Origin of the sequence: Kushneria konosiri (assembly GCF_002155145.1) — a bacterium.
GTDB classification, from domain to species: Bacteria; Pseudomonadota; Gammaproteobacteria; order Pseudomonadales; family Halomonadaceae; genus Kushneria; species Kushneria konosiri.
Map to the genome: position 1 here is coordinate 3,392,477 of NZ_CP021323.1, position 115,343 is coordinate 3,507,819.

Sequence of the window (115,343 nt, forward strand, 5' to 3'; positions counted from 1 at the left end):
GCACGACCTGACCGACCACCTCTCCTCCCTCGGACGCCACGACACTGGCACTGGACGTCAGCTGACTGGCCTTGCGGGCATTCTCGGCATTTTGTGTCGCACTCGACCCCATCTCCTCCATGGAGGCGGAAGTCTGCTCGATGGCGGAAGACTGCACCATGGTGCGCTGGCTCAGATCATCATTGCCCTGAGAAATCTGTGCACTGGCCGAGGCCACGCTTTCGGCGTTGCGGCGCACGCTAACCACTACCTGCGAAAGCCCCTGCACCATCTGATTTTGCGCCATCAGAAGCTGGCCGATTTCATTACGCGAGCGCGCCTCAACGCTGACCGACAGATCCCTGGCGGCCACCGCTCTGGCCTGTTCAACTGCCTGTTTCAGTGGCCCGGTGATACCACGGGTAATCACCACCGCCACGACAATCGAGATCGCCACGGCCATTAGTGCCAGTATCAACGTGTTCAGCATCGCCTGATGATAATGGGACTCGCCGAGCGCCACACCGTCCTGGGCGGCGCTCAACTGAAGCGTGATCAACTCACCAATGGCATCACTGATCGGGTCAATGGCGGCATAAAGCGGTCCATCAATCGCCGCCAGCTGACCTTCGACCTGGCCGCTGACGCCCTGCAACACCTGCTCCACCTGATTGAGCGCCGTATCGGCGGCCGCAAACAGGGACTGGGCACGCGCTGCGGCTTCCGCCTCTTCAGGCGTCAGCGTCGTGTTCATATAGTCGGCCCAGTGATCATTGATGACCTCATGGGCGCTGCGCACGTTCTGCAACGCCTGCTCGGCTGTCATCAGACCGGCATTGGCCTTGTTGACGGCATCGATCACGTCCACCGCGTAGGCATCCGAAATCACCTTGAGGTCCTTCAGAGGAACGACCCGGTCGTTATACAGCGACAGCATGGCGTCGTTGACGCTACGAAGGCTCAGCGAGTTCAAGACTCCGCTGAGCACAAGAAACAGGACAGCGACAAAAAAGCCCAGCCCGATCTGCTTGCTGATAGAGAGATCTCTTATGGTCATTGCACCAATTCCGAGGGAGTTTTGAACAGCCATAGACTATGGACGGGCCCTCTTGATATCGGCACGACACCTCGATGCTTGACGTCGGAACAAGACTTTCGTTGCAGGGCTTTAAAAGGAGATCACCGGGCAGGAAACAGGCACACGACACATCATGACCACTCCTCCACCGTGATGGCGTATCGGTCATGGTCCCGCCACTGCCCGGCAATGTTGAGAAAGCGCGGCGAATGCCCCTCAAACCTGAACCCCAGCGATCTGATCAGCGCGATGGAGGCCGGATTATCGGGTTGAATGTTGGCTTCCAGCCGGTGCAGCTGGTGGTGGCCAAAGGCCTCGGAGATGACCAGTGACATCGCCTGTTTCATCAGGCCCCGACCGTTATATGGCGAGAACGCGTAATAACCGAGTGCCCCTGACTGAAAAGCGCCGCGCACGATGTTGTTGATGTTGATACAGCCGATGAGTTCGCCTTCGCTGGTACGAGCCAGATAGCTGACATTATGCTCCGACGAGTACCTCGCAACGTGCTGGGCAAAGCGATCTGAATCAGAAGGCGGATTGACCCACTCGCCCAGTAGCTCGCGGCTTCGCGCCACTGCCTCAAGAAACCGTGCCTCATCCTCGGGCTGAATTGGTGAAATGATCACACTCATGCTGTTGCACCCTCCTGTATCGATCATCAGGACATGACTTGATAGCCAGGACGAGCCTGTCGATCCATTAAAACGCTTTAATGTATAGCGCAGTCCCCATATCAGCCATCACAAAGCCCCTCACCTGTTTTCCATCGCCGCTTCGGGCTATGTTGGCTGCTTTATCCGAGGAGCATCTGCATGCCGCTGATCCATCGTCGACACCTGCTACGTATGGCCTCCCTGCTGCCGCTGGCAGCATTGCCCCTGCCCGCCCTTGCCAAAACGGCGGCGGCCGCGAGCGATCAGAAGATTCAGGACAGAATTCAAGCGCTGGAGGCCCAGCACGGCGGGCGGCTGGGTGTGGCGCTGATGAATGTGGGCACAGGCGCGGTGGTCAGCCATCGCGGCGACGAGCGGTTTTTATTCAACAGTACCTGCAAGGTCGTCATTGCCGCCGCCCTGCTGGCGCAGGTAGATAATGACAAGGCCTCGCTGGATCAGCGCATCGAGGTCAAGGCATCCGACCTGACCGGCTGGACACCCATCACCGAGCAGAAGCTCGGCAGCCCCGGCATGACCATTGCCGAACTGTGTCAGGCGGCCGTGGCTTGGAGCGATAATGCCGCCGCCAACCTTCTGATCGAACGCCTTGGCGGGCCGGAAAGCGTGACGGCCTTTCTGCGCAATATTGGAGATGCCACCACCCGGCTGGATCGAACCGAGCCTGCGCTGAACGAGCACGATCATCAGGGTGATGAGCGCGATACCACCACGCCGCTGGCGATGATGCAGACGCTTCAAACCCTTCTGCTGGGGGACGCTCTATCGCCGTCATCACGCCATCAGCTCGCCGCCTGGATGATCGAGGGCAAGACAGGAAATGCCCGCCTGCGCGCCGGAATGCCCGCCAACTGGCTGATCGCCGAGAAAACCGGCACCAACAGCGTTGGCAATGCCGCCGACATCGGACTTGCCTGGACGCCCGATCGCGGCGCGGTGATCGCTATCGCCTATGTCTATCTGCCAGAGGCCGACAAGGCGCAGCGTGATCAGGTCATTGCCGACATCGGCCGGCTGGCAGCAAGCGTCTGATCAGCGAGTAACGACAGGCTCAGCCGCGCCCGAAACCCGGCCACCTTCATATGATTGCCGCAGGTGGCCATGCGGCGTTAGCAGCGCGGCCCCGGTTTTAAAATTTGCCCCACCGCCCGCACAGGTCGCGCCGCTCGACTAGAGTATTCCCACATACAGCCGATTTTTGCGGCCCCGTCCCTTGGTACGCCCACGACAAGCCGCACCCAGCTCGACACAGGATCACTATGGCCGCCTCGCTTTCTCTCGCTTTTCATACCCGCCCCTGGCGCCATATCGCGATTATCGTGACGCTGCTGCTGGGTGCGCTCATCGCAGCCCCGAGTCATGCCGGCGATGAACTCTCCAGTGCCGCTCAGGTCCTGTCGGGTAGCGCAAGCGAGGCCGAGAGCAGCGCCAATACAGAGGCCCATGGCGGCATCGAGACCACCCCGAGTCCGCGCAAGGATCGTGACATTCAGGCCCGCATCGCCGGGATTTTCTCCGAGATTGACGGCCTTGATGCCGTCAACATCAGCGTGGTGCAGGGCGTGGTCACGCTGTCAGGAGAAACCGCCAACGAGAAAAAGGCCCAGCAGGCCATCAGCCTGGCCAGCCGCCTGACCGACGTGGTCACCGTCAATGACGCCATCAACCGCACGCTGAATGTGCAGGACAACGTCTCGACCGTCTTTCAGGAACTGACCGCGCAGGCAAAAGGGCTGATCAAGGCCCTGCCCCTGCTACTGGTCGGCATCGTGCTGTTCGCGCTCGTGACCTGGTTCGGGGTCTGGCTCTCACGGCGCCAGCGCCTGTGGCAGCGCCTGACGCCCAACCCCTTCGTGGCCGAACTGCTGTCCCAGACCATCCGGGTCATTTTCGTCATCTTCGGGCTGATTCTCGCGCTCAGCCTGATGGACGCCGAGACCATTCTGGGCACGCTGCTGGGCGGGGCCGGCGTGATCGGTCTCGCGGTCGGCTTTGCGGTCAAGGACACCATCGAAAACTACATCGCCTCATTGATGCTGAGCATTCGCCAGCCCTTTCGCGCGCGGGATCAGGTCGTGATCAACGGGCAGGAAGGCATCGTCGTGCGGCTGACTTCGCGCGCGACCATTCTGATGACGCTGGATGGCAACCAGCTGCGCATTCCCAACGCCGACGTGTTCAAGGGCACCATCCTCAACTACACCAGCAACCCGGAGCGCCGCTTCACCTTTGAACTGGGGGTGGATGCCGATGACGACCCGCTCGCCGCCATCAAGGTCGGGCTGGACGCCGTGCATCAACTGCCCTTCGTGCTGGAAGAGCCCAGAGCGATCGGCATTATCACGCAGGTAGGCGACTCCAACATCGTGCTCGAATTTCAGGTCTGGGTGGATCAATCCAACACCGACTTTTCCAGAGCGCGCAGCATCGCCATTCGCGAAACCAAGCACGCGCTGGAAGCCGCCGGCTTCAGCCTGCCCGAACCGATCTACCGCCTGCGCTTTAATGCCTCTCTTGAACAGGCGCTGGAGCGCTTTCAGGGTCAAAGCCCCGAGCGCTTGGGCAGTGACGCCCCCATGGCCACGGCTGATACCACCCCTGAAGCAAGGGGCGCACGCCAGAGTGATGACGCCCACCCTGCGCGTGCGCGAGCCAAACGAATTCTTCAGGACCCCGGCGCCGAGACGCTGTTCGACGCCCGGCCGGATGACAAGCTCAAGGAAAAGGTCGAGCAGGAAATTGCCCAGAATGCTGACGAGACGGATCTGTTGAATTCGCGGGCGCCGAAGGAGTAGTGCCAGGTGGGGTGGACTAATGGCAGCGTTGTGAGGTGGTAAGCAAAGGCTTATTAGCTCGAGGCAGGACTATAAAAACTATTTAATCGATTGATTTTTATGGGTTAAATAGATAAAGAAACAGATTTATATACCAGCGGGTATACCATGGAATGCGTTTGAAGAACCATACCTTTCCCTATGCGAAAGTTGGCCTCAAGGCGGCTTACGGGCAAAAGCAGGCTTTCGGTAAAGAGCCTCAATAAACAAACTTTTTGGCATTGCACCTTTTTTAGCAGCAGAATTTTTGTGTAAATCATTCGTGGTACAGCTTTAAATCGCGAATAGCAACAAACGCACGATTGGTCTCCGCAGCGCAACGTGTCTTCTCCTCTAGGACGTCGATCAACGAAACTTGACGTGAGAGGACTTCGAACAGGTCAAGCCCGTCGACGCAAATCAGATTAGTTTGCCGCCCGCGTGAAAACGCTTCCAGTCCACCGGCGGTGAATCCGGAATTGCTGACGAACAGACCCCGCGACCAAGACGCTTTACCAGCGACCTTTCCCGAGAACGTCATCAAGTCGGCGAAGCCAATCTGCGGCCCATGCCATTTGGCTTCAACCAAGTAGGTCTGCCCGTGCAGTTTGAAGCTGCCATCGATTTGCTCCCCAACGAGCCGAAACGCACCACGAGGCGCTAATCCGGAGCCAGCGAAAAGCTCATTCAGAAACCCCTCGAAACGAAGGCCACGCGCTTGTGGGTTCAGCTTCGTGATTTCGATGAGTTGCGTCGCCAGTTCCTGTGCTTTGGCCTTACTCAGCGACTCAGCCATCTGAGGTGGAGGTTCTTCGGCCTTTGGCTGGACGAAGCTGTTGAGGAAGCCCGGATCAAGCAACTCCGGTATCTTGAATTCCACGCTTGGGAGAAGACCGTTCAGACGATCGATTTCCGTCCGAGTCAGAGGGTTCCCTTTGCCGCGCCGGTAAGTCATCGCTTGCCGGACGATCGTGATTATCAACTTCGTGAAATGGGACCGCCGATACTCAAGCGTGGACGTCAGAAGCTGGACGATCGCCGGCCTCTTGCTTCCCGGAATCCACAGCTCACCGATGCCGGCCTGTGCCGCCGCCAGCGGAAAGGCCGTCTTGTTGTTTCCACTTCCCGGGAGGAAGTCGTAGAAAAGATCGGCCAAGTCTTCGACCGTCTGTGCTTCGCGGAATGAAAGCATGTTAGTCGTCCTCGGCCTCCTCTATGCGCGCTTCAAGCTCGTTCAGGAAGGGTGAGCGCCCCCAGTGCATTCTCCCGCGGCCCGTATCGACATAACCGGAATACAGCATGTGAATTTCATCGCGGGCGCGCGTCAGGCCCACGTAGAATAGGCGGCGGCTTTCCCGCCGTGCCGCAGGAAGTTCGTCGCGCCAAGGCAAGCTGCCGAAATCTAGCCCCACCATTATGACCACGTCGTACTCGCAGCCCTTGGCGGAATGCAGGGTCAGAAGGTTGAGGTGAAGCGGCGAGCCATCGCGACTGCCAAGGTTTGCGAGGTCGAGATCGGCTAGCGCGCCACCAACTGCGAGCGCAGTCGACATGCGTTCGACCTGGTCGGCCTGATCCGCGAGACTTGGCTCGGTTTCGATCAGCGCATCGAGCATTTCGTTGCGCAAGGGCGCGACAAAGTCGCGGGCAAGCCCATCATCTACTCTAAGCGACCACAGAAGGCGGGTAAGGCTTTGCAGCTCCGCGCGAGCCTTCTCCTCCGATATTCGGGCCTTATGAAAGCCAATCCAGCGATCCAGCAGGCCACGCAGTTGGGGGCGCGCCTCCCGCCACCCGCCCGCGCACCAAGCCGCACAGTCCTCGATCCAGCTCGTGAGCGCGACCTTGCGATAGGGCGCCGCCGTGTCAACCCGCACAAAGTCGAGGCCTGCCTTCGTAATGGCATCCGCAACTACGTTGCCGGCGCGATAGTCTCGATAGAGGATCGCGATGTCGCCGAGCGCCCGGCCGTGCTTGGCCGCAAGCGCCGTGGGAATGATCTCGGCGATCGCATGCGCTGCCTGCCCCTTCAGGCCGTCGTCGCATTCAACCATCGCGATAACAGCCTCGCGGTCCGGATCGTTCGACTGATAGCCGCGTGCCTCGCCCAGAGCCATTTCCGAGGCGCTGACAATGCTTGCAGCTGAACGGTAGTTCAGTTGAAGCTGTACCCGCTCGACATCGTCGCGTTCAGCCAGCTCCTGCAAAAGAGCTCCATCCGCGCCAGTGAAGCCGTAAATCGATTGGTCTGGGTCGCCAACGGCAAACAGGCGGACACCTCCGTCGAACGCCATCCGCTTGACGATGCGGTGCAGCGCCACGCCCAAGTCCTGATATTCGTCGACCGCTAGGACAGGAAACTTCGCCTGCATAAGCGGCAGCACCCAATTATGCTCCGATACCAGCCGCTCGCCGAAGATTACAATGTCATCGAAATCGATGAGACCTGTTCGCCGCAGTTCAGCTTCGTAGCTCTCCGCCCAAGCCGCAAGCTCCTCCTCAGCCGTCCAGTCTTCCGACGTTCGATCAAGGATCGACCGTCGATGGCGACCGAGCTCCATCGGCTTATAGGGATGACCTGCGCCGAAGAGCCTGTCGCCGATTCGACGCATTGCTTGATCGCTCTGCCGCTGCGTGGCAACGGCAAGGGGAAACGGCACCGGAAGATCGGCAAGACGACCATAAGGCATCAGCAGATGTCTCAGGCAGAAGCCATGGACAGTGCCGATGAAGAGGTTCGGCGCCTCCCGCAGGCCCAGCCGTTCTAGGCGGCGCGTCAGCTCACGCGCGCACTCTTGGCTATAGGTGATGCATGCCGCACCTCGCGGCGCGCGCACGTCCTCAGCCATGACCCTGGCAAGCTTGAGCACCAGCGTCTTGGTCTTGCCGCTGCCAGGGCCTGCGAGCATCACGCAGTTTCCCGTCGAGTCATAGGCAGCTTGCTGTCCAGGATTTCTGGCCAAATCAGCTGCTTGGGTAAGATATGCAGCGCTAACACTACGCAAGGGCATCGCGAATGTGCTCCAGCGCCTGCCGGATGTAGTCCGGGCACATATCTTCATCGACGTGTGGCGCTAAGGCCTGAGCGAAGCGCCCTTTACCGATCCGTTCGATGAGCTTGATCAAGTGCTTCTCATCAAGGGTGTTGGTATCGTCAACCCAGCCCTGGATCACCTCCCGGGTTTTATTGATCGATAGCTCCTCCTCGATGACATGCTGCATCGCTTCGGCAAGACCGCTGGTGAAGAGCTCCGGCTCGAGCGTATTGCTGTTAACGAAGTAGCCGAACGGTTCGGCGTGCGCGATCACGGCATCGGCGTCCAATGGATCGTAGTTTACGCCATCCTCGACCAGCCGCAGCACATTGACCAACCGTCGGCGAACTAGCGGTGGGCGTGCACCATTTGGATCCCGGTCCGTCAGAATAACGTGCGGTATATTTAGTCCCCTCGGCCCCAACAACTTCACGTAGGGCGTGAAGTTTGTGCCACTTACGGAGCAGACGGTGATGCCCAGCATATCGAGCGGGATGTCTAAGGCCTCGGCAAATGCAGGGATGAGAAACTTCTCGGCATCGCCTTCAACGAGGATCACGCCTCGCGCGAAGAAAATCTCACCACGGCTGACATCGATGTAACGTTGCAGATCAGCCTCATCGCGTGTCGTCAGGGGCGCTGTGGCCGTGGACACTACAGTTGTCGCCTCCTCGCCTGCGTTATGCCGGAGCAGGACGATCGAGCGGATCGGGGTCACGCTCGCGATATGCGGCGAATGCGTCGTAAGGATGTTTGTGAGCGGCGGCGTGTCTTCCTCCCCGTCCCCAGCCCCGCCGAGGAAGTATCTGTAGACGAGCCGCTGTACATGCGGGTGAAGGTGCGCTTCGGGCTCTTCGACCACGAAGAACGTATGGTCGCGCTCGCCATCCGTGACCAGGCGATCAAGCTCAAGGCTTTTCAGCGCTAGGAAAATCAGATTAGCGGTGCCGAGGCTGGCGTCGCCAATGCCGCGCGCACCATTGTCGATCAGAAGCCGGAGGCTTCGCAGCAAAGCATCGACGCGGGTTGGCGCAAGACCAAGCGTGAGTGGAACGGCATGCTGCTCACCTGCAACAGCGATCAGACGTTCGCTGATGCGCCGCGCGGTGGCAACCACTTCGGCATGACCAGCAAGCTCGGCTTGCGCCTCGCTGACCTGCTGCTGGATTTCGTCGCGCGCGTCTTCGTCCAGCGAGGTCGCCAGCTCCTCGATGAGAGGCCTCAATGGCGAGTTCCGCCAACTCGACAGGTCCTTCTCTGCGTCGCGCAGCGCAACCTGTACGTCGAGCGGCAGCATCCGGCGAAAGGCCGAGCCGATCGACATATCGGGGTCGTCGCCGCCGAAAATGATGTACTCGTAGTCGGCCAGGCTCTCAGGCTCGCGGGCGAGATTTGCCTTTGGCTGAAAGCGGTATGTCAGACGAGCGACCATGGGTGGGCCCGGATCGACCACGCAGTCATTGAGATGCGCCATCAATCGCGGATTGTCTGTAAAATCAGTCAGATCAACTGAGATTTCGATGGTCTCGCCAAGTTTTTCCTCGCCCAGCCCATCCCAGAAATGTTCGAGTCCGAGCAGGCGGTCGCGTTCCGAAAGTCCCGGATCCAAGACCAACTGCAGGGCGCGAATGAAATTGCTCTTGCCGACCTTGTTCTCACCGACAATAACAATGCTCTCGCCGGTCTCGACGTCAATGTCCGAGAAATTTGCGAAATTGCTTATTTTTATTCGTGAGATGCGCAAATGTCTCTCCTCTGATTACATATTTTACTGTTTTGCACACTGTTATAGCCATTATCTAGACTGCATGCGCAGTTATATCTATCGATCTCGCCAGTAGCGTCCCTGTGTGCCTTTAAGGACGCTTGTATTAACAGCAAGTGTCCGCTTTGGGTCGTAACCGGTCAGCTTGCATGCCTTCTCATGACCCTACTGATGGCTTAACCCCTCAGTTACGATGAGCCCTAGACTTCTATGCTCATTTATAGGGTTGATCCACTTAGCACCCCGACCATCAATCTCTCTTCCAATTCTCTTCCCACAGCGCGCTGTCGACTCCCCGCCCCGCCTGCGCGCTAAATGGGTCGGTTTTATTGCACCCTTGCAGTGCCTGCTGGGCCGCCCCAGTGCTGGGCCGCGCAGTGGTTTTGGGGCCCGAAAAAATTACGCGTTTTCTTGCATTTCACACCGCCGTTGGAAGGTGGTGTGGGGTAAAAAAGCGGCTTTCTGGCCACCATGCCGGCCCCTGCCTCAAAAAGGGTGTCTCCTGTGGTGCCCTGCAAGCTCTTGTGGTCTTTTCAGCACAATATTCGAGCGCGCTGATTAAGTAAAGTTGTGTAACGATGAAGTGAGACAAAAGCAGCATTCATCACGACCCTTTTTCGCTCGCCAGAATGACATGATTACGCCCCGATCCAGCCCTTTCTGGCCTCGCTCTTGTTAAGACTGATTCCCATTCCCCTGATACGTTTTCACACTTGTGATTTTTGAGTGGGAACACCGGGAACAGTGGGAACAAGGCTCAACCATGCGGGTTCCAGCGTGGGAACATTGTTCCCACTGAAAAATCGAGTGGGAACAGAAACGGGCAAAAAACCCCCTATATGGGTAGGTGTTCCCGTTTGTTCCCACTTTTTAGTGTCTTACCGGGAACAAGCGAGCCCGCCTGTGGCGCGGCTTCCAGCGAGGTGTTCCCACTGTTCCCGCTGTTCCCGGTCGTTTTCAGGTTCCTGTGAAAACCTTCCTCACCGTTCCAGCGCTCGATGAGGGTCGTCTGGCTATCATCACCGCCGTTTTGGCGATCCTTTCCTCTGGCAAGCGAAAGGGGTTTGGGTCGTGGCCACCATACAAAAAGCCCCGCACATGGCGGGGCTTTTTTGTATCAATGATCATTATCAGACGGCTTTATCGTCGCTGTCTTCATCCTCACGGCGGGTCAACTGCCCTTCCCGGTTGCGAAGGTTTGCTTGAGGGGTATTTGTCTGCGTGTACTCAACCTGTGTGCGGCTGTTGGTCTGGCGATGATCTACATAGTGAAGCAGTGCAAGCTGTGCGATCAGAAAGCCACAGCAGATCAGAATACCTTTCAGCATGTCTTTTCTCTTGGTTCAGGAAAGGGGTGACAAGGCTCATAACGTTAACCCATCCATATCAATGTTCTCCAGTCAGACCGTGATAAACCTCGCTCGCCAGAATGAAATGATCACGCCCCTATCCAGTCGATTCTGGCCCCTCTTTTGTTGAGACTGATTCCCATTCCCCTGATACGTTTTCACACCTGTGATTTTTGGGTGGCAACACTGGCAACAGTGGCAACAAGGCTCAACCATGCGGGTTCCAGAGCGGCAACACTGTTGCCAGTCAAAAAGTCACTGGCAACAGAATGAGGATGAAACGCCCCTATATGGTGTGGTGTTGCCAGTTGTTGCCACTCTTTAGTGATTTACTGGCAACACGTCAGCCCGCCTGTGGCGCGGCTTCCAGCGATGTGTTGCCTTGTTGCCACTGTTGCCACTCGATTCAGGTTCCTGTAGCAATCCTTCCTCACGGTTCCGACCGCCAATGAGGATCGTCTGGCCATCCTTACCGCTGGTTTTGCCGATCCTTTCCTCTGGCGAGCGAATGGGTTTGGGTGTCCCCTGCCAAAACGCAAAAGGGCCGCCCGAAGGCAGCCCCTGTTGGCATGACTCGTTTTCAGTGGGTCTGCTGACGCTGCGATTCCAGCTCCCGCGCCCGCTGCTGAATGCTGTTTTTTGGGCCGTTGTATTGCTGCTCGCAGGCCAGTAGTGGCACGACACGCAGCACGGTCAGGCTTTCCGGTGCTGCTGGCGTCTCCTGCTCCGGATCGATCCGGCGGGTCAGCCCCATCAGACGTTCGGCCAGCTTCTGCTGGAAGCGCTTTGCCAGCTCCTGCTCAACCCGGGCGCGGTGATCAGCGGGACCATGCTCCTGATTGTTCGGCTCACTCATCACATCATGATCGGTCTTGCGCTTGACCTCCGGCAGCAGCGACAGCAGATGCCGCCCTTCGGGCAGATCCAGCAGCGCGGCGGTGGCCTTCTCGAAGGCCTGCTCGACCTCTAGCCCCCAAGCTTGCTGCTGCGCACCCTCATACTGACGGCGGGCGTCGATCACGGCGATGTGCTGCTCGATCAGCGGCGCCTGCAATTCGCCGGCCATGGATTCCAGCTCTTCGGCGGTCTCGCGGCTTTCACTGACCGAGCGTTTGATTTGCCGAATCTCCTTGATCAGCTCACCGTTGCTCTCGCGCAGCAGATCGCGCCAGCGGCGATCGTTGCTATCGGCTTCTTCCCAGGCCGCTGCTGCGCCCTTGCTGAAGCGCTCGACGCGCTGTTGCAGGTCGGTCAGCATCTCGCGTTGGCTCAGGTACTCATTTCGGGTCTGTTCATGTCGGGTCATATGGCTGGTCATGGGGGCAGCTCCTTCCTGTGTGGTGGCTTTGGTCGTGGTCTGGGCGTTGGCAGCAGTCATGGGGTGTCTCCATGTGGTGGATGAGGGGACGACCCAAGGGCCGCCCCGGTTTGCGGGGGTAAAGGTGAGCCGGTTCACTGGGCGCCGCCCATGGGCTCCAGTTTGTCGGGGTCGATGACAAAGAAGCGGGCACTGCCGCCGCCGGGCAGGCGGTAGTTCTTCTGTTTACGCCCTTCATCCATCCGGGCCAGCACGTCATGCGTGCCCAGGGTGCGAAGGATGCGGTCGCGGCTGTAGCCCTCGACGGCCTCGACCAGTGCGGCGCGGTTGAACAGATAGAGCCTTCGCCCGTTGTCGATCTCATAGAAACCGGCCCGGTGCGAGACATGGGCGGCCATCTGGGCATTCACATCGGAGAAGCGGCTATCGCCGTGCAGGGCGATGAAGTCGGCCAGCGCGGTCAGTATCTGCCGGTCTTCGGCGTTCCCGTCGCCGATGGTGGCCAGCCACTCCATGAACAACAGCCGGCAGGCATGGATGGCCGTTTCCGGTGGCCACGGCAGGATCTCCCATTCACTGGCCAGTTCCCCGGCCAGCGCCATGACCGCAAAGCGATCCGCCACACGTCCGGCCTGCGAGCTGGTGACGTTGAAGCGCTTTCTGATCTCGCCAAAGCGCCACGGCAGGCCGTTGGCCACGTCTTCCTCGATCAGGTGTTCCACCAGTGCCGGGCCGGCGTGGCCGTAGTGGCGAGAGACCGCCCCGGTCAGGATGCGGTGGAAGGTTTCGCCGTCCATGCCGTGCACGTCGTCAAAGGCGCGGTATTTTCTTGTGCCGGCGTTGATGTCCACCATGCGCAGTTCGGCGCCGGCGTGGGCCGTGCTACCCCCCATTGCCGCGTGATCGGAGAGCGAGCGCTCGCCGCTGGAAAGGGCCAGCAGACGCCAGTAGTTTTTGGGCCGGCCTTCACGCTCGCGTGTCATGGTGCCCTTGCCGGTGCCGTTGGCAATCGCGTAGGCGTGGCCTTGTATCTGTTTGGGGCTGGCCCGGCTCATCTCGTCGTTGATCATCACGGTGTCATTGCGCGATGACGCCTCGATCTCGACCCCGCCGCCGGACATGTCCCACGACACCTTGAAGCGATCCGGTGGTCCCCAGATCGTCGCGGCCACGTCCTGCGCCAGTGATTTGCCGCTCGATGAATCTCCCACCAGATGAATGCCGCCGCCGTTGACGCCCACCTTTTTCAACAGTGGGCCAGCGAGTGCGCAGCAGACCGACAGGATCAGCACCGGGTTGCCCAGGCATGGCGTGGCCACCTCTTGCTGCCATGCTGCCAGACTGCCCCGGGTATCGAAGATTTTCGCCTCGCGCCCCGAACTCTGGAAGCGTACCCGGGTGCTGCCGATGATCCGCTCGGGCAGCACGAAGGCGCCGCTGCGCTCATGCCAGCCGGGCCGGGTGGTGGTCTCCAGCACCACATCTGGGGTGTGGTGGCTGGCCACGAACGCCGGAATGTACTTGCGGTGGTGATAATCGACGATCAGCCCCTGACGCATCAGCGGCTTCAAGACGTCATCGCCCTTGCCGGCCAGCGCCTCCATGGGAATGACATATTCCAGTTCCCGGCCCCGGTGATAGAAGCGCACCAGCCGCCCGATGCTGCCGTCGTCGCTGTCGATGGTCTCGGCCTCGATATACAGCGGCGAGCAGATCCACAGATCGAACGGCTGCCCGGGTTCATCGGGGGACGTCTGCTTGATGCCGTGATACCAGGTGCCGGCACGATAGAGCCGACCGTCGATATTCACCGGGCCGTCATAGGTGGCAAAGCCGGGGCGCTGGATGCCTTCACGCTCGGGCACATTGGGGTTGCCCACCAGTGAGAGGTGCGGTTCGTGGTTGCTCATTGGGCACCCCCTGTCTGGCCAGTGCCTCCGGCCTTGCCGGTGCCTTTCTTCTGGCGAGCGTGGGGTTTGCGGTGCTCCTCTGGTGACTGGCCGGCCTGCTGTCGGTCGCGGCGGCGTTCACCGTCGATGCGCTGCCGGTGCCAGCAATACAGGTCGTTGAAGTCGGTAGCGTTCTCGGGGGCGCCCTCCGGCCACTTGGGGTAGAGCACCAGTGCGCCGGCGGCGACCGCGGCGTCGTTGGCCATCTTCCTGCCGGGGTTGCCCTCTGTCTGACGGTCGTCGTCACCGGCGATCACCAGTTCCAGCGAACCGTTGAGCGCCCTTTTCATATAGAGCGCCACGGCTTCCAGATTGCCGGCGTTCATGGCGCAGGCCACGGGATCGCCGGTCAGCCGGTGCAGGGTGGCGCCGGTGGCCCAGCCCTCGCAGACGAACAGACGCCCGCCGGGGATCAGATCCCCGATCAGCGAGTAGGCGCCGGTCACGCGACCGCCTTTCAGAAAGCGCTTGCGCCCGTTGGGCATGATCCATTGCAGATTGACCAGCTCGCCCTCGGCGTACAGCGGCACCATCAGCCAGCCACGACCGGACTGGCGCAGGTTATAGACCGACAGCTTTTTGGCGATCAGGTACGGGTGGTGCTTATTGGCCGGTCGGGCGCTGTCCCAGTAGCGCCGGGCACGTTCTGCGGCGGCCTCACGGTTGCGGGCCTGCTCCTGCTCCATGGCCTTCTGGCGGGTGTCGAACGCCTCAATGGCAGCGGCGTCCAGCACCGGCGAGGAATGCACAGGCATACCGCTGCGGGCAGGCCGGAACACACCGAGCCCCAGCCGGGCATCGATCTCCATGGCGGCATCGACCTGTCGGCAGCCGCGCAGGTAACTGAGAAGGGACACCAGATCACTGCCCCGGGCGTCACTGTCGGCAAAGTCGTTCCACTTGCCGCTAGACAGCGACACGCCAAAGGAACCGGCGTGACGATCCCCCCGAACGGTATTGCGGGCCTGCCATTCGCTGCCCTGTCGCTTGCCTTCGGGCAACCATTCGGAGAGCAGCAGCTCGGCGTATTCAAGGGCCACCGCGCTGACGCGGCGGATCTTGGCAAAGGTCTCATGCTCAGCCATGGGACACCTCCCGGCTGTGCGCACGGCCCGCGATATTCATCAGGTCGTCAGCGTCGTTGAGCAGCAGATAGGCGGCGTGGGCGATGCTGGACAGGTCGCGGCCATCGATGGCACCGCCCTTGCTCTCACCGCCCAGGGTGGTGACGGTAAACAGCATGTCGCGGGCTGCCGACAGGCGCAGACCGGCGCAGTCGTGCAGCTCTTCAAAGCTGGCGTGGCGATCGATCAACAGCGCCGGGCGCTTTTGGGTCGGATGAGCGGTCAGCGGGACGTATTGCTCAGCCACGGGCCACCCCCTCACCGATCAGGTCATTCAGATCAGAGAGCAGGTCGGTGTAATCGGTAGCAGAAATGGCGCCCAGCGTGTGGGCCATGCGGGCCATGCCGACCAGTTCGGCAAACTGCTCGGAACGGCGGTTAACGCGCAGCTCGATCAGGCGTGAGCCGATCAGGGCGATGGCTTTCTGGGAAGCGGGGATTTCAGATTGAGCGGGATTTTCAAGACGTGCGGACGCACTGAGGGCGTGATGTGCCATGGGACTGGCTCCTGTTTCATTCGAGGAACCGTCACCACTGTCGCCAAACAGTTGGGTGACGGACTGCACAGGGTTGGCGAACCGGAGAAACAGGAATCCGGCAGACCCAAAGGTCTCCCCGCGCAGCCCGCCATAACGACGCATTACGGGCACAAAAAAAGCGCCTGCAATGAGTTTATGGGCGCTACTGCGCCTGCTTCTAAACGGGTCGCCAAACCCGGTCGCAGATTTTGCTGCGACCCTTTCATCATAATCAGACCGGCCAGGACGTGGCAAGCCATGCCGGGACAATTTTGTAGCGGTGGCCGGTGCCGGATCTCGAAAAAAGTGCCCGGCAGCCCGTCGTGTCTCGGTTTTTTCGCGTGTCATGGGCACAAAATCTCCCCAACCCCACCCGGTGACTACCGGGCAGCGGTGAATATTGATCAGTTCAGAGGGTCAGGCGGTGGCGCGGCCTAGCAATCGGTCTCGATGCTGGGGCCCCGGTGCAGATCGGTCAGCAGATGACGGTTCGCGGGGTGTTCGGCGTGATGGCCGGGGGCGTTGCCTTCCTTGTGCTGCATGACGGACACAAAGCGCTCACTGCCGCCGCGCACGATCTCGCGGCCCGGCAGGTTGACGGCGCCGGTGAGGGCCGAATCCATCGACTCCATATCCGCTTCGGTAAAGTCGATGCTCTGATTGCCGATTTTCATGGTGAAGCGTTTCATGCGCGGGCCTCCGGTCGGGCAGTAGTGTTCAGGGCATTGTTGCGCTGGGCCAGTCGTTCGGCGATCCAGCCGTCGATCTCTTCTTCCAGCCAGGCGACGCTGTTGTCGCCAATCGGCACGGGCGCCGGGAAGGTGCCGTCGCTAACACCCTTGTAGATCGATGAACGGCTCTTGCCGGTCTTGAGCTCCACCTCACGACGGCGCAGCAGGCGGTTGCCCAACTGGATGCGCTCGACGTGCCGGCAGGCGCTGGTGGTGGATGGTGTTGATGCCGTCATGGGCGTTTCCTGTCGTAGTTGATTCGAGCGGCGCAGGTGCCGCCGGGGACAGGATCAGCTTGCCAAGGGATGGTGGGGACTTCGAGCAGCGCGTGTTGTAAAACCGGCCTTTACAGTAGAAACGGCAGAACGAGGCATGCACATGGCCACAAAAAAACCGCGACGGCGGCAGCAGTCGCGGTTAAATCGTTTGTCAGTGCCAATTTTAGCCGGTCGTCCGGTTTTCACTGTTGGCACTGTCGTTCACGGTTTGGACAGTAAAATCGCCTCTACAGCGGTAATCACACGCAGAGTGCGAGCATTCCAGGTAAAAGCGTGAATAGTGCGGGTGAAGCCGCCGGCTGGTGCGAATACGCATACGGCTGCCGCAGCGTTCACAGTGCAATCCCAGTCCTTGCATGGTGTTTATCCAGTAGTTCGCCTGTGTGTTGCCGGAACGCAAAGCAGTGCTTCTGCCTTCCTGAGCGGGCCTGTCCCGCCTCACCAACTACTGTATAGAATACTGTATAAATAACCAATATGGAAAATTAACAAATGTTGTATAAATCAGGGCGCATGCTTATAGCGATAGCTGCATATGAAGGAGCGGATAGGGCTTGCCTTGACCATCAAGCGGTGAACGACCGATCACCGTAAAGCCCAGGTGCTTATAGAAACCCAGTGCCTGCTCGTTCTGCTCGTTGACGTCTACCTTGGTGACACCTTGGGTGCTTATTACATGCCGGGCAAGTGACGCTCCGACACCTTGGCCGCGTGCTTCCGGTGCGATGAAAAGCATCTCGATATTGCCATCGCTTACACCGCAGAATCCCAGAATTTTATCGTCATCGCTCTTGGCCACGCTCAGGCTGACGGCCTTGAAATACTCATTCAGGATAAGCGGCTTCAGTTCAATGAGGTCACTCTCAGCCAGAAAATCGTGCGTCGCCCGAACTGAGGCCTCCCATATCTCTATGAGCTGCTGATGCTCTACATTTGCTGCGCTCTCGACCTTCATCAATCGCTCTCCTGCTTCACCCGATTTTTCGAATCACAAAGCTTTCGAGCCTGTCTGCCCAAGCTTGCATCATGGCCGGCCTTTGCTCCGGTGCCATATGCTCGGCATGGGTATAAACGCCCTGAATGCCCGGCAGCTTGTGCGAGAGCTGCATCTCGATCCACTCCCCCGGATATCCCATTTCCTTAAGGCCGGTAGCGATGGTGTGGCGTGTGCCATGGGGAACGTGAACACCTTCAAATCCCATGCGCTTCAATGCCATCCCAAAAGCCATATTGGACATGGGCCGGGTAATGTCGTTGCGACCGGGAAACAGCAGCGTATGGTGCCCAGTGATGCGGTGCAGGTCGTTAAGCACTTCCAGCGCCTGTGTGGGCAAAGGCACGTTGTGATCCTTGCCCATCTTCATGCGCTCGCCCGGTACGCGCCATATGGCCTTCTCAAGATCGAACTCTCGCCAACAGGCCTGCCTCAACTCACCGGGCCTGACAGCGGTCAGTAGAAGCAGTTTCAGACCATATTTCACCAGCACGTTGCCCTGGTATCGCTCGATGGCTTCTACCAGTTCGGGCAGCTCCTGCTGTGATACGTGGGTCATGTTGCGCTTTTTACCGCGCTGGAGCGCCACGCCCAGATCATTGAGCGGATTATTTGCCGCCCTGCCCGTCACGACAGCCAGCCGGTAAATATCCCGGCAGAAGAAATGCACGCGGCGTTTTTGTTCGTGCTTGCCCTGCCCTTCCAGCTTTCGAAGGATCTCCAACCACTCCATGGGGGTAATGTCGTTGATCGGACGATCTCCCACATACGGGAAAACGTGATTTTCCATTACCGACCAGCTCACCTTGGCCCGATTGGAGGATGCTTTCCACTGCTGCACCTTGCCGCTGTGCCACTCTCTGGCCAGCGTACGGAAGTGATCGGCATCCGGGTTTTCCCGCTCTTCTTTTTCGGTCTGACGCTGTTTGGCAGGGTCAATACCCTGGGCGATCAGTCGGCGGGCATCTATGGCTTTCTCACGGGCCTCTGCAAGCGTCACGGTGGGATAGTTGCCAAAGCTCATCATATTGCGCTTTTTGGTGTCGTCGGGCCGGGTATAGCGAAAACGCCAGGCCTTGCGACCATTGGGCTTTACGATGAGCTGCAAACCGTCGCCATCGGATAGCGTCACGGTTTTCTCGGATGGCTTGGAGGCCTCTATTTTCCTGATGGTAAGCGGCACAGTGGTATACCAAGAAGATTCTAACAAGGGGGTTATACCAAACAATATACCTTTCGGGCGCTGGATTGGGTAGGAACAGACAGGAACGGGGAGGCCTTGAAAGCGCTGTTTTTGCAGCATTTTCAGGGGTTTAAAGGACTGGGGAGGAATGCTTGGGAAGGGTCAGTGGCGCCCGAGGCAGGACTCGAACCTGCAACCCACGGCTTCGAAGGCCGTTGCTCTATCCAATTGAGCCACTCGGGCAGTGATGCATTGCGCATCAACGGTGCCCATTCTAACGGCACAGGGCCGGCCTGAACAGGGGGAATTTTCATTGTCTTTTCAAGGTGCTGGGTCACCCTCTACCATCAGGCGGTAGCCGATGCCTGCTTCGGTCTGAATCAGTGAGGGCGTGCGCGGGTCGTCGCCTAGCTTCTGACGCAGTCGGCTGACCAGAATGCGCAGGTAGTGGGTGTTGTGTTCAAACACCGGCCCCCACAGTTCGATCAGAAGCTGCCGGCCGGTGACAATCTGCCCCGGGCTCTGTGCCAGACGCGCCAGAAAAGCGTACTCGCGTGGGGTCAGGTGTAGCACTTCACCACCCCGGCTGACCCGGCGTTGCACCAGATCGATCTCGATGTCTCCGGCCTGAAGCTGAGTCGGCAGCGGCTGCGCCCCGCCACGCGCACGCAGCGCGACCCGAATGCGCGCCAGCAGCTCACGAATGCCAAACGGCTTGGTGACGTAGTCGATGGCACCGGCATCGAGCGCGGCCACCTTCTCCTCCTCGCCTTCGCGGACCGACACCACGATGACCGGCGCCCGGCCCTGCCACTGCAGCGATTTGAGCACCTCCTGGCCGTCCATGTCGGGCAGCCCCAGATCCAGCAGAATCAGATCGAAAGCGGTCTCCCGCGCCTGCTCGACTCCTTCTCGCCCGCTGGCCGCTTCGACGATGGCAAAGCCCTGGGAGCCCAGGCTGATGCGCAGAAACCGGCGAATCTCGCGCTCGTCATCAATGATCAGGATGCAGGGGGTATCAGTCGTCATGCTCGAATGCCTCGGGCGCCTCGATCAGGGGCAGGCTGATGATAAAGGTGGCACCGCGCCCGTTGGGGCCGTCGGTCACTTCCACCTCCCCACCGTGAGCGCGCACCATGCTGCGACAGATGGTCAGCCCCAGCCCGCTGCCGTGGGGGCCGGCGTCCGTTTTTTCACCGGTAAAGAAACGCTCGAAGATACTCTCGCGCAGCGCCTCGGGTACGCCCGGGCCTTCATCCTGAATGCACAGGCATATGCGCTCGCCATCGGTGTGGCCGGTCAGGATGATCTGCCCCTGCTCCGGTGAGAGTCGAATGGCGTTTTCAAGAATGTTGACCAGCGCCTGTTCGATCAAAGCGGCGTGCACCTGCAACAGCGGCAGGTCGTCTCCCCAGTCGCGCACGACATGCACCCGACCAAGCGCCCGGCCCAGTCGTGTCAGGGCCCCCTCGAACAGATCGCCGGCAGCCACCCAGTCGCGCTTGATCGACAGGCCATGCCCCAGCCGCGTCATGTCGAGCAGGTTCTGAATGTAGCGATCCAGCCGCTCGCTCTCTCCCAGAACCGCCTCGAGCAGTTCCTTGCGGTCATCCAGGCTCAGACTGTCATCGAGATCGCGCAGGGTACTGGCAGAGCCGATGATCGAGGCCAGTGGCGTGCGCAGATCGTGAGACACCGAAGAGAGCAGCGCCGCACGCAGGCGCTCGTTGCCCTCGGCCAGACGCGCATCACTGAGTGCCTCTACCAGCGCCACGCGGGTCAGCGCGGCGCCAAACAGGCGAAAGAGCGTATCCAGCAGCGCCGGCTCACGCCGTTCACGGCCAGGGCGGCGCTCATCAATGGCCATAGCCACCACGCCCAGCACGCCGGAGGCGTCCACCAGCGGCACCATCCGCCAGCGCTGCTCATTGAACATGGCAGTCCCCGGCCCGCTGGGTTCGGCGTGGTGATAGCTCCAGGTTGCGGCTTCGATCGATGCGGCATCCAGTGCCGGATCACCGGGGTGCGCGGCACTCACGGTCGGGATAACGGCCGGGCCCTCACACTCCAGAAAGGCACAGGGCAGTGACCAGTCGTGCGCCACGGTGGAAACGATGATCTCGCGGATTCGGGCGCGATCCGGTGCGGCCGACAGGGCCCTGGCGGTAGTGAGCAGTTGTCGAACCTGATGGCGACTCTCTCGCAGTGCGGTCATGCGGCGTCTGAGGGCGCCACCGAGCTGGCCGCCGATCAGGGCCACCAGCAGAAAAAGCCCGACCGTTAAAAGCTCGCCCTGCTCGATGATCTCGAGGCTAAAGCGCGGGCTGGTAAAAAAGAAGTTGTAGGCCAGCGCCGAGAGCAAGGCAGCCAGCATGGCGGCCCGGGCACCGGCAGCAACGGCCGTGACCAGCACGGCGCCGAGAAAGATCATCGACAGATTGGCCAGATCCATCTGCCGTGCCACCAGCCAGGCCATCATCAGCGCCAGCGCGACGCTGCCCAGCGGCCAGTACCATTCGCGCCGGGTGGGCCGCGACCAGCGCAGCCATGGCCGGCGGCGAGCGGCGGGCGTCCCGGCGACCACCACAATGTCCAGGGTCTCGACCGAGCTCAGCACATTGTCCCTGACGTTCACGCGCGGCCAGTACCACGGGCGCCGGGCCGCGCGGCCGATAATCAGCGAGTCGGCGCGACTGCGTCGGGCGTAATCGGCCAGCTCGTCATTGACCCGCTCACCGGTCAACACGCACCACTTGCCGCCGAGCAGACCCACCTGATGCGACAGGGCTTCCAGCACGGCCGGCGGTGTCGGCCGGCGTGGGGTCTCGACATGCACGGCCTGCCAGCCTGCCCCGCGACGGCGGGCAATCTGCGCCGCCGTTCGAATCAGCGCCGCGGCGTCCATGCGCCCGGGCACGGCCACCAGTACCTGTACATTTTCCGATCGATCCATGACGCCAGTCCCTGTATCACCCTACCCCTTGAGTGTGCACCCATGCCCGCACGCACCCAATGTGGCCGACGTAAAAGTTTCGTAAAAACCGCGCCAATGGCGTTGTGGCCAATAGCGCGCAATTTCAATATGACGTTGGTCGTGCCGAACATCCTGTTCGGTACGTGCTTTTTTCTGCAATCACGCGCTATGGCGCCATACGGGCACTCTCCATGACTTCTGCCATCTCCGGTCACACGGCAACCTCTCCCCACAAGGCGTCCATGACGACGCTGACCATTGCCGCCGTTGGCGTGGTGTATGGGGACATCGGCACGAGTCCGTTGTATACCCTCAAGGAGATCTTTACCGGCGGCTATGGCCTGAAGGCCGACGACAGCGGCGTGCTGGGCATTCTGTCGCTGATTTTCTGGTCGCTGATCTGGGTGGTCACGCTCAAGTACGTGCTGGTGGTACTGCGCGCCGATAACCAGGGGGAAGGCGGGGTGATGGCCCTAACGGCACTGGCCCGGCGCGGGGTGACACATCGACATCTGCAACTGGCGCTGGTGATGCTCGGGCTGGCAGGCGCCGCGCTTCTCTACGGCGACAGCATGATTACACCGGCCATTTCGGTGCTCTCGGCCGTCGAGGGGATCGAAGTGGCCTATCCACCCATCGCCCACTGGGTGGTGCCGGTGGCGCTGGGCATTCTGATCGCGCTGTTCGTGATTCAACAACGCGGCACCGCCACGGTCGGCAAGCTGTTCGGCCCGCTGACGCTTTTATGGTTCGCCTCGCTGGCCGCCCTTGGCCTTTATGGCATTGCTCAGGCGCCGCAGGTGCTGGCCGCAGTCAATCCCATGCATGCCATCGATGTCTTTCGCAGCAACCCGGGCATCGGCATCATCATTTTCTCCTCGGTGGTGCTGGCAATTACCGGGGCAGAGGCGCTCTACGCCGATCTTGGCCACTTTGGCCGAAAGCCCATCGCCCGCGCCTGGGTCTGGATTGTCCTGCCGGCACTGGTGCTGAACTACTTTGGCCAGGGGGCGCTGCTACTGATCCGCCCCGAGGCGATCAACAACCCGTTTTATCTGCTGGCGCCGGACTGGGCGCTCTGGCCGATGGTGATTCTGGCGACCATCGCCACCATCATCGCGTCTCAGGCGGTGATTACCGGGGCCTACTCGATGACCTATCAGGCCATCCAGTTCGGCTTCATTCCGCGCATGCGCGTGTTTCATACCTCAAGCGCCGAGCGCGGTCAGATCTATATTCCAACGGTGAACTGGCTGCTGATGGCTGGCGTGGTGGCGCTGGTGCTGGGCTTTAAAAGCTCGACCCATCTGGCAGCCGCCTACGGCATTGCCGTGACTGGTACCATGCTGATCACCTCGCTGTTGCTCTCGGTGGTGATCATTCGGGTATGGCGCTGGCCGCTGTGGGCCGCCCTGCCCCTGCTGGCCGGGTTTGTGCTGGTCGATACGCTCTATTTCAGCGCCAACCTGGCCAAGCTCTTTCACGGCGGCGCCTTCCCGGTGCTGGCCGGCATCGTGCTCTTTACCCTGATGAGCACCTGGTGGCGCGGGCGCGCGCTGCTTGAAAAACGCGTCGGCACGGACCTGCCACTGGAGGCGCTGATTCACAGTCTGCGCCGTCAGCCGCCCCACCGGGTCAGCGGGACGGCCGTGTTTCTTTCCGGACGTCGTGAGGTGCTGCCCAGGGCGCTGTTGCACAACCTGATGCACAACCAGGTGCTGCATGAGCGCGTGATTGTCGTCACGGTCGAAAGCAGTGATCGCCCCTGGCTTGAAGCCTCCGAGCGAGTCCATATGGAAGCGTTCGAGGATGGTTTCCACCGCGCCGTGATCCACTTTGGCTATATGGAAACCAATGACGTCCCTGCCGCCCTGCAGGCCTTCAGCCAGCTACAGGCCACAGGCGATGCGCCCTTCCCGTTCGAGCCGATGAAGACCACCTGGTTTCTGACCCGGGAAACCCTGGTCAGCTCGCCGCATGTGGGCATGGCGCGCTGGCGCGAACGGCTCTTCTCCTTCATGCTGAAAAGCGCGCACAGCAACATGCAGTTTTTCCACCTGCCGTCCAATCGTGTGGTAGAGCTGGGCAGCCAGGTGGAGGTATAGGACAATAGCGTCATCGGCCGGAAGACCAACCCGGCCGATGCCATTTCTGACTGGAAGGAACCGCACGCCCCATCCCATGCCGATTCCCGATTTTCACGCCCTGATGTATCCGCTTTTACAGCTTGCCGATCACGGCGAGCCGCTGCGTCTGCGCGACAGCTACGCGCCACTGGCCGATGCCTTTGCATTGAGTCCGCAGGAGCGCCACCAGCTCAGCCCCAGCGGCCAGCAGTATCTGTTCAATAATCGCGTGACCTGGGCGGCCAGCTATCTGCGCAAGGCGGGACTGCTGGAATCGTGCGGACGCGGGCTGGTGGCCATTACGCCACAGGGCTATATCACCCTGCGCGAAGTGCGCCATATCGACATGGCCTATCTGATGGGCTTTGAGTCGTTTCGCGAGTTTCGCCGGCGCACCGGCAGCAGCGCGCCCCGCCCTCGCAGTCTGGAAATGTCGGAGAGTTTCGAGGAGGTTCCGGACTGTCTGACCCCGCTGGAAAGCATGGAAGTCTCGTGGCGCGCCATTCGCGCCGATCTCGAATTCGACCTGATCGAGCGGATGCAGCAGATTCACCCGGCGCGCTTTGAACAGCTGGTCATCGATGTGCTGATGACCATGGGCTATGGCTGCGGGGAATCGGCCGGGCAAAGCGGCGATGGCGGCATTGATGGCATTATCAACGAGGATCCGCTGGGCCTTGAGACCATCTATCTGCAGGCCAAGCGCTGGGTCAATCCGGTGGGCCGGCCGGACATTCAGAAGTTTTCCGGGGCGCTTTCCGGCAAGCGGGCCCGCAAGGGCGTGTTCATCACGACCTCGCAGTTTACCCGCGAGGCACAGGAATACGTGACCGCTCTCGAAACCCGTATCATCCTGATCGACGGCCCGCAGCTGGCGCGGCTGATGATCGACCACAACGTCGGTGTCTCCACCGTGGACCGTTTTGAAATCAAGCGACTGGACAGCGACTATTTTCTCGAGGAATGACGTGTTCGCTTGAAGCGTGACGCACTTTCTTGAAGAACGACGTGTTTGAAGCACCATCGCCGCTGCCCTCTCGGGTCAGCGGCGATAATGTCTCAAGCACACGTTGTCTAGAAAAACAGCCGCACGCCCAGAAACAGCACCGTCGGCGCCAGCAGAATGCCCAGACCGGTATAGAAGGTGGCCGTCATCGCCCCGTAGGGCACCAGCCGTGCATCGGTGGCGGCAAGCCCTGCTGCCACGCCGCTGGTGGTACCGATCAGCCCGCCAAAGATCATCGCCGAGCGCGGGTTATCCAGCCCGATCATGCGCGCCACCATGGGCGTGGCAATCATGGTCAGAATCGACTTCACAAGCCCTGCAGCAATCGAGAGCGCCACGACCTCGGAGCTGGCGCCCAGCGTTGCCCCGGTGACCGGCCCGACGATATAGGTGACCGCGCCGGCAGCAATGGTGGTGATGTCCACCGCGCTGGTGTAGCCAAAGCCCACGGCCACCACGGCGCCAGCCAGAAAGGACACCAGCACCCCGGCAAAGAGCGCAATCAGCCCGCGCACGCCGGCCTTTTTGATTTCACTAAAGCGTACCCCATAGGCGGTGGCGATGATCGCGAGATCACGCAGCATCCCACCGCCCATCAGGCCCAGCCCGGTAAACATCGACACATCCGCCAGCCCGTGGCTGCCGCCGGTGTAGACCCCGCCAAAATAGGCCAGCGCCAGCCCGATCAAAATGGCAATCGCCGAGCCGTGCAGCCGATTAGCGGTGAGACGTCGGCTCATCCAGTGCGAGACGAACATGGTCAGGCCGATCACGGCAAAGGCCGCGATCAGGTGGTACTTGTCCAGCAGTGACATGATGGAATCGTTCATGAAGCTCTCCGAAAGCCACAGCGCGACGCCGTACAACGGCCATCAGCGGTGCGGTGACAAGACATGATCAGTGCGTGCGTCCCTGTGCCGGAGCAACCGGTCGGGCATCCAGAGGGGTGGCGTCTTCAACGCGCTTGCCGGTCAAAAGCGGCACCATCGCAAGCCCCAGCACCACCGCCAGGGTCCCGGCCAGAATCGCCACCATGCCGCCACTGAAGGCAGCCGCCACGTTCTGACTGGCCGCCATGGCCACCACGATCGGGATATACATCGCGTTCCAGAAGTTGATGCCACTTTCGGTGCTTTCCGGCAGATGATCGTGCGACTTCAGATAACCGGTCACGAAAATCAGCAGCAGCATGGCGATCCCCACGCCGCCCAGGTTGGCATTAATACCCAGCAGCTGCCCCAGCACATCTCCAATGATCAGACCGACCAGCATGCAGCCGGCCAGCAGTGCCACGCCATAAATCACCATGATCCATCTCCTTGTACTTGTGCTTTTGTCTGTGTTCGCTGAATCAGGCCGCGCCTCGCCCAGAGGAGGCAATAAACGCGGCCGAAAACGACATCATGGATATTGTTGTTGTCATTTCTCCTGCCTTGATCCTTTCTGCCTTGATGATCCGCAGGGCTAGTGCTGAGCGCTCACCAAAGCCTGATAGGTATCGGCATAGCGCTCGCGCAGCACGTTCTTTTGCACCTTGCCCATCACGTTGCGCGGCAGCGCATCGATGAAGAACACCCGACCGGGCTGCTTGTAGCGGGCCAGCTTGTCCTTGAGGGCCGCCAGTACCTGATCCTCATCAAGCTGAGCCCCTTCCCGCAGGACTACCGCAGCCGTGACGCCTTCCCCCAGATCCGGATGCGTCACGCCAATGACGGCGGACTCGGAGACCTCGGGCAGCTCGTCGATCCACTGCTCGATCTCTTTGGGGTAGACGTTGTAGCCGCCGGAGATCACCAGATCCTTGTCGCGCCCGACGATATTGAGATAGCCCTTGTCATCGATCAGCCCCAGATCACCGGTGATGAAAAAACCGTCATCACGAAACTCTTCGCGGGTCTTTTCCGGCATGCGCCAGTAGCCCTTGAACACGTTCGGACCGCGCACCTCGACCAGCCCGGTTTCCCCATCGGGCAGCGGCTTGCCGGTATCACGGTCGGTGATGCGCACCTCACTGCCGGGCAGCGCCATGCCGACCGTTCCGGGCCGGCGCTCGCCGTCATAGGGGTTGGAGGTGTTCATGTTGGTTTCGGTCATGCCGTAGCGTTCTAAAATGGCGTGACCGGTACGCTCATGAAACTCGCGATGCGTGTCGGCCAGCAGTGGCGCCGAGCCCGAAATGAAAAGCCGCATGTTGGCGGTACGTTCACGGTCCAGCCGAGGGCTTGCCAACAGTCGCGTATAGAAGGTGGGCACGCCCATCAGTACCGTCGCACGCGGCATCAGATCCAGCAGTTGCTCGATGTCCAGTTTCGGCAACAGCGTCATCGACGCCCCTACGGTCAGCGTGACGTTGCAGGCCACAAACAGGCCGTGGGTATGAAAGATCGGCAGTGCATGGAGCAGGTGATCGGCATCAGAGAACTGCCAGGTCTCGACCAGCGCCTGACTGTTGGCCGCCAGATTGCCGTGGGTCAGCATGGCGCCCTTGGAGCGGCCGGTGGTCCCGGAGGTATACAGAATCGAGGCCAGATCATCCCGGCCCACCTCAGCAATCTGCGTGTCTTCAAGGGCTGCATCGGCCCTCTCCATCAGGCTGCCCTCGCTTTCAACGCCCAGACTCTCGACGTGGGCCACACCGCAGCGGCCGGCAAGCTGTTGTGCCTGAGCCAGATCATTCGGTCGACAGATATAGACCCGCGGCTCGGCATCGGTCAGGAAATATTCGATCTCGGCCTCGGTGTAGGCCGTATTGAGCGGCAGCCACGCCGCGCCGACCTGCAGTGCCGCCAGATACAGCATCAACGCCTGCGGGCTCTTGTCGACCTGAACCACCACACGATCGCCCGGCGTCACACCCAGCGAGCGCAGGACGCTCGCCAGTCGACGCGAACAGGCCAGTACATCGGCGTAGCGGTATTGACCTCCCTGTGGGGTATCAATCAGCACCTTGTCGGGCTGGCGCTCGAAATGGGGGTAAAACTGCAGATAAAGGTTATGGTTCATGACAACTCCTGCCTGTAGATCCCTTGCCCCTGCCCTGCAGGGGCCAACTGTTATGGTCGTCTTGTCGTGGTCGTCGTATCGGTACGGGCTCGGACTCAGGCGTTATCGCGTGAGACGAGCCGCTTGCGCCCGATCCTGGCCTGACGACGAATATCGCTGGCGCAGACCACGGTGCCCTCTCGGCTGAAGGCCTCATGGTTCTGTTCGATGCGATCCAGCTCGTAGAGATAATTGACCATCAGACCGTGCGCCTGCTGGCACCCTTTCTCGGATGTGTCGCCCGGCCAGTTGATGCGATGCAGGCTGGCGCCGTTGCCCAGATGAAAGCGCGCGACCGGGTCCAGCGGCTGCCCTCGTGCGTTGCGTGCTTCCAGCAGATAATGCGCGGCCAGCCCCCGCAGCTCCGGCGCCAGACGCTGACGCTCGGCCTTGTCGTTGAGCCAGCTGCCGCGATCAAGTGCCGTGCAGACCTCATCATCTTCAGGAAGCTCGCCCTCCTTGCGCTGGCGGTCCACCCAGCCGGCAAAGCCTGGCACCGGCGAAAGGGTGACAAAGTTGACCAGCCCCGGCAGATCACGCTTGAGCTCCTGCACCACCTGCTTGATCAGGAAGTTGCCAAACGAGATGCCCTTGAGACCGCTCTGGCAGTTACTGATGCTGTAAAACGCGGCCGTATCGGCCTCGCCCGGGGCCACTTCCTCACCGCCGCTCAAAATGGTCTGAATGTTGTCGGGAATCCCCTTGCAAAGGGCCACCTCAACGAAGATCAGCGGCTCATCGCCGGTGGCCGGGTGGAAGAAGGCATAGCAGCGACGATCGCCCGGATCGAGCCGTCGACGCAGGTCCGACCAGTCCTGAATGGCGTGTACGGCTTCATAGCGAATGATCTTTTCAAGCACCGCTGCCGGTGTATTCCAGCCGATGCTTTCCAGCATCAAAAAGCCGCGGTTGAACCAGGACGCAAACAGATGGGCAAAGTCATCATCGAGCGGGGCGAGTTCGGGGTTGGTTTTCATGTAACGCAGCAGATCGGCGCGCATCGACACCAGCTCATAGGTGCCCCCCGGGCAGAGATTGAGCCGGCGCAGCAGGTGCTGGCGACGCGGCTCGCACGCGGCAAAAAGCTTTTGAAGATTGGCGTTGTCCTCGCGCTCGCTCCAGTCCTGGTATGCCTTGTGAATATCGTTGCTGTCAGCGGCGTAGTGCTCGGCGAGCATTTCAAAAAAGGCCAGACGGTCGGCATCCTCCAGGCTGCGATAGCGCGTCAACGCCTGCTGGGCAATCAGGATCTGAGAGGCTTCGCCACCACGCTGCATAAGCGTTTCGCAGCTTGAGGCCAGCTGCGACAGACTCGCCCTTTTGTCATTATCGTCACCGCCAGTGCTACGAAACCGCTCCCGGGTGCGGCGCTCGATGTTCGATAGCAGCTCCTGGAGAAAATTCATGTTGACGTTCATGGCAGCCCTCATCGGTCACTTGAACGGGCATCCCGACACCCGAAGATGAATATTGCTTGTCATCAACAGGAAAGTTACTTTTCATATACATGTCACCGCCCTGTTGTATACAACAATCTGTATACCACCATCCGCGCCGCGACCGAGGGTGTCAATATGGGAGAAAGTCTATTGAATGAAAGTCCAGGAAGGCGTGTTCCTCAGGCGCAGCGACTTCGTGATCTGCTCGAGGACGCCATTGTGGAAGGCCACTATGCGCCGGGAGATCGCCTCGACCCTGAAGCGCTGGCGCGTCAGTATGAGTGCTCGCGCACGCCTATCCGCGAGGCACTGACCCAGCTGGCCGCCTCCGGCATGGTGAAGGTGGCCCCCAAGCGTGGCACCTTCGTGGCGCGGCTGAGTGTGACCGAACTGGTAGAACGCTTTGAAGTGATGGCAGAACTTGAAGGCATGTGCGGGCGACTGGCCGCGCGGCGCATGAACGCCGCGATGCTCTCGGCGCTGCAGGCAGCACAGGCGGCGTGTCGCCAGTGCATGCTGGAGGGCGACGTCAACGGTTACTACTACGAAAACGGCGAGTTTCACCGTCTGATTTATGAGGGCAGCCGCAACGCCTTTCTGGCCCAGGAAGCCAGACGTCTGCATGCCATGCTCAAACCCTATCGACGCCTGCAGCTGCATGCCAGACAACGACTGGAAAGTTCATGGTGCGAACATGAACGCATTGTGGCAGCCCTGATGGCCGGCGACGCCGACACCGCTCAGCACGAGCTGAGAGCGCACGTGCTTTTGCAGGGCGAGCGCTTCAACGATCTGGTCGCCTCGATGCAGCATCTGGGAGAACCACAGACCTGACGGCCGGTCAGGTCCTTTATCGGTAGTCGCTGTAGGTCTGTCTGGCGCGCGAGAAGTGCTGTCTGACCGCCTGCTCGGCTCGTTCGGGATCGCGTGACAAGACGGCGTCCAGAATCGCCTGATGCTCTCCTGCGACCATTTCAAGATAGCGTCGCGCCGCCTCAACGTTCAGTTCGTGGTCCACCAGGCGTGCGCGTGGAATCGCCTCCTGACTCAGCGGTTCGTAAAAGGCCATGAAGAAGGGATTGTGGGTGGCCTCGATCAGGGCATGATGAAACTGATAATCCTCGTGGCGCGCCTGCCTGCCCTGCTTTACCGCCTCCATGAACGCGGCGTGGGCGCTTTCAAGACGCTGAACATCGTCATCATCATGGCGCTCGGCCGCCAGTGCCGCCGCCCGGGGCTCAAGCGTCAGACGAAGCTCCAGCACATGCAGGATATCTTCAACCGTGTGCGCACTGATGCGTCGGGCCGGCGACGGGGCCGCCTGAGACGTCTGGATCACACGCGTGCCGATCCCTCGTCTCGTTTCAATCAGCCCCAGAGAGCGCAGATGAGCGATCGCCTCACGCACAGCGGTGCGACTGACGCCGAACATGTCGCACAGCGCGCTCTCCGTGGGCAGCTTGTCACCCACCGCGATCTGTCCGTTGGCGATCGAGGCTTCCAGCTGCCTGGCAATCTGTGCCGATAGACTGCCCTGCTGGGTAATGCGTTCAAGTTTAAGCGTCTTCATATTGACCATTCATTACCCTGTCGTGGCGCGTATTGATTATTTCGGCATGACGTCTGACGAAATAATCAAGCGAGATGCGTTTGGACATGTGCCGATGCCCCGGCCCGGTGCATGCCCCATGATAATGGATTGCTTCAACTTACAATATCCTGCAGCCGATGGAGGGACTCGCGTAAGCGACATCTCCAAGGTCATACATCGTACAATGACTATAAGCCCTTTTACCGGGCCCTGCCTTTTGCCTTTGGCCTATTGAGAACATGTAAAGGGGCCTGTCTTTCGACAGGCCCCATGGTTTACCCCGAACGTTTGACCGCCGAAATGATCAGCCTTCGCGCCTGCCATCCACCAGTCGATCAAGGCCCAGGGGATTGGCCTCACGCAGCGCTTCCGGCAGCAGGGCATCCGGCAGGCTCTGATAGCAGACCGGGCGCAAAAAGCGCTTGATCGCCGCCGTGCCGACCGAGGTGGTACGACCATCGGAAGTGGCCGGGAACGGGCCGCCATGCACCATGGCGTCACAGACCTCGACACCGGTCGGCCAGCCGTTGACCAGAATACGACCGGCCTTGCGCTCAAGAATGGGCACCAGTGCACGAGCGCTTTCAAGGTCGGCGTCATCCATCTGCAGGGTCGCGGTCAATTGCCCTTCCAGATGCTCGGCGACGGCTTTCAACTCATCGCTGTCCACGCATTCAACGATCAGTGACGTGGCCCCGAAGACTTCATCCTGAAGCTCGGTGTCGGCCAGAAACGTCTGCGCCGAGGTGGCGTACAGCCCGGCCTGACACGCATTCATGCCTTCGCCGACCGGACCGCGGCCCAGCTCTGTAATTCCATTATGGCCGGACAGACGCTCAACGCCTTCCTGATAGGCCTCGCTGATACCGGGGGTGAGCATGGTCTGGGCGTTGGCATCGGCCAGTGCTTCGGTCGCGGCCTGCTTGAAGGTCTCAAGCGCCTCGCCCTTGATGGCGATGACCAGCCCCGGGTTGGTGCAGAACTGACCCGCGCCCATGTTCAGCGACCCCACAAACGCCTTGCCCATGTCGCGACCGCGCGCCTTGAGCGCCTCCGGCAGCGGGAACACCGGGTTGATGCTGCTCATCTCGGCGTAGAAGGGAATGGGCTCGTCCCGTGACTGGGCCACCTTCCAGAGCGCCATGCCGCCATTGCGCGAACCGGTGAAACCAGCCGCCTTGATACGCTTGTCGGCGACCAGGGCTGTTCCCACGTCACGCCCGGAGCCGTACAGCAGGGAGAAAACGCCTTCCGGCAGCCCACAGCGCGAGACCGCCTTTTGAATGGCGCGTCCGACCAGCTCGGACGTGCCCGGATGGGCACCGTGGGCCTTGACGATGACCGGGCAGCCGGCGGCCAGTGCAGAGGCCGTGTCGCCACCGGCGACCGAGAAGGCCAGCGGGAAGTTGCTGGCGCCGAAGACCACGACCGGGCCCAGCCCGATGTGACGCTGGCGCAGATCGGCACGCGGCATCGGCTGACGATCCGGCATGGCCGGGTCAACGCGCACGTCCAGCCACTCCCCGTCACGTACAACGCGAGCAAAGAGTCTCAGCTGACCACAGGTACGCCCGCGCTCGCCCTGAATACGTGCCTGCGGCAGGCCGGTTTCGGCCACCGCACGCTCGATGAGCGCATCACCGATGGATTCGATCTCCTCGGCTATGGTCTCCAGAAACACGGCGCGGTCTTCAAGCGAGGTCTCGCGGTATGGATCAAAGGCCTGCCAGGCCAGCGCACAGGCCTGTTCGACTTCATTGCTGCTACCACCGCTGTACGCCGGTTCCAGCGTTTCACCGGTTGCCGGGTTGATGGCCTGAACCGGTTCGCGTGTGCCCTTGATGGCGTGCTGTCCGATAAGAAGTTCGCCTGTCAGTTGCATCTTTGTCTCCTGAGGATTGCGTTGCGTATTGCCGGGTTCAGCGCACCAGCGCGGGGCGCTTGGGATCGAAGCTCCAGCCGTCGATCAGATACTGCATGGCGGTGGCATCGTTGCGCGCCCGAACATCGAGCGAGCGATAAAGTGCGTGCGCCTCATCCAGCTTGCCCTGGTCCAGCGTCACACCGAGTCCGGGGGTTTTCGGCACGGCAAGCTTGCCGTCGCGAATCTCGAACGGCGCCTCGGTCAGACGCTGGCCGTCCTGCCAGATCCAGTGGGTATCGATGGCCGTGATTTCCCCCGGGCAGGCCGCGGCCACGTGCGTCATCATGGCCAGCGAAATATCAAAGTGATTGTTGGAGTGTGAGCCCCATGTCATGCCCCACTCGTCACAGAGCTCGCCAACCATGACCGCGCCCTGCATGGTCCAGAAATGACAGTCCGCCAGCGGGATGTCGACCGAGTTCATTTGCGCGGCGTACTGCAGCTGCTTGAAATCGGTGGCAATCATGTTGGTGGCCGTGCGAAGACCGGTACGGCGCTTGAACTCCGCCATGGTTTCGCGGCCTGACCAGCTGCCCTCCTGACCACAGGGGTCCTCGGCGTAGCTCAGAATGTCGCGGATCGGCTCCAGCACCCGAACGGCCTCGTCAAGCGACCAGGCCCCGTTGGGGTCCAGCGTCAGCCGCGCCTCGGGGAAAATTTCGTGCATGGCGCGAATGCAATCGGCTTCCTGCTCACCGGGGAGCACACCGCCCTTGAGCTTGAAGTCGCGGAAACCGTAGCGCTCGTGCGCGGCACGGGCCAGTTCTGCCACGGCATCCGGCGTCAGCGCCTCCTGACAGCGTAGCCGCTCCCAGTCATCACGCGGATTCTCCGCCTTCGGATAGGGAAGATCGGTCTTTTGGGGATCGCCCAGCAAAAACAGATAGCCCAGTGCTTCAACCTCATCGCGCTGGCGCCCCATGCGGCCCAGCAGATCAGCGACCGGCATCTCGACGGCCTGACCGTAAAGATCCAGCAGTGCCGATTCGATGGCGGTCAGCACATGCACCGCCACGCGCAGATCAAAGGTCTGGCGGCCGCGTTCTTCGGGTCCCCCCTGTGCCAACAGCTTTCTGGCATTGTTGAGCGTACCCTTCCAGGCATTGAGCCGGGTGCCTTCCACCAGCGAACGGCATTTCTCGAGCCCCTTGAGAATGCCTTCGCTGGAGGGAATTTCGCCGACGCCCCTGTTGCCGTCACTGTCTTCAAGTATCAGGACACAGCGTACGAACCAGGGCGCGTGACCGCCGCTTAGATTGAGCAGGAAGCTGTCATGACCGGCGACCGGCACAATGGTCATGCGTGTAATGGTGGGCAGTGACATACCAGAGGTCTCCTATGAATGGGCCGCCGTCTGGCGACGGTTCTGCCACAGGGTGAAGAACAAAAAGGCCGCCGAGACCAGCAGAAACACCAGGCTGATCGGACGCGTGACCAGCACACTCCAGTCGCCACTGGACAGCAGCAGTGCCCGGCGAATATTGGACTCGGCGATCGGCCCCAGAATCAGCCCCAGAATTACCGGCGCCGTCCCGAAGTCATAACGGTTGAGGAAATAGCCCAGCACCCCGAAGCCCAGCATCAGATAGACATTGAAGATGTCGGCATCGACGGCATACACCCCGATCACGCAGAACATCAAAATCAATGCCATCAAGAGCTTGCGTGGCACCTGCAGTACCTTGACGAATATCTGAATGCCGAACCACTGGATCAGCAGCATGAAGATGTTGGCGACAAAAAAGGCAATGAAGATGCCGTAGATGATCGAGCCGTTATCGGTAAACAGGGTCGGCCCCGGGCTGATGCCCTGGATCATCAGACCGCCCATCAGCACCGCGGTCGCAGCCTCGCCCGGAATGCCCAGCGTCAGCATCGGGATCAGCGCCCCACCGACCAGTGCATTGTTGGAAGATTCAGAAGCAATGATCCCTTCAGGATGGCCGGTGCCGAACTTTTCCGGCGTTTTGGACATCTTCTTGGCCTGATCGTAGGACAGAAACGAGCCGATACTGCCACCAGCACCTGGAATGGCGCCCACGATCGTGCCAATCACCGAGCTTGAGGCCAGCACCTTCCAGTAGCGCAGGGTTTCCAGCCAGCGCGGGGAAGCATGATCCATCTCGTTTTTGCTGTGCTCGGTGCGTTCAGGACCGAAATAATCGACCACATCCTTGAGTACCTGAGAGACGGCAAACAGCCCGATCAGCGCCGGCAGCAGGTTAACGCCGGTCAAAAGCGACAGATTGTTGAAGGTATAGCGCTGAACACCGGCCACCGGATCCGTTCCGATTGTGGCAATCAGCAACCCGATCAAACCGGCCACCAGCCCCTTGATCAGCGACTTGCTGGAAACAGAGGCGATGATCACCAGGCCAAAGACGCTCAACGCAAAGTATTCGGCAGGCCCAAAGCGCAGTGCAAAGTCGGCAATGGGCGGTGCCAGCAGGCTCAGTACCACGGCGCTGAAAATACCGCCGATGAACGAGGACACGATACAGATGCCCAGCGCTCGACCCGCCTCGCCACGGCGTGCCATGGGAAAGGCATCCAGCGTCGTGGCCACCGAGGATGGCGTACCGGGAATGTTCAAAAGCGTGGCCGAGACCGAGCCACCGGCAATGGCCCCGCACAGGGTGCCCAGCAGCATGCCCATGCCCATGACCGGCGGCATGCCGAATGTCAGCGGCAGCAGCAGCGCAATGGCCATCGCCGCCGTCAGCCCGGGCAGCGCGCCCATGATCAGACCCAGCAGCGTCCCGCCGCCGATGACCAGCAGCACGTGCCATTGAAAGACCAGTCCGAGTGCCTCCAGATAATCTCCCATGTCATACCCCCATCATGCCGATGGTGGGCAGCACGATTTCAAACCCCACCGAGAAGATCAAAAAGATGGCGACCGAAACCACCGCCGAGAACAGGGCCAGCATCAGCACGCGGCCTGCGGCGATACTGTCGCCGGGCTGACGGGACAGCACGCTGACCATCGCCACACACAAAAAGAGAAACAGTGCCGTGGAAATGACATATCCCAGCGGCTCGAGCAGCAGTGCGTAGAGCACCAGTAACAGCGCCACGCCCCCCCAGGCCACCACGGGGACCCAGGCAGAGACCCTGGCCGCGTCATCACGTGTCTCGCGGGCCAGCAGCGTGCCGGCAATCAGACCGCGAATCAGCGAAATCAAAAGCAGAATCGCAATGGCGGACGAGATGGCCCGAGGGAAAAATGCGGGGGAGAGACTCCCCCCCGCAGCATTGGCCGGCAGGTGCCAGGCCTGCTGAAGAAACCAGCCCGCCAGCGCCAGCAGCACCAGATGAAACAGTGCATCACTGCGTGTTTTGACCATCTTCAATGCCTCCTGCCGCTTTACTGGCGGATCGCTTTGGCTTCTTCGATCAGGGGTTTGGAGGTTTTTTCAACGAACTGATCCAGCTCCTCGCCATACAGCGGGCTGATGTCCGAGCCCATGCTGCGGGCGGCCTTCTGGAACTGCGGATCCTCAACGGCCTGCTTGACGGCCTCGACCCACTTCGCTTCGATGGCCGGATCAAGCCCTTTCGGAGCGGCAATGCCACGCCACTGGGAAAGCTCAAAGTCGTACCCGGACTCTTCCATGGTGGGCGTGTCCGGCAGTGCGCCGCTGCGCTCTTCGCCGGTGGTCACGATCGCGGTCAGGCGATCGCCATTGACGGCCGAGATGACTTCCGAAGGATTGAGTACCACGCCATCGATATGGCCACCCATTGCGGCGGACACGGCGGCAGAACCGCTGTCAAACGGAATGACCTCGATATTGAGCCCCAGCGCCTCACCCAGCATCAGCGAGACGATATGCGTGGAGGAGCCCACACCGGAGGCACCGATGCGCAGCGGCTTGCCGCTGGCCTTGAGGTCACTGCTCAGACTGTCCAGATCCTGCCAGGCATCGTTTTTGCGCACGGCCATCACATAGGGCTCGACCAGCACGCGTGCGATGTAATCAAAATCGTCTTTCGTAAAGGCCACATTGCCCAGACCTTCCAGTGTGAAGGTCGCATTGGTCGGAATGGTCACGGTGTAACCATCGGGTTTGGAGGCCACCGCTCTTGAGAAGCCGACCGCCCCGCCGCCACCTGACAGGTTGCGCACCACGATGGTCGCGCCGAGGGCCTTCTCGAGAGAGGGCTGAAGCGCACGCACCACGTTATCGGCACCGCCACCGGCCGACCACGGCACGATGAACTCGATGTTTTTGGAAGGGTAATCGGCGGCCATGGCCATGCTGCTGGCCAGTATCGTGGCGGCCCCGAATGCACTCAGTAAGATTTTCATGTTGTCGATCTCCCCGTCCGTCGACACAGGCGCTGACCTGCGCGCAAGGACATTCCTGAATGGTTAACGTACACGCTCGATCAGCATCTTGAGCTGTTCGACTTCCTCGGCACTGGGCATGGTCAGCGGAGCACGCACGTTGCCCGCCGGATAGCCCACCTGAGCAGCCCCGGCCTTCACCAGACTGACCGCATAACCACGACACTTGTCGCGCATGGCAATGAAGGGAATGAAAAAGTCATTCGTCAGACGCGCCACGGTCTCGTGGTCACCGGCACGCAGCGACTTGTAGAAATGCACCGCCATCTCGGGCACAAAATTGAACACCGCCGAGGAGTAGGTATTCACGCCGATGGAGAGATAGGCCTCGGCAAAGATCTCGGCGGTCGGTACCCCACCGATGTAGATCAGGCGATCACCGACCGTCTTGATGATGGTGTTGAGCGACTGGATATCGCCGCGCCCATCCTTGAGACCGATCAGGTTGGGGCAGCGATCGGCCAGTGCCTTCACGGCCGGCGCTTCCAGCGCACCGTTGGCCCGGTTGTAATAGATGACGTTGATGCTGGTGGATTCACAGATTTCGGCGGCGTACTCGACGATACCTTCCTGGGAGCACTCGGTCAGATAGGGCGGCATCAGAAGGATGCCATCGGCACCGGCGGCTTCAGCAGCGGCGGCGTGAGCCTTGGCCATGGTGATGCTCTGGCCGGCACTGGCGATGACGGGCACACGACCCGCGGTCTCTTCCACGGCGACCTTCACGACTTTTGCGAACTCCTCAAGGCCCAGATTGAAGAATTCGCCCGTACCGCCGGCCACAAACAGCGTGGAGATTTCATACTCGAGCAACCAGGCAATCCGCTTGCGATAGCTCTCGGCATCGAATTGACCGGCGCTGTCAAAGTCCGTCACCGGGAAGGAAAGCAGGCCATCGCCTGCAGCACGTGCAACGTCAGCTCGTGAAAACGTCATGATGGGTCCTCTGGATTGGCCTGCCCCGCCGCGGGGTGGAGCGTTGGCAGTCACTTTGTCATACATCATACTTTTAAAGCCATTATACGAAGGGCATAGACAGCCCTTCGATCAACTTGTCAGGCGCTAAAGGTCTGATGATTGACCGTCCACTGTCGCGCCTGCTCGGTCAGGGTGATACCCAGCCCCGGGCGGTCCGGTACGATCATGCGGCCATCGCGGGTTTCAAGCGTCTCGTTGAATAGCGGTGCCAGCCAGTCGAAATGCTCGACCCACGGCTCGGTAGGATAGGCCGCGGCCAGATGCAGATGAATTTCCATGGCAAAGTGCGGCGCCAGCTGCAGGCCGGCCCGAGACGCCATCGTGGCCAGCTTCAGAAACTGGGTAATCCCGCCAATGCGCGGCGCATCGGGCTGAATGATATCGGCACTGCTGTGCTCGATGAGTGTCATGTGCTCGGCGACGCTTGAGAGCATTTCACCGGTCGCGATCGGTGTATCAAGCGCGGCGGCAAGCGCGGCGTGACCTTCGGCGTCGTGGGCATCCAGGGGCTCCTCGATCCAGACCAGTTCGTATTTTTCCATCGCACGGCCAAAGCGCAGGGCGCTGGCGCGGTCCCACTGCTGGTTGGCGTCCACCATGAGCGGCACATTGTCACCGATATGGGCACGGACGGCGGCTACGCGCTCAAGATCGATACGCATGTCGGGCTGACCGACCTTGATCTTGATACCGGCGATCCCGCTTTCCAGCGAGTGCGTGGCGTTTTTGAGCACCTCCTCGATCGGCGTATGCAAAAAGCCGCCGGAGGTGTTGTAGCACTGCACCGAATCACGATGGGCCCCGATCAGCTTGGCCAGCGGCAGACCGGCACGTTTGGCCTTGAGATCCCACAGGCCGATATCGACGGCTGCTATCGCCTGGGTCGACACCCCGCCCCGCCCGACCGATGCGCCGGCCCAGACCAGCTTTTGCCACAGCCTGTCAATGTCGTTGGGGTCTTCACCGATGATGGCCGGTGCAATTTCGCAGGCGTGGGCATACTGGGCATACCCCCCGGCGCGCTTGGAGTAGCTGAAACCGATGCCGGTGTGTCCATCGCGTGTGGTGATCTCGGCAAACAAAAAAGAGACTTCGGTCATCGGCTTTTGCCGACCGGTCAGCACCTTGGCATCACTGATGGGCGTGGCCAGCGGCAGCAGAACATGGGAGAAGGTAATCGAGGAGATGGCATCAAAGGGCATGGGGACTCCGAAGGCACGTGGACCAGTCCAGAACGATGGTCCATCGATGTTAGCGCTATCATTGCGCGTTATATCAGGTCACGTGTCAACCAGCACCAAAGTCCAGGGTCGAAAGGTGCCGTTACGGCAAAAGACACCCTTGGGTTATCTCAATTTGTCTGGCGTCCTGTGGCGAGCGTGGTCTGGCGCGCCATGATTTCAAAGCCCACATCAAGCACGTCGCGCACCGGCGCAGGGCTGGGAGCGTTGAAACGCCCGAGCAGATGCTCGGCGGTCAGTCGCCCGATTTCGGCCCCGTCAATTCGTACCGTGCTCAGTGCCGGCCAGGTGGCGGCGGCAAAGCTCATGTCGCCAAAGCCCATCACGGCCAGGGTTTCCGGGATGGCCATGCCACGGCTTTGTGCCTCGGCCATGACCCCCATGGCCAGGGTGTCCGAACCGCAGACAATCGCTTCGCAATCGGGCATCTCTTCAAGCAGTGACGCTGCTGCGGCGCGGCCGCCTGCAAGGCTTGCCGGGAGGTCTGCCCAGCAGGTCGTGACCTGTATCCCGGCATCAGGACGCCCCTCCTGCGCTTTTTGAATGCGCTCGTTGAAGCCATCGGCACGCTGATGAGAGCGTGGATCATCGGCCATGGCCTGCCCGAAGCGTCGATAGCCGCAGCCCAGCAGATAGTCGGCCACTGCCGCCCCGACCGCGTGATGGGAAAAGCCGATCAGCATATCGAGCGGGTCATCACTCATGTCCCAGATTTCGACCACCGGAATGCGCGCCGCATTGAGGCGGGCTCGCGTTGTCTCCGAGTGACGGGTACCGGCCACGACCACCGCATCCGGCCGTCGACTCAGTACGGTGTCGACCACTGCAGCCTCCTCCTGCATCTGATAGCCGGTCAGTCCCAGCAGGACCTGATAGCCCTCAAGCGCCAGCGTGTCGGTAATTGACTGCACCACATCGGCAAACAGCGAATGCGCCACGGTTGGCACCAGTACCGCTACCATTTTGCTGCGACTCGAAGCCAGCGCCCCGGCCACACGATTGGGCACATAGCCGGTCTCGATCACGGCGCGCTGGACCCGCTCTCGGGTGCGCTCGCTGACCAGCTCCGGCTGATTGAGCGCACGCGAAACGGTCATGGCCGCCACGCCGGCTGCCGCCGCGACATCGCTCAAACGCACGGCCCCGGTCGCCCGTGGATTGTCCCGTCCGTGATGACCGGGCCGTTCAGAGCGGGAATCAGAGGAACGTCCCATGCAGTTCTCCAGCAAAACCTCAAAATGACAGCGAAGGCCATGGTACAGGCAAGCCCCTGATCCCGATAATAACGCCTCTTCTGCAATGACGTGGCCTGTATCGCGCTTTTCTATCGCGAAGCTTTTTGTGCAACGATGGTCGCAATGATAGCGCTAACAAAATCTGCGTAAGATGGTTCGAGCTGTTTCACGACCACCGCGGACAAGGATGACACCGTCCTGCGGTCGTCATGTCTTTACCCAAGGGGAACTGTCGCACATGAAAAAGGCACTATCCGTACTGGTCATGACCACTGCCCTGCCGGCAGCAGTGCTTGCAGCCGACTACCCGACCAAAAACATGGACATGATCATACCGGCCTCCCCCGGCGGCGCGGCGGATACCCTGATGCGAGCGCTTCAGCCCGGCCTCGAATCCGCCCTCGATCGCACCATCGTCGTGCGTAACATGGGCGCCGGTGGCGGCGCACTGGCACTGACCCGTACAGTCACCGCCAAACCCGACGGCTATACCCTGACACTGGCCAACAATCAGAACTTTACGCTGGAAGGTCTCGGCAATGTCGGTTTCAAGTATCAGGATTTTGACTATCTGGCCCGCATTACCGAAGAGCCCTATCTGCTGGTCAGCAATAAAAACGATCGGTGGCAGGATGCCGACACGCTGGTGGCTGATCTGAAAAAAAGCGGCAAACCGCTGCAGGTCGGCACATCAGGCGTCGGGTCTTCCACCTACGTGGTCGCCTCGACACTGGGCAGTCAGCTTGGCATTCCGGTTCAGGTCATCCCCTTTGATGGCGGTTCACCGGCCATCTCGGCACTGATGGGCAGCCATGTCGATGCGGTGGTGGTGAACCCCTCGGAGGTGCTCTCCCAGATTCGTGGCGACCGCCTGCAGGCCGTGCTTTCCACCGGCAGCGAGCGCAGTGACCTGCTGCCGGAGGTCAAGACCATGAAAGAGCAGGGTTATGATCTGGCCGTTAGCCAGTGGCGCGGGATCGCAACGCCTGCCGGCGTCAGTGATGAGGTGGAAAAGGCGTGGGTCGAGGCGGTCAAAAAGGCCATCGAGGCACCGGAGTTCAAACGCTTTGCCGAGAGCACCGGGGTTGAGGTCAAACCGCTGTTTGGCGATGAGCTTGATAGCTACGTCAATGACATGGCCGACGTCATGATCCCCGCGTCACGTGAAGTGGCCAAAAACAACCGTCAATAACCCGGGACAAATCGCCGTCCTGCCGGGCGGCGCTGATACGTTGCTAGCGTAGCGACACCCGGCCGGCCAGACGCTGCACCTCCTGCCAGATGTCCGGGTTGACCTCGATCTCGGTGACATAGTGACGACGATGAAACGTCGAAGCGCCGGGCCAGCGCACTGCCCTGCCGGACTCATCCGGCGTGGCCTGCGATAGATGGGTTGTCATGTCATCGACCATCCTTCGACAGGCGTCAATGCCACCAAGCTGCTCGGGATCAAACACCATGAATATCTGTGAACTGCCGGTGCCGCTACCGCGCTCGACCCTGTCGATCTCGTGAGTCGATCGCCCCTGAGACAACAGCGCTGCCATGGCATCGAGCAGGATGGCCAGTCCCGAGCCCTTCCAGTAACCGGTCGGCAGAATACGGCGAGTGGCCTGAATGACACCGGGATCGCACGTCAGCGCCCCCTGCTCGTCGAATCCGCCTGCCACCGGCAATGAAGCGCCCTGCGCCTTCAAGACACCCAGACGGCCGTAGGAGAACTGTGACATGGCCATATCCAGCACCAGCGGTGATGTCTCTCCTGGAACGGCCATGACCAGCGGATTGTTGCCGATGCTTTCGCTGCTGGCGCCCCAGGCCGGCATGCAGGATTCCGTATTGGTCCACATGATGGCCGCCATGCCCTGCTCCACGGCATGCCAGCCATAGGTGCCGCCGCGCATCCAGTGGGTGGTATTGCGCACGGCCACCAGCCCCATGCCATGTTCTCGCGCCAGGGCAATGGCCCGCTCGGTGGCCCGCATGGCATGACGCACGCCCAGCCCCTGATGGCCGTCATACACTTCCAGCGCTCCCAGCTTTTGTACCTGCTCAAACGCCCCGTTCGGGTCGACCCAGCCGCGCGCGAGATAATCCACCAACCGCGGAATGCGATCCAGGCCGTGGGAATTCACCCCGTCACGGGTGCTCTCGGCGTGGATACGCGCACACGCCAGGGCGTCTTCCGGGGCAAGGCCGGCGCCAAGTAGCGCCTGCTCGATCACGTCCTGCAAAAGCTCAATGGTGACGCTGGTCATCCTGTCCCTCTTTTGATGATGTCGCCGTAGCATGGCTGGCGCGGTAGTTTTGCCACAGCGTCAGCGCCAGTAGCCCTGTTGCGATAATCAAAAAGGTCAGACTGATGGGCCGGGTGAAAAACGGCGTCCAGTCGCCCTCGAAGGCCTGTAGCCCGCGACGCAGATTGGACTCCGCGATCGGCCCCAGAATCAGCCCCAGAATGACCGGTGCTGTGCCAAATCCATAACGGTTGAGGAAATAGCCGAAGATGCCGAACCCGAGCATCAGATAGAGGTTGAACACATCGCCATCGACGCCGTAAACCCCGATAAAGCAGAGCACCAGAATGGAGGCCAGCAGCTGTTTGCGCGGCACCATCAGCACGCGAATGAACATCCTGATGCCCAGACACATGATCAGCAGCATGAAGATATTGGCGACGAGATAGGCCAGAAAGATGCCATAAACGATGCCGCTCTGGTCATCGAAAAGCATCGGGCCGGGGGTCACGCCCTGAATCATCAGCCCTCCGAGCAGCACGGCCGTGGCAGCCTCACCCGGAATGCCCAGCGCCAGCGTTGGAATCAGGGCGCCGCCCAGCAGGGCATTGTTGGCGCTTTCCACCGAGACGATGCCCGGCGCATGACCGGTGCCGAATTTCTCGGGGTGTTTTGAAAAGCGGCGCGTCTGATCGTAGGCCACCAGTGACGCGATGCTGCCGCCGGCACCGGGCACGGGACCAACGACCGAGCCCGAGAGAATACCGGCCAGCAGCGCCCGCCAGTGACGCAGGGTTTCCACAAATCGCGGCCGCGCGACATCGATGCGATGGGTGCTCTCCTTCAAACGCTGATGCGGGTCATATTCAAAGGCATCCTTGAGCACCTGGGAGACGGCAAACAGCCCGATCAGGGCGGGCAGCAGGTTGACGCCGGTCAGAAGCGACAACTCACCGAAGGTAAAACGATCCACTCCGGTAATGGGATCAGTGCCGATGATCGAGACGAAAAATCCGAGCAGCCCGGCGATCAATCCCTTGAGCAGCGACTTTCCGGCGACCGAGGCAATGATGACCAGACCGAACACGCTCAAAGAGAAGTATTCGGCGGCGCCAAAGCGCAACGCAAAATCGGCAATGGGCGGTGCCAGCAGGCTCAGGATCACCATGCTGGCGATGCCGCCCAGAAAGGAAGCCACGATGGCAAGCCCGAGTGCGCGCCCGGCCTCGCCCTTCTGCGCCATGGGAAAGCCATCAAAGGTGGTCGCCACCGAGGAAGGTGTGCCCGGGATATTGAGCAAAATGGCCGGAATCGAACCACTGGCACCGGCACCGCATAGTGCCCCCAGCATCATGCCGATGCCCATGACCGGTGGCATGCCAAAGGTCACCGGCAGCAGCAGCGCCACCGCCATGGCCGAGGTGAGTCCGGGCAGTGCGCCCATGATGATGCCCAGAAGCGTCCCGCCGGCAATCGCCAGCAGCGTGCCAAACTGCAGCACCATGCCCAGTCCATCGAGATAGCCGGAAATCATGAAACTCTCCTGAATGGCGTGTCGAGTGATCGCCTCAAGACGGCAGCGGAATCTCGAACAATTCGGTAAACACGTAAAAGATGACCACGGCCAGAACAACGGCAAAAACGCCGGCCCCGGCCAGACCCTTCGCTCGGCGAGCCGCTGTCAGCTCACGCCATGTGCCGCCGGCCAGCAGCAGCCCGACCACACAGCAGAAGGTAAAAATGGCCGTACTGACGATGTAGCCCAGCCGCTCAAACATGAGGATATAGATCAGCGAGAGCGCCACGATCAAAAACCACTGCACGATGCCGCGGGATGATCTCGCCGATTCGATGCCTGCGCCGGCGGCCTGCCATTCGCGAAAATCCTTGATCAGACACGGCACGGCAAATACAAACACCAGTACCGAAATCAGCTTTGGGAAAAACGCAGGCGACAGGTCACCGACGATCTCGATGTTGGGCAGCGTCGTGGAGACGGCAAACGCCGCCACCGAGGCGATGACCAGCAACAGATCGAACAGCGGCTTGCCAATGTCACGTTGCATGATTGAAAACATCCTCGCTGAAGACCCGGCCATCCATCCATGGCCGGATCAGGATGGCACGTCGCCGCCGTGCGGCGACGTGAACAGCCCGGGCGTCACTTTTTCGCCAGGTCGCCGGCTGCTTCACGCATGACCTCTGCCGAACGGTCGATGAAACTGTCGAGTTCATCACCATAAAGCGGCGCCAGCTGCGTGCCGAGGTTTTCAGCCGTTTGCTCATAGGAGCCATCGGCCACGATCTGCTTGATGGCCTCGACCCAGCGCTGCTCTGCCTCTTGCGGAATGCCCTTCGGGGCTGCAATGCCCCGCCAGACCGTCAGGGTCAGGTCATACCCCTCTTCCTGAAAGGTCGGGACATCAGGCAGTGCGTCACTACGTTCGGCATAGCTCATGGCCAGTGCTGTCAGACGCCCGGACTCCAGCGCCGAGCGCAGCTCGGCCCCGCCGAGCACCACGGCATCCACGTGATTGCCCATCGCAGCAGAGATGGTCTCCGAGCCGCCGGGATAGGGAATGATGTTGAAGTCTGCCCCGGTAATATTTTGCATCGCCACCGCCGCGATATGCGCCGAGGAACCGACGCCCGAGACACCGACCTTGAGCCGTTTGCCCTGCTTTGAGGCTTCGATGAGACTTTTGAGGTCCTTGTACTTGTCGTTATCGCCGACCGCGATCACATAAGGCTCTTCGATCACCTTGGCAATGAAGTCGAAGTCGTTATGGGTAAACGCCACATTCCCCATGGCCTCAAGCGTCAGCATGGCATTGCTCGCGGCCAGCAGGGTGTAGCCATCGGGTTTTGAAGCCGCCACCCGGGAGGTACCGACCGCCCCGCCACCGCCGGCAATATTGCGAATGACCAGATCCTGACCAAGCTGCTTTTCCAGCAGCGGCTGCAGGGCGCGCACGAAAGTATCGTTACCGCCCCCGGCAGAAAACGGCACCACCATATCAATGCTTTTGGTGGGGTAGTCTGCGGCCAGCACCGGAGCACCCATCGCCATCGCTGCGGTCATCGCAAAAGTACTCAGTAACCTTTTCATGATCCTGCTCCCTTTTTTCCAAACCGTTATCAACGCACCAGAGCTGGACGTTTCGGATCAAACGTCCAGCCATTGATCAGATACTGCATCGCCATGGCATCGTTACGCGCCCCGGCCGGCAGGGACTTGTAAAGCGCATTCGCCTTGTCGATGGCCTCCATGTCGAGCTCGATACCCAGGCCCGGCGCATCGGTCACCGCGACATGACCATCAATGATCTCGGGAGGCTCACGGGTCAGGCGGGCATCGCCTTCCTGCCAGATCCAGTGCGTGTCCAGCGCAGTCATCGACCCCACGGCAGCAGCCCCCACCTGAGCGAACATGGCCAGCGAAATATCGAAGTGATTATTGGAATGCGATCCCCAGGTCATGCCGTGGTCGGCACACAGCCGGGATACACGTACGGCGCCGGAGAGCGTCCAGAAATGCGGGTCGGCGAGCGGAATGTCCACGCTGCGAAGCATCAGGGCATGGGCCATTTCACGCCAGTTGGTCGCGACCATGTTGGTCGCCACCGGCAGTCCGGTGGCGTGACGGAATTCAGCGAGAATCTCGCGACCGGAGAAGCCCTCTTCGGCACCGCAGGGGTCCTCGGCATAGGCGAGCACGCCCCGCAGATCCTTGCACAGGCTGATCGCTTCCTGCAGGGACCAGGCACCGTTGGGATCGATGGTCGTACGCGCTTCGGGAAAGGCCTTCGACAGCGCCGTGACGGCCTCGATTTCCTGCTCCCCGGGCAATACGCCGCCCTTGAGCTTGAAATCGCGAAAGCCATAGCGGTCCTGTGCGGCCTGAGCCATTTCAACAATGCGCGCAGGCGTCATGGCGGCCCTGTCACGCTGTCGATACCACTCATGCGACTGGTCCGGTGTGGACTGTCGATAATCCAACGGTGTCTGCTCACCGTCGCCGACAAAAAAGAGATAGCCCAGCACTTCAACGCTATCGCGACGCTTGCCATCCCCCAGCAGCTCGGCCACCGGCACGCCCAGATGCTGGCCCATCAGATCCAGCAGCGCCGCTTCAAGGGCAGCGACTGCATTGACGCGCAGCTCGAAGGTCCAGGCCCCCCGGCCAAAGTCGCTGAAATCGGCGCGCTGACCGCTGGCCGAAAGCGTTGACACCATCGAGCGCAGCCGGCCCAGCGACTGGCCTTCCACCACCTGTCGGGCCTGCTCAAGCGAGCGCTGAATCGTCTCACCGCCGGGGGCTTCTCCGACGCCAACCCGGCCGGCGCTGTCTTCAAGAATCAAAATATTGCGCGTAAAAAACGCAGAGTGCGCGCCGCCCACATTGAGCAGCATGCTGTCACGTCCGGCCACGGGGATGACCCGCATGGACACAATGGTGGGTGTTTCGCTACGAGCTGCCATGACAATCCCTTGATGTATGAAGATCTCGCCGCATGTCAGCCCGTATCGCCAGGAGTCCTTCGTGACATCGTGGGCGCGTATACGGTCTGGACACCTGAGAGCAGCGTCACTTTCAAAAAGGCTGAATCAGTGGAGGTGGCAGTTAAAATGTCATACATCATACTTTTGATGCCACACGACCTTGGTTCATTGAACTTTGGCCAAACGGGGGGGGGTTATGACCCCATGCCAATATCGTCGACACCCTGACAGCCCGCCCAGGGCCCAATGAAAAAGCCTGCTCTTGCGAGCAGGCTGATCAGGGTAAAGAGCGGAGTTATGCTTTCAGACGGGGGCTGTCTCAGTCATCGGGATGACCAATACTGGCAAACTTGCCCCCCTGGTAGATGACTGCCGGGTCATCAGGGTCAGGATTCCCGGCTGCCGCTTCGGTTTCCGCCCGCCAGGGTTCGGAGCTGTCCTTCGGCACCCAGCCGAGAAATGAAGCATTGCGGTTGTCCCACCAGCGCTCGCTGTTGTTGGAAACGCCATAGATCACGGTACAGCCCAGCTTCGGTGCCACAAACGCTCGCTCCAACAGTGCCACGAAATCCTCCACACTCATCCAGGTGGCCATCATTCGGGTATCGGCCGGCTTTGGAAAGCAGGAGCCGATCCGTACATTCAACGTTTCAACGTTGAACTTGTGGTAGTAAAGGCTTGCAAGGTCTTCGCCAAAACACTTGGAGACCCCGTAAAGCGAGTCGGGGCGGTGTGGCGATTCGGTATCGAGATGTGTTGTACGTGGATAGTAGCCAATGGTGTGGTTGGAGCTGGCAAAGACGACCCGCGGGCACCCGTGATGTCTGGCGGCCTCATACAGATTGTAGGTCCCAATGATGTTGGCCTGCAGGATGCTCTGCCAGGGACTTTCCACCGAAATGCCCCCCAGATGAATGATGCCATCACAATCGCGCACCAGCTCGCTGACGGCCTCGCCATCAGACAGTTCGCAGCGCACGAGCTCTTCGTGATCGCCCTGCTGTTCCATCTCGACGATATCAGACAGACGTACCTGGCGCGCCAGGCGTGAAAGATATGGCCGCAGGGCCTGTCCTAGCCCGCCTGCAGCCCCGGTCACCAGAAGACGATTCAGCACGGTATTCTCCTTTGAACGCATTAGTACAAGGCAGGGCTATTCGATGACACCCGGCAGCCACATGGAGATGACAGGAATGTAGGTCACCAGCATCAGTACAACAAAAAGCGCCAGATAAAACGGCCAGATGGTTCGAACGGCCTGTTCCATCTTGATCTTGCCAATCACGCTGCCGACGAACAGACATCCTCCGACCGGTGGTGTGCAAAGGCCGATGCCCAGGTTGATCATCATGACCACGCCAAACTGGATGGGGTCCATGCCGAACTGGGTCGCAATCGGCAAAAAGATCGGCGTACAGATCAGAATCAGCGCCGCCATGTCCATGATCATGCCCAGTGCCAGCAGCAGCACGTTGAGCATCAAAAGGATGACAATGGGGTTATCCGAGATATCCAGCAGCATGTCGGTCAGAAGCTCCGGCACGCTGTAAAGCGCCAGCAGATAGGAAAACGCCGAGGCACAGCCCACCAGGATCATGACCAGCGAAGTCGTCCGTACCGACTGATAGACCGCCTTTTTGAAGTTTCCCCACCTCAATTCACGATAGACCAGTCCCGTAATCACGATGGCGTAGATGGCCCCGAAAGCACCTGACTCTGTCACGGTCAGAATACCTGACAGCACGCCGCCAACGATGATGATGGCGGTCATAAGCCCCGGAATTGCGGCCACCAGACTGATGAACAGCGCGCGCCAGCCCGGAAAGGACTCGGCCGGATAGCCTCTTCTGACCGCAACCACATAGGCCGCCACCGCCAGGGCCACACACATCAGAACGCCCGGTACGACACCCGCCATGAACAGCTGCGTCACCGAAATACCGCCACCGGCCGCCACGGCGTAAAGAATCATGTTATGGCTGGGAGGGATGACTACCCCGGCAATCGAGGAGGTCACCGTCACGTTGACGGCGTAGTCGGCATCGTAGCCCTTCTCCTTCATCACCGGGATCAGGATCGAACCCAGTGCCGAAGTGTCGGCCACCGCAGAGCCTGAAATACCGCCAAAGAGCATCGAAGAGCTGACGTTGACCAGCCCCAGGCCCCCGCGCACGCGCCCCACGGCCGCCGAGGCCAGCCTTACCAGACGGTCGGAAATGCCCCCATGCAGCATCAGCTCGCCGGCAAAGATAAAAAACGGAATGGCCAGCAGTGAGAACACCGAAATACCCGACAGAATGCGCTGAAAGCCGACAAACAGTGGCAGCCCTTCATATAGAAAGGTCACGACGGCTGCCAGGCCAACAGCGAAGGCGACCGGCGCCCCAATCACCAGGCCGATAAAAAACACGCCAAACAGAATCATCAGGCCCATGCGGTTTACCCCCTGGTGGTATGGGTAAGACGTTCAAGAATGTTGGCGCCGGCAAACAGCACCATCAGCACGCCGCAGATCGCCAGAGGCGCCGCCCGCCAGCTCTCCGTCAGCCCGATCATGGGGATCGCCCGACTGGTGTTATCAAGCACCAGAATGCTTCCCTGCCAGGCCATGAAGGCACCAAAAATGAGCACAAAAAGATCGGCAATATGGCACATGATCACTCTTGGAACGGCCGGCATGGCCTCACGTACCATGTCGATACTCAAGTGCGTGTTCTGGCGCACGCCGGCGGCCGCCCCCAGACAGGTGATATAGACCACGATCAGCAGCGAGGACTGCTCAACCCAGGTGGGCGTGTCGTTAAGCACGTAACGGCCAAAGACCAGCCAGCCGAACGAGGCAATCAGAAAGACCAGCAGCGCTCCGGAGACCACGATGCACAGATGGGCCAGGCCATCGAGCATGCGCCCTGCCATGCCTGCTTGAGCATGCTCCTCGGGAATGTCCCGAATCTGATCGGTAGAGCTATCCATGAGACCTGTACTCCCGGGCAGGCTCCACCATCAGCAGCGGAGCGCGCCCTTCGCGGTAGTGGCGTTATTGTGCGTTGCGAATATCGTTGAGCAGCGGCTCAAGATCGGGATGTTCCTTGATGAAGGCGGCGTAGATCGGCTCCATTTTTGCCTGAAAGGCCGGCTTGTCTACCTCGTTGATTTTGGCACCGGCTGCGATGACGTCCTCGCGACTCTTTTTGGAACCTTCTGCCCAGAGCTTGCGCTGAAGCGTTGCGGCATCAAGTGCGGCCTTGCGCACAATCTCCTGATCCTGCTCGGACAGCTTGTCCCAGCTTCTTTTGGCAATACACAGGCACTCGGGCAGGATCAGGTGCTGGGTTTCGGAGTAGTACTTCGCGATTTCATCGTGCCCGCTGGATTCGTAGGAAGGAAAATTGTTTTCCGCCCCGTCAATGACGCCGGTCTTGAGCGACTGATATACCTCGCCATAGGACATGGGTGTGGCGTTTCCGCCCAGCGCATTGATCATGTCCACATAGAGGTCATTGTTCATGACGCGAACCTTGAGCCCCTGCATGTCTTCGGGCTCATTGATGGGACGTTTGGTGTTGTAGACGCTGCGCGCCCCGGAATCGAACCAGGACAGGGCCACCAGCCCCTTCTGTTCCAGTGCGTCGGCAAACCGCTTGCCGATCTCGCCATCCATGACCTTGTGCATGGCATCGACATCCTTGAACAGAAACGGCAGCGACAGCACATCGGTTGCCGGCACGATCGGACCCATCGGCCCCATATTGAAGTTGGCAAAGTTCAGCGCCCCACTACGGGTCTGCTCAATGGCATCGGGTTGATCACCCAGTACCCCATTGTGATAGACCTTTGCCTTGACGCGTCCCTCCGTATTCTCGGTGACTTCCTTGACGAAGCTGTCGAGCGCCTCACTGTTGGGGTAACCCGGCGGATGAGCGTTCCAGCCACGCCAGTTATCGGCCTGCGCGGGCAGCGTCGTGATGGCCATGACGCCAGCCACGGCCGCGGCCTGAAGATAACGAACAGGGGTGGAGGATAATCTGATCGACATGGCATGCTCTCCTGGCGGTGAGTAAAGGGGTTTTCGCCAATCAACGTGTTCCCCGTACGCTGGGCGGAAGGTAGCCATGTCCAGTGAGCATTGAGCGACCCGATTCGGGCGGGTCACCTGCTGACTATAAGAGGCCTGTTCGGATGGGAATGGCATGGCTGGCATGCAATTTGTCATACATCATATCAATGACACCACTATACGATGTGTCATTGGACCTTGTATGTAGAACATACACCTTGACTTTATCCTGCCCGTTTCCACCGTCCACGCAGCCCTTTTATGAAAAAAGGGAGCGCCCTGCTGGGCGCTCCCTTTTGATCATCAGGATCTCATCGACAGGTGATGGGATCCTAGCGGCGTGCAATGATCCAGATGGCATGAATGATGCCGGGAATGTAGCCCAGCAGAGTCAACAGGATGTTGACCCAGAACTGCAGCCCGAGACCTACCTGAAGGAAAACGCCAACCGGGGGCAGCAAAATGGCAAAAATGATTCTGATGATGTCCATATCTTGGCCTCACTTCATTAATGAAGGTGTTTTAACGACGCCAGTCCTGCCGCCGTGTGGATACGGATATGAGGGTCGTCAGTACCAAAGGCAAGGCCATGCCCCAAAGCGCCTTGCCACAAGCCTGTTCTCATATCCGCGTGCAAGGAGCGCAAGTGTAGACGCTCACGAATGATCACGCGATCAGCCAAGGCGTGGCTGACCATTGGAAGCCATCAGGCCGCCATCAACCGGCAGGTTGACACCGTTGACAAAGCGCGCGTCGTGACTGGCCAGAAACACGATGACATCGCCGACTTCTTCAGCCTCGGCCGCGCGTCCGAGCGGCAGGCGATCGGCAAAGGCCTTCATGATGTCCTCATTACCGGTAATCCCGCTGGTCAAATCGCTTCGTGTGATGCTGGGACAGACCGCATTGATGCGCACGCCCTCATGACCATAATCCAGCGCCATGGCACGCGTCAGATTGCTCACCGCCCCCTTGGAAGCGTTGTACATGCTCATGTTCCAGTCACCGCCCAGCCCTGACACGGAGGAGACGTTCACGATCGCTCCCTTCGTTTTTAAAAGCTCGGGGAGTGCGGCGCGGCTGGCATAAAACACGCCATCGACATTGATGCTCATCACCTGCTTCCAGTCATCAATGCTGGCCTCGTGCACCTTCCCTCCCGGCGCCACACCCGCGTTGTTGACCAGAACATCGATCTGCCCGAACCGACTGACCACGTCGGTCACCAGCTGATTCATCGCCTCGTCATTGGCAACGTCTGCCACGTAAACCAGTGTCTCACCGTCGATGCTGTCGGCCACCCGATCCAGCTTCTCTTTCGTGCGACCAATCAGGACCACTGTGGCGCCTTCGCTGGCAAAACGCCGGGCTGCCGCTTCACCGATGCCTGAACCCGCGCCGGTGACCATGACTACCTTGTCGTCAAAGCGTTTCATCGTAACTCCTGTTTGCGATGCGTGTTGCCGTTAAATTACTCAATATAACGGTATAAAAATTTAGCAGGGGGACTTCTGCAAACTGGCCTGAGAGACGTTGCTGTGGGGTTCGACGCTTCGCGTCAGCCACACGTTACCGCCAATGATCGAGTCGTGCCCGATCGTGACGCGGCCCAGAATGGTGGCCCCGGCATAGATGACCACATCGTTTTCCACGATCGGATGGCGCGCATGCCCCTTCTCCAGCTGACCGCTTTCATCGGCCGGAAAGCGTTTGGCCCCCAGCGTGACGGCCTGATAGATCCGGACGCGATCGCCGATAATGGCAGTTTCACCGATGACCACACCGGTCCCGTGATCGATGAAAAAGCCCGAACCGATACTGGCGCCGGGATGAATGTCGATCCCCGTGGCCGAGTGGGCGGCTTCAGACACCATCCGGGCCAGAAGCGGCGCGCCGGTCGAATAGAGCTGATGTGCCAGGCGGTGATAGATGATGGCGGTGATGCCCGGATAGCACAAAAGCACCTCATCCACGCTGCGTGCGGCCGGGTCACCGCGATAGGCCGCCATGATGTCGATGTCCAGCCAGTGACGAATGGTCGGCAGTTTGGCGCCGAAATCACGCACGATGCTGATGGCCTGCTCGGAATGGTCCTGCGGCGCTTCACCACGACGCATGGCGGTATGATCAAGCTCCAGCAGGACCTGATCGAGCAGCGCATTGAGGGCGGCATCCAGCGTGTAGCCGACAAAATAGTCTTCGCTGTGATGGCGCAGATTGGAGGGGCCCAGCCGCATGGGGAACACGGCACCAATAACTTCCTCAACCACCTCATTGATGATCTCGCGCGAGGGCAGACTGCGCCCGCCGGACTCGTTGGTGCGCCCGTGATCGGCACGCCACTGCTCGCGAGCGTTTCTAAGATCGTGCACTACATTATCGAGCTGCCAGTCGATGGCGTGATCCGCCTTGCTGTAATGATTTAACCGTGCCATGTGATTGTCCTGGAGTGCCGGACGCACCGCCGGCCAGAGCCCTGCGATGTGTCATGTCATGAATCGATATGCTGTTGAGCGTAGCGCAGTCGGCCTGATACGGCCCGTTAACCCGCCCTGCGCCTCTGGTGTCAGAGCCGCGTGTCAGTACGATGGAAAGCCTGTGCCCTGTAAGTGGGCGCCGAAGCACCACTTTTCAATGAAGCCCAATGGGCAACATGTCGACGACTCAACCGCCCCGTGGAAGCGTCCACCAGCCGGGCAGCAGGGTTTGAATCTCGTGATGTCTGAAGCGATCATCGATGAGATGGATGACGCCGCGATCCTCGGGGGAGCGAATCACACGGCCGGCAGCCTGCACGACTCGAGTGATGCCCGGATAGAGATAAGCGTAGCGATAGCCATCGCCAAACAGCGCCTCCATGCGTGCCTTCATCTGCTCGTTGACAGGGTTGAACTGCGAAAGCCCAAGCGTTGCGATAAAGGCTCCGATCAAGCGCTCGCCGGGCAGATCGATCCCTTCACCGAAAATCCCTCCCAGCACGGCAAAGCCGATGCCCTGCCCCTCTGACGTGAAGCGCGCCAGAAAGGCATCTCGCTCGGGTTCTGACATGCGCCGAGACTGTGACCACTGCGCCACATCAGGCGCATGGTCCGCCAGCGCACGGCTGACCTGCTCGAGATAGTCAAAGCTGCTGAAAAAGGCCAGATAGTTGCCGGGACGCCGGCGAAACTGATGCGCCATCAGTTCGGCAATGGGGGCGAGCGAGGCGCGTCGGTCGCGATAGCGCGTTGAAATATGATCGGCCAGGTGGACCTCGAGCTGGCAGGCCGTAAAGGGAGATGCCATTTCAAGCCAGGGCGTGGCGATATCAAGCCCGAGCTGATCACGATAGTAATGGCTCGGCGAAAGCGTTGCAGAAAACAGGACAGTCGCGTGCGCTGCCTCAAACCGTGGTGCCAGCAGCGGGGCCGGCACCACATTGCGCAGGGACAGCGTCGCCTGGCGCCCGCGTCGTTCGATGTCCAGCAGATAATGTTCGGCATCCACCTCGCTGGCAATGTCGGCAATCCGTGTGATCTGCATGGCGTCAAACCAGGCTTCCAGCAGCACGCTGTCCAGAGCGACAGGCGTATCGACCATGAAGTCTCCAACGGCCGTGACGAACTGCGACAGCGCATTGAACAGCTTGCGCGGCGGCGACTCGAGACACACGTAGTCGCCCTCATGCGCTCGCAGCAAGGCCTTCCACTGTCGCCAGAGCCTGTCCAGCGGTCGCCTGAGTGCGGTCGGTGCATCACGTCGAGCCGCTGCAAAGCGGCCCTGATCAAATTCGGCGCCGTACATGGCCCGCCCGCGCTCAACGAGATTGTGCGCCTCATCGATCAGAAGACTGACCCGCCACTGATGCTGTCGCGTCAGGGCATACAGCATTGCGCTGGTATCAAACCAGTAATTGACATCCCCGATCACGACATCGCACCAGTGCGCCATCTCCTGACTCAAATAGTAGGGACAGACGCTGTGATCCAGTGCGACGCGGCGCAGGCCCTGCTGATCCAGCCATCCCGCTCGCACGGCGGCCTGGCGCGCCCGGGGCAGCCGATCATAAAAGCCGCTGGCCAATGGGCAGCTCTCGCCATGGCAGGCAAGCTCCGGATGCTCGCAGGCCCTGTCACGAGCGATCAGCTCCAGCGTTCGAATGCCGGGATCGCCCTCATCTACAGGAGGATGCGCCATGCCTAGCGTGGTCAACGCCTCGAGCGCCAGCCGACGCCCGGTGGTACGCGCGGTGAGAAAGAACAGACGATCAACACGCTGGCCCGGCATGGCCTTGAGGGCGGGAAACAGCGTCCCCAGCGTCTTGCCGATACCGGTTGGCGCCTGCAGCATCAGATCACGCCGGGTGCTGATCGCCTTGAAAACACTTTCCGCCAGCGCCCGCTGACCGGGTCGAAAATCGGGGTGAGGAAACGAAAGCTGCGTTAACCGCTGCGTACGGGCAGCCTCATGTGCAAGCTCCTGCTCGGCCCAGTGGATGAAGCGCTCGCACTGCTCGATAAAAAAGGCTTCCAGCACATTGCGCGTCATCGTCTCTACCAGCACGCTTTCCCGCTGCTGCTCGATGTCGAAATAGACCAGTGCGATCTCGATCGAATCGAGTGAACGCTCGCGGCACAACAGCGCGCCGTAGACCTTCGCCTGCGCCCAGTGCAGGGCGCGCTGATTGGCCGGCATGGCGTCAATATCACCGCGATGGGTCTTGACCTCTTCCAGTCTTTTAAGCGTCGGATCAAACCCATCGGCCCGGCCACGAACGATCAGTGCGCCATATCGGCCTTCAAGGGCGACCTCGTGCTCGTAGTGCTCGCCTCGACGTGAAGCCACCACCTGATGGCCGGCAATGCCCTGCTGCGCGGTGGGCGCAGGCGTAAATCGCAGATCAAGGTCACCCGCGCGCGCGGTAAATTCACACAGCGCGCGCACTGCCACGCGATAGCGCGGCGTGTCGTCGCCATTCAATGCTGCGATGGCCCCCTCTGCGCTCAAGTCGTGCCCTCGTCATCGCTCCAGCGCACATGACACACCGTGACCGGCATATCGTGCTGCGCACAAAAGGCAATCCAGCGCTTCTGGTTGTCCTGTAGCCGATCGCCGGGTCCCTTGACCTCGATCATCTCATAGCGCGGTGAGCCTTCCGGGGCGTTCGGATAGAAGCGGATGAGGTCCGGCATGCCGGACCGATTGGCCCGAATATCGGTTAAAAGCCGCTCGAACCAGTAACGCAGATGCGCCGGCGGCAGGCATTCCAGTGCCAGCGTCAAAAGTTCTTCATTCAGGGCGCCCCAGTGCACGAAGGGAGACTGTATCCCCTGCTTTTCCCGGTAGCGCTGTCGGATAGCCTGCTGCCATGTCCCCGCCTCGAGTCGCGCCAGACAGTGCGTAAAATACGACTCACGCTGCGGATAAAATTCAGGGCGCATCAGATCGGCGGGACCGCTTTGAAACGGGTGAAAGAAGGCCCCGGGCAGCGGTGCAAAGATGGCCTCCCAGCACAGCAGGCCAAAGAGTGCGTTGATCAGCGTGTTTTCGACATAAAACACCGGCGCCTCAGAGGTCTCCAGATGCTCACGCACGGCGCGCTCGACCGAGGGACTGCGCGGCAGGATCACATCGCACCGCCGAGCAGCCGTCTGGGCTTCGAGTAACGGTTTTTCCATGTCGAGCGCACGATGCAGCCTCGGCTGAATACGCGCGGCCTGCTGACGCTCGGCTTCACTGGTGGGCACCTGCTGAGCATCACGGCACAGAGTCAGTGCCTGCTCGAACTCATCCAGCCGCTCCAGCACTCGTATGCGACGAATGCGCGCCTCACCATGGCGGCTTTGAGCGTAAAGCTCGCTGGCACGTGCCAATTCGCCCTGACGCTCGCAGTAACGGGCGATGGCGTAGAGTACCCGACCCCGTCGCGCCTCCAGCCAGAGGCTGCCCTCCAGACATGAAGGCAGTGCCGCCAGTACCTCGTCGATATCATGACCGGCTTCAAAGCGCGCCCGGCAGTCGTGAATCTGCCAGTAGCGTTCGATATCCGCGCGGGACTGAAAGGGTCGCGAGTCTCGAGTGAAGGGCACCACTTCAAAGCGGTAAATGCCCTGATCCGCCAGCACGAACTCGGAAAACTGCTGGCGCAGGTTGCCAAAGAACATCAGACGAAGCCGCTCACACACCGTCATGGTGGTCAGCCGAACGACCCGGGAGGTCATGGGCTGTCCCGTGACCGAGCACCACGCATCAAGCGTCAGCGCCTGATCAAATATCGGTATCAGGGTTTCTTTCAGCAGTGCCTTGCGATCACGAGGTCGACTCAGGTGATCACTGAACATGCCGACCAGTTCATCTCGCGTGAAAAGGTCGAACAGCTGCTCCAGCGTCAGGCAGGGACGCGCATCCACAAGCCCCTGCTCGATCAGTGGCGTAAGTGCCGTTGAGGTCTTCCCGATCTCCTCGTAGGCAAGACGATCGAGACGAAAATGCTCGCCCTTGCGCATGATCATGCGCACCAAAAGCGCTTTGGAAGATACGGGCAGGCGTTTGAAGCACGTGATGAAATCACGCTCGGCGTCGTCCAGCAGATCGTCGTAACGCTCGCTGACCCAGGTCACGACGTTGTCAAAATTGACCAGGTAATAAAGCGGGTCGTTCAGCGAATCCGCAACGCTTAAAAGGGGAACGTCAGTAGACGCGACACAGGCAGGTGTACTGTTCATGCATCCATGGTATCAGCGCCGTCGGGCCGGTGGCGAGAGCATCGCCAAACACTATTGCATGGCGTTGTAGCAGGTATACACTCGCTCATCGTGTCGACAATCGTATCGGCTTGAAAACAAGGACAACGACAATGAAAGCACTGTTAAGCGCCACCTGTATGGCGACCCTTTTGATCTCTGGCGGTGTGATGGCCAAAACCCCGGACAACGTCAAGCTGGCCATCGACGTGCCCTATGAGCCCTTCGTCTATCGCGCCCCGGGGGGAGAGCTTGAAGGCTTCGAGATCGATCTGGGCAACGAACTCTGCAAGCGCGCTCAGCTTGAGTGCAGCTGGGTCGAACAGCCATGGGACGGCATCATCCCGGGACTTCTGGCGCGCAAGTACGACGCCATTCTGTCCTCCATGGCGATTACACCGGAGCGCGAGCGACAGGTGCTCTTTTCGATTCCCTACTACAACACGCCCAGCATCTGGATTACCGCCCGTGATCGCGATATCGACATTGATGATCGTGACAGTCTCAAGGGACTGAGCGTTGGCGTTCAGCGCGGCTCCATTCGCGATGTCTACGTCACCGAAATGTACGGTGATGTGCTCGATGTTCGCCGCTATGGGTCTTCCCAGGACGTTGAAAACGACCTTGAATCCGGCCGACTGGACCTGGCCTTTGAAGATTATCCGCTGGCCATCGAGAGCATCGATTTTCGCAATGATGACAGCCCCTTCAAGCAGATCGGGACCGAGATCAGCACGCCCAAACGCATTTTTGGCAGCGGCGCCGCCATGGCATTTCGCACGCGCGACAAGGCGCTGGCCGAGAAATTCAATCAGGCCATTCGCGATGTCTACAGTGATGGCACCTTCGACACCCTGATGAACAAGTATTTCGACTATGACCTGTCCATCCATTCCGAGCTTGCAAAGTAGAAGCTGCGAAACAACAGGTCAGGTAGTACAGGCAGGCACCGGCCTGCCTTTTTCAAGCGGCCCCGGCGCCGCTTCTCGAACCGATTCAGGACGATTTTGTGGAACATCGTACTCATGAACTGCTGGGCGCCGTCCCGGGCCATATCAGCCAGCTACACAGTTTTCATTACGGCCCACAGGACAGTGAGCACAGCATCTATATCCAGGCCTCACTTCATGCCGATGAGCTGCCGGGCATGCTGGTAGCCTTCAAGCTCAAGCAGCACATGGCCGAGCTTGAAGCCGCCGGTCTTTTGCACGCACGCGTGTGTATCGTGCCGGTCGCCAACCCGATCGGGCTGACCCAGCAACTGATGGATGTTCCGCTGGGACGCTATGAGCTGGAAACCCTGAAAAACTTCAACCGCCACTATGCGGACATGACCGATGCCATTGCCGACGATCTGACGAGTGAGCTGGGCAGCGATGACGTCAATAACATACGCATTATCAGGCATCGTTTTCTCACCGCGCTGAACAACAAATCACCTGCCAACGCTCTTGAGTCACTGCAACTCACCCTGCAGCGCCTCGCCTGTCAGGCCGATTACGTACTGGACCTGCATTGTGATTTCAACGCCGTGGCGCATCTCTACACCACACCGGCTGCCTGGCCGACATTCGAGCCGCTGGCACGCTATTTCGGCGCCCGTGCCAGCATGCTGGCAACCGACTCGGGCGGTCAGTCGTTTGATGAGTGCTTCACGCTGGTCTGGGAGCAGCTACGCGAGCGTTTTGGCGAGCACTTCCCGATTGGCTACGGTACGCAGTCCATCACCCTGGAGCTTCGCGGGCAGAATGATGTCGATCACGAACTGGCCGATCACGACAGTCGCGCCATTGTTGACTGGATGATCCATCTCGGACTGATTCATGGCGAAGCACCGCCACTGCCGGTACTGGAATTTCCGGCCACGCCGCTGTCGGCGATGGAATTTCTGGTGGCCCCTGAAGGCGGTCTGCTGGTCTTTCATGCCCACCCGGGCGACCAGGTGGTCTGCGGTCAGCTCGTGGCCGAAATCATTGATCCGATCAAGGATAGCGTCCATGAGGTACGCGCAACACAGGACGGCATGATCTATGCCAGAAGCCAGCGACGCATGGCGACCGCCGGCATGATCGTGGCAGACCTGGCCGGTCACGAGAGCCGTCGCAGCGGCTATCTGCTGGCCCCCTGAGCATCGATTCCTTTCGTAAAAGACTTCTTTACCGATGGCTGGTACCTGCTTTCGACATGTGACAATTTTGTTGTGCCGAATTGCAGATAATCCTGGCGTAACCGCCAACATGAGATAGATTTAGGACAGTACAAGGTTTATCCATCCAGCGGAGTCAGGACACCATGCTCAAGAATCAGATCGAAGGCGAAACCAAGACTGCAGTAGGCAAGGCGCAGGAAGCCTATGGTGACTTTGCCGATGATAACGAGATGCGTACCGAAGGTCGTCTGCGCAGCGCAGCGGGCCAGGTACAGTCCCAGTATGGTGAAGTCGTTGACAATGCCCGCGAGTTTACGGTCAAGCAGCCGGTCGGCGCGCTGGCCATTGCAGCAACCGTCGGCTTTGTACTGGGTGCGCTGATCACACGTCGCTGATCACCTCTCAGACATGACCGCCTGCAAAAAACCGGCCCCATGAGGGCCGGTTTTTTTGTGTGATAAGCCTTCGCGCTTTTCTGGGAAAAGGGGTGGCAACCAGACAGGTTCTGACAGAACTGGAGGCAATAAAAAACCGCCCGGGGAAGTGGGCGGTGAACAGGAAACCAGAAGTGATGATCCCTAGTATAGGTGGTCCTGATAGAACTGCCAGGAACAGCCATCATTTCATGCTTCGATGGCTTACCAGTCGAGCGCGCGTTTAACAAAAGGAATGGTCAATCGACGCTGCGCCGAGAGCGAAGCACTATCGAGACGGGTCAAAAGCGCCAGCATGTCGCCCAGTTTTCTTGGCCCACGATGCAGCAGATAACGCGCGACTTCATCGGGCAGTTGCATGCCACGCTGATGCGCCCGAAGCCGCAGTACTTCAAGACGGTCCTGATCGCTGAGCGGCTGCAGATGAAAGGTCATGCCCCACCCCAGACGCGATGCCAGATCCGGAAGTACCACCGGCAGCACACGAGGCGAGGCCTGGGCTGCAATGATCAGCCGACAGTTGGCATCCCTCAGGCGATTGAAGCAGTGAAACAGGGCTTCTTCCCAGCGCTTGCGACCGATCACACGCTCAAGATCATCAATGGCAATCAGGTCCAGCGCCTCGAGATCCTCAAGCATATGCGGTGGAAAATGCCCCAGATCGTCGAGCGGCAGATACAACGCCCTGGCCCCGCGATTGCTGGCTTCCAGGCAGGCCGCCTGAAGCAGATGGGTTCGTCCGCTGCCGGAAGCTCCCCATAGGTAGATAAACTGCTCGCCGCCGTCATCAAGCTGATGGCGCAGATGGGTGACAAGACCTGCATTGGCACCGGGCCAGAAGCTGGCAAACGTGACATCGTCACGCGCACCAACACCTAGCGGAAGCTGTAGGGTATCCGGACTCATTACGGCGTCCATGCTCAAAACAAGGGGAACAGTGATCACATTATCATGAACCCGATCACTTCGGGCAGCCTGTCGATCGTCAAGCATGCCGCGATGCGATTGGCCATGGCCGGTGATACAATGCCGTCCTTCTTGATTATCGCTCTGGCCCCGGCCGGAACCCCGTCTCATTTTCAGTGACAGGACCCCAACATGACCGAGCCTTCGTCTCGTGACTCCCTCTCCTACAAGGATGCCGGTGTTGATATCGACGCCGGTAATGCGCTGGTCGAGCGCATCAAGCATGTCGCCAAGAGTACAACACGGCCGGAAGTAATGGGTGGGCTTGGCGGTTTTGGTGCCCTGTGCCAGCTTCCCAGCGGCTACCGCGAACCGGTACTGGTGTCAGGCACCGATGGCGTTGGCACCAAGCTCAGGCTGGCCATGGATCTGGGACGTCATGACACCATCGGTATCGATCTGGTGGCCATGTGTGTCAACGATCTGGTGGTCGCCGGCGCCGAGCCGCTGTTCTTCCTTGACTATTACGCCACCGGCAAGCTGGATGTCGAGATGGCCGCCGATGTGGTGACAGGCATCGGCGAAGGCTGTCGTCAGGCCGGCTGTGCGCTCGTCGGCGGCGAAACCGCCGAGATGCCGGGCATGTACGAAGGCTCCGATTACGACCTGGCCGGCTTTTGTGTCGGGATCGTTGAAAAGTCGGAAATTCTGGATGGCTCGAAGGTCGGCGAAGGCGACGTGGTGCTGGGTCTGGCCTCAAGCGGCCCTCATTCCAACGGTTACTCCCTGATTCGACGCGTGCTCGAACGCAGCGGTGCGGCGCCCGATACGCGTCTGGACGATGGCCAGGCCCTGCGCGATGCGCTGATGGCGCCTACACGAATCTACGTCAAGTCGCTGCTGGCCATGCTTCATGACAGCGATGTCAACGTGCACGCGCTCTCCCATATTACCGGTGGCGGCCTGCTCGAAAACATTCCTCGCGTATTGCCGGACAATACCAGCGTTCATATCGATGCACAGTCCTGGCCACGCCCCGCTGTCTTTGACTGGCTGCAGCGCGAAGGCAACATCGATGAAACCGAGATGCATCGCGTACTCAACTGTGGCATCGGCATGGTGGTCGTAGTACCGGCCAACCAGGCCGAACAGGCCGAGACCTTTCTGGAAAGCACGGGCGAAACCGTGTATCGGCTGGGTCACGTCAGCCGCTCGGATGATGCAAAGCCCAGCGTTGTACTTGAAAACGCACGTTCGTAACCGAGCAGGAAACGTCATGTCCGACAGCGAAACCTCCGAGCAGAACAGTCAGTTCGAACAGCCCGACCGTCAGCGACTGGTCGTGCTGATCTCGGGAAGCGGCAGCAATCTGCAGGCGTTGATCGACGCTGAAGCCCATGATGAGCTGGGCGGTGAAATTGCCGCTGTCATCTCCAATCGCGGAGATGCCTATGGTCTGGTACGCGCCCGCGAAGCCGGGATTCCGGCCGTGGTACTGCCTCATCATGAGTATGACTCGCGCGATGCCTTCGATGCGGCGCTTGTAAAGGTCATCGATCGTCATGCTCCGGATCTGATCGTTCTGGCCGGCTTCATGCGCATTCTGACGCCGGCTTTTGTACGTCGCTATCACGGGCGCATGCTCAACATCCACCCTTCCCTGCTACCGCAATATCGTGGATTGAACACTCACGCCCGCGCATTGGCCGATGGGGTATCGGAACATGGCGCCAGCGTGCACTTCGTCAGCGATGAGCTCGATGGCGGCCCTGTCGTGGTTCAGGCCGCCGTCAGCGTGACACCGGATGACGATGAAGACGCCCTGGCAGAACGGGTGCTCACTCGCGAACACGTGATCTATCCGATGACGGTGCGATGGTTCATGCAGGGGCGTCTCAAGCTTACGCCCGAAGGCCCGCGTCTGGACAATCACCCGCTGCCCGCAGGCGGACTTCGACTATCTCCCGATGATGTGACCGAAGAAGATCTCTGAAGCCTCGCGCCTTGCCTTTAATGCCCTTGTTCTGATGATCGCCATCACCGTCTCACGGTGATGGCGATTTTCTGTGACACGTCTGACTCGCCCTCTCCGACACAAGCATTGTGTGTCCCCTGCCGATTTTCAGACGGTCCTTTTCCTGTGTTAACCCTTCCGGCTTGCCGCACTGACCGGTTATGCCAGGCTTATGACCTGATCAATCACTTGATTGAGTCTGCCAGGAAAACAGGGAAGCTTTCACATGAAATATCGTCCGCTCGGCAACTCCGGTCTGCTGGTTTCTGAAATGGCGCTTGGGACCGTTCCTTTTGGAGGCAGCGGCGGCTTTGAAAAAGCGGCCAGTGTTGATGTTGATGGCGCACGACGCCAGTTTGATCTGGCACTGGAAGCCGGCGTCAATTTGATCGACACAGCCGACCTCTACTCCATGGGCGAAGCCGAAGAGCTGGTCGGTCGCGCCCTTGGTGACAAGCGACACGACATCATTCTGGCATCCAAGGCCAGAAGCCCCATGGGCGACAACCCCAACCACAGTGGCTTTTCGCGCTACCACCTGATCAATGCCTGCGAGGCGAGTCTCAAGCGTCTTGGCACCGATCATATTGATCTTTACCAGATACATAACTGGGACGGCGTCACACCGGTCGAGGAGATGCTTCATGCCCTCGACCATCTCATCAAGAGCGGCAAGATCCGCTACTACGGCACCTCCAATTTCACCGGCTGGCAGATGATGAAAACCATCGGCAAGGCGGAACTGCATAATGTGACATTACCAATCAGCCAGCAGATCTATTACACGCCGGAGTCTCGTGAGGCCGAATACGAGCTGATGCCGCTGGCGATCGATCAGAATATCGGCACGCTGATCTGGGGGCCATTGGGAGAAGGCGTTTTCAATGGCAAGCTGCGTCGTGGCCAGAAGGCGCCGGAGGGCACACGTCAGGGCAATGGCTGGCCGGAGCCCTATATTCATGATATGGCACGTGCCTATGACATCATCGAACTGCTGGCCGAGATCGGTGAAAAGCACAATGCCTCGATCCCGCGCACCTGCCTTGCATGGCTCAAGGATCGCCCCGGTGTGACCTCACTGATCATCGGCGCTCGCAATGAAGAGCATCTACGGGATGATCTGGCCGCCGCCGAGATGACGCTCGACCAGGACGATATTGACCGTATTGAGACGGCCACACGTCCGGCACCACAGTATCCGTACTGGCACCGAGTGGTCTCCGGCATGGATCGGATCGACAGGGCGGAAAAACCCTTTATCGATAATTACCGCAAGACCATCGAGAACCGCAGCGACCAACGCTGACGATAGACAGCGTTCATTGGCCCATGACACAGGGCCCTACCCATTGGGTAGGCCCTGTTAATCACACACTGTACTGAACACCAAAACATGACCCATAAAAAAGGCCCCCAATGAAGCATTGGGGGCCTTTTCGCGTGGAGTCCCGAAGGTCTCCAATCATGCCAGAGGCATTAACGCTTGGGCTTCGGACGGCCCTGAACGGCCTTGAAGCGCGGGTTGGTCTTGCAGATAACGTAAACGCGACCACGGCGCTTGACGACCTGACAATCCTTGTGGCGAGTCTTGGCTGACTTGAGTGAGCTGACGACCTGCATGCTACCTCCGTCTCCCTGAGTAATCAGGGGCGATTAAATCCGTGATTTCAACATTGTCGCCAGCAGGATGGATCCTGCTGACGACAGTGTCATTGATATGTCTGAACAGACCTATACAGCCATCCAGCGGATGACCGCAAGCGTGCTATCAGTCCTGATTCATCTGCTGCTTGATCAGGTCACCGATAGTGGTCGGACCGGAAGTTTCGGTCTCCTGCTCACGCATGTTGCGCATGTTCTGACGAGTCTCGTCCTGATCCTTGGCGCGGATGGACAGGTTGATGACGCGGTTTTTGCGATCAACACCAACGATGCGCGCTTCGACGCTGTCGCCTTCGTTGATCACGGTACGGGCGTCTTCAACACGGTCACTGCTGATCTCGGAAGCCTTGAGTACGGCGATGACGTCGGTTGCCAGCTCAACGTAGGCTTCACGGGCATCCACTTCGGTCACGCGACCGGACACAAGCGCGCCCTTGTCGTTAACGGCCAGGTACTCGGACATCGGATCGCTTTCCAGCTGCTTGATGCCCAGCGAGATGCGCTCACGCTCCGGATCGATCGACAGGATGACAGCCTCGGCTTCTTCACCCTTGCGATAGCGACGAACGGCTTCTTCACCGGTTTCGTTCCAGGAGATGTCGGAGAGGTGCACCAGACCATCAATGCTGCCGTCCAGACCGATGAAGATACCGAAGTCGGTGATCGACTTGATGGTACCGGAGACACGATCGCCCTTGGCAAAGCGCGAGCTGAAGTCTTCCCATGGATTGGAGGTGCACTGCTTGATGCCCAGCGAGATACGACGACGTTCTTCGTCGATATCCAGCACCATGACTTCAACGTCGTCACCGACCTGAACCACCTTGGACGGATGGATGTTCTTGTTGGTCCAGTCCATTTCGGAAACGTGAACCAGACCTTCAACACCCTCTTCCAGCTCGGCAAAGCAGCCGTAGTCGGTCAGATTGGTCACGCGAGCGTTGACCTTGGTGCCTTCCGGGTAACGATTCTTGATGTTGACCCACGGATCTTCGCCCAGCTGCTTCAGACCCAGTGATACGCGGTTGCGCTCACGGTCAAACTTCAGCACCTTGACATTGATCTCGTCGCCAACCGCCACGATTTCGCTCGGATGCTTGATGCGCTTCCAGGCCATATCGGTGATGTGCAACAGGCCGTCAACACCACCGAGATCGACGAAGGCGCCGTAATCGGTCAGGTTCTTGACGATACCATTGATCTGCTGGCCTTCCTGCAGTGTCGCGAGCAGCGCTTCACGCTCGGCACTGTTTTCGGCTTCAAGCACGGCGCGGCGAGAAACAACAACGTTGTTACGCTTGGCATCGAGCTTGATGACCTTGAAGTCGAGTTCCTTGTTTTCCAGGTGCGCGGTATCACGAACCGGACGGACATCGACGAGCGAGCCCGGGAGGAAGGCACGGATGGAATTGACATCGACGGTGAAACCGCCCTTGACCTTTCCGTTGATCACGCCCTTGACGACTTCGTTTTCCTCGAAGGCTGCTTCCAGTTCCTTCCAGGCTTCGGCACGCTTGGCCTTTTCGCGAGACAGGCGCGTCTCACCGAAACCGTCTTCCACGGCTTCCAGCGCAACCTTGACTTCATCGCCGACACTGATGGTCAGTTCACCATTGTCGCTACGAAACTGTGCCGCAGGGATCTGCCCTTCGGATTTCAGCCCGGCGTTGACAGTGATCCAGTCACCTTCGATGTCTACCACGGTCGCCATGACAATGGCACCGGGTTCCATGTTGATGTCCTGAAGAGACTGTTCAAACAGTTCTGCAAAGCTTTCGCTCATGGTATTCCTATAGTGATCAACAAAAAGCAACCAGGACGGCTGCATTCTCCACGCCACCAGCAAGCGCGGGCCAATGACAAACTCCCCGGGGACGTTAACGCTGGTTAGACGTGGCAGGGTTTACAGATGTTGACCGCTGCCACCCCATGACGTCTTGCCGGGGCCTCCGGAAATTCAGGCGCTTATTGGGAGCTTTTCAAACCACGCAGGGAGAGAAGTGCTTCAATGCGTGCCACGACATCCGGGATCGAAAGCTCGGTCGTATCGATCGTGACGGCATCCTCGGCAGGCCTTAATGGCGCCACCGTTCGCTGCATGTCACGCGCGTCCCGAGCCTCTATCTCCTTTAAAAGGCTCGAAAGGCTAGCATGTTGTCCGGCCTGTCGCAACTGATCATGCCGTCTTCGAGCCCGCTCCTCGGCACTGGCCGTCAAAAATATCTTGAGCGGTGCCTCGGGAAAGACCACGGTACCCATGTCACGACCATCGGCCACCAGACCCGGTGTTTTGGCGAATTCACGCTGGCGTGCCAACAGGGCATCACGCACGCCGGTGATCGCGGCAACCTGCGAGGCGCATCCACCAACATGCTCGTTGCGAATGTCGGCGCTGACATCCTCACCTTCCAGCATGATCCGAGTGTGTCCATCTTCGCTGACAAAGGTCACATCCAGCTCACGCGCCACCGACTCAAGGGCAACATCGTCAGTCATCTCGATATCACGACGCAGGGCAGCCAGCGCTGTCAGACGATAAAGCGCGCCCGAGTCCAGCAGATGCCAGCCCAGATCCTGGGCGACCAGTCGACTGATGGTGCCCTTGCCCGCCCCACCGGGGCCATCAATGGCGATGACCGCTGCATTGATCTGCTGGCTCATGCGTCCTCCGAAACAACCTCAAGTTGCATGCCGACCTCTCGGGCCAATGCAGGAAAATTGGGAAAGGACGTCGCCACGTTGGCACAGTCACGGATGGTGATATCTCCTTCGGCGCGCAGGGCAGCCACGGTAAAGGCCATGGCAATGCGATGATCGCCAAGACTTTCGACTTCGCCCCCGTGGTAGCGACCACCCACGATGTCGATACCATCTTCGACCACCGTGTTGACCACGCCCAGAATGTCCAGACCGTCAGCCATGGCCTTGATACGATCGGACTCCTTGACGCGCAGTTCAAGCGCATCGCGAAGCCGGGTGGTGCCACTGGCGTTGGCGGCCGCGATAAAGAGCACCGGGAACTCATCGATGGCAAGCGGCACCTGATCCACCGGGATATCAATCCCGTGCAGCTCGGCGTAACGCACCCGTACATCGGCAACCGGCTCACCGCTGACCTTGCGCTCGTTGAGCAGCTCAATATCGGCGCCCATTTCGCGCAGGATGTTGATGACACCAACACGGGTCGGATTGATCCCCACGTGTTGCAGGGTCAGATCCGCGCCGGGCGTAATGGAGGCAGCCACCAGGAAAAACGCTGCTGAAGAAATATCTGCCGGAACATCAATGAAGCCGCCGGTGAGTCGACCACCACCTGCAATGTGGGCCACATCCTCATGACGGGCGACCGGGTAGCCAAAGGCAGTCAGCATGCGTTCAGTATGGTCCCGCGTCGGGGCCGGCTCGCGCACCCGGGTATCGCCGGTGGCATACATGCCGGCCAGCAACAGGCACGACTTGACCTGAGCACTGGCCATGGGCAGGTCGTAATCGATACCAGCCAGGCGCTGTCCTCCGCGAACGGTCAGCGGTGGGCGCCCCCCCTCACCGGTATCAATGACGGCGCCCATCAGTCGGAGCGGATCAGCGACGCGCCCCATCGGGCGGCGATTGAGAGACTCATCACCTGTCAGTGTCACATCAAACGTCTGTCCGGCCATGAGTCCTGCAAACAGGCGCATGCTGGTACCGGAGTTGCCCAGATAAAGCGCCCCACCCGGCTGTTTCAGCCCGTGAAGGCCTACTCCGTGGATGACCACACGGCCGGCCTGAGGGCCCTCAATCGCCACGCCCATTTCACGAAAGGCCTGAAGCGTGGCAAGACTGTCCTCGCCTTCAAGAAAGCCTTCCACGGTGGTGACGCCCTCGGCCAGCGCGCCAAGCATGATGGAGCGATGTGACATCGACTTGTCGCCGGGCACGCGAATATTACCCCGGACCTGTCCGCCGGCGCCCGCACGGTACACAACGTTTCTGGTTTCCATGACCTGATAGCTCTTCTGGCTGAGTAGTCTGTCGAAATAATGTCGCGCGTGACTGGCGCGGGAGAAGATGCCCAGCATGGCATCGCCATCGCCGCCTGCCACGGCGGTACGAAGTTCGCTGACACCGGCCTCGAATTCAGAAAGCGCTTCAAGCACCGCTTCCCGATTGGCCAGATAAATGTCGCGCCACATCACCGGGTCACTGCCGGCAATACGGGTGAAATCACGAAAGCCACCGGCCGCGTAGCGAAAGATATCGAGTCGATCATCCTGACGCGCCAGCGTATCGACCAGCGAAAACGCCAGCAGATGAGGCAAATGACTGGTCCGTGCCAGCACCTCATCGTGACGCTCGACCGTCAATTGCTCGATATGGGCGCCACAAACGCGCCATAGACGCTCAACGCGCTTCAGCGCCTGTACATCGGTATCGGCTTCAGGGGTCAGAATCACGCGATGACGCTGATATAGCGCTGGATTGGCAGCCTCGACACCACTTTTTTCCGCACCGGCAATGGGATGCCCCAGCACCAGCCAGCTCGGTACTCGCCCAAGCGCCGCCCGGATCTGATCACGAATGGCCGACTTGGTGCTGCCCACATCGGTCACCACCTGACCGTGACGGCGACGCTGGCTCAGCTGCGCCATGACCGGTGCTATCGCCATGACCGGTACGGCCAGCACAATCAGCGAGACGTGAGGCAAAAAGGCGGCCGGGTCGGCGCCACCATCATCGATCAACCCCATGCGTCGCCCAAGGGCAACTTCTTTGGGATTGAGGTCAACACCGAAGCAGCGTCCTGCGTAACCGGCGTCACGAAGCGCTGCCAACAGCGATCCACCAATCAGCCCCAGACCGATCACCAGAATGCCGGTCTCTTCTGATAATACGGTCGGCGTCTTCGAAATGTCCTGCTCGCTCAAAGCACACCCACCGGATAGGAGCCCAGCACCCGCACATCGGCGGCCCGCAGCCGCACTTCTTCCAGCGCAGCCTGCACGCGCGGCTCTTCCTGATGTCCCTTGAAATCGATGAAGAAAACGTAGTTCCAGAGCCCGTGCCGGGAAGGCCGGCTCTCCAGGCGCGTCATGTCGACCTTGTGACGATGGAAGGGCTCAAGCAGGTCATGCAGGGCGCCGGGCTGGTTGCGCATGGAGGCCACCAGCGACGTCTTGTCTTCGCCACTGGGCGGCACATCGTGATTACCGATGATCAGAAAGCGCGTCGAGTTGTCCGGCATGTCCTCGATCTTCTCTTCGAGGCGCTCAAGGCCATAAAGCCGCGCGGCCATGTCCCCGGCAATGGCCGCGGTGTGCCATTCACTCTTGACCCGGCGAGCCGCTTCGGCATTGGAAGACACGGCCACACGTTCGGCGTGCGGGTAATGAGCATCCAGCCATTTGCGACACTGTGCCAGTGACTGCGAGTGGGAATAGATGCGCGACACCTTGTCCCGGCGGGTGTTACTGCCCACCAGTAGGTGGTGGTGAATACGCAGCACTACCTCACCGCAGATTCGCAGGGAAGTGTCCATGAAGGAGTCCAGCGTGTGGTTGACCACGCCTTCGGTCGAATTCTCGACCGGCACCACCCCATAGTTGGCCGCCCCCGCCTCGACTTCACGAAAGACTTCATCAATGGCGGGCAGCGGCTTGCACACGGCACTGTCACCAAAATGCTTGAGCGCCGCCTGCTGGGTGAAGGTGCCTTCCGGACCGAGATAGGCCGCCCGCACCGGCTTTTCCAGCGCCAGGCAGGCCGACATGATTTCCCGGAACAGGCGCGCCATCTCCTCGCCCGCCAGCGGTCCCTTGTTGAGGGCCATGATGCGCTTGAGGACCTGAGCTTCACGCTCGGGGCGATAGAATACCGCCTCCGGGTCCTCGGCCAGCTTGACGTGAGCTACCTGCTGGGCGCAGGCGGCACGCTCACTGATCAGATCAAGAATTCGCTGATCCAGCGTATCAATACGGTCGCGCAAGGCGCCAAGATCCACGCCCTGATCGTTGTTGTCGAAAGAGGAAGGCTGATCGGTCATGTCATTACCCGTAGCGACGCTCGAAATCCTGCATGAAGGCCACCAGCCGATCAACACCCTCTTCCGGCATGGCGTTGTAAAGGCTGGCCCGCATACCACCCACGCTGCGATGTCCCTTGAGTGTCAAAAGACCTGCCGCCTCGGACTCGGCCAGAAACGCCTTGTTGAGCGTTTCGTCACCGAGGACAAACGGGATATTGGTCAAGGAGCGGTTGGCTGCAGCAATCGGGTTGGAATAGAAGCCGCTAGCGTCGATGGCCTCATAAAGCTTTTGCGCCTTGCGACGATTGACCTTCTCGATCGCCTCGACACCGCCCTTTTCCTTGAGCCATTCAAACACCAGCCCCGATAGATACCAGGCATAGGTCGCCGGCGTGTTGAGCATCGAGCCGTTGTCGGCAAAGGCCTTCCAGTTCAGCATGGAAGGCGTTTCACGACGCGCGCGATCCAGCAGATCGTTGCGAACAATGACGATAACGATCCCGGCCGGACCGATGTTTTTCTGCGCACCGGCGTAGATCACACCGAACTTGGAGACATCCACTCTGCGTGACAGGATCGAGGAGGACATGTCACAGACCAGCGGCGCCGCCACCTGAGGTACGTAATCCATCTGCAGGCCGCCGATGGTTTCGTTATCGCAGTAGTGCAGGTAAGCCGCATCTTCTGACAGCGAGAGCATTTCCTGACCGGGCGCGGCGGTATAGCCGTTATCCTCGGCTGAGGCCACCAGATGTGCCTCGCCCAGATGCCGGCCTTCCTTCAGAGCCTTCTGAGACCAGATACCGGTATCCAGATAGTTGCCACATCCGCCCTGCCCCAGCAGATTGAATGGCACACACCCAAACTGCTGGGTAGCGCCGCCCTGCATGAACAGCACACTGTAGTTGTCCGGCACCTGCATCAGCTCGCGCAGATTGGCCTCGGCGCGCTCTGCAACAGCAATGAAGGCCTCACTGCGATGACTCATCTCCATGACGGAAAGGCCACGCCCCTCAAAATCAAGCATCTCATCGCGCGCGCGCTCAAGCACGGCGGTGGGCAGCGTGGCGGGGCCGGAACAGAAATTGAAATGTCGGGTCATGTCAGGTCTCGACGGGCTTGAAAAAATAACGGCGCCCTTCCCTGAAAGGCGCCGATGGTTCTAGTCTTCGCGGGCCGAATCGGCGTTACCGTCATCGGGGTCTGCAGACGCTTGATCAACCTCATCCATCAATGCCTCCTCATCCTCGGCAAGCGCCTCGTCGTCCTTTTCCAACTCATCAAGACGAACGGTAGACACCAGGCTTTCACCCTTGCCGGTTCGAATAAGGGTCACGCCCTGCGTGTTACGAGAGCTGATGGACACCTCGCCGACCCGGGTACGCACCAGCGTGCCGCGATCGGAAATCATCATCATCTCATCATTTTCACCGACCTGAATGGCGGCCACCAGCGGCCCGTTACGTGCCGTGGTCTGCATGGCGATCACGCCCTGGCCGCCACGACCACGCAGCGGGAACTCCTCGAGCCGGGTGCGCTTGCCGTAACCGTTGCTGGACGCCGTCAGGATGTAGCACTGGCCTTCACTGACCTGCGTGCCTTCCACCTCGGTCTCATCATCGGCGCTTTCATCGATGGTGGTCGTACTGGGGATGATCAGGCTGATCACCCGGGCATCGTCCAGCAGGCGCATGCCTCTGACGCCACGCGCCGTACGACCCATGGCGCGCACATCGTTTTCGTCAAAGCGGATGGCCTTGCCGTTGGAAGACAGCAAAATGGCGTGATCACTGCCGGAGGTGATGGCAGCGCCTACCAGACGATCGCCTTCATCAAGATCGAGTGCGATCAGACCCGCACTGCGCGGACGCGAGAACTGATCCAGCGTGGTCCGCTTGACCGTGCCGTTGGCCGTGGCGAAGAAGATATAGCTGTCATCGCGATACTCCTTGACCGGCAGGATCGCCGTAATCCATTCGCCTTCATCCAGCGACAGCAGATTGACCAGCGGCCGACCGCGCGAACCACGCGAGGCCTGCGGCATTTCATAGACCTTGAGCCAGTAGACCTTGCCGCGATCGGAGAAAAGCAGCACGGTGTCATGGGTCGAGGCCACCAGCAGATGTTCGATGACGTCCTCATCCTTCATGCTGGTCGCCGACTTGCCGCGGCCGCCGCGCTTCTGGGCCTGATAGTCGGACAGCGGCTGGGTCTTGGCATACCCGCTTCTGGAGATGGTGACTACCATGTCTTCGGCGGCGATCAGATCTTCCATCGTGAGGTCACGACGGCTGTTCTGGATTTCAGTACGACGCTCGTCACGGTACTGATCGCGCACCGCTTCCAGCTCTTCGCGAATCACTTCCATCAGGCGATCGGCCGACGAGAGAATGCGGGTCAGCTCGGCGATGGTATCGAGGATGCCCTTGTACTCATCGAGCAGCTTCTCGGTCTCAAGACCGGTCAGACGATGCAGACGCAGCTCCAGAATCGCCTGAGCCTGTGCCGCCGACAGCTGATAGCGCCCACGATCGTCCGACAACCCGCAGCTCTCCTCGAGATTGTCAGGCTTGCAGGAGGTCGCACCGGCGCGGTCCAGCATGTCGATGACTTGGCCCGGCGCCCAGTCACGCGCGATCAGCTTTTCCTTCGCCTCGGCCGCGTTGGGCGAGGCCTTGATGAGCTCGATCACCTCATCGATGTTGGAGATGGCGACCGTCAGGCCTTCAAGAATATGGCCGCGTTCCTTTGCCTTTTTCAGCTCATAAAGCGTTCGGCGGGTCACCACCTCGCGGCGATGGCGAATGAAGGCTTCCAGCAGCTGCTTGAGGTTGAGCGTTTTGGGCTGACCGCTTTCAAGCGCGACCACGTTGATACCGAACACGGTTTCAAGCTGGGTCTGGGAGAAGAGATTGTTGACGACCACATCGCCGGACTCGCCGCGACGCGTTTCGATCACCACACGCAGACCGTCCTTGTCAGACTCGTCACGCAGCTCGGCAATGCCTTCGATGCGCTTGTCCTTGACCAGCTCGGCAATCTTTTCGATCAGACGAGCCTTGTTGACCTGATAAGGCAACTCGGTCACGACAATGTGATCGCGGCCGGTGCGCTCGTCATGCTCGACGGTGTGGCGGGCGCGCACATGGATACGTCCGCGCCCGGTGCGATAGGCATCCAGAATGCCGGCACGGCCATTGATGATGCCGGCGGTCGGAAAGTCCGGACCCGGGATATATTCCATCAGCTCGTCGATACTGAGCGTATGGTCCTCGATCAGCGCCAGACAGCCATCAATGACCTCGCCCATATTATGGGGCGGCACGTTGGTGGCCATGCCCACGGCAATACCGGAGGCACCGTTGACCAGCAGATTGGGCACCCGCGTTGGCAGCACCTCGGGGATACGCTCGGTGCCGTCGTAGTTATCGACCCAGTCAACGGTATCCTTTTCCAGATCCGAGAGCAGCTCATGCGACAGGCGCGCCATGCGCACTTCGGTGTAACGCATGGCCGCGGCGCTGTCACCATCGATCGAACCGAAGTTGCCCTGCCCATCCACCAGCATGTAGCGCATGGAGAAGTCCTGGGCCATACGCACGATGGTGTCATACACCGCGCTGTCACCATGCGGGTGATATTTACCGATGACATCACCCACGACACGCGCCGATTTCAGATAGGACTTGTTCCAGTCGTTGCGCAGTTCATGCATGGCATACAGCACGCGACGGTGCACCGGCTTGAGTCCATCCCTGACATCGGGAAGCGCTCGACCGATGATGACGCTCATCGCGTAATCAAGGTACGACTGCTTCAGCTCGTCCTCGATATTGACTGGCAGAATCTCTCTGGCGATCTCACCCATGGGTCGTCAAATCCTGGTCCTGTTCAAGAAGTCCTGCAGCCTGAACGCCTCGTCCAGACAGGACGCGGGGCGTTCAGGCGCGAACACCCGTAATGCAATCACGACGCACACATGATCGCGCACGAATGATCCAATTGGTTGGCACCGATTGTACCACAGCCCAGGCGCGCTCCGGCAGACAGCGATGCAATCCGACAACGATTTGAGCACTCGCCCACGATGTCGCTGTCAGGCCCTGCATCGAGAGCTGTCATTACCGGTTAGTCCAGGAGTATGAGATCAGGACGTGCCAGCGCTGGCACCCGCGCCTGCCATTCGACATAATGTGCGCCTTCAAGGAAAGGACGCTATGTGGTTCAAGCATTTACAACTCTATCGCCTGCTCGATGAGCACGACTGGTCAATGGACCAGCTCACACAAGCCCTCGACACATACCGTTTTGCGCCGGTGACCGAGACTCAGGCCCGCCGTGTGGGCTGGGCAGCGCCAGCCGGGCGCCATGGTGATCAGCTGGTGCACGAGATTCAGGGGCATCGCCTGATGACACTACTGCGCCAGGAGCGCCTGCTGCCAAGCGCGGTCGTCAAGGAAACACTCGATGAGCGCGTCGAAACACTGACCGCACAGCAGGGCTATCCGCCCGGCCGACGTGACAAGCTGGCGCTCAAGGAGCGCATCGTCGAGGAGCTGCTGCCACGTGCCTTTACCCGCACCACGCGCACGGATCTCTGGTGGGACACGAAGCGCCGCCTGATCGGCATCAACGCCTCGAGTGCCAAACGCGCCGAGGAGATTCTTGATGTACTGCGCGAATCGCTCGGGTCGCTCAAGGTGATCCCACTGGCACCGCAGACGCCGGCCGGACGCACCATGACCACCTGGCTGACCGACCCGACCACCCGCCCGGAAGGTGTGGTGCTGGGCGATCAGATCGAGCTTCGTGCCAAGGGCGATGATGGCATTCTTCGCGCCAGAAGCATCGACCCGGACGGTGAGGAAGTGCGCATGTCGCTGGACGTTGGGCGCCAGGCCAGCAAGCTGGCGCTGAACATTGAAGAACAGATGACCCTGGTGCTGCAGGAAGATATGTCGATAAAGTCGATCCGCTTCGCCGACGCCGTACTCAAGGAAATCGACGATACCGACAGCGACGACAATCCCGTCATGCAGATGGAGACGGAGTTTGCGCTCATGGCCCATGTACTGGGTGAGACTGCCGAGCGGCTGATGCAGTGGCTGGGCGGCGAAGCGACACCGGCACCTGCAGCCCCATGAATCAAACGTCTGACGACCCGGAACCCGAGATGACCTCCTCCCCGGATGCGCTACCGCCCGTAGACGACTTCGAGGCCATACGCCCCTACAACGACGATGAAGTCGTTGATACGCTGGCTCGCCTGGTCCGAAACGATGAATTCATCGATACCATCACGCGCTATCGGCTGCCGAAACTGGCCCGCTTTGCCCCGCGCGTGGCGCGAGCCCTGGTGCGCCACGGGCTCAAGCGTGCAGTGCGCAACATTCATACGGTGGGAGATTTTCAGGATCACATCTCTCATTACATGGCGCGCATGATCCAGAACACGACCAACACCTTCAGCGTGGAAGGTCTTGAGAAGCTGGATCAGAAAAAGGCCTATCTCTTTATCGGCAACCATCGCGATATCGCGCTCGACCCGGCCTTTGTCAACTATGCGCTTTACCATAGCGGCCGCAGCACCGTGCGCATTGCGATCGGCGACAACCTGCTGCAAAAGCCCTATGTGACCGACCTCATGCGGCTTAACAAGAGCTTTATCGTGCCACGCTCGGCCCGTGGCAAGCGGGCGATGCTGGCCGCCTACCAGCAGCTGTCCAATTACATTCGCCACTCGATTGTCGAAGACAACCATCCCATCTGGCTGGCACAGCGTGAGGGCCGCGCCAAGAACGGCGTGGACCGCACCGACAGCGCAATCATCAAGATGCTGGGAATGGCGCGGCGCATGAAGGACAAGGACGCCTCGGTCAACGAGACGATTGCCGAGCTGCGCATCGTACCGGTCTCCATCAGCTACGAATTTGATCCCTGCGACCAGCAAAAGGCACGCGAACTCAAGGCGCGTCATGAGGGTCTGGCCTACGAAAAGATCGCCTACGAAGACATCCTTTCCATTGCTGCCGGCATTACCGGCAACAAGGGGCGTGTCAGACTGGTGTTCGGCACGCCGTTGACGGACGAGCACGACAGCTATGACAGTGCCGCCCATGAGATCGACCGTCAGGTGCTCAGCCACTACACCCTTTATCCCAGCCACTATCTGGCACTGGAAGCCACCGGCCATGCGCCGGAGCTTGTCGATTCAAGCGATATCACCCAGGCCGACCGCCAGGCCTTCAACAAGCGCCTTTCGCAGGTGCCGGAAGATCTGCGCCCCTGGTGGCTATGCCAATACGCCAACCCGGTACTCAATCGCGCCGGACGCGATCCTCTCTAGCGCCCTGCCATTTGCTGACCCTGCCCGGTTTCAAGCCTGCGCCCCACTATCAGGATGCAGGCCGGGTAGAGGCTATTTGCGCCAGAAGGTTGGGGTCAGCAGGACCAGCACGGTCAAAATTTCCAGACGCCCCATCAGCATGCCGATGCTCAGCATCCATTTGGCCGCATCCGGCAGCGGCGCAAAATTCCCTGCCGGACCGATGATCTCGCCAAGCCCCGGGCCCACGTTGGCGACGGCCGTGGCAGCGCCCGAAAGCGCCGTGACGAAATCCAGCCCCATCAGCGACAGCCCAAGCGCCAGCACCGCCACTGTAAAAAAGAAGAAAAAGGAGAAGGCAATAACGCCCCGAATCTGATCATCGGTCAGCACGCGTCCGTTATAGCGCTGCACAAACACACCGTTGGCATGGACCAGGTAGCGCAGCTGATTGACCAGCATGATCAGGCCGACCTGGAATCGAAAGACCTTCATTCCTCCACTGGTGGAGCCGGAGCAGCCGCCGACAAAGGTCAGATAGAAAAAGGCCGCCGCCGACAGCGGGCCCCATGCCGTGTAGTCGTCAGTAGCATAGCCGGTGGTCGTCACCACCGATACCACGTTGAACGCGACCTGAGTCAGGGCATCAAAAAACTCCATGCCGCGAACGGCGCGATACAGGGTCAGCAGCGCAATGACCACCACCAGCAGCGCCAGAAGCCCCCTGACCTGCTGATCCTTCCAGAGTACCCCCGAGCGCTCGCGCGCCATGCGGATATACAGCACAAAGGGCAGCGCACCGGTCAGCATGGACAACACACTGAGCCACAGGATGACCGGCTGATCGGCATATTGACCGAATGAGGCGTCGTAATTGGCAAAGCCACCGGTGGCCACCGACGTCATGCCATGGACAAAGGCGTCCAGCGGCAGCATGCCTGCCAGCCAGTAACTGACAATCGAGACAATCGTAAAGCCGACATAGACCAGCCCGATGGCCTTGGCGACCGTACCGGCTCGCGGCAGCACCTTGTCGGACCAGTCCGAAGATTCGGTCTGAAAAAGACGCATGCCGCCCACGCGCAGAAAGGGCAACACCGCAATCGCCATCACGATGATCCCGACGCCGCCGACCCACTGCATCAGACCACGCCAGAGCTTGAGGCCGTCCGAGAGATGTTCGATACCCACCAGCACGGTCGCCCCGGTGGTGGTAATGGCCGAGACCGACTCAAACACCGCATCGGCCACCGACAGACGCGGCGCGCCGAACTGCATGGGCAGACTGGAAAAGGCCGACATGACGACCCAGCTGGAGGTGGTCAGGATAAACATCTGCCGGGGGCGCAGCTCGATGTGCACGCCCCAGGTCAGCAAAATGAACACGACACCCGTGCCGAAGGTGACCGCAAAGGCCCATAGAAAGGGCCACATCTGCCCATCGCCTTCCAGTGCCAGCAGGGCCAGCGGGATCAGCATGAACAGGGATAGCACCAGCAGCAGCATGGCCAGAATGCGCAGGACAGGGCCCGCTCCGGCCGGATGACGGAAAAGCGGCAGACGCAGCATGCATCGCATCCAGAATGATCAACAGGTGCGCGCTACTATAGCGGTTCGAGGAAAGAGACGCAGCCGCAAAGGCTTATAAAAACAAAAGCCGGCCCGGGGCCGGCTTTAAGAGTTACGTTATGATTATGATGTACCTGTACCTGTACCTGTACCTGTACCAGCAATACTACAGCCACGAGGTTTGAATTCGGGAGCAACTGTTGTAGTGCAACCCCAGACTCCATCTTGTGTTCTTGCAAGCTTGATATTTTTACCACGCAAGGCTGAGTTTGCACCGGTATCAAAATCTAACTGAACAGAAGCTACTCCTGTATTGCCGGAATTAGTGTCTGGTATGGTCAGAGTGCCTAGTTTTACCTGATCATTGGTAAGTCCAATAAAACCTTGAGTGTTAGGAGTAATACTGATTGATTCTCCGCGAAGTACAGACTCTTCGATCGAAGTCTGTGTACCTTGCAGTGAAGACAAACCAGAGGCTACTTCCGACCTCGCCACGTAATCCTGATAGCGCGGCACGGCAATGGCCGCCAGTACGCCGATGATGGCCACCACGATCATCAGCTCGATCAACGTAAAACCACCCTGCCTGCGTGCCATTGGTATGCCCTTCCCATTGATTGCATGTGTCCCTGTGACGATCCACAGGATAACGGTATATTTGGCGTCCTTTATCGCTGGACGCAGTTAACTTAACGACAACGCCTCTGGAAACTTTAGAGAAACGAACGCTCGCCGATAACATAAGGCAAGTATCACTTCCCGGGGCCTTATGGATCAGCGCGTATGTCGGATGCTCTCAGCCAACTCTCAGCCAACCCTCTGCGAAGCCTCGCCCATCAGCTGGTCGAGGATGGATTGCTGGACGCCGACCATGCGCTGGCCCTGGAGCAACGGGCGCAGCAGGAAAAGCGCCCGCTGCTCAGGCTGATTACCGAAGAAACCGACGTATCACCACGCGACGCGATTCAGAGTGCCGGCTGGGCCTTCGGACTCGGCTGTGTGGATCTGGATGCGATTCCGGTCGCGCGTCTGCCGCCGCTACAGGGTCTGCCGGAATCGATGATCCGCCGGCTGGGCGTGCTGCCTTTGATGCGTCAGGAGCGCTGTTTGATCGTGGCGGTGGATGACCCCTCTCGCCTGCCCGAACTCGATGAACTTCAGTTCGTGATTGGCATGAGCGTGGAAGGCATGCTGGCGCCGGCCAAACAGCTTGCCGCCAGACTCGAGCAGTATCTGGACATGCACGGCGAAGGGGCGCTGGCGCTGCTGGAGGGTCACAACGCCATTGAGACACTGGCACAGGAAGAAAGCGATCTTGCGCTGGATCAAACAGAAGACGCTTCATTTCAATCCAGCGACGACGCGCCGGTGGTGCGTTTCGTCAAGCAGATCCTGCTCGACGGTATTCGGCGCGGCGCCTCGGACATCCATTTCGAGCCGTTTGACGAGAGCTTTCGAATCCGCTTTCGCGTCGATGGCATTCTCATGGAAGCTTCCCGACCGCCGGCACAGCTTCGCCAGCGTATTGCAGCCCGCATCAAGGTGATGGCCAAGCTGGACATCTCCGAGCGACGCCTGCCCCAGGATGGCAACCTGCGCCTGAAGCTGTCGAGCCGACGCCACGTTGAATTTCGTGTCAACACGCTACCCACCCTGTTTGGTGAAAAGATTGTCATGCGCCTGCTGGACCCGGACAGCGCCCGTATGGGCATCGATGCACTGGGCTTCACGGCCGAGCAGCGCGCCATCTTTGAACAGGCCATCGCCCGGCCCCAGGGCATGATTCTATCGACCGGCCCCACCGGCAGCGGCAAGACGGTGACGCTTTATACGGCTCTGAATCTGCTCAATACCGAGGCGCGCAATATCGCTACGGCCGAGGACCCGGTCGAAATCAAGCTGGAAGGCATCAACCAGGTCAACGTACGACCCAGTATCGGCTTTGATTTTGCCGCCGCCCTGCGCGCTTTTCTGCGTCAGGACCCGGATGTGGTGATGGTGGGGGAAATTCGTGACCTGGAAACCGCCGAAGTCGCCATCAAGGCGGCCCAGACCGGACATCTGGTGCTATCGACACTACACACCAACTCTGCCGCCGAAACCCTGACTCGTCTGGGCAACATGGGCGTGGCCGGCTTCAACATTGCCACCTCCATCAGCCTGATCATCGCTCAGCGACTGGCACGCCGCCTGTGTGAACGCTGCCGACAGCCGGTCACCCTGCCCCGCGAAGTGCTCAGACATCAGGGACTCAATGACGAGGAAATTGATCAGGCCACGCTGTATCAGGCCGTAGGCTGTGAGCACTGCACGCATGGCTACCGAGGACGTGTGGGGATTTATGAAATGGTGCCGATATCCTCTGCCATGAGCCATTTGATCATGCAGGATGCCGGTGCCATGGCGCTGGCCGAGCAGGCGCGACGAGAAGGTCATCACGACCTGCGTCGCAGCGGTTTGCACAAGGTGCTGACCGGACTGACCACGCTGGAAGAACTCAACCGGACCATTCAGGAGTAATCATCACCATGGCAACGCCTGCCCTGTCAAAACGCTCATCGGCTTTATCGGGCCAGGCCACGACCTTTCGGTGGATGGGCAAGAATGGTCGTGGCGAACGGGTCAGGGGTGAAATGCATGGTATCAATGAACACGACATTCGCCGCCAGCTGTCATCCCAGGGCATTGTTGTTACCCGCCTGAACCGCAAGCGTCATCTGCCCGGCATGGGCCATCGCATCCGGAGCGAGGACATCACCCTGTTTGCGCGTCAGATGGCGACCCTGATTCGCGCCGGTGTGCCCTTGCTGCAGTCTCTTGAGGCGGTTGCCAACGGTACCAACCGCCCGGCTCTACGACACTTCATCGAGACCATCAAAAGTGACGTTTCCAGCGGCATGAGCTTTTCGCAGGCACTGGCGGCGCACCCACGCCATATCGATCAACTGTTTGTTCATCTGATCGAGGCCGGTGAACAGGCCGGCGCCCTTGACCGCATGCTCGATCGCGTCGCCACCAACAAGGAGCGCCTTGATCATCTAAAGGCACGCGTTCGCAAGGCGCTGTATTACCCTGCCGCCGTGGTGGCCGTGGGCATTGCCGTGACGGCGCTTTTGTTGATCAAGGTCGTACCGCAGTTTGAAAGCATGTTCGCAAGCTTTGGCGCCGAGCTACCGGCCCCGACCCGAATCACCATTGCGCTTTCGGACGCCGCCCAGCAGCTATGGTGGCAAGTACTGCTGGCAGCGCTGGCCGCAGGGATGTTTACGCGGCGTATGCTTGCACGCTCACCGGCGCTGGCCTTCCAGGCCAGCCGATTGATGCTCAGACTCCCCGTCATCGGGCCCGTCATCGAGAGAGCCGCCATTGCGCGTTTTTCGCGCACGCTGGCCACCACCTTTGCCGCGGGCGTGCCCCTGATGTCGGCGCTGGAAACGGCGAAAGGCGTCTGCGGCAATCTGGTGTTTGAGCAGGCCATTGAACGCGTACGCCAGGACGTCAATACCGGCCAGCAGCTCAACTTTGCCATGCGCACCACCGGGCTTTTCACCCCCATGACCCTGCAGATGGTAGCGATCGGTGAAGAATCAGGTGCCCTTGAAGCCATGCTCAATCGCGTGGCCGATTTTTATGATGTCGACGTCGAAAACCGGGTCGATACACTGACCACCCTGATGGAGCCTCTGATCATTGTGGTCCTGGGCTCTCTGGTAGGCGGCGTGGTGGTGTCGATGTATCTACCCGTATTTGATCTTGGCAGCGCCATATAGGAGTCTTGAGGTGTCCCCGTTGACCGATTCCCTTCTGCTGTGTGTTGTCGCGCTGCTGGCACTGGCGCTGGGCAGCTTTCTCAATGTGGTCATTGCCCGACTGCCCCTGATGCTGTCCCGGCAGTGGACCCTGGAGGCGCATCAGACGCTGTCGCTGACACCTCCCGTTCAGCCTGCCTGCAATTTGCTCGTGCCGCGCTCTCGCTGCCCCGGATGCGAAGCACCCATTGCATGGCATGACAATATTCCCCTGTTGGGCTATCTGAAGCGTCGAGGCCGCTGCGCGCAGTGTCGATGCGCCATCAGCGTGCAATATCCGTTGGTCGAAATGGCAAGCCTTGCCCTGGTGCTCTGGAACGTATGGCACCATGGCATGACCCTGACGGCCCTGACATTGATACTGGCCTGCCTGACGCTGCTGGCACTGGCCGTCATCGATTGGCGTACGATGCTGCTGCCGGATGTACTCACCCTGCCACTGCTATGGGGCGGGTTGCTGTATCAGCTGACAAACCATCCCGACAGGCTGGCAGAAAGTGTGGTCGGCGCGATGGCGGGATACGGTATTGCCTGGGGATTTTACTGGCTGTTTCGCCTTGCTACAGGCAAGGAAGGTCTGGGTCATGGAGATTTCAAGCTTCTGGCCGCACTGGGCGCATGGTGTGGCTGGCAGGCCCTGCCGCTGATTCTGGTCCTGTCCGCCACCACCGGAGCGGTAGTGGGCATTGTCCTGCAACTGCTCATTCCTCGCCTGCGGGGGGCCCCGATGCCCTTTGGCCCCTTTTTGAGTGCGGCGGGCATGCTGATCCTGCTGGGCGGTGACAGCCTTGTCGAGCTGTATTACAACATCATCGGCCTTTCCGGGTTCTAGGCCATGGACACTTCTTTCAACTCCGGGCATCACAACGCTTATCTGTGGGAGATTTCATGCTGATTATCGGCCTGACCGGCGGCATAGCAGCCGGCAAGACCACCATCGCCGAAGCCTTTGCCAGACGCGGGGCATCCTGGGTGGATGTAGACCACCTGGCCCGGGAGATCGTCATGCCGGGCGAGGCGGCGCTGGCAGATATTCGTGCGCGCTTTGGTGAGTCCGTCATGACAGAACAGGGCGAGCTCAATAGGGCCGCCCTGCGCCAGATCATTTTCGATGACATCCAGGCGCGTCATGACCTTGAGGCCATTACCCATCCCCGCATTCGTGAGCGACTGATTCAGCGTCTTGAAGCCCTGTCGGGACCTTATGCCCTGCTGGTCTCACCGCTACTGCTGGAAACCGATCAGCATCAGCTGGTCAATCGGATTCTGGTGATTGATGTGCCCCCGGAGGAGCAGATCCGAAGGACCTGCGAACGAGATGGCGTCCCCGAATCGCAGGCCCGCGCCATTGTGGATGCCCAGATGTCACGCAATCGACGACTTGCCAGCGCCGATGACGTTATCGACAATGTCGGCAGCTTTCACGTGGTTGATGCCCGAATCGATCGGCTCGATCTTTTTTACCGCCAGCTTGCCAGTCAGTACAATGCCCCATGAGTAATGAGAATCAGACTCCTATCGTCCCGTGCCCCCAGTGCGGCAAGCGCCTTTACTGGACCAGCGATAACCCGTGGCGTCCGTTTTGTTCCAAACGCTGCAAGATGATCGACCTTGGTGCCTGGGCGGATGAATCCCATCGCATTGCCGGAGAGCCCGCCATGGATGATGCAAGCCTTGATGAGCTCATGAATCGCATCGAGCGCGGCGACTAGGCGCTCAAACGCTCCACGAATGCAAAAGGGCCACCCCATCGGGTGGCCCTTTTTTCTCAGTATCCGCCAGCCCGGTTTAGCGCCAGAAGTCACGAATCGAAGCGATGCCCTGCGCACCCACCGCGCGAGCACGGTCACCATCATCACGAGAGGTACCGCCAAGGGCATATACCGGCATCGTTACTTCTTCCACCATCTGCTGAAGATCGTGCCAGCCGATGGTCACCGCACCTGGATGGCTCGGCGTCTCGCGCACCGGTGAAAGTGTTGCAAAATCACACCCCAGCCGCTGGGCCTGAGCAAGCTGCTCGGCATTGTGTGTAGAGGCCGCCAGCCACTTGCCATCCTCTATGGGGCGATGTGTCAGGGCCATCAGTTCGCGGCTGGGCAGATGCAGCCCGTCAGCATCCACGGCAAGGAACACCTCCAGCGAACAGTTGAGAATCAGCGACGCCCCATGCTCGCGGCAGGTCGCCAGGGCGCGTTCGGCACGTGCACGATAAGCGTCTTCATCTAGATCATGCGCCCTCAGCTGTACCAGCTTGATGCTGTCTTCCTCCAGGGCACGCTTGAGCTTGCGGTCAAAGTCCTCTTCATCGCTGGCTTCTCCCGTGATCAGATAGTCATGCGGCAGCGTCACGGCACGAATGATGGGACCATTGGCCGCCGGGAAGGCGTAGCGGCCAAAATCTTCTGAATTGACCCAACGTACGGCCTGACCTTCGCGCCCCCAGGGCTCGCCCTCGAAATCATGGGTCTCCCAGACGTCGAGCAGGATATGCTTGTCGGGATACTCGTGATGAACGCGAATCAGTGGCTGAGCCCGTTGAATATTGATGCCAAGCTCTTCGCGCAGTTCACGACGCAGGGCTTCCAGTCCGGTTTCATACGGGGCCAGCTTGCCGCCGGGAAATTCCCACAGTCCACCCTGATCGGCAATCGATGGCCGCCGTGCAATCAACACCTGGCCCTGATCGTTGAAGATGGCCGCAGCGGCGACATGTACCCTTCTTTTCGGCATGCTGGCATGACCTTTCATGATGCGTGAATATCAATCGGTAAAGGGAGCGACATGACACCGCCGCTCCGAAACATGATAGCGACCGCGCTCAGGCGCGTATCAGCTGCGATAGTCGGCATTGATGGAGACGTAGTCGTGAGAGAGATCCGACGTCCAGACCTGCTCACGTGCTGTTCCACGACCCAGCCGTATCGTGATGTTGATCTCTTCCTCGGCCATGACGGCAGCACCGGCTTCCTCACGGTATTCCTGAGCGCGCCCCCCCTGACGTGCGATGGTGACACCGTTGATATCGATCCCCACCTGGCTGACATCGAAATGCTCAATGGGCACCTTGCCCACTGCCATCAGAAGACGACCCCAGTTGGCATCGCTGGCATAGAGCGCGGTCTTGACCAGCGGTGAATGCGCCACGCTGAAGGCAACCGCCAGGGCTTCATCAACGCTTGCCGCCTCTTCAATGACAACGGTGACAAATTTGGTGGCACCTTCGCCATCACGCACGATGGCCTGCGCCAGTGACAACAGCACCTCATCGAGTGCCCGGGCAAACGTCGCCAGCGCCTCATCACTTTCAATGGCAACACCACGCCCCGTAGCCACCAGGGTGCAGGCATCATTGGTAGACGTATCGGAGTCGATCGTAATGCGATTGAAGCTGCGCTCAACACTTTCACGCAGCAGTGTCTGCAGCGTGTCATGGGCAATCGCAGCGTCGGTGGCCACAAAGGCCAGCATGGTCGCCATATTGGGGCAGATCATGCCGGCCCCCTTGGAAATACCGTTAATGACGACCGGCTGACCTTCGATCATGATCGTACGCGTGGCGCCCTTGGGACGCGTATCGGTGGTCATGATGCCTTCGGCCGCGGCCTGCCACTGGCCATCATCCAGCGAGGCAAGCGCCTCATCAAGGCCGCCCCGAATCCGCTCTACCGGTAACGGCTCTCCGATCACGCCGGTGGAAAAGGGCAGCACCTGCTCCGGCAGCTGGCCGGTGCGCTCGGCCAGCGCCGCACAGCAGGCCAGAGCATCCTGCATGCCCGACTCGCCGGTGCCGGCATTGGCATTGCCGGTATTGATCAGAAGATAGCGCGGCGCACCATCGGCCAGATGTCGACGTGCCACATGAACCGGTGCCGCACAGAAGGCATTGCGAGTAAAGGTCGCCGCCACATGACTGCCTTCGGCCAGCTCAAAAATGACCAGATCACGTCGATCCGCCTTTTTGATGCCTGCCCGGGCGGTGCCCAGTCGCAGCCCTTCGATGCAAGGCATATCGGGAAAATGCGTTTTACCTACGGCCATGGCCACTGCCCTCTGCTGTTCATGTTATCCATCCGACAGTCTGTGACTGCCGGATCATGCCGGGATGCCAGCAATTATTTGTCGAGACTGCCATGGCAGTGCTTGTACTTTTTGCCGGACCCGCACGGACAAAGGTCATTACGACCGACCTTCGGTTCATCGCGACGTACGGTCGGGCTCTGAACGGCCTCTGCCGCCGCCACAGCCTCTTCGCTGATCTCCGGCGCCGGCACATCTTCATGCGCGACATCGGTACGCGTCATCTCGCTGGCCTGCTGTTCGCGCTGCAGGTTTTCACGACGCTCGCGCTCGAGCGTTTCCGGATCTGCCTGCTGGCGCACCTGAACATGACTCAGGATGCGCACAACATCCGACTTGATATTGTGCAACAGCGTCTGGAACAGCTCGAAGGATTCACGCTTGTATTCCTGCTTGGGATTTTTCTGGGCGTAACCGCGCAGGTGAATGCCGCGACGAAGATGGTCCATCGACTGAAGATGTTCCTTCCAGCGGGTATCGAGCACCTGAAGCATGACCTGCTTTTCAAAGCGACGCATGGTCTCGTCACCGACGGTGGCCTCTTTCTCCGCCCACGCCTGACGAAGCTGTTCGTGCAGACGCTCACGCAGCATCTCTTCGTGGAAGCCTTCATCGTCACGGGCCCAGGCAACGACCGGCGCCTCAAGATTGAACTCCTGACGAAGATGCTCTTCCAGCCCGGGCAGATCCCACTGTTCGGCAAGACTCTGCGGCGGCACATAGCTGGAGATGGCGTAATCAAGCATCTCGACACGCAGGCCCTGAACGTTTTCAGACACGTTGTCGGAGGCCAGGATTTCATCACGCTGGTCGTAAATCACGCGACGCTGGTCGTTGGCCACGTCATCGTATTCCAGCAGCTGCTTGCGCATGTCAAAGTTGCGCCCTTCCACCTTGCGCTGAGCGCGCTCGACGGCATTGCTGACCATCTTGTGCTCGATGGCTTCACCCTTTTCAAGCCCCAGCACGCCCATCATCTTCTGCACGCGCTCGGAGCCGAAAAGGCGCATCAGGCTGTCTTCCAGCGACAGGAAAAAGCGGGTCGAGCCCGGATCCCCCTGACGACCGGAGCGGCCACGCAGCTGGTTATCGATACGACGTGATTCATGACGCTCGGTGCCGATTACGTGCAGACCGCCGGCCTCGATGACCGCATCATGACGTTTTTGCCATTCAGCCTTGATGGCTTCGACAGCGGCATCGCCGGGATTATCGAGCGCCGCCACCTCGGACTCCCAGTTACCGCCCAGCATGATATCGGTACCGCGACCGGCCATGTTGGTGGCAATGGTGACGGCGGCAGGGCGGCCCGCCTGGGCAATGATCTCGGCTTCACGATCGTGCTGCTTGGCGTTAAGCACGTTGTGGGCAAGCTGCTGCTTGCGCATCATCTCGGAAAGCACCTCGGAGCTTTCAATTGATGCAGTACCGACCAGTACCGGACGACCCTCGGCCTGTTTGACCTTGATGTCCTCGATAATGGCTTCAAACTTCTCCTGGGTCGTCATGAAGACCAGGTCGTTAAGATCCTTTCGCGCCCTTGGCTTGTTGGTCGGAATGACCAGCACATCCAGGTCGTAGATCTCACGAAACTCGAAAGCTTCGGTATCGGCCGTTCCGGTCATGCCGGAGAGCTTGTCATAGAGGCGGAAGTAGTTCTGGAAGGTCGTGGACGCCAGCGTCTGACTTTCCTTCTGGACTTCAACGTTCTCCTTGGCTTCAACGGCCTGATGAAGGCCTTCCGACCAGCGTCGACCATGCATGGTTCGCCCGGTGTGCTCATCAACGATGATGACCTCACCCTTGGCAACCACATAGTCCACATCGCGGTGGAACAGATGCTTGGCTCTGAGTGCCGCAGAGACATGGTGCAAAAGCCCGAGGTTGTGGGCCGCATACAGTGAATCTTCAGCGGGCAGCAGACCGGCCTGACGTAGAAGGTTTTCGATCTCGTTATGGCCGCGTTCGGTCAGCTCGATCTGCTTTTGCTTCTCATCGATGATGAAATCGCCGGTTTCCGGATCTTCCGGATCGTCGCTGGGGACCAGCGGTGCGACCAGCTGATGAATGGTACGATAGATCTCGACGTTTTCATCCACTGGCCCCGAGATGATCAGCGGCGTGCGCGCCTCATCGATCAATATCGAGTCAACTTCATCGATAATGGCGTAGTTGAGCCTGCGCTGAACCTTGTCGACCAGAGAAAAGGCCATGTTATCGCGAAGATAATCAAAGCCGTATTCATTGTTGGTGCCATAGGTAATATCGCAGGCATAGGCCGTGCGCTTGTCCCTTGGCTGCTGTCCGGCGTAGATGACGCCTACCGACAGACCCAGAAACTCATACAGGGGGCGCATCCAGTCTGCATCGCGGCGGGCCAGATAGTCGTTGACCGTGACCACATGTACACCAAGCGCCGGCAATGCATTCAGATAGACCGCCAGGGTCGCGACCAGCGTCTTCCCTTCACCGGTCTTCATCTCGGCAATACGGCCCTCATTCAGCGCCATGCCGCCAATCATCTGGACATCGAACTGGCGCATGCCCATCACGCGCTTGGTGGCCTCACGCACGGTGGCAAAGGCTTCGGGCAGCAGTTTTTCAAGTGCCTCACCCTTGCCAAGGCGCTCGCGAAAGACCTGCGTCTGCTGCTGCAGTGCAGCGTCATCAAGAGCAGCAATGGACTCTTCAAGCGCATTGATGCGCGTGACAGCCTTGCGCATGCGTCTGATTTCCCGGTCATTCTTGCTGCCGACCATTTTGCGTAACAGCGTATTCAGCATCTCTTTATCCTGTGTCGTCGTGTCATGTTTCTAACCAATGCAATGACACGTCGAAGGCGGCCCGCGGCGCGACAGCACATCATGGCCTGTCGACATCCCAAGCCAGGGCCGGGCAGGCAACGCCTCGCGCACGATACATGGAAGAACGGTCGGCAAACACCAGACACGCAGTACCAGACGCCTGAGGCGATAGCGACGCCGCGACTCGGCGCGAATGTGTTCTGGCGAATGGAAACAGATTCGGATCAGCTGGGCAGCCGTGCCGTCAAGGCGAGCATCGGCCATACCGATCGGCAGGAGGCAGCCAATCAGAATACCGGCCAACCACCACCTGGTTCTAAAGCCCCGTGGCAGGCGGAATGTGCGAGCGGGATGGGTCATGCTGTCAATCTGAGGATCAGCCGTGATAAATTGGCGCCATCCTTATTGATCGCGCGGCAGGGCCATGAGTATAAAGGGTAAAGGAGTACGCGCCCAGCCCGTGGGGCAATTGTTACGTACCCGCGGCTCTCTGGCACCGCTGATCCAGACGGCAGGTGTCCTTCTCGAGGCTCAGGAACATCTTCTGGACAAGCTGCCTGACGAGTTGAGGGATCATGTTCGCGTTGGCGGCTATCATGACGGCCATCTCACCCTGATGACGGATCGCGCCGTCTGGCTGACCTGGCTGCGCTTTGAGCGCCAGCGACTGCTGACTCTTTTGCGACAGCTTCCCGCCTTTGAGGAGCTCAAGGGCCTGACCTTCAAGGTACGCCCTATCCGACCCACCTATACCCCGGACGCGCGAACCCGGGAACTCCCGAAAGCCGCGGCCGACCAGCTTCGTGAATGCGCACGCGACACCACCAGTTCTCGCCTTAAAAAATCGCTTGAACGCCTGGCGTCGCATAACGGTCATGATCGCGAATAACCACGCGCCTCTGCTCAGGCCTTTTATCAAAAGGCTTTAACGAAAAAGGCACCGATCATTGATCGGTGCCTTTCACTGTTAGGGTTTCTGCCAGTGTAACCTGTTGGATTACATGGCCATCGCCGGTTCGGAATAGGAAATCGGCGAGGTTTCACGATCCTCGAACGTCACGATTTCATAAGCCTCTTGGTGCTGAAGCAGCGCGCGTACCAGCTGATTGTTAAGGCCATGGCCGGATTTATAACCGCGGAACTCTCCGATCAGGCTGTAGCCGAGCTGATAAAGATCACCGATGGCATCAAGAACCTTGTGACGGACAAATTCGTCTTCATAACGAAGACCATCTTCATTCAGAATACGGTATTCATCGACAACGATGGCATTGTCCAGGCTGCCACCCAGCGCCAGATTCTGGGAACGCAGAAATTCGATATCACGCATGAAACCAAAGGTACGGGCGCGGCTGACTTCCTTCACGAACGAGGTCGTTGAGAAATCAACACTGGTGGTCTGCTTCTGGCTAGCAAAGACAGGATGGTCAAAGTCGATGGCAAAGCTGACCTTGAAACCGTCATGCGGCAGGAAGGTCGCGTATTTATCGCCGTCCTTGACCGTCACTTCCTGCTTGATACGAATAAATTTCTTGGCCGCTTCCTGCTCGGCGATACCTGCCGACTGAATCAGGAAAACAAATGGACCGGCGCTGCCGTCCATGATGGGCACTTCAGGCTCGCTGAGATCAACAAAGGCATTGTCGATACCCAGACCCGCGAAGGCTGACATGAGGTGCTCGACCGTGGAGACACGTACGCCATCGATGGCGACAGCCGTACACATGGTCGTGAAATGGACATTTTCCGGATGTGCCGGAATGCGAACAATCGGGTCCAGATCGGTACGTACAAACACGATCCCGGTATTGGCCGGTGCCGGGCGCAGCGTCAGGTAAACCTTTTTACCTGAGTGCAGGCCAACGCCTGTCGCGCGGATGGTGTTCTGTAGTGTTCTTTGACGGATCATAGTCTGGGCTACCAGGCAGGAAACATTCAAACAGTTGTTTATATGGTAACAGTTCCCTTGGGGTTCGACAACGAACAGTGTTCGATTAGTCGCTTTTTATATTGTTATAAAGATCGGCGGCCCCTGAGGGCCGCCGATCAAATCAATCCGCCTGGCGGCGCAGGAAGGCCGGGATATCCAGATAGTCGTCCATTTCCTGAGACTTCTGGCGCCGCTCACGAGATTCGCGAGACGCCTTTTGCTGCTCCTTTTCCTTCTCCTTTTCGCGCGATGCGGCCTGCTGGCGAGAGACAGCCGGCTGACGGGCCATTCGACGGTAGTCTGCCTGATCGCTGCGAGAGGTCTGCGTCTGGCGCGGTGCCGCTTTCTCGACACGCCCGTCAAGCCCTGCCGCCACAACGGTCACGCGCAGGTCATCGGTCATTTCCATGTCAATGGCAGTGCCCACCACGATGGTGGCATCCTGGGAGGCAAACTCCTGCACTGTAGCACCGACGTCATTGAACTCGCCGATGGAAAGATCCGGACCGGCAGTGATGTTGACCAGAATACCGCGCGCGCCATTGAGATCGATATCTTCCAGCAGCGGGCTGCGGATGGCCTTCTCGGCCGCTTCACGAGCGCGGTTCTCACCCATGGCCGTACCGGTACCCATCATGGCCATGCCCATTTCGGACATCACCGTGCGTACGTCAGCAAAGTCGACGTTGATGATACCCGGGCTTGTGATCAGCTCTGCGATACCCTGAACGGCGCCAAGCAGCACGTCGTTGGCAGCACTGAAAGCCGTCAGCAGACTGGCATTCTTGCCCAGTACCGTCAGCAGCTTTTCGTTGGGAATGGTGATCAGGGAGTCGACATGCTCGGAGAGTTCCTTCATGCCCTCTTCGGCAGCACGCTGGCGCTTGGGCCCCTCAAACGGGAACGGACGCGTGACGACTGCCACGGTCAGAATACCCAGCTCCTTGGCCACCTGAGCCACGACAGGTGCGCCACCCGTGCCGGTACCGCCTCCCATACCGGCAGTAATGAACACCATGTCGGCGCCCTGCAAAAGCTCGGCAATACGCTCGCGGTCTTCCATGGCGGCCTGACGACCGACCTCCGGGTTTGCCCCGGCACCCAATCCCTTGGTAATTTCACTGCCCAGCTGCAAAACGGTCTTGGCAGCAACCCTCTTGAGCGCCTGCGCATCGGTGTTCGCGCAGATAAATTCAACGCCTTCGATGTTGCTCTCGACCATGTGGTTGACAGCATTGCCGCCGCCACCACCTACGCCGATTACCTTGATTACCGCGCTGCTGGATGGCGCATTGTCTACAAGCTCAAACATAACCCCGTCTCCTGGACCGCCAAGGCAGTCCTGTCAGAAATTTCCTTTTAACCAGCCCTTGATCCGCGTAATGGTTGAGGAGAGCCGCTCGTTGTCCTGGCGCTCGGACTGGTAACGTCTTTGCTGCTCATCCCGGCGGGGTTGGGCCGTAGAACGCGAGTAGCGCGAATATTTCATGCCGTAGAGTAACAAACCAACCCCGGTTGAATAAATCGGATTGCGCACGACATCCGCCAGCCCTCTTACGTTCTGCGGACAGGCAATGCGGACCGGCATGTGGAATATTTCTTCCGCCAGCTCCGCAACCCCTTCCATTCTTGAGGTACCACCTGTCAATACGATACCGGCAGCCACCAGGTCTTCATACCCACTGCGCCGAAGCTCTTCCCGCACCAGGGTAAAAAGCTCTTCATAGCGAGGCTCGACCACCTCGGCCAGATGTTGCCTGGAAAGGTCTCGCGCCGGGCGGTCTCCCACACTGGGCACCTTGATCATTTCATCACTGGAAGCCAGCTGTGTCAGCGCACAGGCGTATTTGACCTTGATATCCTCGGCATACTGGGTCGGTGTTCGCAATGCCATGGCAATATCATTGGTGACCTGATCACCGGCAATGGGAATGACTGCCGTATGCCGAATGGCACCTTCAGTGAAAACGGCGATGTCGGTCGTGCCACCACCGATATCCACCATGCAAACACCCAGTTCGCGCTCGTCTTCGGTCAGCACGGCGTAGCTTGAAGCCAGCTGCTCGAGGATGATGTCATCCACTTCCAGACCGCATCGACGAACACATTTTTCAATATTCTGAACGGCATTAAGTGCCGCGGTGACCAGGTGCACTCTCGCTTCAAGACGCACCCCCGACATGCCCAGTGGCTCACGAATGCCTTCCTGGGTATCGATGGCATATTCCTGCGGCAGCACATGCAGAATTCGCTGACCTTCGGAAATGGCACGAGCCCGAGCAGAATCGATGACGCGATCGATGTCAGAGGGTGCCACCTCGCGCTCCTTGATGGCCACAACACCATCGGAATTCATCGAGCTGATATGGCTGCCGGCGATCCCGACATAGACAGAATGTATATCACACCCGGCCATGAGCTCGGCTTCTTCAACGGCGCGCTGAATCGACTGCACCGTAGATTCGATATTGATGACCACCCCTTTTTTCATGCCATGTGAGGGGTGAGAACCGATGCCGGCAATCTCGATGCCGCCGTCATCAGTGGGTTGTCCAACAATGGCCACAACCTTGGATGTTCCGATATCCAGCCCGACTACCATATTGGAAGCGTTGGTTTCTCCTGCCATAGGTCGGGCCTACTCCCTGATCAACCTGTTAATACGCACAATTATCTCAAACGTGTTCAATTAAAAAAGTAACTGGCGTAATTACGCATTAATAATACTGAAAAGACTTCCCGAGAATACGGTGATTTTAAAGCGAAAGAAATACCCATTCAGCTTCATGCCCCGTGTTTTTACGCAACTTAACGAGAACGTCTCATTTATCCATCGGAATTATCATTTCCCGGGTCATTTTCGCCATGCCACGCCACCGATACACCGTTGGGATAACGCAAATCAATATAACGGATATCGTCACGGCCTTCAGAAAGACCACGCTGCCATGCCGTCATAAAACGCTCAAGTCGCATATCCAGATCCGTTCGCCCAAGCATGATCCAGAAAGCATTATCAAGCTGTACACGCCAGGCGCCACGAGGCTCGAGTCGAAGTTGCGTGATGGTCAGATTCAAGCGCGCAAACTGCTGTTTCAGAGCATTATAATAGGCAAGCACCTCAGGGCCACTTCCCTGTGGGCCAGCCAGCCAGGGCCTGGTCCCAACACTGCTGATGGGACCGGCGGCAAAGGGCTCGCCCTGAGCGTTGAGCAATGAACCGTCATTCCACCAGGCCACGGGACGCTGCTCGTAGAGTTCGAACGTCAGTGCATTCGGCCATCGTCTTGAAAGTCGGACATCCTTGAGCCAGGGCACCTCCAGGGCTTCCTGACGTAACTGACCAATATTCACCGACAGCCAGCTCTCACCGGCAATCAACGGTGAAAGCTGATCCTGCAGATAGGCAGCATTGACGTATTCCAGATCTCCTCTGATCGAGACACGCTCGATCGGCTTGTCCAGCCATATCCAGAGCGTGCGCCCGCCTGCCACCATCAGTGCGACGATGAGAATCAGCCCCAGCAGGCGATTGGAGGTTGCCGTTGTCATTGCACGCCCTGTATCGCAAAACAGGTTTTAAACACTTTGATCATTACAGGGCAACGCCGGCGAGTCTGAGTTCACAACGGGCCAGCGAAAGGCTGATCCCGCCGATATCACCGGCACCCTGAGTGATCAGAATGTCATTGTCATCAAGGACGTTGCTCAGGATGTCTGCAAGCGCTTCGCGACTTTCGACAAAAAGCGGCGAAGTCTGACCACGCTGACGGATGGATCCTGCCAGCGCACGCGAATCAGCGCCGGTAATGGGCGCCTCGCCTGCGCTGTAGACATCCAGCAGTAGAAGCTGATCCACCCCTGAAAGCACACGAACGAAATCTTCATAAAGATCGTGGGTTCGGGAATAGCGATGCGGCTGATAGATCATGACCAGTCGTCGATCCGGCCAGCCCTCACGAACTGCCTGAATCACCATTTCCACTTCTCGGGGATGGTGGCCATAGTCGTCCACCAGCATCACCGGCAGGCTGTCTCCAGTACTGGCAGGCAGCTGATAATGCCCCTGGACCTGAAAGCGACGCCCAACGCCTGCAAACCCTGCCAGGGCCTGGACGATGGACGCATCGCTGACGCCGGCATCCGTGGCCACCGCAATGGCCGCCATGGCGTTCAATGCATTGTGGCGCCCAGGCATGGCCAGCCGGACACTGATCGCCGCGTGCGGCTCGGGCCGGCAGGCCGTAAACGAGACGGTATCTCCCTGCTGGGAAAAATCGGTAATCCGGTAATCGGCATTTTCGTCAAAGCCGTAGGTGACGAACTGGCGCTGAATTCTGGGCAGCAGCTCGTGCACGACCGGGTCATCAAGACAGACAATGGCCAGCCCGTAAAAGGGCAGATTGTGCAGAAACTCGATGAAGGTATCCTGCAGACGACCAAAATCTCCTTCGTAGGTCGCCATATGATCAGCATCAATGTTGGTCACAATCGCCGTCATCGGCTGAAGATGCAGAAAGGAAGCATCAGATTCATCCGCCTCGGCGACCAGATACTCGCCCTCCCCCAGCTGAGCGTTACTGCCGGCGCTGGTGAGCCGACCGCCAATGACAAAGGTCGGATCAAGCCCCCCTTCAGCTAAAAGCGTTGCCGTCAGACTGGTCGTTGTGGTCTTGCCGTGCGTACCTGCCACGGCAATCCCATGACGAAAGCGCATCAGCTCGGCCAGCATTTCAGCGCGGCGCACGACCGGCACTCGATGCTCCCGTGCCATCACGACCTCGGGATTGGTCGGGTCCACGGCGCTCGACACGACAACAACGTCAGCATCACGAACATTGTCGCCATGATGACCGATGGCTACTCGAATGCCGCACTGGCGTAGGTGTGCCACGACCGCAGACTCGCGCAGATCACTGCCGCTGACGCAAAAGCCCTGATTGGCCAGCACCTCGGCAATGCCACACATCCCGGAGCCGCCAATGCCTACAAAATGAATACAGCGTATACGACGCATACCGCTGCGTGCCTGCATCTGATTACTCAAAACCTGTCTCCATACAGCCCTGGGCCATGATGTCGGTCGCCTCCAGCTGCGCCACGCTTCTGGCACGCCGTCCCATTTCCAGCAGTCGATGAGCCTCCAGCAATTCGCCAAGCGTGTCACTCAACGTCTGTACGCTCATCTTCGCCTGAGGAATCAATTGCGCCGCACCCGCCTCGACCAGATAATTTGCATTGATGGTCTGGTGATCATCCACCGCATGGGGAAACGGTACCAGAAGCGATGCCCTGCCTGCCGCGGCAAGCTCGGTCACCGTCAGCGCCCCACTGCGGCAGACCACCAGGTCGGCCCACTCATAGGCTCGCGCCATATCACCAATAAAATCAGAAACGTTCGCCTCGACTCCAGCCGTCTCGTAGGCCTCGATGGTGGCCGCTTCCTTGTTGCGGCCTGCCTGATGGCGAACCTCGGGCCGAGCGTCGGCGGCCATCAGGGCAAGCGCAGCAGGAACACGCTCGTTGAGCACCTGCGCCCCCAGCGAGCCGCCCACAACCAGCAACCTCAAGGGGCGTGCCGTCAGCGCTTCAATTTCGCGCGGCGCCTCACCGATCGCCGCGATCTCCTGACGGACTGGATTGCCGATCACAACCGGATGACGAGCGTCATCAAAGGCATTGGGAAAGGCGGCATATACGCGGCGAGCCAGGCGAGCCAGCACCTTGTTGGTCATCCCCGGCAGGGCATTCTGCTCGTGAATGATCAGCGGCACCTTCATCAGCCATGCAGCCAGCCCACCGGGGCCGCTGGCAAAGCCCCCCAGCCCGACCACCAGCGATACATCCAGGGACTGGATGATACGCCGCGCCTGACGAATGGCTTTCCACAGTCGCCACGGCGCCTTGAGCCAGCCCAGTGTTCCGTTACCGCGCAGCCCGACAATCGACACGTGATGCAATGGTATACCCGCCTCGGGAACCAGCGTGTTTTCGATGCCCCGCGGTGTACCCAGCCAGTGTATTTCGACCCCTTTTGCCTGCAGGGCACGCGCCAGAGAGAGCGCAGGCACCACATGCCCACCGGTTCCCCCGGCCATGATCAATGCCTTTCTGGGACGTGTACTCATGCCGGTGTCTCCGCGGTGGCACTGCGAGAGCGTTTGCGTGCAGCGCGACGACGTCCCCTGGTTTCACCATCAATGCGCAAAAGCACACCGACCATGGCACCACTGACCATCAGACTCGATCCGCCATAGCTTAAAAGCGGCAGCGTCAGCCCCTTGGTCGGCAAAAGCCCCGCATTGACCGCCACGTTGATGAAGGACTGCGAGGCAAAAATGATACCTATCCCGTAGCAGACATAGGCCGCGAACAGATGACCGCTCTCCTCGGCATTACGCCCGATACGAAAGCAGCGATAGACCAGAATGGCAAACAGAGCGACAGCGCCAACGGCGCCCAGCATGCCCAGCTCTTCTGCCAGCACTGAAAATACAAAATCGGTATGCGCTTCCGGCAGGTAAAAAAGCTTCTGGACGCTGTTGCCCAGACCCAGACCACTCCAGCCACCGCGACCGAAGGCGATCAGTGCCTGAGTGAGCTGATAGCCGGAACCATACTGATTGGCCCAGGGATCAAGAAAGCTGGAAATACGGGCGAGACGATAAGGCTCCGATATCGCCACAAAGGCACCGAGTGTGACCACGCCGCCGGCCAGTAGTATAAAGCGCCAGAGCGATGCCCCTGCCAGCAGCAACACCCCCATGGTGGCCGCCAGCATGACGACTGCAGCGCCATAATCCGGCTCGAGAATCAGCAGAATACACAGGGAAAAGGTCAGCATCAGCGGCGCCATGAAGCCCCACCAGCTGCGGCGCAGCCTTGTCAGATGACGCTCGGTATAGCCGGCGATATAGATGATCAGACAGAACTTGCCGACTTCGGAAGCCTGAAGGTTAATCGGCCCCAGATGAATCCAGCGGCGACTGCCGTTGACCTCGCGCCCCACGATCAGAACGGCAGCCAGCAAAATGGCGGCTACAAGGAGCAGGGTCGGCCCATTGGCCCGCCACCATACGGACGGGATGCGCATGACCATCAGCACAATAGCCATGGAAGCCAGCACAAAAATGCCGTGACGGATACTGTAATACCAGGGATTACCGGTCTGACTGCTGGCCACTTCCGTTGAAGCCGAGGTCACCATGATCCAGCCGATGACCATCAGGGTAATGGCGGAAAGCACCAGCCAGCCATCGATGGCATGGCGCTCGGTAGAAAAACGTTCTGCCAGAGATTTCATGAATGCGGCTGCCACTGTTTAAGCCACGCACAGAAGACCTCTCCGCGCGCTTCGAAGTTATCGAATTGATCAAGGCTGGCACAGGCGGGAGACAACAATACTGTATCGCCCGGCTCCGCCACGCCCATCGCATGTTGCATGGCCTGCTCAAGCGTGTCCACGATGACAACCGTGACCGATGACTCCAGAGCCTGCGCCAATTGCGCTCGGTCGCGCCCATAGACCACGACAGTCCGCGCATAGCGGGCAAGTGGCTCGGCCAGCGGGGTAAAATCGGCACCCTTTCCTACACCACCGGCCAGCAGTATCAGCCGACCGGACAAGGTCATGCCAATACCCTCGATGGCCGCAAGCGTGGCGCCCACATTGGTGCCCTTGGAATCGTTGATCCAGGTGACCCCGTCAATGTCAGCTACCCGCTGCGCCCGATGTGGCAGGCCTGCAAAACCCATCACCGTTTCGATCAGAGGCGCGCGCGGCCAGCCGGCCTCGTGCCCTACGGCCAGCGCCGCCAGGACATTGAGAAGGTTATGCTGGCCCGGCATCATGACATCGCGCGCGGCCATGATGGCCTGCTCACCGTGCATGAGCCAGACATCGTCACCGCCTCGCCCAAGTCCCCAGGCATGATGACGAACGGGAAGGTCACTACCAAAGGACAGCGTGCGTGTCACGCCAGTCGGATCGCATGGCGTGGTGGCAGGATCATCACGATTGATGACGGCTGCACCGGCACCATTGAAAATCTGCTGCTTGGCGCGCCCGTAACCGGTCATGCCGTCATGCCGGTCCAGATGATCACTGCTGAGATTCAGATACACGGCAATATCGGCGCCCAGCTGCGGCGTGGTTTCCAGCTGAAAGGATGAAAGCTCCAGCACGAAACATTCAGCAGACGGCCTTTGCGCCAGAAGGGTCAACGCCGGCGTGCCCAGGTTGCCGCCCACGGCCACGTCGATGCCACAGGCGCGCGCCATCTCCCCCACCAGCGTCGTCACCGTTGATTTGGCATTGGAGCCGGTAATGGCGATCAGCATGGGGCGCCGGGCCCGCTCGCTCAGGGCCTCGATGAAAAGCGCGGTTTCACCGACGATTTCGGGGCCCGAGCGCGGCAGGCCAGGCGTTCGAACATCCACACCCGGACTCAGAATGATTCGTCCGGCCCGCTTAAGGTCAAGCACGCTCAAATCACCACAGTGCACCGCAACATCGGGATACAAGCGCTGAAACTCGGCAAGGCCTGCAGGTTCTGCGCGAGTGTCCGCCATGACAAAGGACTCGCCCCGGCGAGCGAGATGCTCGGCAATGGCAAGCCCCGAGCGGCCAAGCCCGATAACAACGCTGTGATGCGACTCGATCAACATGAGGAAGCCGCCATATCAGCGAATTTTCAGAGTGGCCAGCCCCAGCAGGACGAGCACCACGGTAATGATCCAGAAGCGGATAATGACGCGCGGCTCGGGCCATCCCTTCAATTCAAAATGATGATGAAGCGGCGCCATGCGAAACACTCGCCGGCCGGTCAGCTTGAATGAGGTCACCTGTACAATGACCGAGACAGTCTCCATGACAAAGACCCCACCCATGATGAACAGCACGATCTCCTGTCGAACGGCCACGGCCACCATACCCAGAGCCGCCCCGAGTGCCAGCGCCCCCACATCGCCCATGAACACCTGGGCGGGATAGGTATTGAACCAGAGAAAACCCAGCCCTGCGCCAATGATGGTGCCACAGAAAACGGCCATCTCACCGGCACCGGGTACCGAGGGGATATGCAGATATTCAGCAAACATGGCGTTGCCGCTGGCATAGGCAAAAACGCCCAGCCCCATGGCAACCAGCACGGTCGGCATGATGGCCAGCCCGTCCAGACCGTCCGTCAGATTAACCGCATTGGAGCTGCCTACGATGACCAGATAGGTCAGCAGGATGAAAAAGGGCCCCAGCTGAATCACGACACTTTTGAAAAACGGCACGATCAGACTGGTTTCAACCGGAGAGGCCGACGTGACATAAAGCGCCACGGCCACGGTCAAACCGATCACCGACTGCCACAGATACTTCCATTTGGCCGGCAGACCACGCGGGTTCTTTTCGACCACCTTGCGATAGTCATCAACCCAGCCGATCGCCCCGAAACCCAGAGTGACCAGCAGCACCAGCCAGACGTAATGATTACCCAGATCGGCCCATAGAAGCGTGGAGATCGCAATCGACAGCAGAATCATCACGCCGCCCATGGTGGGTGTGCCCGCCTTGGACAGATGTGACTGCGGACCATCATCACGAATCGCCTGGCCGATCTGACCGGCGACAAGCCGGCGAATGACCCAGGGACCAATCATCAATGACAGTAAAAGTGCGGTCAGCGTGGCCAGAATCATTCGCAGGGTCAGATAACCAAAAACACTGAAACTGGTTTGGAAGGAAGAGAGCAGTTCGGCAAGAAAAAGCAACATTATGAATAATCACCTGAAGATTCTGATCGAAGCGCATTGACCAGACGGTCCATCCCGGCGCTGAGAGATCCCTTGATCAGCACACTGGCGTTAGTAGGCAAAGAATGTTGAGCAAACTCGATCAGTGATGCCCAATCGTCAAAATGGCGCCCATGCTCTCCAAAGGCAGTAGACGTCGCTCGGGCAGGTTCGCCGATCGTGATCATTCGATCAATATCCAGGGTGCGAGCATACTGCCCCAGCGCCTCGTGCGCCTGGTCGCTGTAACGTCCCAGCTCGCCCATGGCGCCAAGAAAGCACCAGCGTGGCCCGGGCCTTTGCACGAGCGTGTCCAGCGACGCCCGCATGGCCCCCGGGTTGGCGTTGTAGCTGTCATCAATCAGCGTGGCACCGCGAATACCTTCAATCATCACCATTCGCCGGGCCACACCTTCGGCCTCGTTCAGGCCCGCCAGTATGTGTACCGGCTCACAGCCCATGGCATGCGCCACGGCAGCAGCACCTAAAGCATTCATGACGTTGTGACGACCCATGAGCGGCAGTACAACCCGACCCACTTCGTCACCATCGATTGTGAGCGTAAACCGATAAAAGCCCTCTTCGCTCATCAAATCAATGGCCTGAACGCGGGCGCCAACGTCAATACCGAAATCCAGAATGTCATGTCCGGAGGCAAGCGCTGCCCAGACGCCGTAAAAGCGATCGTTACGATTGAGCACCGCGATGCCATCAGGCGAAAGCCCCGACAGTATCTCGGCCTTGGCCTGCGCAATATGGCCGGCACTGCCGAACTCGCCGATGTGAGCATCGGTGACGTTGTTGATCAGCACCACGTCCGGACACGCCAGCGCCGTTGTCCAGGCAATTTCACCCGTATGGTTGGCACCGGCTTCAATCACCGCCTGGTGACAATGCCCGTCAAGCTGCAAAAGCGTCAGCGGCACCCCGATATCATTGTTGAGATTGCCCCGGGTGGCATGTGTCAGCGCGCGGCGTGACAGGATGGCCTCGCAAAGGGCACGTACGGTGGTCTTGCCACTGTTGCCGGTAATGGCGGCCAGCCGACCCTGCCACTGAAGGCGATGATGGCGCGCCAGTAGCCCAAGCGCCAGACGTGTATCCGCCACTACCAGCTGTGCGATGTCGGTCTCGAACGGCGTATCAACGATGGCAGCAATGGCGCCGCGATCGCGCGCCATTTCCAGAAAGTCATGACCATCGAAACGATCGCCACGAAGCGCCAGAAACACGTCTCCCGCCTGCAGACTGCGGGTATCGGTCACGATGCGACAGGCGGTGGCACGCCTGAAACGATCCTGCGCATCGATGATGGCATCGTCCTTCAGACGCAGGGCTTCAATGATGTCTGTCGGCGTATTACTCATGCCAGTGAGCCTCCAGTGCCAGAGAGGCCACATCCATATCGCTGAACGGATGACGCACGCCCTGAATGTCCTGGTAGTCCTCGTGCCCCTTGCCAGCCAGCAGGATCACATCTTCTGGTCCGGCGTTTTCAACGACATTGGCAATGGCACGTGCTCGTCCGGCAATCTCGCGAACGTGCGCCCCATCAGGCATCTCGGCCATGATCATCCGACGAATCTCTTCAGGCGCCTCGCTGCGGGGATTGTCATCGGTGACCACCACCTCGTCGGCGAGCAGTGCTGCGACACCACCCATCAGAGGGCGTTTGCCGGTATCGCGATCTCCACCACAGCCCAGCACGCACCAGAGCCTGCCCGGCACATGCTCACGCAGGGCCAGCAGTGCATTGCGAAGCGCATCGGGCGTATGAGCATAATCCACCACCACCGCAGGCGCCCCGGGGCGTGCCAGCAGCTGCATCCGCCCGGGTACCGGCGTCAGCTGTTCTGCCGCCTTCATCAGCGCCTCCAGCGGACTGCCAAGTCCGTACAGGGTCGCGATGGCAAGCAGCACATTGTCCAGATTGAAGCGTCCCATCAGCGAAAGCCGCAGGGTTCGCTCCCCTTCCGGTGTCATGACGCCTGCCTCAAGGCCGAGACGCTGCGCCTGCCAGCGGAGTACCTGAAAGTCATGGTCCTTCTGACTGCCGACTCGCAACACTCTGGCCTTTTTGGGCACGCCTGCCAGCATCAGGCGCGCCAGAGTGTCGTCTGCGTTGACCACGGCAAGCTCAAGCTCGGAACGCTGAAAAAGACGTGCCTTCGCAGCGGCATAGGCGGCCATGCTCGGGTGATAGTCCAGATGATCACGACTCAGATTGGTAAAGACCGCTGCGCGGATATGGCAACCGCTCAGACGATGTTGATCAAGCGCGTGAGAGGAGGCTTCCAGTGCCACGCGCTCGGCGCCGTCGACCGCCAGTTCGCGCAGACGCTCCTGCAGTGAGAGGGCATCCGGTGTCGTCAGCCCGGCGTGCTCAAGCCTGCCGGGACGACCGCTGCCCAGCGTGCCAATCAGACCGGCAGGCGTTGCCATCGCCTCGCTGAGCGCAGCGATGTAGTGCGTTACGGAGCTCTTGCCGTTGGTACCGGTCACCGCAATCTGCTCAAGCGAATCCGGCACTCCCATGACCAGCGATGCCAGCTTTCCCAGCCGCTCGGGCAGGTCATCCAGCACCAGCAGATCATCGGCCCTTTCCTGCCAGGGCGAAGCCACCAGAATCATCGCAGCGCCCCGATCACGAGCCTGGTCAATGTACTGACGACCGTCGACACGAGTGCCGGGCAGCGCCACAAAAACATCACCGGGCTGGAGATGGCGTGAGTCCAGCACCAGACGCGCCTCTTCAGGCAGCGACAGGGTATCGATATCGGGCCAGAGTCGTGCAATGGCCTCGGCCAGCGTGCAGGTCGGCAAATCAGGCACCAGGCGTCTCCTTGCTCTGATCATCGGGGGGGACATCCAGAAGGCGCAGCGCATTGCCGGCCACTCGGGAGAAGATGGGCGCCGCCACCAGGCCACCGTAGTACTCTTTACCCTTGGGGTTATCGATCGAAATCACGGTCACGATGCGAGGCTTGCTGGCCGGTGCAATACCGACAAAGTTGGAGCGATAGGCCTCTTTCTGATAGCCGGTATTGCCGATTTTTCTCACGGTACCGGTCTTGCCGGCCACCCGATAACCCTCAAGCGCTGCCCGTGTACCACCACCACCGGGCTCTACGACCGTCTCCATCATCTGAATCAGCTCATGGGCCGTTTTGGAGGACATGACCTGATGCCCTTCAGGCGGCTTGTTCAGCTTGAGCAGCGAAGGCGGCAACTGTTTACCATCATTGGTAATCGCCGTATAAGCACTCGCCAGCTGTACGGCATTGACTGATAGCCCATACCCGTAAGAGAGCGTGGCACGCTTGGCCTTGGACCAGCTGAACGGCGAGGGCAGACTGCCGGTGGCTTCCCCGGGGAAGCCAAGCCCGGTGGGGTGCCCCAGCTTCATCGAGTCATAGACGTTCCAGATGGCATCATCCGGGAGGGCCAGAGCCATATGGGTCATGCCGATATTGGAGGAGTGGGTAATGACACCGGTCATGTCCAGCTTGCCGAAATTGCGGGTGTCCTTGATGGTATAGCCATCCACCATCATCCAGCCGGGAGTGGTATCCATGGGGGTATGCGGCGTGAACTTGCCCGATTCGAGCCCCGCGCTCATGGCCAGCGGTTTCATGACCGACCCCGGCTCGAACGCATCGGTCAGTGACCGATTGCGCAGCCCCGCCGGATCTACACTGGTGCGATTATTGGGGTTATAGGACGGCAGGCTGACCATGGCCAGCACCTCACCGGTATGCGCGTCCATCATGACAAGAGTGCCGCTGTCCGCGTTGTGCTCGTTGACCGCCGCCTTCAGCTCACGATAGGCCAGATACTGCAGGCGCAGATTGATCGACAGGGTCACATCGCCGCCCGGATGGGCCTCTCGAATCATGTGCAGATCACGCACCAGCTGGCCCTTGCGGTCCTGCAGCACACGACGCTGCCCCGGAATACCTGACAGATAGCGGTCAAAGGCCAGTTCCAGCCCTTCCTGACCGTGATCGTCAATGTTGGTCATGCCCACCAGCTGCGAAGTCACCTCACCGGCCGGATAGTAGCGCTTGTATTCATGACGACCGTGCACGCCGGGGATATCAAGTGCCAGTACGCGGCTGGCAGGCTCGGGCGTGACCCGGCGCTTGAGATACATGAACTCCTTGTCGCGGTAGTTTTTTACCCGCGCCATGAAATCTGCAGGTCGCTCATCCAGTGCTTTAGCCAGCCGTGTCAGCTGTACCGGGTCCTCGGGAAGATCCCCTGGATTGGCCCACAGGGTCACCACCGGGGTAGATACAGCCAGTGGTTCACCATCGCGGTCGGTAATCATGCCACGGTGGGCATCGATGCTCTGCACCCGAATGGTTCGGGAGTCACCCTGCCCCTGCAGGAATTGATGATCAAAGACCTGCAGATAGACAATACGACCGACCAGCACCGCCATGGCCATGAAGATGATGGCCAGTACGAATCGGTAACGCCAGATCGGCATGGCAGTCACATGACTGGCAGCCGTATTCCCGCCATACATGCGTGCATTACGCCCGACACGGCGATTTTGTTCACTCATGGCCGCATGACCCTGGTGTGGTGGACATCCGGCACATGCATCTCAAGACGATCACGCGCCAGATTTTCGATACGTGAAGGGGTCGACCAGGTGCTTTCTTCCAGCAGCAAGCGACTCCACACCGTTTGAAGCTGATCATGCCGATGCTCCATGGTCTGCAGTCGCGCGTATTGAGAGCGCGTGTGATAGGCCGTACTGATGACCCCCAGCGCTGAAAAAATGACCAGTAGCAGCATGACCAGAATGACGCCATGCATGAAGGTCAGGCGGAGCCGAAAGGGCCACTGCCATTGGCTGCGCGAAGACGATCCGGACGTGCGTTCGACCATGATGGCTAGCCCTCCTGCCCCAGCTTGCGAGCCACACGCATGACAGCGCTACGGGCACGGACGTTGAGTCCGGTTTCCTGTTCGTCCGGACGAATGGCCTTGCCAACGGGTGCCATGTCGCGGCGAATCTGATCCTCGCGCAGCGGCATGTGCCGCGGCAGATGCTGGTCCCCCCGGGACTTGTCGCGAATAAAGCGCTTGACCAGGCGATCCTCCAGCGAGTGAAAGCTGATCACCACCAGGCGGCCATCGGGCGCCAGAGCCTCAAGCGCTGCCTCCAGGGCACGCTCGAGCTGACCCAGCTCGTCATTGAGATGAATACGAATGGCCTGAAAGGCGCGCGTGGCAGGGTGACGCCCCTTCTCCCACGCCGGATGCGCCGTTTTCAAGAGCTCGGCAAGTTCAACGGTGCGGGTAATGGGGGCTTCCTTGCGCTGCGTCACGACCGCTCGCGCCAGACGTTTGGCAAAGCGCTCCTCACCCAGACGCTTGAAGATGTCCGCCATCTCGCGCTCGGAGGTTTCGGCAATCCACTGAGCCGCACTGATACCCGACTCAGGATCCATGCGCATGTCGAGCGGACCGTCGCGCATGAAGCTGAAGCCACGACCGGCATCATCGAGCTGAGGAGAAGACACGCCCACATCCAGCAAAATGCCGGAAAGCCTGCCGTGTACGCCTTGCTGGCGTGCGACATCGCCCAGATCGGCGAATGTGGCGCGTGCAATATGAAACCGTGAGTCCTCGATGTCTGCCGCAGCGGCCAGCGCATCAGGATCACGGTCGATGGCGACCAGGCGCCCCTGATCACTCAGGCGGTCAAGGATGGCGCGGGAATGCCCGCCACGCCCGAATGTACCGTCCAGATAGAGGCCGTCGGGCCGCTGAACGAGGGCATCGACGGCACCCTCAAGCAGGACGCTTTCATGCTTGTGGTCTTGCCGGATACCTGGGGTCTGATTCATGAGAACTCAAGGGATGTTTCAAGGGGAAAACAGGTGGGAGTCGGCCTGTAAGCCGGGTTCTGTCGAGAACAGTCATTCCTCTAGGGCGTTCGTCACCGAACGCCTCAAGCAACCTACCCGAACCCGACGCGGGCCACGCCAATGGGTTCCTATTCGGTCTTGCTCCGGATGGGGTTTACCATGCCACGACCTGTTACCAGGCGTGCGGTGCGCTCTTACCGCACCCTTTCACCCTTGCCGTCGGTGCCGAGAGAATCGGCACCGCTTGGGCGGTCTACTCTCTGCTGCACTTTCCGTCGGCTCGCGCCGCCCAGGCGTTACCTGGCATCCTGCCCTGTGGAGCCCGGACTTTCCTCCCCCGAACCCGAAGGTTCAGCGGCGACTGTCCGGCCGACTCCCAAGCGCGCAAGAATATCAGTGCCGACCCCCGTCTCCAAGCGCGTTAACCATTTTTATCCTTGTGCGCCGCCCCTGGTGACCCAACGGCAACAATCACTTACAAAAACCGTTATCCTTGAGCGCCTGGGCACGCTGATACCAGTCGCTCTTGCGCCCCCCCAGTATGCGGGTGGCCACACTGGCCGACTGCTTGACTCCCACTCCCTCCTCCAGAAGTGAGGACAACAGCTGATCGCCATCAATCTGGCCACTGTCTGCTGGTGCCTTCTCGGGGGCCGGTGCCATCATGACAACAAACTCGCCACGCATCTGATCGGCGTCTTCAGCCATGCGTGCCAGCAGACTGCCTGCCGTGCCCTGTAGAAAGGTCTCAAAGGTCTTGGTCAGCTCACGCGCGATGACTACGTGACGCTCACCGAACACGGTCTCGACATCCTCCAGAAGCTGGCGAATCCGGTGCGGAGATTCATAGAGCACTATCGTCACCGGCAGTTCGACAACATCACTCAGGCGCTGGCGTCGCCCGGCGCCTTTGGCCGGCAGAAAGCCTTCAAACAAAAAACGCTCGGTCGGCAGCCCCGCAGCGCTCAGCGCCGTGATCAGCGCGCTGGGGCCAGGAATGGGGATGACGGTATACTCTGCCTCCCGCAGTGCCTGCACCAGACGATAACCGGGATCAGAAATCAGGGGGGTACCGGCGTCACTGATCAGCGCGACGCGCTGGCCGTCATCAAGGGCCTGTCGGATACGCTCGATTCGCGAGGTTTCATTGTGCTCGTGAAGAGACACCAGCGGCACCCTCACGCCGATATGATCAAGCAGGCGCACGCTGTGGCGGGTATCTTCGGCCGCGATCAGATCGGCCTGTGCCAGGGTATCCATGGCACGTCTTGAGAGGTCATCAAGGTTACCAATCGGGGTGGCAACCACGTACAATGCGCCCTTGCTAAAACTATTCATGTCATCACACTACACTGGTTCGGACGCGTCATTGCTTTCGGATTTGCCTGTGTCATGACCAAAAACGGTACAGGCTCGACTGGAGCTGCATGGTACGCCGTGCAGTTCGCTGACGCCACGCTGTGGCGCCATCATGGAGACCGGCAAGAAAAGGAACTGCCCAGGCATGCGAACATCACTTACCAGACTGGCCGGCGCGGCCATGGTGGCACTTACACTGGCAGGCTGTGCCGGCACATCGGGCATTGTTGATCGCTTTGGCGGCCAGTCCCCCAACGATCTGCTAAGTCAGGCTCAACAGCAACAGGGCAGCGAAGCCGCCGCCACTCGCCTGCAGGCAGCCGAACTTTTTCAGCGCCAGGGTGACAACCAGCGCGCGCTGGACATTGCCAGTTCGCTCGACCGTTCGGTCCTGTCCAGTGACCAGCAGCTTCGCTGGGCACTGCTGACCTCCCGCATAGGCCTTGAGCTTCAGGATCCACAAACGGTGCTGGCTGCTACCGATGTTCTGGATAGCGCCGCAACGCTGCCGGACAGTGAAAGAAATACGCTTCTCGAGCGGCGCGGCCTGGCACAGGCCATGAACAACCAGCCGTTTGAAGCGGCACAGACGCTGACCGCCCTGCAGCAGCGCACGGATGACACCCAGCTCAATGACACCATCTGGCGCCAGCTCAACCGTCTCGATCCGAGTCAGCTCGACCAACTGGCCGGACAGGGCAGCGTAGCTGCCGGCTGGGTAACGCTTGCACAACTCCAGCGCCAACAGGGCGCCAATATTGGCACCCTGACAAATGCCATCAGCCAGTGGCAGTCCAACAATCCCCGTCACCCCGCTTCTCGCCGTCTGCCAACGGATCTGGGCAAACTGGATGAGATTCGTGATCAGGAAATCCGCAGGATTGCGGTATTTCTGCCCCAGAGCGGCCCGCTGGAATCCATCGCCACCGCCATTCGTGAAGGCATCGAAACGCGCGCCGATGATGTCAGAAGCCAGGGCGGACAGGTTCCCGAACTGGTTTTTTATGACACGACCGGCCAGGACATCGAAAGCCTTTATGCCCGTGCCACCATGGAAGGCGCCCAGGCCGTCATCGGTCCGCTCAGCAAGGAGCAGGTTTCCCAGCTGGAAACACGTGACAGCGTGGCACTGCCAACGCTGGCTCTCAACTATGGAACGCATGATCGCAACAGCGCCCGAAATCTTTTCCAGTACGGACTCTCGGCCGAGGATGAAGCACGCCAGGCGGCCCAGCGCGGCCAGCTTGACGGCCATCATCGGGCCGGTGTCATGGTGCCGGACAACGAATGGGGCAGTCGCGTTCTGGGCGCCTTCCAGAATCAGTGGCAGCAGGAAGGTGGTGAGCTGGTCAGCGTTCAGAATTATGATCCGTCAGCCTCCGCCACCTCTGCAGTCAAGTCGGTCCTCAATGGCGGCCGTGGTCGACCGGATATGCTGTTTTTGCTGGCCCTGCCCGGCTATGCCCGCCAGGTTCCTCCGACCCTTGATTACTACAACGCCGCAAATCTGCCCATCTATGCCACCTCGCACGCTTACGAAGGCTCACCTCAGCCGCGACTCGATCACGATCTTGATGACGTGATGTTCGTGGACATTCCCTGGCTGATCCCCGAGGCTGCTGCCGGCGGCATTGACGCCCTGCCCTTTGAGTCGACTCGCGAGCGGCTCATTCAGGATGATCAGCCGGCCATGATCAAGCTTCACGCCATGGGGGTTGATGCCTTTGAACTGGCACGTCGACTGCCGGTCATGAGCGCCATCGGTGGATTTGAACTTTACGGCGCCACCGGCCGACTCGCCCCCGGTCAGGATGGTCGGGTCGTTCGAACCCTGCCCTGGGCTGTCTTCCGCAATGGCCAGCCAACATTGCCCTGAGCCACCGTGGCCTTTCGCTCCTTCAGCCACCGTCAGCGCGGTCACGACATCGAGTCGTTGACCGCGCAATGGCTTGAACAACAGGGTCTGATCATGATTACCCGCAACCAGCATGTGCGGGGCGGCGAAACCGATCTGATCATGCGCGACGGTGACACGCTGGTCTTTATTGAAGTGCGCTATCGCGCCAGCGCCTCCCACGGCTCTCCGCTGGAAACCATCACGCCTGCCAAGCAGCGAAAGCTGATCCGGGCCGCGCATTTGTATCTACTCGACAAGCGGTTATCATGCCCGTGCCGCTTTGATGCGGTAGGGGTAACGGGGGAGCCTCCCAACCACCTGCACTTTGACTGGGTCAAAAGCGCCTTTGATGCCTTTTGAGCCTGGCAGTGATACCGCGGAAATATAACGCCATTGACCATTTGAAGAGTGCCATGGACTTTCAATCACGCATCATCGATCAATTCAACGCCAGCATCGACGTCAAGACCTGGTCGAGCGAGGTCCTGCCGCCCTTCATCGAAACGGCCAGCCAGATCATGGTTCAGAGCCTGATCAATGACGGCAAGATTCTGACATGCGGCAATGGAGGCAGCGCTGGCGACGCTCAGCACTTTTCATCAGAACTGCTGAACCGCTTCGAGCGCGAGCGACCGAGTCTGCCGGCACTGGCGTTGACCACCGACTCCTCGACCATCACCTCCATTGCCAACGATTACAGCTATAACGATGTCTTCTCCAAGCAGATTCGGGCACTGGGACAACCCGGTGATGTTCTGCTGGCCATCTCTACCAGCGGCAACTCCGCCAACGTCATTCAGGCCATTCAGGCTGCTCATGATCGCGACATGATCATCATCGCTCTGACCGGGCGGGACGGCGGCAATATGGCCTCTCTTCTGGGACAGGAAGACTGCGAGATCCGGGTCCCGGCAACCGTTACCGCTCGCATTCAGGAAGTGCACCTGCTGGTCATTCACTGTCTTTGCGATCTAATCGACCACCAGCTCTTTGGCAGCAATGAATAAGCATACACTTTTCCGGCTGACAGGCGCCCTGCTGCTCGGCGCCACACTTGCAACCAGCGGCTGCAGCACCATTACCGGCAGCAGCGGTTATGGCACCCGCACCAGCTATGCCATCGATCAGGACACGCAGACTGCCCGCATGCTCTGGGACAGTATCCGGGCCACCGACAGCCTGGATAACACCCACATCAATGTTGATGTCTATAACGGCTTTGCATTGCTGACCGGTCAGGTCGGCACCGAGGCCCAGAAGGCACAGGCAGGTGAACTCGCCACGCAACTGAAAGGCGTGCGCCATCTGCGCAATGAGTTGAGTGTCGGCCCCAACAGTTCAACGCAGCAGCGACTGCAGGACACCTGGATCACTTCGCGAGTGAAGGCCCGCATCACCGCCAGCAATCAGATCAACAGCGACCGGGTCAGGGTTCTCACCGAAAATGGCACGGTGTATTTGATGGGAATGGTTCGCGCCAGCGAGGCAGACTATCTTGTTCGACTGGTCTCACAGACCAGCGGCGTACAGCGCATCGTCAAGGCCTTCGAATATCTGGGCGTATAAGCCCCTGCAAGCTGCCCACCCTTGCTCGGTATAAACAGTCAGACAAAAAAACGGACCCGCCATGATGGCGGGTCCGCTGGTATAGCAATGGCGGGCAATTACTTGATGACCTTCAGGGACGGTCGCCCCTTGGGCGGGCGTGAGCCGTCGTCGTCATCGTCGTTTCCACCCTCACCCTGATCCTCATCCGTTCTCGCCACCGCGCCCAGATGAGAGTCCCGCTCGTCGAGATCATCATTGTCGGGCTCGGCTGAATCGGCAGCATCGTCCGGCATGACAGGCTCCTGACCGAAAACCATGCCCACACCATTTTCACGCGCGTAGATGGCAATGATGGCATCGATGGGCAGCTCAACGGTCATTGGCTGGCCGCCGAAACGTGCATTGAAAGCCACCATGTCGTTTTCCATGAAAAGCTCTCGAACGGCGCCTGGACCAATATTGAGAACAATCTGGCCGTTCTGGACGAACTGCTCTGGTACCACCACACCCGTGCGCTCGGCATCGACAACGACATAGGGTGTGCAGTCGTTGTCCAGCAGCCACTGATATAGCGCACGAATCAGATAGGGACGGCTGGAATGCATGTTTTCACCTCACTGAAGAATGCATCGAAATATAAGCCCTGCGCATCAATCAGTATGTTTGCTGCAGAAAACAACCTGTCTGCAGCGATGATCCGATCAGGTCCGAAGCTCACGCTCCGACTCAAGAAGCGATGCTCTGAAGGCATCTCGAGCGAACAGTCTTTCCATATAGCCCATCAGCGGTTTGACCTGCTGCTCGGGTAGTTCAACACCCAGTGCCGGCAAACGCCAGAGAATGGGAGCGAGGCAGCAGTCTACCAGCGAGAACTCTTCGCTCATGAAAAACGGAATATCTTCAAAAATCGGGCTGATGCCGATAAGACTCTCACGCAACTCCTTGCGCGCCTGTTCGACTTCCTTCTTGGAGCCAGGCGACAGAATGCGCTCCACCATCGGGCACCATTCACGCTCAATACGGTGCATCCAGAGGCGGCTTTGCGCTCGCGCTACCGGGTAGACCGGCAACAGAGGCGGATGCGGAAAACGCTCATCCAAGTACTCCATCATGACCTTGGATTCATAAAGAACCAGGTCACGATCGATCAGTGTCGGCACACTATTATAGGGGTTAAGGTCGGCCAGCTCTGCTGGACGATGCTCATCGTTGACCTCAATGATATCAACGGAAATCCCCTTTTCGGCCAGCACGATCCTGACGCGATGGCTGTAATGGTCGTCACTGCCTGTATAGAACGTCATTGACGATCGTTTGGCCACAACACCCATAGAAAGTCCTCACTTTAATGACGAGCTGGATAATAACACGAGAGCACGCCTTTCGGTTGCCGGATTGCCAACCAAAGCGTTTCAACGAGTTGCAAAATTGTCCTGCAGACACAAAAACGCCCGGGAAAACACCCGGGCGTCTTGTGACATGACGTCGAAGCTTAACGCTTGGAGAACTGGGGACGACGACGTGCCTTGCGCAGACCAACCTTCTTACGCTCGACCATACGCGCATCACGCGTCACGTAGCCGGCGCTGCGCAGCGGTGTGCGCAGTTCTTCATTGTATTCCATCAGGGCACGAGTAATGCCGTGACGGATGGCGCCTGCCTGTGCAGAACCGCCGCCACCCTGAACGGTGACATAAATGTCGAACTGTTCGGTCAGCTCGGTCAGCTCAAGCGGCTGGCGCACAACCATCTGCGCGGTAACGCGGCCAAAGTATTCGTTGAGCTCACGCTTGTTGACCGTGATCTTGCCATTACCGGGACGCAGAAAAACGCGTGCGGTAGAGGTCTTGCGGCGGCCTGTGCCGTAGTACTGCTGCTGTGCCATGAAAATGTTCCTTTAGAGATTCAGTGCCTGGGGTTGCTGTGCCGCATGAGGATGCTCACCACCGGCATAAACCTTGAGCTTGGAGTACATGGCGCGACCCAGCGGGCCCTTGGGCAGCATTCCCTTGACAGCGATTTCGATGACACGCTCGGGCGCATGATCGATCATCTGCTCGAAATTCATCGAACGCAGGCCGCCCGGATAACCGGTATGGCGATAATACTGCTTGGCAAAGGACTTCTTGCCGGTCACACGGACTTTCTCGGCGTTGACGACAACGATGTAGTCACCGGTGTCAACGTGAGGAGTATATTCGGGCTTGTGTTTGCCACGCAGACGGCGAGCGATCTCGGTTGCCAGTCGACCCAGAGTCTTGTCTTCCGCGTCGATGACATACCAGTCGCGCTGCACGGACTGCGGTTTGGCGCTGAACGTCTTCATGTATGAATCACCATGGTTGTGGCGAGAGCATCACTTCTGCCCTGCCAATCCCTATTTTTCTTGGTTGTTGCCCCTGCAGGCAGACACAACAACGATAAGCGAGCGCGCATTGTACAGAGCCTGCGCCCAGCGAACAAGGGATAATCACATTCAGGGCTTGTGAGTCAACGCCAGATACTCGCTTGACTGCATCTCCTGAAGGCGCGACACGGTACGTTCGAATTCAAAGGCAAGCTCACCGCCGCTATAGAGTGATTCCGGCTCGGCCTCCGCCGACATGACCAGTTTGACGGCGCGGTCATAAAACTCATCCACCAGATTGATAAAGCGACGCGCCTGATCCTCGATTGCTGCCCCCATCACCGGCACGTTGGAAATCAGCACGCTGTGATACTGCCTTGAGAGCTCGATATAGTCGTTTTGACTGCGCGGACCATCACAAAGCGTCTTGAAGTCGAACCAGACCACCCCCTCATGACAGCGTCGAGCCTTCAGCGCCCGTCCATTGATGCGCAGCGTTTCTTCTTCACCCGGCTCTCCTGCCAGATGAACAAAGCTCTCCTGCAGCGCCTCGTCAGCGCTGTCCCCCGGTGGGGTATGAAACACTTCTTTGCGGGTCAGGGTACGCATTCGATAATCAAT

The 115,343-nt window shown here is 59.6% G+C and carries 103 protein-coding genes, 1 tRNA gene and 1 other RNA gene (2 of these 105 running past the window's edge); 24 read left to right on the top strand and 81 right to left on the bottom strand.

Translation table 11 applies throughout. From position 1 onward, the window contains the following. Positions 1-1,036, bottom strand: partial view of a methyl-accepting chemotaxis protein gene (locus B9G99_RS15745; RefSeq protein ID WP_086623521.1) — the 5' portion only. It extends 515 nt beyond the left edge of the window; only the first 1,036 of its 1,551 coding nucleotides appear in the window; its start codon is at positions 1,034-1,036; its stop codon lies beyond the left edge, outside the window. 152 nt (positions 1,037-1,188) lie between these two features. Further along, positions 1,189-1,692: a GNAT family N-acetyltransferase gene (locus B9G99_RS15750; protein ID WP_174678771.1), complete on the bottom strand. Its 504-nt coding sequence runs from the start codon at positions 1,690-1,692 to the stop codon at positions 1,189-1,191. Between the two features lie 180 nt (positions 1,693-1,872). On the opposite strand from B9G99_RS15750, the gene bla reads away from it, so the two are divergent. Continuing rightward, complete coding sequence (gene bla / locus B9G99_RS15755) at positions 1,873-2,766, top strand: class A beta-lactamase (RefSeq protein WP_227875847.1); 894 nt, start codon at positions 1,873-1,875, stop codon at positions 2,764-2,766. A gap of 227 nt (positions 2,767-2,993) precedes the next feature. Beyond that, positions 2,994-4,529, top strand: coding sequence for a mechanosensitive ion channel family protein (locus B9G99_RS15760; RefSeq protein ID WP_086623028.1), 1,536 nt, complete (start codon positions 2,994-2,996; stop codon positions 4,527-4,529). A gap of 295 nt (positions 4,530-4,824) precedes the next feature. Here the strand turns inward: B9G99_RS15760 and B9G99_RS15765 are convergent, their stop codons facing one another. The 17 genes from B9G99_RS15765 to B9G99_RS15845 all read right to left on the bottom strand — a co-directional run bounded on the left by B9G99_RS15765 (position 4,825) and on the right by B9G99_RS15845 (position 21,744). Then, the gene (locus tag B9G99_RS15765) at positions 4,825-5,739 is read right to left on the bottom strand and encodes a restriction endonuclease (RefSeq protein WP_227875848.1); all 915 of its coding nucleotides are present in this window, start codon (positions 5,737-5,739) and stop codon (positions 4,825-4,827) included. Between the two features lies 1 nt (position 5,740). Next, positions 5,741-7,609 carry an ATP-dependent helicase gene (locus B9G99_RS15770; protein ID WP_335617617.1) on the bottom strand — a complete coding sequence of 623 codons (1,869 nt, stop codon included), beginning with the start codon at positions 7,607-7,609 and terminating at the stop codon, positions 5,741-5,743. Then, entirely contained in the window at positions 7,545-9,326 is a 1,782-nt protein-coding gene (locus B9G99_RS15775) for an ATP-dependent nuclease (protein WP_086623030.1), read from the bottom strand. Before B9G99_RS15775 ends, B9G99_RS15770 begins: the two co-directional genes overlap by 65 nt. Before the next feature lie 1,151 nt (positions 9,327-10,477). Then, a complete protein-coding gene (locus B9G99_RS15780) occupies positions 10,478-10,675 on the bottom strand; it encodes a hypothetical protein (RefSeq protein WP_086623031.1) in 198 nt (65 codons plus the stop codon). Between the two features lie 601 nt (positions 10,676-11,276). Further along, positions 11,277-12,074, bottom strand: coding sequence for a hypothetical protein (locus tag B9G99_RS15785; RefSeq protein ID WP_086623032.1), 798 nt, complete (start codon positions 12,072-12,074; stop codon positions 11,277-11,279). Positions 12,075-12,148: 74 nt separating this feature from the next. Beyond that, positions 12,149-13,924, bottom strand: coding sequence for a DUF927 domain-containing protein (locus B9G99_RS15790; RefSeq protein ID WP_086623033.1), 1,776 nt, complete (start codon positions 13,922-13,924; stop codon positions 12,149-12,151). After that, the gene (locus B9G99_RS15795; protein WP_086623034.1) at positions 13,921-15,048 is read right to left on the bottom strand and encodes a toprim domain-containing protein; all 1,128 of its coding nucleotides are present in this window, start codon (positions 15,046-15,048) and stop codon (positions 13,921-13,923) included. Before B9G99_RS15795 ends, B9G99_RS15790 begins: the two co-directional genes overlap by 4 nt. Continuing rightward, positions 15,041-15,334: a hypothetical protein gene (locus tag B9G99_RS15800; RefSeq protein WP_086623035.1), complete on the bottom strand. Its 294-nt coding sequence runs from the start codon at positions 15,332-15,334 to the stop codon at positions 15,041-15,043. The genes B9G99_RS15795 and B9G99_RS15800 overlap by 8 nt, the downstream gene beginning before the upstream one ends. Continuing rightward, complete coding sequence (locus tag B9G99_RS16800) at positions 15,327-15,584, bottom strand: hypothetical protein (protein WP_148663969.1); 258 nt, start codon at positions 15,582-15,584, stop codon at positions 15,327-15,329. The genes B9G99_RS15800 and B9G99_RS16800 overlap by 8 nt, the downstream gene beginning before the upstream one ends. Positions 15,585-16,039: 455 nt before the next feature. Beyond that, positions 16,040-16,294, bottom strand: coding sequence for a hypothetical protein (locus B9G99_RS15810; RefSeq protein WP_086623037.1), 255 nt, complete (start codon positions 16,292-16,294; stop codon positions 16,040-16,042). Continuing rightward, positions 16,291-16,572, bottom strand: a complete 282-nt coding sequence (locus tag B9G99_RS15815; protein WP_086623038.1) for a helix-turn-helix transcriptional regulator — start codon at positions 16,570-16,572, stop codon at positions 16,291-16,293. Before B9G99_RS15815 ends, B9G99_RS15810 begins: the two co-directional genes overlap by 4 nt. A 205-nt stretch (positions 16,573-16,777) precedes the next feature. Beyond that, a complete protein-coding gene (locus tag B9G99_RS17320; RefSeq protein ID WP_086623039.1) occupies positions 16,778-16,972 on the bottom strand; it encodes an ogr/Delta-like zinc finger family protein in 195 nt (64 codons plus the stop codon). A 159-nt stretch (positions 16,973-17,131) separates the two neighbouring features. Further along, the gene (locus B9G99_RS15825; protein ID WP_086623040.1) at positions 17,132-17,569 is read right to left on the bottom strand and encodes an acetyltransferase; all 438 of its coding nucleotides are present in this window, start codon (positions 17,567-17,569) and stop codon (positions 17,132-17,134) included. 16 nt (positions 17,570-17,585) lie between these two features. After that, a complete protein-coding gene (locus tag B9G99_RS15830) occupies positions 17,586-18,911 on the bottom strand; it encodes a tyrosine-type recombinase/integrase (RefSeq protein ID WP_086623041.1) in 1,326 nt (441 codons plus the stop codon). Between the two features lie 46 nt (positions 18,912-18,957). Further along, positions 18,958-19,034: transfer RNA gene (locus B9G99_RS15835), tRNA-Arg, on the bottom strand. A gap of 78 nt (positions 19,035-19,112) precedes the next feature. Beyond that, the gene (locus B9G99_RS15840) at positions 19,113-19,820 is read right to left on the bottom strand and encodes a response regulator (protein WP_086623042.1); all 708 of its coding nucleotides are present in this window, start codon (positions 19,818-19,820) and stop codon (positions 19,113-19,115) included. Further along, positions 19,810-21,744: an ATP-binding protein gene (locus tag B9G99_RS15845; RefSeq protein ID WP_086623043.1), complete on the bottom strand. Its 1,935-nt coding sequence runs from the start codon at positions 21,742-21,744 to the stop codon at positions 19,810-19,812. The genes B9G99_RS15840 and B9G99_RS15845 overlap by 11 nt, the downstream gene beginning before the upstream one ends. Before the next feature lie 212 nt (positions 21,745-21,956). On the opposite strand from B9G99_RS15845, the gene B9G99_RS15850 reads away from it, so the two are divergent. Together B9G99_RS15850 and B9G99_RS15855 are read left to right on the top strand one after the other, a co-directional pair. Beyond that, positions 21,957-23,870: a potassium transporter Kup gene (locus tag B9G99_RS15850; RefSeq protein ID WP_086623044.1), complete on the top strand. Its 1,914-nt coding sequence runs from the start codon at positions 21,957-21,959 to the stop codon at positions 23,868-23,870. 76 nt (positions 23,871-23,946) lie between these two features. After that, complete coding sequence (locus tag B9G99_RS15855; RefSeq protein ID WP_086623045.1) at positions 23,947-24,858, top strand: restriction endonuclease; 912 nt, start codon at positions 23,947-23,949, stop codon at positions 24,856-24,858. Positions 24,859-24,965: 107 nt separating this feature from the next. Here B9G99_RS15855 and madM read toward each other — a convergent pair whose 3' ends face one another. The 4 genes from madM to B9G99_RS15875 form a co-directional block, all read right to left on the bottom strand. After that, positions 24,966-25,727 (bottom strand): malonate transporter subunit MadM, encoded by a 762-nt coding sequence (gene madM / locus B9G99_RS15860; protein ID WP_086623524.1) that lies wholly within the window; start codon positions 25,725-25,727, stop codon positions 24,966-24,968. Positions 25,728-25,794: 67 nt separating this feature from the next. Beyond that, positions 25,795-26,205, bottom strand: a complete 411-nt coding sequence (gene madL, locus B9G99_RS15865) for a malonate transporter subunit MadL (RefSeq protein WP_086623046.1) — start codon at positions 26,203-26,205, stop codon at positions 25,795-25,797. 156 nt (positions 26,206-26,361) lie between these two features. Beyond that, on the bottom strand, positions 26,362-27,900 hold the full coding sequence (locus tag B9G99_RS15870) for a malonate--CoA ligase (RefSeq protein ID WP_086623047.1): 1,539 nt from the start codon (positions 27,898-27,900) through the stop codon (positions 26,362-26,364). A 95-nt stretch (positions 27,901-27,995) separates the two neighbouring features. Next, complete coding sequence (locus tag B9G99_RS15875; protein WP_086623525.1) at positions 27,996-29,345, bottom strand: malonyl-CoA decarboxylase; 1,350 nt, start codon at positions 29,343-29,345, stop codon at positions 27,996-27,998. A gap of 168 nt (positions 29,346-29,513) precedes the next feature. Here B9G99_RS15875 and B9G99_RS15880 point away from each other — a divergent pair, with 168 nt between their 5' ends. Then, positions 29,514-30,212, top strand: a complete 699-nt coding sequence (locus B9G99_RS15880; protein ID WP_086623526.1) for a GntR family transcriptional regulator — start codon at positions 29,514-29,516, stop codon at positions 30,210-30,212. Between the two features lie 16 nt (positions 30,213-30,228). On the opposite strand, the gene B9G99_RS15885 is transcribed toward B9G99_RS15880, so the two are convergent. The 9 genes from B9G99_RS15885 to B9G99_RS15925 all read right to left on the bottom strand — a co-directional run bounded on the left by B9G99_RS15885 (position 30,229) and on the right by B9G99_RS15925 (position 40,677). After that, complete coding sequence (locus tag B9G99_RS15885) at positions 30,229-30,948, bottom strand: FadR/GntR family transcriptional regulator (protein WP_227875849.1); 720 nt, start codon at positions 30,946-30,948, stop codon at positions 30,229-30,231. A gap of 325 nt (positions 30,949-31,273) precedes the next feature. After that, a complete protein-coding gene (locus B9G99_RS15890) occupies positions 31,274-32,851 on the bottom strand; it encodes an aldehyde dehydrogenase (NADP(+)) (RefSeq protein WP_086623049.1) in 1,578 nt (525 codons plus the stop codon). Between the two features lie 37 nt (positions 32,852-32,888). Further along, the gene (locus B9G99_RS15895) at positions 32,889-34,217 is read right to left on the bottom strand and encodes an enolase C-terminal domain-like protein (RefSeq protein ID WP_169712229.1); all 1,329 of its coding nucleotides are present in this window, start codon (positions 34,215-34,217) and stop codon (positions 32,889-32,891) included. Between the two features lie 12 nt (positions 34,218-34,229). Continuing rightward, positions 34,230-35,720: a tripartite tricarboxylate transporter permease gene (locus B9G99_RS15900; RefSeq protein ID WP_086623050.1), complete on the bottom strand. Its 1,491-nt coding sequence runs from the start codon at positions 35,718-35,720 to the stop codon at positions 34,230-34,232. A gap of 1 nt (position 35,721) precedes the next feature. Continuing rightward, the gene (locus tag B9G99_RS15905) at positions 35,722-36,240 is read right to left on the bottom strand and encodes a tripartite tricarboxylate transporter TctB family protein (protein WP_086623051.1); all 519 of its coding nucleotides are present in this window, start codon (positions 36,238-36,240) and stop codon (positions 35,722-35,724) included. A 20-nt stretch (positions 36,241-36,260) separates the two neighbouring features. After that, a complete protein-coding gene (locus B9G99_RS15910; protein ID WP_148663970.1) occupies positions 36,261-37,205 on the bottom strand; it encodes a Bug family tripartite tricarboxylate transporter substrate binding protein in 945 nt (314 codons plus the stop codon). A 63-nt stretch (positions 37,206-37,268) separates the two neighbouring features. Next, positions 37,269-38,180: a 5-dehydro-4-deoxyglucarate dehydratase gene (kdgD, locus tag B9G99_RS15915; RefSeq protein WP_086623053.1), complete on the bottom strand. Its 912-nt coding sequence runs from the start codon at positions 38,178-38,180 to the stop codon at positions 37,269-37,271. Positions 38,181-38,299: 119 nt separating this feature from the next. Beyond that, the gene (locus B9G99_RS15920) at positions 38,300-39,424 is read right to left on the bottom strand and encodes an L-talarate/galactarate dehydratase (RefSeq protein ID WP_086623054.1); all 1,125 of its coding nucleotides are present in this window, start codon (positions 39,422-39,424) and stop codon (positions 38,300-38,302) included. Between the two features lie 149 nt (positions 39,425-39,573). After that, positions 39,574-40,677 carry a LacI family DNA-binding transcriptional regulator gene (locus B9G99_RS15925; RefSeq protein ID WP_086623055.1) on the bottom strand — a complete coding sequence of 368 codons (1,104 nt, stop codon included), beginning with the start codon at positions 40,675-40,677 and terminating at the stop codon, positions 39,574-39,576. A gap of 259 nt (positions 40,678-40,936) precedes the next feature. Between B9G99_RS15925 and B9G99_RS15930 the strand changes: the two genes are divergently transcribed. After that, positions 40,937-41,890: a tripartite tricarboxylate transporter substrate binding protein gene (locus tag B9G99_RS15930; protein ID WP_158521528.1), complete on the top strand. Its 954-nt coding sequence runs from the start codon at positions 40,937-40,939 to the stop codon at positions 41,888-41,890. Between the two features lie 43 nt (positions 41,891-41,933). Here the strand turns inward: B9G99_RS15930 and yiaK are convergent, their stop codons facing one another. The 14 genes from yiaK to B9G99_RS16005 form a co-directional block, all read right to left on the bottom strand. Next, a complete protein-coding gene (yiaK, locus tag B9G99_RS15935; protein WP_086623057.1) occupies positions 41,934-42,956 on the bottom strand; it encodes a 3-dehydro-L-gulonate 2-dehydrogenase in 1,023 nt (340 codons plus the stop codon). Continuing rightward, positions 42,937-44,469 carry a tripartite tricarboxylate transporter permease gene (locus B9G99_RS15940; protein ID WP_086623058.1) on the bottom strand — a complete coding sequence of 511 codons (1,533 nt, stop codon included), beginning with the start codon at positions 44,467-44,469 and terminating at the stop codon, positions 42,937-42,939. Before B9G99_RS15940 ends, yiaK begins: the two co-directional genes overlap by 20 nt. A gap of 34 nt (positions 44,470-44,503) precedes the next feature. Then, entirely contained in the window at positions 44,504-45,001 is a 498-nt protein-coding gene (locus B9G99_RS15945) for a tripartite tricarboxylate transporter TctB family protein (RefSeq protein WP_158521529.1), read from the bottom strand. Positions 45,002-45,096: 95 nt separating this feature from the next. Then, on the bottom strand, positions 45,097-46,044 hold the full coding sequence (locus tag B9G99_RS15950) for a tripartite tricarboxylate transporter substrate binding protein (RefSeq protein WP_086623060.1): 948 nt from the start codon (positions 46,042-46,044) through the stop codon (positions 45,097-45,099). Between the two features lie 29 nt (positions 46,045-46,073). Beyond that, positions 46,074-47,417 (bottom strand): enolase C-terminal domain-like protein, encoded by a 1,344-nt coding sequence (locus tag B9G99_RS15955; RefSeq protein ID WP_086623061.1) that lies wholly within the window; start codon positions 47,415-47,417, stop codon positions 46,074-46,076. Positions 47,418-47,757: 340 nt separating this feature from the next. Next, positions 47,758-48,555 (bottom strand): NAD-dependent epimerase/dehydratase family protein, encoded by a 798-nt coding sequence (locus B9G99_RS15965; RefSeq protein WP_086623063.1) that lies wholly within the window; start codon positions 48,553-48,555, stop codon positions 47,758-47,760. Positions 48,556-48,591: 36 nt separating this feature from the next. Further along, positions 48,592-49,872 (bottom strand): TRAP transporter large permease, encoded by a 1,281-nt coding sequence (locus B9G99_RS15970; protein ID WP_086623064.1) that lies wholly within the window; start codon positions 49,870-49,872, stop codon positions 48,592-48,594. 5 nt (positions 49,873-49,877) lie between these two features. Then, on the bottom strand, positions 49,878-50,411 hold the full coding sequence (locus B9G99_RS15975) for a TRAP transporter small permease (protein ID WP_086623065.1): 534 nt from the start codon (positions 50,409-50,411) through the stop codon (positions 49,878-49,880). Between the two features lie 64 nt (positions 50,412-50,475). Then, the gene (locus B9G99_RS15980; RefSeq protein ID WP_086623066.1) at positions 50,476-51,474 is read right to left on the bottom strand and encodes a TRAP transporter substrate-binding protein; all 999 of its coding nucleotides are present in this window, start codon (positions 51,472-51,474) and stop codon (positions 50,476-50,478) included. Between the two features lie 353 nt (positions 51,475-51,827). Next, entirely contained in the window at positions 51,828-51,986 is a 159-nt protein-coding gene (locus B9G99_RS15985; RefSeq protein WP_086623067.1) for a YqaE/Pmp3 family membrane protein, read from the bottom strand. A gap of 183 nt (positions 51,987-52,169) precedes the next feature. Further along, positions 52,170-52,931: a meso-2,3-butanediol dehydrogenase gene (budC, locus tag B9G99_RS15990; protein ID WP_086623068.1), complete on the bottom strand. Its 762-nt coding sequence runs from the start codon at positions 52,929-52,931 to the stop codon at positions 52,170-52,172. A gap of 60 nt (positions 52,932-52,991) precedes the next feature. After that, the gene (epsC, locus tag B9G99_RS15995; RefSeq protein ID WP_086623069.1) at positions 52,992-53,930 is read right to left on the bottom strand and encodes a serine O-acetyltransferase EpsC; all 939 of its coding nucleotides are present in this window, start codon (positions 53,928-53,930) and stop codon (positions 52,992-52,994) included. A 229-nt stretch (positions 53,931-54,159) separates the two neighbouring features. Then, entirely contained in the window at positions 54,160-56,481 is a 2,322-nt protein-coding gene (locus tag B9G99_RS16000) for an ATP-dependent DNA helicase (protein ID WP_227875850.1), read from the bottom strand. Further along, positions 56,478-58,199: a VRR-NUC domain-containing protein gene (locus tag B9G99_RS16005; RefSeq protein WP_086623071.1), complete on the bottom strand. Its 1,722-nt coding sequence runs from the start codon at positions 58,197-58,199 to the stop codon at positions 56,478-56,480. Before B9G99_RS16005 ends, B9G99_RS16000 begins: the two co-directional genes overlap by 4 nt. A 131-nt stretch (positions 58,200-58,330) precedes the next feature. On the opposite strand from B9G99_RS16005, the gene B9G99_RS16010 reads away from it, so the two are divergent. The 3 genes from B9G99_RS16010 (at position 58,331) to B9G99_RS16020 (ending at position 60,761) form a co-directional block, all read left to right on the top strand. Continuing rightward, positions 58,331-59,128: a transporter substrate-binding domain-containing protein gene (locus B9G99_RS16010; RefSeq protein WP_086623072.1), complete on the top strand. Its 798-nt coding sequence runs from the start codon at positions 58,331-58,333 to the stop codon at positions 59,126-59,128. Positions 59,129-59,226: 98 nt separating this feature from the next. Next, positions 59,227-60,345, top strand: a complete 1,119-nt coding sequence (locus tag B9G99_RS16015; RefSeq protein ID WP_086623073.1) for a succinylglutamate desuccinylase/aspartoacylase family protein — start codon at positions 59,227-59,229, stop codon at positions 60,343-60,345. 164 nt (positions 60,346-60,509) lie between these two features. Further along, positions 60,510-60,761, top strand: a complete 252-nt coding sequence (locus B9G99_RS16020) for a CsbD family protein (protein WP_086623074.1) — start codon at positions 60,510-60,512, stop codon at positions 60,759-60,761. 243 nt (positions 60,762-61,004) lie between these two features. Here B9G99_RS16020 and hda read toward each other — a convergent pair whose 3' ends face one another. Next, a complete protein-coding gene (gene hda, locus B9G99_RS16025) occupies positions 61,005-61,706 on the bottom strand; it encodes a DnaA regulatory inactivator Hda (protein ID WP_086623075.1) in 702 nt (233 codons plus the stop codon). A gap of 192 nt (positions 61,707-61,898) precedes the next feature. On the opposite strand from hda, the gene purM reads away from it, so the two are divergent. From purM to B9G99_RS16040, 3 genes are all read left to right on the top strand, one after another. Then, a complete protein-coding gene (gene purM / locus B9G99_RS16030) occupies positions 61,899-62,966 on the top strand; it encodes a phosphoribosylformylglycinamidine cyclo-ligase (protein WP_086623076.1) in 1,068 nt (355 codons plus the stop codon). Between the two features lie 16 nt (positions 62,967-62,982). After that, complete coding sequence (gene purN, locus B9G99_RS16035) at positions 62,983-63,699, top strand: phosphoribosylglycinamide formyltransferase (protein WP_086623077.1); 717 nt, start codon at positions 62,983-62,985, stop codon at positions 63,697-63,699. Between the two features lie 247 nt (positions 63,700-63,946). Beyond that, entirely contained in the window at positions 63,947-65,026 is a 1,080-nt protein-coding gene (locus B9G99_RS16040) for an aldo/keto reductase (protein WP_086623078.1), read from the top strand. A gap of 170 nt (positions 65,027-65,196) precedes the next feature. Here B9G99_RS16040 and ykgO read toward each other — a convergent pair whose 3' ends face one another. From ykgO to gyrA, 7 genes are all read right to left on the bottom strand, one after another. Continuing rightward, on the bottom strand, positions 65,197-65,340 hold the full coding sequence (ykgO, locus tag B9G99_RS16045; protein ID WP_086623079.1) for a type B 50S ribosomal protein L36: 144 nt from the start codon (positions 65,338-65,340) through the stop codon (positions 65,197-65,199). 148 nt (positions 65,341-65,488) lie between these two features. Further along, positions 65,489-67,165 (bottom strand): 30S ribosomal protein S1, encoded by a 1,677-nt coding sequence (gene rpsA, locus B9G99_RS16050; protein WP_086623528.1) that lies wholly within the window; start codon positions 67,163-67,165, stop codon positions 65,489-65,491. A gap of 182 nt (positions 67,166-67,347) precedes the next feature. Further along, positions 67,348-68,043: a (d)CMP kinase gene (gene cmk / locus B9G99_RS16055; RefSeq protein WP_086623080.1), complete on the bottom strand. Its 696-nt coding sequence runs from the start codon at positions 68,041-68,043 to the stop codon at positions 67,348-67,350. Continuing rightward, on the bottom strand, positions 68,040-70,289 hold the full coding sequence (locus tag B9G99_RS16060) for a bifunctional prephenate dehydrogenase/3-phosphoshikimate 1-carboxyvinyltransferase (protein ID WP_227875851.1): 2,250 nt from the start codon (positions 70,287-70,289) through the stop codon (positions 68,040-68,042). The genes cmk and B9G99_RS16060 overlap by 4 nt, the downstream gene beginning before the upstream one ends. Next, on the bottom strand, positions 70,286-71,404 hold the full coding sequence (pheA, locus tag B9G99_RS16065; protein WP_086623081.1) for a prephenate dehydratase: 1,119 nt from the start codon (positions 71,402-71,404) through the stop codon (positions 70,286-70,288). The genes B9G99_RS16060 and pheA overlap by 4 nt, the downstream gene beginning before the upstream one ends. 4 nt (positions 71,405-71,408) lie before the next feature. Next, complete coding sequence (gene serC / locus B9G99_RS16070; protein ID WP_086623082.1) at positions 71,409-72,488, bottom strand: 3-phosphoserine/phosphohydroxythreonine transaminase; 1,080 nt, start codon at positions 72,486-72,488, stop codon at positions 71,409-71,411. A 60-nt stretch (positions 72,489-72,548) separates the two neighbouring features. Then, a complete protein-coding gene (gyrA, locus tag B9G99_RS16075) occupies positions 72,549-75,254 on the bottom strand; it encodes a DNA gyrase subunit A (protein ID WP_086623083.1) in 2,706 nt (901 codons plus the stop codon). Between the two features lie 349 nt (positions 75,255-75,603). Between gyrA and B9G99_RS16080 the strand changes: the two genes are divergently transcribed. Together B9G99_RS16080 and B9G99_RS16085 are read left to right on the top strand one after the other, a co-directional pair. Next, positions 75,604-76,530, top strand: a complete 927-nt coding sequence (locus B9G99_RS16080; protein WP_086623084.1) for a recombination-associated protein RdgC — start codon at positions 75,604-75,606, stop codon at positions 76,528-76,530. A gap of 29 nt (positions 76,531-76,559) precedes the next feature. Beyond that, complete coding sequence (locus tag B9G99_RS16085; RefSeq protein ID WP_086623085.1) at positions 76,560-77,732, top strand: 1-acyl-sn-glycerol-3-phosphate acyltransferase; 1,173 nt, start codon at positions 76,560-76,562, stop codon at positions 77,730-77,732. 72 nt (positions 77,733-77,804) lie between these two features. On the opposite strand, the gene B9G99_RS16090 is transcribed toward B9G99_RS16085, so the two are convergent. Together B9G99_RS16090 and B9G99_RS16095 are read right to left on the bottom strand one after the other, a co-directional pair. Beyond that, complete coding sequence (locus tag B9G99_RS16090) at positions 77,805-79,280, bottom strand: TrkH family potassium uptake protein (RefSeq protein WP_086623086.1); 1,476 nt, start codon at positions 79,278-79,280, stop codon at positions 77,805-77,807. Positions 79,281-79,403: 123 nt separating this feature from the next. Then, entirely contained in the window at positions 79,404-79,877 is a 474-nt protein-coding gene (locus B9G99_RS16095) for a pilin (protein WP_086623087.1), read from the bottom strand. Positions 79,878-80,063: 186 nt separating this feature from the next. Here B9G99_RS16095 and pilB point away from each other — a divergent pair, with 186 nt between their 5' ends. From pilB to yacG, 5 genes are read left to right on the top strand one after another with little or no spacing between them, the layout of a single operon-like run. After that, positions 80,064-81,800, top strand: a complete 1,737-nt coding sequence (pilB, locus tag B9G99_RS16100) for a type IV-A pilus assembly ATPase PilB (protein ID WP_086623088.1) — start codon at positions 80,064-80,066, stop codon at positions 81,798-81,800. Positions 81,801-81,808: 8 nt separating this feature from the next. Continuing rightward, the gene (locus B9G99_RS16105; RefSeq protein ID WP_086623089.1) at positions 81,809-83,050 is read left to right on the top strand and encodes a type II secretion system F family protein; all 1,242 of its coding nucleotides are present in this window, start codon (positions 81,809-81,811) and stop codon (positions 83,048-83,050) included. Positions 83,051-83,069: 19 nt separating this feature from the next. Continuing rightward, positions 83,070-83,921 carry a prepilin peptidase gene (locus B9G99_RS16110; protein WP_269466788.1) on the top strand — a complete coding sequence of 284 codons (852 nt, stop codon included), beginning with the start codon at positions 83,070-83,072 and terminating at the stop codon, positions 83,919-83,921. 56 nt (positions 83,922-83,977) lie between these two features. Beyond that, positions 83,978-84,586, top strand: coding sequence for a dephospho-CoA kinase (coaE, locus tag B9G99_RS16115; protein ID WP_086623090.1), 609 nt, complete (start codon positions 83,978-83,980; stop codon positions 84,584-84,586). Then, a complete protein-coding gene (gene yacG / locus B9G99_RS16120) occupies positions 84,583-84,801 on the top strand; it encodes a DNA gyrase inhibitor YacG (RefSeq protein WP_086623091.1) in 219 nt (72 codons plus the stop codon). The genes coaE and yacG overlap by 4 nt, the downstream gene beginning before the upstream one ends. A 76-nt stretch (positions 84,802-84,877) precedes the next feature. Here yacG and B9G99_RS16125 read toward each other — a convergent pair whose 3' ends face one another. From B9G99_RS16125 to B9G99_RS16140, 4 genes are all read right to left on the bottom strand, one after another. Further along, entirely contained in the window at positions 84,878-85,822 is a 945-nt protein-coding gene (locus B9G99_RS16125) for a Nudix family hydrolase (RefSeq protein WP_086623531.1), read from the bottom strand. Between the two features lie 99 nt (positions 85,823-85,921). Beyond that, positions 85,922-87,130, bottom strand: a complete 1,209-nt coding sequence (gene argJ / locus B9G99_RS16130) for a bifunctional glutamate N-acetyltransferase/amino-acid acetyltransferase ArgJ (RefSeq protein WP_086623092.1) — start codon at positions 87,128-87,130, stop codon at positions 85,922-85,924. Positions 87,131-87,204: 74 nt separating this feature from the next. After that, complete coding sequence (secA, locus tag B9G99_RS16135; protein WP_086623093.1) at positions 87,205-89,952, bottom strand: preprotein translocase subunit SecA; 2,748 nt, start codon at positions 89,950-89,952, stop codon at positions 87,205-87,207. Positions 89,953-89,982: 30 nt separating this feature from the next. Next, the gene (locus B9G99_RS16140) at positions 89,983-90,333 is read right to left on the bottom strand and encodes a hypothetical protein (protein ID WP_086623094.1); all 351 of its coding nucleotides are present in this window, start codon (positions 90,331-90,333) and stop codon (positions 89,983-89,985) included. A gap of 64 nt (positions 90,334-90,397) precedes the next feature. On the opposite strand from B9G99_RS16140, the gene B9G99_RS16145 reads away from it, so the two are divergent. Further along, on the top strand, positions 90,398-90,862 hold the full coding sequence (locus B9G99_RS16145) for a DUF721 domain-containing protein (RefSeq protein WP_086623095.1): 465 nt from the start codon (positions 90,398-90,400) through the stop codon (positions 90,860-90,862). A gap of 108 nt (positions 90,863-90,970) precedes the next feature. Here B9G99_RS16145 and lpxC read toward each other — a convergent pair whose 3' ends face one another. The 16 genes from lpxC to rsmI form a co-directional block, all read right to left on the bottom strand. Continuing rightward, positions 90,971-91,882 carry a UDP-3-O-acyl-N-acetylglucosamine deacetylase gene (lpxC, locus tag B9G99_RS16150; protein WP_086623096.1) on the bottom strand — a complete coding sequence of 304 codons (912 nt, stop codon included), beginning with the start codon at positions 91,880-91,882 and terminating at the stop codon, positions 90,971-90,973. Positions 91,883-92,024: 142 nt separating this feature from the next. After that, positions 92,025-93,215 (bottom strand): cell division protein FtsZ, encoded by a 1,191-nt coding sequence (ftsZ, locus tag B9G99_RS16155; RefSeq protein WP_086623097.1) that lies wholly within the window; start codon positions 93,213-93,215, stop codon positions 92,025-92,027. A 33-nt stretch (positions 93,216-93,248) separates the two neighbouring features. Continuing rightward, positions 93,249-94,532 (bottom strand): cell division protein FtsA, encoded by a 1,284-nt coding sequence (ftsA, locus tag B9G99_RS16160; protein ID WP_086623098.1) that lies wholly within the window; start codon positions 94,530-94,532, stop codon positions 93,249-93,251. Between the two features lie 197 nt (positions 94,533-94,729). Further along, positions 94,730-95,455, bottom strand: a complete 726-nt coding sequence (locus B9G99_RS16165; protein WP_086623099.1) for a cell division protein FtsQ/DivIB — start codon at positions 95,453-95,455, stop codon at positions 94,730-94,732. A gap of 43 nt (positions 95,456-95,498) precedes the next feature. Further along, positions 95,499-96,938, bottom strand: a complete 1,440-nt coding sequence (murC, locus tag B9G99_RS16170) for a UDP-N-acetylmuramate--L-alanine ligase (RefSeq protein WP_086623532.1) — start codon at positions 96,936-96,938, stop codon at positions 95,499-95,501. A gap of 4 nt (positions 96,939-96,942) precedes the next feature. Then, positions 96,943-98,031, bottom strand: a complete 1,089-nt coding sequence (murG, locus tag B9G99_RS16175; RefSeq protein WP_086623100.1) for an undecaprenyldiphospho-muramoylpentapeptide beta-N-acetylglucosaminyltransferase — start codon at positions 98,029-98,031, stop codon at positions 96,943-96,945. Further along, positions 98,028-99,206: a putative lipid II flippase FtsW gene (gene ftsW, locus B9G99_RS16180; RefSeq protein ID WP_086623101.1), complete on the bottom strand. Its 1,179-nt coding sequence runs from the start codon at positions 99,204-99,206 to the stop codon at positions 98,028-98,030. The genes murG and ftsW overlap by 4 nt, the downstream gene beginning before the upstream one ends. Continuing rightward, entirely contained in the window at positions 99,203-100,570 is a 1,368-nt protein-coding gene (gene murD, locus B9G99_RS16185; RefSeq protein ID WP_086623102.1) for a UDP-N-acetylmuramoyl-L-alanine--D-glutamate ligase, read from the bottom strand. The genes ftsW and murD overlap by 4 nt, the downstream gene beginning before the upstream one ends. Positions 100,571-100,585: 15 nt before the next feature. Further along, positions 100,586-101,668 carry a phospho-N-acetylmuramoyl-pentapeptide-transferase gene (gene mraY, locus B9G99_RS16190; protein WP_086623103.1) on the bottom strand — a complete coding sequence of 361 codons (1,083 nt, stop codon included), beginning with the start codon at positions 101,666-101,668 and terminating at the stop codon, positions 100,586-100,588. After that, on the bottom strand, positions 101,668-103,053 hold the full coding sequence (locus B9G99_RS16195; protein WP_086623104.1) for a UDP-N-acetylmuramoyl-tripeptide--D-alanyl-D-alanine ligase: 1,386 nt from the start codon (positions 103,051-103,053) through the stop codon (positions 101,668-101,670). The genes mraY and B9G99_RS16195 overlap by 1 nt, the downstream gene beginning before the upstream one ends. After that, complete coding sequence (locus B9G99_RS16200) at positions 103,046-104,518, bottom strand: UDP-N-acetylmuramoyl-L-alanyl-D-glutamate--2,6-diaminopimelate ligase (RefSeq protein WP_335617618.1); 1,473 nt, start codon at positions 104,516-104,518, stop codon at positions 103,046-103,048. The genes B9G99_RS16195 and B9G99_RS16200 overlap by 8 nt, the downstream gene beginning before the upstream one ends. Next, positions 104,511-106,256 carry a peptidoglycan D,D-transpeptidase FtsI family protein gene (locus B9G99_RS16205; RefSeq protein ID WP_086623106.1) on the bottom strand — a complete coding sequence of 582 codons (1,746 nt, stop codon included), beginning with the start codon at positions 106,254-106,256 and terminating at the stop codon, positions 104,511-104,513. Before B9G99_RS16205 ends, B9G99_RS16200 begins: the two co-directional genes overlap by 8 nt. After that, positions 106,253-106,585 (bottom strand): cell division protein FtsL, encoded by a 333-nt coding sequence (ftsL, locus tag B9G99_RS16210; protein ID WP_086623107.1) that lies wholly within the window; start codon positions 106,583-106,585, stop codon positions 106,253-106,255. The genes B9G99_RS16205 and ftsL overlap by 4 nt, the downstream gene beginning before the upstream one ends. A gap of 5 nt (positions 106,586-106,590) precedes the next feature. Beyond that, positions 106,591-107,550 (bottom strand): 16S rRNA (cytosine(1402)-N(4))-methyltransferase RsmH, encoded by a 960-nt coding sequence (gene rsmH / locus B9G99_RS16215; protein ID WP_086623108.1) that lies wholly within the window; start codon positions 107,548-107,550, stop codon positions 106,591-106,593. Positions 107,551-107,582: 32 nt separating this feature from the next. Beyond that, positions 107,583-107,948: RNase P RNA component class A (gene rnpB, locus B9G99_RS16220), an RNA gene on the bottom strand. Between the two features lie 94 nt (positions 107,949-108,042). Then, positions 108,043-108,909, bottom strand: a complete 867-nt coding sequence (gene rsmI / locus B9G99_RS16225) for a 16S rRNA (cytidine(1402)-2'-O)-methyltransferase (RefSeq protein WP_086623109.1) — start codon at positions 108,907-108,909, stop codon at positions 108,043-108,045. Positions 108,910-109,075: 166 nt separating this feature from the next. On the opposite strand from rsmI, the gene B9G99_RS16230 reads away from it, so the two are divergent. From B9G99_RS16230 to B9G99_RS16245, 4 genes are read left to right on the top strand one after another with little or no spacing between them, the layout of a single operon-like run. Then, positions 109,076-110,806, top strand: coding sequence for a penicillin-binding protein activator (locus B9G99_RS16230; protein ID WP_086623110.1), 1,731 nt, complete (start codon positions 109,076-109,078; stop codon positions 110,804-110,806). A 6-nt stretch (positions 110,807-110,812) separates the two neighbouring features. Next, positions 110,813-111,187, top strand: coding sequence for a YraN family protein (locus B9G99_RS16235; protein WP_086623111.1), 375 nt, complete (start codon positions 110,813-110,815; stop codon positions 111,185-111,187). Between the two features lie 53 nt (positions 111,188-111,240). After that, positions 111,241-111,834, top strand: coding sequence for a phosphoheptose isomerase (locus B9G99_RS16240; RefSeq protein WP_086623112.1), 594 nt, complete (start codon positions 111,241-111,243; stop codon positions 111,832-111,834). Further along, on the top strand, positions 111,827-112,393 hold the full coding sequence (locus B9G99_RS16245; RefSeq protein WP_086623113.1) for a BON domain-containing protein: 567 nt from the start codon (positions 111,827-111,829) through the stop codon (positions 112,391-112,393). The genes B9G99_RS16240 and B9G99_RS16245 overlap by 8 nt, the downstream gene beginning before the upstream one ends. A 98-nt stretch (positions 112,394-112,491) precedes the next feature. Here B9G99_RS16245 and B9G99_RS16250 read toward each other — a convergent pair whose 3' ends face one another. From B9G99_RS16250 to zapE, 5 genes are all read right to left on the bottom strand, one after another. Then, a complete protein-coding gene (locus B9G99_RS16250) occupies positions 112,492-112,980 on the bottom strand; it encodes a ClpXP protease specificity-enhancing factor (protein ID WP_086623114.1) in 489 nt (162 codons plus the stop codon). 96 nt (positions 112,981-113,076) lie between these two features. Then, positions 113,077-113,706: a stringent starvation protein SspA gene (sspA, locus tag B9G99_RS16255; RefSeq protein ID WP_086623115.1), complete on the bottom strand. Its 630-nt coding sequence runs from the start codon at positions 113,704-113,706 to the stop codon at positions 113,077-113,079. Positions 113,707-113,867: 161 nt separating this feature from the next. After that, complete coding sequence (gene rpsI / locus B9G99_RS16260) at positions 113,868-114,260, bottom strand: 30S ribosomal protein S9 (protein WP_086623116.1); 393 nt, start codon at positions 114,258-114,260, stop codon at positions 113,868-113,870. A gap of 12 nt (positions 114,261-114,272) precedes the next feature. Further along, positions 114,273-114,701, bottom strand: coding sequence for a 50S ribosomal protein L13 (rplM, locus tag B9G99_RS16265; RefSeq protein ID WP_086623117.1), 429 nt, complete (start codon positions 114,699-114,701; stop codon positions 114,273-114,275). Between the two features lie 150 nt (positions 114,702-114,851). After that, positions 114,852-115,343 carry the 3' portion of a cell division protein ZapE gene (gene zapE / locus B9G99_RS16270; RefSeq protein WP_086623533.1) on the bottom strand. Its footprint extends 660 nt past the window's final position, so 492 of the gene's 1,152 nt are visible here — the last part of the coding sequence; the start codon falls outside the window, past its right edge; the stop codon is at positions 114,852-114,854.

Bases quoted from the DNA above. Each gene is read 5' to 3' on its own strand.
- mraY (WP_086623103.1), bottom strand. From the start codon at position 101,668: ATGTTGCTTTTTCTTGCCGAACTGCTCTCTTCCTTCCAAACCAGTTTC.
- B9G99_RS15870 (WP_086623047.1), bottom strand. From the start codon at position 27,900: ATGAACCATAACCTTTATCTGCAGTTTTACCCCCATTTCGAGCGCCAG.
- B9G99_RS15830 (WP_086623041.1), bottom strand. From the start codon at position 18,911: ATGCTGCAAAAACAGCGCTTTCAAGGCCTCCCCGTTCCTGTCTGTTCC.
- B9G99_RS15850 (WP_086623044.1), top strand. From the start codon at position 21,957: ATGACTTCTGCCATCTCCGGTCACACGGCAACCTCTCCCCACAAGGCG.
- B9G99_RS17320 (WP_086623039.1), bottom strand. From the start codon at position 16,972: ATGCAAGGACTGGGATTGCACTGTGAACGCTGCGGCAGCCGTATGCGT.
- B9G99_RS15815 (WP_086623038.1), bottom strand. From the start codon at position 16,572: ATGACGGCATCAACACCATCCACCACCAGCGCCTGCCGGCACGTCGAG.
- B9G99_RS16240 (WP_086623112.1), top strand. From the start codon at position 111,241: ATGGACTTTCAATCACGCATCATCGATCAATTCAACGCCAGCATCGAC.
- B9G99_RS16020 (WP_086623074.1), top strand. From the start codon at position 60,510: ATGCTCAAGAATCAGATCGAAGGCGAAACCAAGACTGCAGTAGGCAAG.
- B9G99_RS15900 (WP_086623050.1), bottom strand. From the start codon at position 35,720: ATGGGAGATTATCTGGAGGCACTCGGACTGGTCTTTCAATGGCACGTG.
- B9G99_RS15955 (WP_086623061.1), bottom strand. From the start codon at position 47,417: ATGGCAGCTCGTAGCGAAACACCCACCATTGTGTCCATGCGGGTCATC.
- rsmI (WP_086623109.1), bottom strand. From the start codon at position 108,909: ATGAATAGTTTTAGCAAGGGCGCATTGTACGTGGTTGCCACCCCGATT.
- B9G99_RS15920 (WP_086623054.1), bottom strand. From the start codon at position 39,424: ATGCCCTTTGATGCCATCTCCTCGATTACCTTCTCCCATGTTCTGCTG.
- secA (WP_086623093.1), bottom strand. From the start codon at position 89,952: ATGCTGAATACGCTGTTACGCAAAATGGTCGGCAGCAAGAATGACCGG.
- rplM (WP_086623117.1), bottom strand. From the start codon at position 114,701: ATGAAGACGTTCAGCGCCAAACCGCAGTCCGTGCAGCGCGACTGGTAT.
- B9G99_RS15750 (WP_174678771.1), bottom strand. From the start codon at position 1,692: ATGAGTGTGATCATTTCACCAATTCAGCCCGAGGATGAGGCACGGTTT.
- B9G99_RS16205 (WP_086623106.1), bottom strand. From the start codon at position 106,256: ATGAGTGAACAAAATCGCCGTGTCGGGCGTAATGCACGCATGTATGGC.
- B9G99_RS15980 (WP_086623066.1), bottom strand. From the start codon at position 51,474: ATGTCGATCAGATTATCCTCCACCCCTGTTCGTTATCTTCAGGCCGCG.
- B9G99_RS15845 (WP_086623043.1), bottom strand. From the start codon at position 21,744: ATGGATCGATCGGAAAATGTACAGGTACTGGTGGCCGTGCCCGGGCGC.
- epsC (WP_086623069.1), bottom strand. From the start codon at position 53,930: ATGGCACGGTTAAATCATTACAGCAAGGCGGATCACGCCATCGACTGG.
- B9G99_RS16230 (WP_086623110.1), top strand. From the start codon at position 109,076: ATGCGAACATCACTTACCAGACTGGCCGGCGCGGCCATGGTGGCACTT.
- B9G99_RS16245 (WP_086623113.1), top strand. From the start codon at position 111,827: ATGAATAAGCATACACTTTTCCGGCTGACAGGCGCCCTGCTGCTCGGC.
- ftsL (WP_086623107.1), bottom strand. From the start codon at position 106,585: ATGGTCGAACGCACGTCCGGATCGTCTTCGCGCAGCCAATGGCAGTGG.
- B9G99_RS15945 (WP_158521529.1), bottom strand. From the start codon at position 45,001: ATGCAACGTGACATTGGCAAGCCGCTGTTCGATCTGTTGCTGGTCATC.
- rsmH (WP_086623108.1), bottom strand. From the start codon at position 107,550: ATGAATCAGACCCCAGGTATCCGGCAAGACCACAAGCATGAAAGCGTC.
- B9G99_RS16145 (WP_086623095.1), top strand. From the start codon at position 90,398: ATGAGTATAAAGGGTAAAGGAGTACGCGCCCAGCCCGTGGGGCAATTG.
- coaE (WP_086623090.1), top strand. From the start codon at position 83,978: ATGCTGATTATCGGCCTGACCGGCGGCATAGCAGCCGGCAAGACCACC.
- B9G99_RS15780 (WP_086623031.1), bottom strand. From the start codon at position 10,675: ATGCTGAAAGGTATTCTGATCTGCTGTGGCTTTCTGATCGCACAGCTT.
- B9G99_RS16010 (WP_086623072.1), top strand. From the start codon at position 58,331: ATGAAAGCACTGTTAAGCGCCACCTGTATGGCGACCCTTTTGATCTCT.
- B9G99_RS15930 (WP_158521528.1), top strand. From the start codon at position 40,937: ATGAAAAAGGCACTATCCGTACTGGTCATGACCACTGCCCTGCCGGCA.
- B9G99_RS16090 (WP_086623086.1), bottom strand. From the start codon at position 79,280: ATGCTGCGTCTGCCGCTTTTCCGTCATCCGGCCGGAGCGGGCCCTGTC.
- kdgD (WP_086623053.1), bottom strand. From the start codon at position 38,180: ATGACGTTTTCACGAGCTGACGTTGCACGTGCTGCAGGCGATGGCCTG.
- pheA (WP_086623081.1), bottom strand. From the start codon at position 71,404: ATGACCGATCAGCCTTCCTCTTTCGACAACAACGATCAGGGCGTGGAT.
- murD (WP_086623102.1), bottom strand. From the start codon at position 100,570: ATGTTGATCGAGTCGCATCACAGCGTTGTTATCGGGCTTGGCCGCTCG.
- ykgO (WP_086623079.1), bottom strand. From the start codon at position 65,340: ATGCAGGTCGTCAGCTCACTCAAGTCAGCCAAGACTCGCCACAAGGAT.
- B9G99_RS15890 (WP_086623049.1), bottom strand. From the start codon at position 32,851: ATGCAACTGACAGGCGAACTTCTTATCGGACAGCACGCCATCAAGGGC.
- B9G99_RS16080 (WP_086623084.1), top strand. From the start codon at position 75,604: ATGTGGTTCAAGCATTTACAACTCTATCGCCTGCTCGATGAGCACGAC.
- ftsA (WP_086623098.1), bottom strand. From the start codon at position 94,532: ATGGCAGGAGAAACCAACGCTTCCAATATGGTAGTCGGGCTGGATATC.
- madL (WP_086623046.1), bottom strand. From the start codon at position 26,205: ATGGTGATTTATGGCGTGGCACTGCTGGCCGGCTGCATGCTGGTCGGT.
- B9G99_RS16105 (WP_086623089.1), top strand. From the start codon at position 81,809: ATGGCAACGCCTGCCCTGTCAAAACGCTCATCGGCTTTATCGGGCCAG.
- B9G99_RS16195 (WP_086623104.1), bottom strand. From the start codon at position 103,053: ATGAGTAATACGCCGACAGACATCATTGAAGCCCTGCGTCTGAAGGAC.
- hda (WP_086623075.1), bottom strand. From the start codon at position 61,706: ATGAGTCCGGATACCCTACAGCTTCCGCTAGGTGTTGGTGCGCGTGAC.
- B9G99_RS15885 (WP_227875849.1), bottom strand. From the start codon at position 30,948: ATGAAGACGCTTAAACTTGAACGCATTACCCAGCAGGGCAGTCTATCG.
- B9G99_RS16125 (WP_086623531.1), bottom strand. From the start codon at position 85,822: ATGCCGAAAAGAAGGGTACATGTCGCCGCTGCGGCCATCTTCAACGAT.
- B9G99_RS15855 (WP_086623045.1), top strand. From the start codon at position 23,947: ATGCCGATTCCCGATTTTCACGCCCTGATGTATCCGCTTTTACAGCTT.
- B9G99_RS15840 (WP_086623042.1), bottom strand. From the start codon at position 19,820: ATGACGACTGATACCCCCTGCATCCTGATCATTGATGACGAGCGCGAG.
- madM (WP_086623524.1), bottom strand. From the start codon at position 25,727: ATGAACGATTCCATCATGTCACTGCTGGACAAGTACCACCTGATCGCG.
- B9G99_RS16800 (WP_148663969.1), bottom strand. From the start codon at position 15,584: ATGGCACATCACGCCCTCAGTGCGTCCGCACGTCTTGAAAATCCCGCT.
- cmk (WP_086623080.1), bottom strand. From the start codon at position 68,043: ATGAGCCAGCAGATCAATGCAGCGGTCATCGCCATTGATGGCCCCGGT.
- B9G99_RS15975 (WP_086623065.1), bottom strand. From the start codon at position 50,411: ATGGATAGCTCTACCGATCAGATTCGGGACATTCCCGAGGAGCATGCT.
- purM (WP_086623076.1), top strand. From the start codon at position 61,899: ATGACCGAGCCTTCGTCTCGTGACTCCCTCTCCTACAAGGATGCCGGT.
- bla (WP_227875847.1), top strand. From the start codon at position 1,873: ATGCCGCTGATCCATCGTCGACACCTGCTACGTATGGCCTCCCTGCTG.
- B9G99_RS15950 (WP_086623060.1), bottom strand. From the start codon at position 46,044: ATGAAAAGGTTACTGAGTACTTTTGCGATGACCGCAGCGATGGCGATG.
- B9G99_RS15970 (WP_086623064.1), bottom strand. From the start codon at position 49,872: ATGGGCCTGATGATTCTGTTTGGCGTGTTTTTTATCGGCCTGGTGATT.
- rpsA (WP_086623528.1), bottom strand. From the start codon at position 67,165: ATGAGCGAAAGCTTTGCAGAACTGTTTGAACAGTCTCTTCAGGACATC.
- B9G99_RS15925 (WP_086623055.1), bottom strand. From the start codon at position 40,677: ATGGGACGTTCCTCTGATTCCCGCTCTGAACGGCCCGGTCATCACGGA.
- budC (WP_086623068.1), bottom strand. From the start codon at position 52,931: ATGAAACGCTTTGACGACAAGGTAGTCATGGTCACCGGCGCGGGTTCA.
- pilB (WP_086623088.1), top strand. From the start codon at position 80,064: ATGTCGGATGCTCTCAGCCAACTCTCAGCCAACCCTCTGCGAAGCCTC.
- B9G99_RS15790 (WP_086623033.1), bottom strand. From the start codon at position 13,924: ATGAGCAACCACGAACCGCACCTCTCACTGGTGGGCAACCCCAATGTG.
- B9G99_RS15785 (WP_086623032.1), bottom strand. From the start codon at position 12,074: ATGACTGCTGCCAACGCCCAGACCACGACCAAAGCCACCACACAGGAA.
- B9G99_RS15880 (WP_086623526.1), top strand. From the start codon at position 29,514: ATGGGAGAAAGTCTATTGAATGAAAGTCCAGGAAGGCGTGTTCCTCAG.
- B9G99_RS16140 (WP_086623094.1), bottom strand. From the start codon at position 90,333: ATGACCCATCCCGCTCGCACATTCCGCCTGCCACGGGGCTTTAGAACC.
- B9G99_RS15905 (WP_086623051.1), bottom strand. From the start codon at position 36,240: ATGGTCAAAACACGCAGTGATGCACTGTTTCATCTGGTGCTGCTGGCG.
- B9G99_RS15910 (WP_148663970.1), bottom strand. From the start codon at position 37,205: ATGAAAATCTTACTGAGTGCATTCGGGGCCGCCACGATACTGGCCAGC.
- B9G99_RS15895 (WP_169712229.1), bottom strand. From the start codon at position 34,217: ATGTCACTGCCCACCATTACACGCATGACCATTGTGCCGGTCGCCGGT.
- ftsZ (WP_086623097.1), bottom strand. From the start codon at position 93,215: ATGTTTGAGCTTGTAGACAATGCGCCATCCAGCAGCGCGGTAATCAAG.
- B9G99_RS16250 (WP_086623114.1), bottom strand. From the start codon at position 112,980: ATGCATTCCAGCCGTCCCTATCTGATTCGTGCGCTATATCAGTGGCTG.
- B9G99_RS15825 (WP_086623040.1), bottom strand. From the start codon at position 17,569: ATGAAGGTCGAGAGCGCAGCAAATGTAGAGCATCAGCAGCTCATAGAG.
- B9G99_RS15810 (WP_086623037.1), bottom strand. From the start codon at position 16,294: ATGAAACGCTTCACCATGAAAATCGGCAATCAGAGCATCGACTTTACC.
- B9G99_RS16040 (WP_086623078.1), top strand. From the start codon at position 63,947: ATGAAATATCGTCCGCTCGGCAACTCCGGTCTGCTGGTTTCTGAAATG.
- ftsW (WP_086623101.1), bottom strand. From the start codon at position 99,206: ATGAAATCTCTGGCAGAACGTTTTTCTACCGAGCGCCATGCCATCGAT.
- B9G99_RS16085 (WP_086623085.1), top strand. From the start codon at position 76,560: ATGACCTCCTCCCCGGATGCGCTACCGCCCGTAGACGACTTCGAGGCC.
- B9G99_RS16095 (WP_086623087.1), bottom strand. From the start codon at position 79,877: ATGGCACGCAGGCAGGGTGGTTTTACGTTGATCGAGCTGATGATCGTG.
- serC (WP_086623082.1), bottom strand. From the start codon at position 72,488: ATGACCCGACATTTCAATTTCTGTTCCGGCCCCGCCACGCTGCCCACC.
- yacG (WP_086623091.1), top strand. From the start codon at position 84,583: ATGAGTAATGAGAATCAGACTCCTATCGTCCCGTGCCCCCAGTGCGGC.
- yiaK (WP_086623057.1), bottom strand. From the start codon at position 42,956: ATGACCAGCGTCACCATTGAGCTTTTGCAGGACGTGATCGAGCAGGCG.
- B9G99_RS15770 (WP_335617617.1), bottom strand. From the start codon at position 7,609: ATGAAGATATGTGCCCGGACTACATCCGGCAGGCGCTGGAGCACATTC.
- B9G99_RS15875 (WP_086623525.1), bottom strand. From the start codon at position 29,345: ATGAATTTTCTCCAGGAGCTGCTATCGAACATCGAGCGCCGCACCCGG.
- sspA (WP_086623115.1), bottom strand. From the start codon at position 113,706: ATGGGTGTTGTGGCCAAACGATCGTCAATGACGTTCTATACAGGCAGT.
- gyrA (WP_086623083.1), bottom strand. From the start codon at position 75,254: ATGGGTGAGATCGCCAGAGAGATTCTGCCAGTCAATATCGAGGACGAG.
- rpsI (WP_086623116.1), bottom strand. From the start codon at position 114,260: ATGGCACAGCAGCAGTACTACGGCACAGGCCGCCGCAAGACCTCTACC.
- B9G99_RS16005 (WP_086623071.1), bottom strand. From the start codon at position 58,199: ATGAACAGTACACCTGCCTGTGTCGCGTCTACTGACGTTCCCCTTTTA.
- B9G99_RS16165 (WP_086623099.1), bottom strand. From the start codon at position 95,455: ATGACAACGGCAACCTCCAATCGCCTGCTGGGGCTGATTCTCATCGTC.
- lpxC (WP_086623096.1), bottom strand. From the start codon at position 91,882: ATGATCCGTCAAAGAACACTACAGAACACCATCCGCGCGACAGGCGTT.
- B9G99_RS15795 (WP_086623034.1), bottom strand. From the start codon at position 15,048: ATGGCTGAGCATGAGACCTTTGCCAAGATCCGCCGCGTCAGCGCGGTG.
- murG (WP_086623100.1), bottom strand. From the start codon at position 98,031: ATGAGTACACGTCCCAGAAAGGCATTGATCATGGCCGGGGGAACCGGT.
- B9G99_RS15985 (WP_086623067.1), bottom strand. From the start codon at position 51,986: ATGGACATCATCAGAATCATTTTTGCCATTTTGCTGCCCCCGGTTGGC.
- argJ (WP_086623092.1), bottom strand. From the start codon at position 87,130: ATGGCCGTAGGTAAAACGCATTTTCCCGATATGCCTTGCATCGAAGGG.
- B9G99_RS15940 (WP_086623058.1), bottom strand. From the start codon at position 44,469: ATGATTTCCGGCTATCTCGATGGACTGGGCATGGTGCTGCAGTTTGGC.
- B9G99_RS15765 (WP_227875848.1), bottom strand. From the start codon at position 5,739: ATGCTTTCATTCCGCGAAGCACAGACGGTCGAAGACTTGGCCGATCTT.
- purN (WP_086623077.1), top strand. From the start codon at position 62,983: ATGTCCGACAGCGAAACCTCCGAGCAGAACAGTCAGTTCGAACAGCCC.
- murC (WP_086623532.1), bottom strand. From the start codon at position 96,938: ATGCAGGCACGCAGCGGTATGCGTCGTATACGCTGTATTCATTTTGTA.
- B9G99_RS15760 (WP_086623028.1), top strand. From the start codon at position 2,994: ATGGCCGCCTCGCTTTCTCTCGCTTTTCATACCCGCCCCTGGCGCCAT.